The following is a 94,570-nucleotide window of genomic DNA, read 5'->3' as shown; positions in this document are numbered from 1 at the left end:
ACACAATCGCTTGCGTCCTGCGAATTACTTGTTTGGAATTTTTTTCAAGTGTTTCCTCACTTTAAAAGGGTTCCGTTCAAGCTTCGATATTGTTCAATTTTCAAGGTCCTGTGCGCCGCACCCTCTCGGGTGGGCAGCTCATTTATTATATCTCGCGAAGTGCTGTTTGTCAAGCACTTTTTTGAGATTTTTTTCGAGCCGCTTTTCAGCGCCGTGCCCCCTCAAAGGGTGCCCGATTATATTACCACTCCACCATCCGATTGTCAACACCTTTTTTCATGTTTTTCCATTTTTTTGGCCGGGCTTCTTAACTGCCCCCCCCACGACCGGTTTGCATACCTATATATAAAGGAAGCAGCACCAGCGGACCGGTGCTGCTTCCTTGCTGTATGTACTCAGTTATCCCCTCTGTGATATCGGATCTTCATATGCTCGGAGGCGTTCTTGAGGATCTGGCCCAGGGCCTTGTCCGACTCTTCCTTTACCATGTCGGCAATCTTGCGGTTGGCTTCCTTCAAAATCTCCACCGGCTCGTCCTGCCGGATCTTCTCGTCGTATTCGTAGAGCAGCTGCTGGCCGCGATTCATCACGGCGTTCACATACCGCTCGTCAAACAGCAGCGCATTGCCAAAATGGGCGTCGGTCAAAGCGGCAATCAGCCGGCTGTGCCAGTACATGCTGTCGGTGGAAACCGTTTCTGTGGTACCGCTCAGATATTTCGGGAACTCGGTCACATTGGCGTATACCGGGAAGCAGGCCGTAAAGCCGCTGCCGCCCATGGACAGCCACTCCACCCCCTGAATGGCCTCGGGCAGCCCGCCGCGGATCTGCATAATGCCGCAGACGTCGCTGTTGGGCACGCCGATGGTGCGGTACTTGCCCTTGCAGGCGGCGTTCTTGTCATAGGGATTATAGGGCGTTCCCTGGTAATAGGAGCCCAGCAGATACCGCACATCCTCCACCGTCACCTTGCGCTCCGGCACAAACGACCAGGGAATGTCGTTGCTCTCCGGGGTGAAGTCCGCGTTCTCTCCCTCCCACTTGTAGGTACGGGGCAGGAAATACCGGGCCATGAACCAGGCGCGGGGGGTGTTGTAGATATGGTCGGCGTCGGAATGAGAGCCGAAAGCCAGCCGCGGGTTGAACCCGGCGCCCGTATCCAGAGCCAGGCGGTACTTCTCCACGAACTCCCGCAGGTCTTGGGAACAAAGATTTTCCTTTTGTTCTCCGTAGGCGTCCGCAAAGTCAAAGTTATCCAGACCAAACTGGTTGGGCATCACCACCACCCGGTCATCCGGCACCCGGCGGGCGATCCAATGGTGGCCGCCGATGGTTTCCAGCCACCAGATCTCGTCGGCGTCCGCAAAGGCCATGCCGTTGGGCTCATAGGTGCCGTACTGCTCCAGCAGCGCGCCGGTGCGCAGCACGCCCTCCCGGGCAGAGTGAATATACGGCAGCACCAGGGTCACCAGGTCCTCTTCGCCAATACCGCCGGGGATCTCTTTGGTGCCGCGGCCTTTCTTTGCCTGGTATCGCACATAGGGGTCCGCGCCCACGACCCGGGCGTTGCTGGTGATCGTTTCGGTGGCGGTCATGGCCACGTTGGCCTCGTTGATACCGCAGGCGGGCCATACGCCGTTGGCCTTGGACACGTTGGGGCAGTCGGTATAGCGCAGGGCTTTTTCCGGGAGCGCAACGGTCAGATGCGACAGGACGGTCTTGTAGGAGGCCGCCCCCTCCCTGGCCGGATGAGACAAAACCCGCTTGGCTTCAAAGCCGCCGTCATCGTTGCGGGCAATGATCGTGGAGCCGTCATGGCTGGCTTTCTTGCCAACCAAAATTGTGGTGCAAGGCATATGGTTCTTCCTTTCTATATATAGTCAGAATCGACGGAAAAACTGTTTTTTCGCCCGTATGGGCTGCGTTTATCATAGCACGGGCCCCGCGCTATTTCCAGCCCCGGTTTACGCCTGTTCGTTTCAAAGCCAGGACACCCATCGGTGACAGCCCGCAATCCGGATAAAAAAACAGGGTGCAAGGACAAAATTGTCCTTGCACCCTGTTTGGCGGAGCAGCAGGGATTTGAACCCTGGCGGTGCTGTTAACACCCTACGAGATTTCGAGTCCTGTGCCGAAAAGGATTTCCCGGAAAAGGGCGGGTCAGAGCTGGTCGGTTCGTCCCCGGTTTTTCGGCGGTGTTAAGCCGTTTTCGAGGGGCCAAAGCCCGAAAAAATGGCTTTGGTAGGAATCAAATCGGAATCCCCCGTTTTGGCCCCGTTTGGCAAGATTTTTTGGAAAAATGCAAGATTTCATGCAAGATAATTGAGGGCCGTTTTGCCGAATGAACACTGGATTTTCGCCCCGCCGCCGGAAAACGATTTTCGCCAAATGCAAGATTTCGGGCCGATTTTGTGTAGTATTTTTCATGTTTTCAACAATTTGTATAGTTTCGGTGGAAAACGTGGTGGTTCTCCGGGTCCCAATTCAAAACAAAGGAGAACCGAAAAAATGAAGAAAAGCAATCTTTTTCAGGACACCCTGGAGCGGGAAATTCAGGACCTGCTGGCCCCCTATCCCGACCCCATGGGCCGCACCGACTTCCGCAAGGCCTGCCGCATCGGCACCCGCACCTCGCTCTACCTGCTGCAAAGCGGCCTGGTGCCCTGCGAGAACACCGGCAAGCAGACCCGCTGCTACAAGATCGCGAAGGCCGACGTGGCCGACTATCTGCGCCGCCGCCTGGCGGAGCCGGCGTATTACACCCCGCCCAGCGGCTGGTACAAGAACTACCCGAACCACAAGCCCCCGGCCTTCAGCCTGAACGGCGCGCTCGTCCTCACCGACGCCACACGCCAGCGGGTGCGCCGCTGGTACGAAAGGCTGCTGGCCCGCCAGCCCGACGTGCTCAACGCCCGCCAGATCGCCCGGGTCACCGGCTACGCTTCCCGTACCGTCAGCCGCTGGTGCACCGAGGGGAGGTTAAAGGCGTTCCCGTATCAACACACCTATAAGGTGCCCAAGGAGTGGCTGCTGGAGTTCCTCACCTCCGAGGACTACAACAGCATCACGAGAAAGAGCAAGGAGCACTACGCCATGATCGCCGCGGTGGCGCCGAAGCCGAGAAAGCCCAGGAAGAAACCGTAATTCGTACCTTTTAGATCTGCCCCTTTCCCGCCTGATTCCAAGTGTCGCCCGCCGGCGGACTGCCGCAGCACAGCGGCCAATGGGCCCACGGTGGATTCCTCCGGGTCTTGGCCTGTCACATCCGGGCAGAATCCCTATTGCTCCACCGCTGCATCCATGGCTTTCGCAAGTTCCGAAGGCTCCAGAGTGCCCTTCTCCTCCGCAAGCGTTCCTCAGGTGATGGCATTCCGGCGGGCGGGATCGACCACAAAGCTGATGTCTGCCATCTTTTCCAGCAGAGCGTCCGCGTCATGCTCCAGCTTATACTGTAATTCGTTCCGATAGAGTGGGATCACCTGATAGAAGTTGACCTCCTCGCCGCCGGGCAAAACGCAGACCTCGCCGCCTTCCCATACAACATCCTGAGGGCCCACCAGAACTGCGCCGCAGAGAGCCGTGTTCTCCGCAAAGGGCGATTGCTTGTCCATCGTGTGGCCAAAGCCCAGCCAGGTATCGCCGGAAATAGGCAGGCGGGCCAGCACTTTCAGGAGGCCAATGGGCCAGTACCACCGCTCCTCCTTCAGGGCTTCCTCATCCAGTTTCCATTCCGGCGGCAGCGCGATGGCCAGCTCCGCCCGCTCCAGCTTGTATTCCGCCAGTTCCTCCGGCACATGCATCCGGTGAGCCCCCATGCCCATCGTCACCAGTGTGTAATAGTCCCGCTCCTCCGTGGGAGGGACCACGCAGACGTCCACATGGATGTCGGGAGAAACCAATTCATGGAACACCTTCTCAAACTCACAAAAGGTGGTTTTGATGTGCTGCTCCACTGCCGACATTTCTTCTTCGGTATAAACCTCCGGCTGATTGTTTTCCGTCGAGGACCAGATAGCATCCACCTTTGTGCCGTCCGGATTCAGGAAAACCTGAAAATATTGATCCTCTCCCGGCTGCTGGTAGACAAGGCTGATACGGTAGTTCTGCTCCACAAACACCGCAATCAAGGTTCCCTCCGGCTCGCCTTCGGGAGTGTGGTTCAGCCATTCCCCGCTGTCCAGCCGTTCCTTGAACTGCCGCAACCAGTCTGTTCCCATCTTGGAGAGGCCGGCTTCGTTCATGCGGAAGGAGAGCTCCACCCCCTGTTCCTTCACCGGGTATTGGAATTCACAGCAGGGGGCATTCTTCTCATAGCCGCACCACTCCGGGCTGAACAACTCATAAAATGCGGCAAGGCCCGCTTCGTCCACCCGGATACAGGCCAGGGCGCGCTGCTTGTCATCCACATCCTGGCCCAGCCCCTGCTGGAGCATTTGATCGGCGCCAGGATCGATCCAATGGTACTCCATCTGTTCCAAAGTGGCGCCGGCCTTTACCTCTTTTTCCAGGGTCAGGAACTCATAGTCGCCCGGTTCCAGGGCCAGTCCCTGCGTCACAGCGTCCAGCGCGCCGGCTGTATCGCCAAAATGCGCCCGCAGCTTGCCCACCTGCAGCCAGATCCAGGGGTAGTCCGGTTCCTCCCGGGCGCCCTGCTCCGCATATTTCCGTGCTTCTTCCAGCCGGCCGCAGTACATCAGCGCCACAGAATACCGGTAGTACCAGGTGGCGCAGCCGGCGGCGTTTTTCTCCGAATCCTTCATCCACTCTGCCGCCTGGTAATAATGGATATAATCATCCAGATTGTTGCAGGCGAAGGCATACCAGAGGGCAATCTGCAGATCCTGGTGAGCCTGTTTTTCGGTGAACCGTCCTTCTTCCACGCCGTTTTTGATGAAATCCTCCAGCCATTGGAGCATTCTCCAGAAATAGCCGGAAACGCCCTCGTCAAAGGACCCCAGCGTTTCAATGTCCTCTTCTGAGAGCAAGGAGCCGGTTTCCTCGTGAACGGCAGGCGCCGGTTCCTCCTCTTCCAGCAGCGGCACACCGCCCACATCCCGCCGGAAGGCATGGAAGTGAGCGCAGGGCAGGCCGCTTTTTCCAAAGAAGGCCTGCGCCGCTGTCAGTACGGCGGGCAGATCCCAGGCGATGAAATCCAGATACCCGCAGTACAGGCCGGTGGCACCACCCAGGAAGGTCACAGCCTGTGCGCCCGCCTCCCCCAGGACGGCATCCCGCAGAGCATCCCGGAAGTCCAGAATGGCTTTGCTTCGCTCCTCGCCGGTAAAGCTTTCCAAGGGGTAGCAGAGGAACCCCGCCGCGATGCCATCTTTATGGTACTCGTCCACCATATCGCTGCGGGCGGCCATATAGTCGTTGATGAGCACCGGCAGGCGGCAGCTGCCGGCATAGACATCCAACCGCCAATCCGCATCCGGATCTTCCACCGGTTCCAGCTCATAGGTAAGATAGCTGTTTTCCAGATAGTCGCTGCCATCCCGCCAGAGCGGGAGCCCCATACCTTGCAGCAGTTCCGGCAGCGCGGTAAGGGGCATGGACGGCTCGTCTTTCGGCCGGGCACAGACGTCGATCCCGGCAACAAGCGCGATGTCGGAAACTTCCCCGATGGTTTGGTCCACCAGCATGGACAGCGCCCACCAGACCTTGTCTGTGTCCTCTTTCAAAAGCGGAATCAACTTCTCGCAGTAAAGGCCCAGGCTCACCCTCTGATCCTCTGTTTTCTCTGCCCACATCTGAACATCCTCGACCCGGATCTCTATCTCTCCGGTCCGAAGCAGAAAGCCCGGGGCGGGCTGGCGGCCCACCCGGATATTCCAATGGGCAAGCACCGGTTCCGGGGCCTGCTGCTGGAAATACACCAGCGGAAACAGACGGGATCGCAGGCCCTCCGGGCTGAGGATCAGTTCATATTTTTCCCCGTTGAATCCCAACTCGAAGGCGGTGTCGCTCAGCGCGATCTCCAGCGCCCGACTGCACAGTTCGATCAATTCCTCGCTCCGCTGGTGGCTTTTGTCTGTGTCCATGATCTGGCGCAGCGTCCCCTCGATGCGGGCAAAGGCCGCCCACGCCTCCCGGGTCCTTTCCCGGAAGTTCTTTGTAAACCGGGGCAGGGCCAAACGATGGCGGCAATCGTCTATGTATTCCTGGGTGTCCTTGTCTCCGGGGCGGGCTTCCAGCGCCTTTTCAAAGTAATGCAGGGCGGGGCCTTCCTCGTCCAGGTAATAATAGGCGCAGGCGATCCGGTAATTCCAGCAGTGATCGCCCGCAAAATGCTCCTCATGGGGCGCCAGAAGTTCCAGCGCCTTTTCATAAGGCTCCCGTTCTCCTGCATCGGCAACGGCGATATATGCCTTGGCCAGTTCGCTGTCCAGTTCCGGGGTGCGCCCCCCGGCGGGGATGGCCTCCAGAGTGTCGATCACCTTCTGAATTTCATTCTGGTCAAACCATTGCCGGCACTGTTGCAACAAATCCATATCCGTACCTCCGTGTTTTGACTTTCTATGCGGTCGTTGCTTTACTATAAATCATCATTCAAATATCCCAGTCTATGAAATCTTCACGGTTCAATACAAAGTGCTGATACAGGCACTTCAAATTTTCCTGTTCATCCCGTGAAAGCTTCGCTCCGTTTTCATACCGCAAAGTGTCGGCATACAGGATAAAACCATCCACTTTTCCTGATGAAGCCCGAAACTCACCATTTCCAATAATAGCAACATCGCCACATACAAATGTAACCGAAGAAGAAGTGGTATGGATTTTCATAATTGCTTCGATCATCTGGTAATATCACCTCTCATCTCCGGGCGATACCATTCTCCACCCGGATGTCTGCACCCGGATCACAGGACGAAAAACGTCATAGCCATTGTGTATTTCGTTATCCTCCCGGACCTCCGGTTTACGGTGGGGGGAACAGGGAAGATACCCAAGCAAAGGCCCCATGCCGCCGCAGATATTGCAGCCGCCGTCGCCACCGCAGGTGGTCAATGTTTTCCCGTCTACCAGCTCCCGTTTATAGGGGTCATAGGCAATAGACAGGCCAAAGAAGTTGGGCTGCTCCATATCGTATGGCTTGCCTTGATCTTCCTCGCTTTCAAAGTGGTGCAGATGCAGGGAGTAGTCCAGTCCATCCCCCCAGGGAAACAGGGTGCGGCATCCGCCCCCGCACAGATAGGCCCACTCATCCGGCGTGGGAAGGCTGGCTGCCAGTTCCCACAACAGGGACCGCTGAAACTCCGGGTAGGTCATGGGATGGCACAGCCACGCCCGCCAGCTGTCGCCATGGCGTTCAAAGCGGACGGTTTCGTGTATTTCAAAACTCCGGCCGTCCCGGCCGGCCCACTTCCGCAGACTCTCCAGCCAGTCCGGGTGGGCGGTGATACGGGGGTCGTTCATGGGCACGCTCTCCCAGCCGATCTCCTCCGGTTTTCTGCCCACAAACATGGGGCCGATGGTTGCCTGGCGTACCGGGGTCATGCCCTGCCGGAGAAATTCCTCCGCAGAGCCCGCATATTCGATCTCCGCGAAAAAATCCGCCAGTTCCTCCTGGTTGGCCTTGTCCATCCCTTGGGCAAAGCCCTCCCAGCCAAGGGTCACGGTATCGCCCGGGACAAAAACAAACTCCCGGCCGTCTTTTTCAAACAGGCCGGTGGTGCAGCTCTGCCCCCAGCGTGAAAAGGCGTACAGTTCCTTGAAGGCAAGTCCATAACGAGCCCCCAGGGTCTGCATCAGCCAGAGCTTATCGGACAGTTTCAATGCATCAAATTGTGGGCGAAATAAATTCTCGTTCATAACCGCGCACCTCACAGCATGTCTGCCTTGATGCCGCACCGTTCCAGAATCGGCAGCACCTGTTCCGGCTTGGAGGACATGAGAGTTATATGTTTGAGACTGGGGAACTGGCGCAGTTCCGCCTCGGTAATGGTGTTGAGATCAAAGGCGCCGTCCTCGCCATCCCAGAACGGGCAGAGCTGGGTATAAATTTCGCTGCCGCCGTCCATCCCAATTTCTGTGACTTCCGAAGCCAGCCGCTCCGGGATCGGGTATTGTTCCAGCCACTTCCGGATCTCAGGGATGGGTTCATACCCTTCCGCGTCCAGGTCGATCTTGCGTCGGCGATACTCTCTGGCAAACTCATGGGCATCCAGTTTCGGGGCCAGCAAGCCTTTTTCGTACATCAGCACTTCCATGACCGCCAGCTTGAAGTTGAATGTATCAAAGTGCAACACGGATTCCGTCGGCTTGGGCAGCTTGTATTTCTGCACTTTCGCCATCTTTTTCTCTGGCTCTTTCCAACTGATCTGTACCATAGCGGAGAGGGCTTCCAGCTTTGCTCTCTGCGCGGACCGCTCTTCCGGGACAGGGCCCGGCAGACGGGTATAAACGGTAAAGCCACCGAATTGCAGGGTATGGGCAACGCCGCCAAAGTCCTTCCAGCGGGCCTCCCGGTAGTCTTTGGACCCGATCCAGACCGCGCCGTCAAATGGCTGCCGCACCGCATACTCTCCCTGTGCCGCTACCCTGACGCCAAGGGTTTTGATGGTCTGCTCATCTTCATCCAACCAGCCTTGGAGTCCAAGCTCGTCCCACAAAGCAAGGGCCTGGGTATAGGGAGTTTCCCGACCTGTAATGGGGCTTTTCCTTGTTCCGTGTTGCAGGGCAATGCGGGCAGGTCCCAGTTTATCCGCCAGCTGCGAAAGGGTAAACGGCGGCGTGAACACCGACCCCAGGATGGTCAGGCTGTCTTTTTTGAGAATGATTTTTCGCTCCGTGGCCTTGGGCGGCAGAAAGATGGGCAGATCCGGGTACACTTCTTTGTACTCCCGCCATTCCAGCTTTTTGGGCTTATTGGCCGAGCGCAAAAAGCCCCAGAAGTCGGTGGGGTAACGGAACACCGGCCCGACCCCATCCCGCCGGGTGACAATGACCACCGTGCCGTCGGTGAGCATTCCGATGTGCTGCATTTTCTCCCCGCCGAACATTCCCGGACGGATGCGCAGCACTTCACGGGTGTTCCTATTGATAAGCTGGGCAAAGTCATCGGAGAGGATCTCGCCGTTTCCCTGCACCAGCAGCCAGTCTTCGGTAAACCAGCGAAGTTTCAGTCCCTCGCCCATTCCCGGCAGGGGGGCGATGCGGCACCGCCCGGTGTCCATGTCCAGGTCCAGCAGGCATTCTTCCATCCGCCCCTTGCCGCTTACGGCGTGGATCATGGCAATGCGGCCTGTGCCGGGAATGGGAACGGCCTCGGAGAGATGGTCGTATCCATTCAGCGAAAAGGCGTGTTTTGTTACCTTGCCCTTTTCCCAGCGGTAGATCTGCCCCTTGTACCACTCGTTGGAAAAGTAGACCCGGCCCAGCCCGTCCGCCACAATGCCGCAATGGTATTTGGTGCTCCATCCGTCTTCCGGCAGAGTCCAGTTTTTCACATCCTGGCAGGCGCCCCGGTCGGTCAGTTCGATCCGTGTAGCGTTGGTGGGATCCCCCACCCAGAGGGAATGGTCCGCCCAGCAAAGGGTGCGGGGCGGACCGTCGTACCCGATGGGGGACGGTTCGGCCCAGTTGAGGGTGGCCGGATCCTTGCTCAGCAACGCCCGGCCAATGATCCCGCTGCCGGCGGCCCTGGACGCGGCATAAAGTTCCTGTTCCGGGGAATAGGTAAGGCATCCAAGGTGCGGCAGGCTGTGGGCGCGGATCACCTTGGGCGGACGGCAGCGCAGGTCGGCCACACAGCCGTTTTTCCATTCCTCCGCGTCCCGGCTTTTCCACTCGCCCGCCGCGAAATCCCCTGCCAGCGAATTGAAGAAATACTCATACCCGTCCTGAAGGATATATTCCTCGCAGGGCATCTGCTTCCCGGGGTCCTGCTCCCTGGCATGGTCGCCCCATTTTCGCCCTTGCTGTTTCATCAGGTGGTAATATTGCCCTTGCTTTTTGCAGTAGCGTTCCCATTCGCTGCGTTCTTCCGCTGGGATCAAGGCAAGCAGATACTCGTCCTCATCGTCCAGGTTATACAGTGCCCAGCCGAAGGCAGACAGCTCTTGTCCCAGCGCTGCCGCTCCTTTTTCGTGGGATAGTTTCATATACTGGACACCGATGGCATCGAAGCGTTCATCCAGCAGCGCCGGGACCTGCGCGCTCCATTTTTCTCGCAGTTCCGCCAGAGTGTCCTGTATGGCTCCGTCAAATTTCAGAATGTCCAGCGCATCCTCTATGATTTGTTTGAACTCTGCCATAGGTAGTTTCTCCTTTTCCCAATTCCCACATCACAGCGACAGCCATGTGGTCAAAGCACTGAAAAATTACCAGTCCCGTTCCCGGATGGCCTCCTCCATGTCAATCGGGATACCGAACCACTCCAGAATGTAGGCCACAGTGACGCCGATGCAATCCCGGGCCACCGTTTCGATCTCGCTGTTGTTTTCGTAAAATTCATCCTGCAGATCGTTGATGCCGCAGACCGCTTCATCCAGCGTTTTCTGTATCACTTCGGTATCCGTTTCGCCGCTCTCCAGCAGGTCAATGACCTTTTGAAGTTCATCCTTTACCTTGTCTACCAGAAAAGTCGGATAGTAATTATCCTCATACATCTCGTCCAGCAGTTTGTAATTGGGGTCGAAGGTTTTCATTTTGTCTTTTCCTTTCTTCGCAGTTCACAGTTCAGGCACTTGCTTTCTTGCTATTTTTGTACTCACTCATCGCCAAACCGTTTGGCAGCGTCTTTGCCCAGCTCCAGAATCGCTTGTTCCCGTTTGACCCCATTGAGGGGGCAGTTGTTCCAGAATCGTCATTCATTTGCTCCTACCGAAAAATTTCTGAATACCGTTCCTTCAGTTCCTCCGGAGCGGCTTCCACCACTTTCTGGCCGCCCTTGGCGCTGGCTTTGCCCCAGATCACGTAGCAGACCGTTTCCCATGCGTATTGCAGCACTTCCTCCGGGCTGGCTTCTGTTTCTTCGGCGGGTTCCTCGTCCTCGTCATCATCGTCATCCTCGTCGGAGGAAAAACCGCTTGGAACGATCTCGAACAGGTGGATTTTTGCCTCCAGCAGAGCATCCAGGCTTTCTGCGTTTGCCATCCACGCGGCATAGTCCTTGGAATACTTCATGTTCTGCATGGACAGCACCCCACGGACAAATACAGGGACGGTATCGACGGTAAATCCGAACTGTTTCACATATTCCCGGATGAATTTTTCCTGTAAGTGGGAGTGCTCATCATCGCAGAGATCGAGATAATCCCATACCAGCTGCCGCCACTCTTGCCCCAGCATTCCCAGGGCGAACACGGCAAAACTTCCGGGGAGCGCGCACTGCTCATCGCTGAGATTGGTGTACTGCTCATATTGCCGCATGGCAAGCCGGGCGTACCGTTCCATCAGGGAGTGGAGGCCGGGGTACTGCACGGCACAGGCAAAGAGCTGGTTTATTCCCTTTTTGGGCAGGCCTGTGATAGGAAGATACCTCTTTTCCGGCCCTTTGAACTCCACCGCATAGCTGCGGGGAAAATCCTCCTGCTCCAGAACCTCACACAGGTAGTTCAGCACTTCACGGCAGCATTCCTCCGTGTTGTCCCCGGCAGTGATCCGGATCACGGCAAAGGCATCGTTGGCCGATGCGGTGAAGTGCTCTGTTTTTCTCTTTTGCAGAGAGATCGGTAGCCTGCCGGTTCCATGTTCCCGGAGCTTTTTCACCATATCAGGACGGACTTTCTCTACCAATCCAAAGAGGTAATTGGTGTCCAAATACTCAAAGTCCATACCATATACTTTATAGCTCACTGCCACATAGCAGGCGAAACGCAACAGCGGCTCCGGAACCTCCTCTGCACGGATACCTGGTTTCAGGGAGTACTCCCGATTCCAGCGGTGGTCATCTTTACGACCGGTCACGACAAAATACTTCTCCTGCAGCTCCCGTTCCAACAGGCCAAGTAAATAGTAATCAATTTCACCCCATCGGCTCTGGCGGCGCAGGTTTTCGCTGAAGGCGATGGCCTTTTCCGCATCCAAGGTTTCGGCCTGCTGCGCTTCGGTCCATTTTCTCACCAGAGCGTGCACCTCAAAGGGTGCGCCTTCGCTGCTGACCACTACCGGTGGCCAGAGGGAATCAAGCCGCGTGATCCTCCCGTCGATGGCGTCCTGGATGCACTGGTCAAAGAGCGGCTGCAGTTCCTCCTGTACCTCGGGCTTCATCCAGTAACAGCGTCCGTCCGCACTGTTTCGTTTTGGCAAATTCATATCAGCCTACCTCTTTCCAAACAATAAAAAATGTCCTGCGCCGCACTGTCACTTGGACAGGCTGACGCAGGGCGTGAAAAGGCCGCACAGAACCAGGACCTGTATCCCAAGGCTCTGTGCCCGACGATATTCTGCTGTCTTTCCCATCCGTTTGGACAGGGGTACCGATCTCTATCCATTTGCTTTTCTCTATCGCGCATCCTCTTTTACCCGCTCCATCTCGTCCACCAGAGCCCTGATCTGGAAATCCACCATGTCCTCCGACACTTCCGGGAACAGAAACGGCATGGTGTCGGGGACGGCCTTGTGCACCATCATCATGCTGAGGGCCAGATTGCCAAACAGCCGGGGATCCATACTTTCCACAGGGAGGCCAAAAATGGAAAGCAACTTCCCATAAAAACCGACCTGGTCCTGTCGGAAAGCCTGGAAATTCTCCTCGGAAAGGCATCGGCGTACCTGCTGCTCCTCCTCGATGGACAAGACAGCGACTCCACTTTTGGCTCCATAACAGCAGTTTTTTAGGAAGATTTCCACTCCCGCCCGCCAGCTGAGCCCGGGGTCCTCCATCAGGGACCTGGCATGGTCCAGCAGCTGGGGCTGCTGGTAGCGCAAAGCGTGAAGCACCAGTTCCTCCTTGGAGGAGAAGAAACTGTAGAAGAAGGTCTTGGAGATCCCTACTTCTCTGCACACAACATCAATACTGCTGTGGATCAAGCCCCGGTCCGCGATACACCGGATCATGGTGGCCATCAGGGCCTGCTTTACCTGTTCTCTCTCCTCATCGGAATACGCCTTTCTTGCCACAAGCCGTCACCGCCCTTTAAAATACAAAATATAAAAATAGTATTTATTTGTATTATAGCGAAACTGGCCTAAATTGCAAGACTGTTCCTTAAAAATACGCCGGGGGATGCAGTGTGCTGCTTTCGGGATGCCCACAGTTCCGATCAGAGTATCAACACACCTATAAGGTGCTGAAGAAGTGGCTGCTGGAGTTCCTCACCTCAGAGGACTACAACAGCATCACTAGAAAGAGCAAAGCCCACTACGCCATGATCGAGGCGGTAGCGTCGAAGCCCAGGAGGTCAAGGAAAACACCCAAGTAGCGGAGAAAAGGCACATATCCTGTTTTGGGATATGTGCCTTTTGGGGTCATCCGTTTTGCTACGAATTTCCTTCTCCCTGTTCATGGTGATCTTCACGAAAACAAAATTCCTCATTGATTTTGATGATCAAAACCATGATTTTTAAAAGCTCTGTATAATCCTGCTGTTGCCTGATTTCGTCTAAAATATACGATCCATGCGCGTATTTGTTTCGGAGCTGGTAACCATTGCTGTATTCCGCCTGATTCAGCATAAAATTCAGATACTGCTGTTCCGGCACCGAAAAGAGTGAGCTTTCGTAACGGATAAATCCTTGCCTCTGTAACTCTTCCAATGCGGTACTACAGTCGGAATAGTATCCGTTAACGATCACACTCTTATCATACAAATCCTTCAAAAGCCGCACTTTTTTCCAGGCGGGTATAACAACCCCTGTCGGGTCGATTGCCAACAGATTTCTTTGTATCAGCCACTGTAAATCTCGCTTTTGGAAGTTTGCGAAATCTTCCAGACGAACTGTTTCTTTGCGTAACAGTTCATACAGCGTTTCGTATTTATGCCCACAACTTTCTACCCACCCCAAAACAGACTGATTTGAGAACAGCAGAAATTGTGCCGTTGCGTTTTCGTCCCCAGTCGCATAGATATACTTGTTATCTCTCAAACTGGGAATTCTATCGATCTTTTCCGAACATGTTTCAAGTTCCAGCAGTTCGTGGTCGATTTTCCCGTCCTCACAATAAAGCTTATATTGTTTGAACACCCGCTCAATTTCCGTTGCCATCATTTTGGCCTTTTCCAGCACGCTTGCCTCTGGGGAGCATACCGGAAACGAGAAGTTCTCTACACCAAATTCTTCTTTCAAATAGATTTCAAAAAACCACTGCAATACCGCTTCGATCTCAATTCCCTGTTTTTTTAAGAAACCCCTGTACATGAGCATTTGCGTGTAAAAGAGAAGGGATCTTTGCTCAAACGCACAGCCGTATTTATATTCCTGTGGCCCATGAATCCCAATTATCTTTTCCATTTCGGACATTTCGGAAGGAATGGCCGGAAATTCGCTGCGAAACTGGAAGTCTACATAGCCAAACAAGTAGATAAAGTTATTCAGCAAAGTAGGGTAATCAAGATTTTCTAAAAACCAGCTTGTATTGTATTGAGCACAGAGATCGGTTCCTTTCCGGGAAAGGCACCCGGCTTCCACCGGGCAATCGGGTGTAAACTCTGCGCCGACGCTTGTCTCAACCCCCTGGTGGGTTTCAAAATGGTTTTTCCAAAACGCATCCAAGCGCTTTTGTGCGCGTTGCTTCAAACGAGGCGTTACCGGAAACTCTTTGTTGTTGGTGATTCTTCCGTTCAACAGGCTCTGCAGATAATTCATGTTGCAGTCATCTGAAGAAATGTATTTCTCCAGGATCTGCACTTTTTGCTCAGCACTTAATTCGCTTGGCAGAAAGCAAGGAGCTTTATCCAAGCCGAGATAGTGATCCAACAGCAGTTCCGCGCTCTGGGGATCGTCCAGCATATGCTCCGCCAGTTCCTGCCCATACTCGCGCACAACTTCCTTCTGCCGCAGGATATACGTGATCAACGGCTTCTGGGTTTTCAAAAAGAAGCGGAACGTTTCTTTCGATACCCTTCTATAGGTTTTGTGCCGTTCAAATTCTTCCCAAAAGTTGTCTCTGTACAGTTTTTCCGTGTTTTTATATGTCTCGATGAAATTCTTATCTTCCACAGTTTTCCAGAAGGCGCCGATCGTGGATGTATGGCCTGTCGCTTTTTGCGTCAGCTGGCGGAAATACTCTTCGCTCCAATCCGGGAGTTTTGCTCTGATTTGAAAAAGCTTTTGAATATTATATAGTTCCAGTGCACTGTTGATATCGCTGCACTGTGCGCCGCTTTCATATTCCGCCAGCACTTTTTCCGCACGCTCCAGGGCGCGGCCAATGCTCCGATCATCATCGCTGAAGTATTTTGCCCTTTTCATCAATCACTCACCACCTAAGCAGCCTATTATCCGACTAAACCTTGCACCACATCCAAAATTTGCTCATAGGTGATGTTCTGCGCGTAGCCGAACTGTTTCTGGTATTTGTTCCACATGGCGCGCAGCTCCGGGCTTTGCCGGATCGAATGCAGGATACCCGGCACATCCGCGATCTGTTCCACGGTGCCTCGGTGCCGGGATGTCACTCGCAAAGCTTCCGCAAACACGACCTTATCAAAGGGCTGCGTAGTCGCCAGTATATAGGCGTCATAAAAATCTCTCGGCCGAGTGTTGAACACGCCGCGCCGCAGAATGGTTTCCACCTTTTCCGCCAGAATAGTCTCCACGTTGTAGGCCCACAACTCGTAGCTCTTTTCTTCGTCAAAGATCTCAGTAAAACAGCAGGGCACTGCATGGGGCGTGATGGCATCACCGGTGGACACATCAATGCTCAGCGGAACGACCAGCGTTTCAAACCTTGCTGTCAGGGCGACCCGGTACCCGCCATAAGCATCGTCCTCCCGGATCGGCGAGATCACCCCCACCTCAAAGTTGACCATGTCCTCGGACGGCACTGCACAGATCTGCTCCAACGCGCTGCGGATGGCATCCGGCGTCAAAGGAAGATTTTTCAGCGTGGTGTCCAAATCCATCGTCGCCCGATTGTCCAGCCCTACCATGGCGGCCACCAGCATACCGCCCTTCAGCACAAACTTGTCTTTGTAGGGCGAAGCCGACAGCCGGACCAGCAGCCGCTCGAACATATAGTTTTGCAAAACCACCTGAGCGGGAATCTTTTTCTGCCTGGCAATGTTGCGGATCCTTGCCTTCAAACTCATGGCGTTGCTCATAAAAGCACCTCCAAATACCGGCGCAGAACAGAGGCAACGCGCATACGGGTCGCGTAGTCGTTGAGCCGGTTCAGGTCTTTTTTCGGGTCGGCCGCATACGCCTTCAGCGCCGCCAGAAACGTCTCCGTGCCCAGCCGGTTCCGGCTGCGGACACAGTCGCAGATCGTGCGCTCCAGGTCGTAGCAAGGGACGAGGTTCCCGGCGGGCGTGGGCCGCTCCGCTTTGCCCAATTCAAACAACTCCGGCTTGATGTAATACACCTTGCACTCCGCCTTGATCGTCGCCGAGGGAGCGTACCCCGAAGGCGCCGTCAATGTGTGTTCAAAGGGCGTTCTGTCGGAAATGCCGTGCAAGAACAAGGCGGTCTCGTGGGAGAAGATGATCTGTTTCGACCGCTTGCTGATGGACAACAGCTCGTCCTCCAAATCGTCCGGCAGGATGTACTGCCCTCTTGCAATGCGGTGGATCCTGTCTGCTTTGCACAGCTTACATAGCATCGCCTTGGAAACGCCATGCTGTGCAGCGAGTTTTGTCTGGATGATGCCGCCATTCTCTTTGGCAATCGCGCTAAGTTCCGCAATATAATCCATGAGGCTCATCCTCCTGTTAACTTTTACAACAATATCATACTTTATATTGCTATGTTAGTCAACTCTATCGTAGATTTCAGAAGTTTTCCCGTTTCGTAGATGAACACTGCGTTTGTGACCTGTCGCCGGAAAACAGAATTCGCCAAATAGAAGATTCGGGGGCAATTTTGTGTGGCATCCTTCCAGTATTCAACAATTTGTATAGATTTGGTTGAAAGTGCGGCGGTTTTCCTGGTCTAAATTTTCAGCAAAGGAGGGCCCAACAAAAGAGAAAATGGATTTCTTGCAGCATGTTCTGGAGCGGCAGATCTAGGACATGCCGGCCCGCCAGATCGCCCGCATCACCGGCTACGGCGCCCGCACCGTCAGCCACTGGTGCAACGAGGGCCGGCTCAGAGCCTTCTCCCACCAGCACACCTATAAGGTGCCCAAAGAATGGCTGCTGGCGTTCCTGACATCCGAGGACTACAACAGCATCACCCAGAAAAGCAAGGAGCACTACGCCACGATCGCCGCGGTGGGGAAAACGGCAGGAAAATAAAAGAATAAAACAGTACAGGGGCAAGCCTTTTGCTTAAGAAGGCTTGCCCCTATATTTTTCGATTCCCGTTGAATATTGCAGGGCTGGAATGAATGCTGAAAGGATAAAGAGAAGATGTGCGGCATTCCAATAATGATTGGTGTTCCCCCTCACAGGTAAAGCAAGCCCCTCCAGAATGCATACCGAGAGTGTGTGGATTGGCGGCTTGTAGCTGGCGTCTACCGGTTCCACAAGCGCCTTACAGGTTTTTAGGATAGCCACCGGGGCTTTAGGCCAGCAAGGGAAGAACGGATTGAGGTGATTGGATGTGGCCGCAGCAAGGCGGCAGGAATGCTTAGATGCGGTAAATTCAGAGTTGAATCAACTTCGCCAGGAGACTATAATCAAGAGCAAAAGCAACTTTATTTTGCCGCCCTCAGTACCAGAAATATTGATTTTTGAACGAGAATATGTTTTTTAGCGCATTATTGAACGTGAAATGTCTTTTGCCGATGCTGATAAAATCATTGTTCACGCATGGTTTGGTTTGCGCTGCGGCAGCAAAGCGGAAAGCTCCACGCTTATTATTCCTCAGACAGATTTGTTGTCGTGCGGTCTGATGGAGTAGTCTACTCTATGGGACATCTGGACTCTGGCGGAAAAAGCTGATGGAGGTGGCAAAAAGTATGGATTCTAATAGTTCCAAAGATCCTGTATTTCGGGAGTGGTACTGCCCCATCTATAAGCGTAAAATTGATGAGGGGCTTTGCTTTGAGATCGCCAACATTGGCTGCGACCTGCCGTTTCCTTTAGAGGATAAACCTCCTTGCGATAGCGAAGAAGCACTGAAGTACTGTAAGAACTGCCCACACTATGCCGAGTGGGATTAACTAATAAATAGTGAAGCATGATACAACAAGCGCCGTGCTTTTGATGCCCACCTTGGCTGAATGAGGCCTGGGCGGGCAATTTTTATATCAAACACCCCTGGGCCCGGAGCTACAAAAAGGGCGCTACAATAGGGGGCTGGCCCCACAAAAAGGACGGCGGTGAATAAAAGATACACAAGGGTGATTACTTTCCAACAATACACATTTGCGTTTACCGGAAGATTGAAAAGAATCACATTTTCGTGATATGCCATGAAGTAGTAAGACTTCGAAACAAGAAAGTAAACACGGCAGTCACATATAAAAAGCTGTTTCACTTTTATTAAATTTTCTGGTCTGGTTTTTAAGCACGTCTTGTCGTGCGGTTCCAAGAAAGATAGTTGCAGAAAAGGTTCCTCCCTTTGAAAAAGCAGGAATCTGCTTGCATCCGGCCCCCTGCTCCATTCGCAAAAAAGCAGGAACATTTCGGGCCTTACCACAAAAACTCATCAAACACGCCCTCATCTATGGTATAATTTATTTTAAATCCAGCCCCGTTCCGCAAAAACACAAACCTGTTGGAGTCGAACGATGCGCACAAGAACCGGAGCTTCACCATCCGTTGCTTTACAACATAAAAAAATGATACCGGCCGTGGAAGAGACCGCATCGGCAAACGAATGCGGTCCTTCCCGTGCGGCCTTTTTGCGCCTTGCGTCCGCCTGCCTGTACGGCAGTGCGACGCAGGGCGCTTTTTTATACTCCCAAAAGAGAGGATGACACGATGACAAAGGAAGAATTTCTGCGGCGCATGCAAGAGGATGAAACCTATGCGCCCGGCTGGCAGGCCATTGATGACGCTTTCGAAGCGCTGTATCCGGGGCAGCAGCCGGAACACTTCGGAACGCTTCTGCCGTCCAGGGCGGCTCTCGGCGGCGATGAGTATCTGGATGGCTTTTCGGTATACAGTTCACCAAAGGGCTACAAGCATCTGGTCACCTACGGGATGACCGTGCTCTATGGGGATGAAGAAGCATTCGGCGGCGAGTGGAACGGCTGGGGCTATGAGATGACCATCAAGTTGAAGGAAAAAGACACAGCGAACTGCATGTGGGCCATTGATATGCTGTCCAACCTGGCGCGGTACACCTATAAAACCCAGCGCTTTTTCCAGCCAAACCAGTTTATCCGGGGGAACGGGAGCTCCCTGCACGTCGGGTCGGATTCCCTCATCACCGCGCTTTTGCTGGTAAACGACACGGAAGCACAACCGCAGATGTCCGTATACGGCAAAACGGAGTTCCTTCAGCTTGTGGGCATCACCGAAGCGGAACTTGGGGCGGTCATGGAGGACAGGAACAATATTCCCGTGCTGCTCCGGCGTATGAAAGAGGACGGAAACGTCGATCTGGTCACCGATATGCAACGGCAGAAATCCTATTTTTGACTTTCCCCGCAACCTGGTCACAGAAAAACGCAAGGCTTTTATCCGAGCGAACAAAAACCGCCAAAGGAGGCATCACCATGGGACTTGATCTTTACGCAGGAACATTGACCCGGTATTATTCCCACAACTGGAAGACCGCCGTGCAGCAGTGGGCGGAGGCAAACGGCTACTCCTTCCAAAAGCTCGCCCCGGACGGAAGCCCTGTGGTAGAGGAGGAACTCACCCCCGAGGAGGTCCGCAGCATCCAGAGTGCTGTGGAACGCTGGCGGGATTCCCTGCTGGATGCCATCCGCCAGAACAAGGAGCAACCCTACGCTCCCTGGACGGAGGACAACGAAAAGCCCTACTACACCGACAAGCCGGACTGGGACGCTTTTGGCGCCATGCTGCTGGTGGCCGCCTGCCATACATACGGCGAGCCGGTGCCTCCCACCGTGAAAAAGGGCTGGGACTTCGGGGAGCATCCCCTGATCGCCCGCCTGGCGGCGGACAAGGAGCAGGTGTGGTCGCTCTTCCGCGGGGCCACCTGGTGGCTGCCGCTGCCGGACGCCTTTTTGTTCCAGGCGCCTCTGCCCACCGACGGCACCGCCGTCATCGGCACGGCAGGCGGGCTGCGGAAGGAGCTGGAGAAACTGAACCGGCTGGCGTGGCAGGCCGATGAAGATACCATCCTGCGCTGGGGCGAGACCGAGGGTTACCCCACAGACGGCGTGTACGGGCCGGACGGAAAAATCGACGCCGCCAGCCTGCAGGAGCACACCGAATACGACACCCAGTCGCTTGCCAAATTCGCCTTCTCCCTGTTCTGGCAGGCGGTGCGGTTCGCCGAGGAACAGCAGGTGTCCATCCTGCTGGATTTCTGACAGGACCCTGCCCGGAATGTTCCCGGTCCAAAGGAAAAGAAGGTGGTCGATTTGAAGAATTTCTCCATTCACGCCGACGGATTCACCTGGATCTGCGGCCCGCAGGACGATCCCGAGGATCTCTGCCTCCATGGCCACGTTACCGTGCAGATCGGCACGGCTGTGATGGAGTATGACGGGACCGTCAGTGCCACCGCGCTGTATCTTCTGAAAACCCTGACCGAGGATAAAATCATGTCGAAAGAAGACATTCAGATGGTCCCGTGCTGCGGCCATTTCCTGATCGCCAACAAGGACCTGTCCCAGGTGACGATATTGGGCTGCGACAGTGGTTTGGACTGGTCTGTTGTCCACGACGGCGGCGGGGTAAGGCTGATCCTCCCCTCCGGCGAGGAAACATGGGTGCCGTTCGGCGACTACAAGGCCGAAGTGATCCGCTTTGCCGATGCGGTGGAGGCCTTCTATCGTTCCTGCCGGCCAAAGCATCTCCCGGAGGACACCTTCGCGCGAAATGGATACATTGCCTTCTGGAACGAGTGGCACAGGCGTTATGCCGAAGCCGCAAGCTTGAAAGGATAAGGAGGAGAATCACCGATGAGCGAGCAAGTTTTTCAGCAAGACCCGGACGATAAAAAGGCCCCCCAGCCCGGCGGCCCGTACCTTGTTCAGATGCTGTTCAAAGAGCCGGTTCCCATGCCGGACAAGGAAAGCATGACCGCCGTGATGCAGCGGCATATCGGCGCGGTGGAATGTTTTGGGCGCGACAAAAAGATGACCGGCTTTTCCGCCCTGGACCACATTGCGGAGTTCAAGGAGGGCAAGGCCCCGGTGCAGCTGATGGTGATGGATTGCATCGAGTTCACCGGCAAGGGCATTGACGCCTTCCTCATGAGCCAGATGTGGGACTGCCGGAAAGACCGCGAGCGCATCCTCCGGGAGTGCAGGTATCAGGTGGTGGCCACCGACATGCTGGCCGGTGCCCTTCCGGCTCTGGAACGGACCAACCTGGACGCCGACTTTGTGGAGGCGCTGGCCGAGCTGTACCCCGCCTGCGAGGCGTTCTTCTTCCAGAACTGCGGCAAGCTGCTGCTGGCAGAGGATGTGCGCTCACACCAGATCGAGGGAGCGGACCGCTTCATCCGGTTTGGCGTCAATGTGCGCTTTTTCAACATTCAGGGAACCGAGGATAAGATTATCGACACGGTGGGCATGAGCACGCTGCTTTTGCCCGACCTCCAGTACCACTTCCGCGGCATGAACCCCAACTGGGTCGTCAACCACGCCTACAACGTGGCGTCGTATCTTCTGGAGTACGACAATCCCATTCAGGACGGGGAGACCATCGACGGCGTGGCGGATGGGCAGATGAGTCAGGAGATCCAATGGGTCTGCCGGTACGAAGACGCCTTGATCCAGCCGCCCCGGGCGGTGCTGGACATCAACATGGGAGAGTACGCCTCCGGCCGGCGCTGACGGGCTTTTCCGGTATGCGTGGCGACGCCGCGAGCTGTGTACTCCCTCCGGCTCATCTTTCTGCGAAAAGGCTAAAACAAGGGGAGAACATGACGGCTGGAAATCCACAACTGAAACCAGTACAACATGCGGGAAATCCATTGTACTGCACCTCCTCTCACCAATATATACAACGCACAATCCAAACGGTTCATTTGGCAGTGTATTAACATCTTGCATTCTGAATCCGGAGTTTGGGCACGAAAAAAGCCCTGTAAACGTGTGTTTACAGGGTCTTTCCGCCGTATAGATATTTTTCTGCCGGGTAATACCGAAATTTCAACCACAGGCGATCCTCCGCTGTGCGCCCATGGGTCTTTTCCACGATCTGGAGCGGGTCATAATCGGTGAGGCCCAGCGCCCGCAGTTCTTCCTTCACGTTCCCCCGTGTGGGCGGGAAGCATCGGCTTTTCAGAAACTCCTGGAAATCCTCCCAGCTGGGATCCTCCACCACCCCAAACGCCCGATGGAGAAGATCATCGGTGCGGTTTTGAATGTATACCTTCTGATGAAGGAAATCTACGTCGATCACCGTACAGGGCCGCCTCCCATACATGTAGGTCATCCGCAGGGTACAGCCCTTTTTGGGCTTGGGATTCAGATACCTGGACACCGTAGATCGGGAAGCATCAAACCGCTCGGCGACTTGCCGCACTGTGCAGCCTTCGGCCAGAATCATTTTCATGGCATCTACATCGGCAGGAGAGAACTTCTTTCGGCCAGTATCTCGACTATCCCTGTTCTTCTGTTCCGCAGCAGCTTTTTTCATCTTCCCATGTCCTTACACAACTTTTTGCCCTTTTGCATCAACGAGCGGATAAAGCTGTGTCATTTGAATGAAAGTCATCTTTCAACCATTCTCATCATCGAAAAAGTCGATGTCGAGTTGTTTGATCTGATAAACCGCCTGGGTGGAAACTCCCACGTTGTACTCGATCATCAGCTTGGCCAGCGCGTCACCGTCCACCAGGACCACCTTGGTCGTGTGCTGCTTTTTGGCGTACTCCCGAGCCTCTTTGGTGAATTGTGCCGTCGTGATAAACAGGCCCTTGCTGGCGCCCTGGCCGGCCAGCGCCCCCACAAACTTCTGAATTTCAGGTCTTCCGATCGAAGTGCTTCTGTCCCAGCGTTTTGCCTGAATGTAGATCATGCTGAAGCCAAGCTTGTCCTCGCGGATAATGCCGTCAATGCCTTCATCTCCGCTTTTTCCGACCACCTGCCCCGCATGCTCCACCGAGCCGCCATACCCCATATGTTCCAGCAGCTGAACCACAAGTCTCTCAAAAAAGCCTGGTTGCTGCCGCATGATTTCAGACAGGATGTCGCCCGCCAACGCCTGATTGATCTGCTGATACGCGGCATCCAATGCGTCCTGCGGGGTCTGGCCGCTCAAATCATCAGCGCCGGTGACGCTTTGCGGTTGCTGACCATTCCCCGAAGTAACCTGGGCACTTACAAACTGTTTGAAGGAGTCATATCGTTCCAGGTAGGCATTGTCCACAACAGGCGGATCGGCATCCACCACTTTCTTACCTTCCTCGGTGAGTTGATAGATCCCTCGTTTGGGGCTGATGACCAACCCGGCTTTTTTCAGGTAGGTAATCGTCCAACCGACGCGGTTGTCAAAAAGCCTCTGCCGGCCGCTGGGTAAGGGGATACTCCTCTCTTCATCAGTGACAGAAAAGCTTACAGCCATTTTGTCTCGTACATCTTTCGTACTGTGCTGCTGCATATCCCTCAGGCACGCCAAAAGAGACTTGTACATCGCATCGTATTTGGGAATGGCCATTCCGCTCACCTTTCCTTTATCATTGTTAGCCCATGTAAATCAAAGCAGATAAATCTTCCGCAGCATCGTGATCGCTTCTTCTTTGCTCATGTGCACCTTGATTTGAGGCAGCGCGATCTCCTCCTGTTCCATCGCGCGCAGAAATTCATCGATATGTCGCCGTATTCCCTCGCTGGTGTTTATATGGCTGTTCCCTGGAAGGATCCGCAGCAAGCGAAAAACGTCCAGCTTATGTTTGCGCAGGTCTCTGTCGTTTACATGTTGACCCTGAGCCTTTTGGTGAGTGAGATCCAGCCCTGTTACCACTTTATCTCCTCCAACAAACTTTCCAATTCTCCTTCCACCCGCTCGTCCGGATTCGCTTTTAGGGAACAGTACAGCGAAAGCATATCGACCTTTCCGTCTGCGGCAAACAGTTCCGGAGGATACTTCCACAATTCAAGTTCCACATAATTGCCTATATCCGGCAAGGGAAAAACTTCTGTGAGTTGACTGACCCACTTTTGCCTTTTGTCACAAGCGTATACTTCCGTGCGAGGCGCGTTCAGCATGGAATATTCCGAAAGGCAGGATTCCCCTGCAAGGAAAACGGAATCCGGCAGCTCCTTGTGCAAAACCAGCACCCGCTTCTGAACCGGATCGATCAGCAAATCCCGCACCGCTCGTTTTAGGGGTTCTCCACGAACCAGAGAGATTGGAGCTCGGATAGATTCTCCCTCCTGCAGCAGTTGGAAAAAAGATAACTGCTCCACCGCCCGGGTAATGCTTGTCTTGGAGAGGCCAAGCTTTTGCGCCAATTCGCTCTTGCTGATTTGCGGGGTATGTTCACGTTGATAGAACAGATACAGGAATACCATCTGCGTGGCCGCCTGCATCCTCTCAGGCACCACTTTTTCTTCCTTGGCCAGCTTTGCCTGCATCACGACCCCCAGAAAGGGAAGATAGACGCAGTTGGGCAAAAGGACAAAAGGGATACCTTTTTGTATCAGCGCTTCCCGCTGATAGAATGTAAGATGGGAGCACTGCAGCGCTACCGGCATTTCTGCGATGCTCTCGATTTTTTCACCTGAGCAGACAATTGCTGTGCGTTCAAGCGCCCTTCAAGCGAGAAAGTCACCAGGAGAAAATTTGTCTGGCCAACGCTTGCAACCCAAAATTCGCGGCCATGCCCCAGATATAAAGGGAGCGTATCTTTTTGCGTCCACAATGTAAGATGGGCCGGCATTCCCAGAAGCTGTTCCAGCCGTTTTTCCACAAGGGCACCCCCTTAGTCACATCTTTTTTAAATAGTAACATAATTTATGTTACTATTTAATAATTATGTTACTATTTGTACTATACAAATTCATAGTAAAGCGTCTCTGTAATACACCTGCATTTCCATGGTTAACGATCTTCTTTCACCTATTTCATCCTCCTGTTTTTCTCTAAACAGAAAGCAGCACCCGCCCGCTATTCCAGCGGCGGATGCTGCTTTGCTTTGCGTATTGTCCGCTCAGTTGTCCCCCCGGTAATACCGGATCTTCATGTGCTCAGAGGCGTTCTTGAGGATCTGGGCCAGGGCCTTGTCTGACTCTTCCTTCACCATGGCGGCAATTTTGCGATTGGCCTCCTGCAAGACCTCCACCGGCTCGCCCTGCCGAACCTTCTCGTCGTACTCGTACAGCAGCTGCTGGCCGCGGTTCATCACGGCGTTCACATACCGCTCGTCAAACAGCAGAGCACTGCCGAAATGGGCGTCGGTCAGCGCCGCAATCAGCCGGCTGTGCCAGTATATACTGTTGGTGGACACCGTGTCGGTGGTGCCGCTCAGATATTTCGGGAACTCGGTCACATGGGCGTACACCGGGAAACAGGCCGTGAAGCCACTGCCGCCCATGGACAACCACTCCACCCCCTGGATCGCCTCGGGCAGATAGCCCCGGATCTGCATAATGCCGCAGACATCGCTGTTGGGCACGCCGATGGTGTGGTACTTGCCCTTGCAGGCAGCGGTCTTGTCATAGGGGTTGTAAGGCGTCCCCTGGTAATAGGACCCAAGCAGATACCGCACATCCTCCACCGTCACCTTCCGCTCCGGCACAAAAGACCAGGGGATGTCGTTGCTCTCGGGGGTGAAGTCGGCATTCTCCCCGTCCCACGTACAGGTCCGGGGCAGGAAATACCGGGCCATAAACCAGGCACGGGGGGTATTGTATATGTGGTCCGCATCCGAGTGAGAGCCGAAAGCCAGTCGCGGGTTGAACGCTGCGCCGGTGTCCAGCGCCAGGCGGTAGTTTTCCACGAACTCCCGCAGGTCCCGGGAACAAAGGTGTTCTTTCTGTTCCCCGTACGCGTCCGCAAAGTCAAAATGATCCAGGCCGAACTGGTTAGGCATGATGACCACCCGGTCGTCCGGCACCCGCCGGGCGATCCAGTGGTGGCCGCCAATGGTCTCCAGCCACCAGATCTCATCCGCGTCGGCAAAGGCCATGCCGTTGGGTTCGTAGGTTCCATACTTTTCCAGCAGCGCGCCGGTACGCAGTACACCCTCCCGGGCGCTGTGGATGTAAGGCAGCACCAGGGTCACCAAGTCCTCCTCGCCGATGCCGCCGGGGACTTCTTTGGTGCCGCGGCCCTTCTTTGCCTGATACCGGACGTAGGGGTCCGCGCCCACTACCCGGGCATTGCTGGTGATCGTCTCGGTGGCGGTCATGGCCACGTTGGCCTCGTTGATGCCGCAGGCGGGCCACACGCCGCCGGCCCGGGACACGTTGGGACAGTCGGTATAGCGCAGGGCCTTCTCCGGCAGCGTGACGGTCAGGTGGGAGAGGACCGTTTTGTAAAACGCGGCCCCCTCCCGGGCGGGGTGGGCCAAAAGGCGCTTGGCCTCAAAGGCACCGTCGTCGTGCGGGCAATGATGGTGGAGCCGTCATGGCTTGCTTGTTTGCCAACCAGGATCGCGGTACAGGGCATAGGGTTCTCCTTTTTCTATGTATATCGGTCTCGGGACATGTACAACCGGTTTCCTGCCGCCGGAAATCAACGAAAAAGCCGGTTTTTCACCCCCTGTGCAATGCATTTATCATAACACGGATCCTCTGCCGTTTCCACCCCGGGATACAGTCGGTCCCCCGTTCCCCCCGTGTTCTCAAAAAGCCTTCCTGAGCAGGCAGCCAAATGATCCGGCGCCTTATCCTGCCACACCGATCGCGGCCCACACCGCCGCGACCCCCATCAGTACAAACGAATACACAAACATCCGTTTAAACAGCTTGTTGCTGTCCCATTCCGGATTGGTCCCCATAATGCCCAGCGCCACCGCTCCCAGTGCGCTGATTGGGCTGGCACAGGTGATATTAGCGCCGAAGGCCAGAGAGGTGACCAGGGCATAAGGGTCTGCACCAACTTGTGCGGCAATGTCAGGGATCGTGGGAATCATGGTGGGCAGCACCACGCCAGTGATGGAAGAGACCATCGCCAACACACTGCCCAGAATCGAGTACAGTGGCTTCACGGTATAGCGGTTCATCATATGGCTCATGAGACCGGTCAGCAAATCGATGCCCCCCGCCGCCTGCACCACGCCAATGAGCATGCACATGCCGCAGATCATCAGAATGCTGCTCCAGGGTATATCGGCGATGACACGCGTCTCATCGGCGCATCCAAGGAGCAGCAGCACTGCCGTAACCAGAAACGCGATCAGTCCCATATCAAAGTTCAGCACCATGGCCAGTATAATAAAGGCCAGAAAACCCAGGAGTGTCAGGATCTGTTTTTTGTTGAGCCTAGGCGTCGCCTCTACCTCGGAGACCGGCCAGCTCTCCAGCTTCCAGCCGCGGAACAGCAGGTAGATCACCGCAAAAGAAAGGATTGCCATGGCCGCACCGCGAAGATACATGTAGGAAGGCGCGATCGCCTCCCCCCACAGCTGTTCCGACAGGCCGTTGCAGATGATGCCGATGACCGCCACCGGCGACCCAATGGCTACCGTGGACCCGCTAAGTACCGCCAGCAACATAAACACCGGATCGATCTTCTGGTCTTTAGCGATGGTGGCCGCGATAGTACACAGCAGCACCATCACACCGGTACTCCCCGCACCGACCGAACAAGCAGCGAACATCACCAGGAATACATAAATCGGGATCAGGGCGCGGCGGCCGCGGGCCAGCCGAACCACCTTTTTGATCACCAGATCAAAGGTGCCGTTAACCGAGCCCACATTCAGCATTAAGCTGACGCTGAGGGTCATCCAAAAGATGCTGAAAGGAAATAGGCTGGTGATAGGTACGCCTTTAAGTTGCGGAGCCGCCATCGCTCCTCCCTCAACCATTACAAACAGGCCGAGCACAAACGCCATCGCAGTGGCAAGGATTCCCAGATTTACTCGTTTTTTGATCCCGACCACGATGGTAACAACAAATATGATCAGGGAGATTGGTGCTATCAGCGACACGCTCATATAAGACCTTCTTCTTTCTGCCTATTTTTCACTACCTGCGGACAGATCACTGGGCGGATGCGGAATTTGTGACCTCATTCAGGAAGAGCAGCGTCTCTCCCATCGTGAGGAGAAAATGCGCCCGGCTGCGGTTGAAGTTAAAAAAGCCGTGCCCGGCATGCGGATAGCCGATCAATTTGACCCGGCACCCCTGCGCGGCCGCACGGGCGGCAAACCGACGTACTGTCTCAAACGGCACTAGCTCATCCTCTTCTCCGTGCAGGATCAGAGTTGGCGGCATACCCAGCGGTACATTTCCCGCATTGGGCAAAGGTACCCCATCCACTGTCCAGTCTGTCAGCCGGCTCAGGAGCGAATCTGGATCATTCTTGTCCAGAATACCGGGATTAAACAGCACTAGCCCTGCCGGCTGCACCCCGGTCAGCGGCCCACACATGGCGGCAATCGTTCCACCTGCCGATCCACCCGCCAACACAGTACGATTGATGTCCAGCAGCCAACGGGCAGCGTTGGCCTGTACAAAATTCCAGGCGGCAGCTCCGTCCCGTATACTGTCCGCCGAAGTCACTTGATAGAGAGAGGATATTCTGTAATCCGCTGACAGGGCCACATAGCCCTGCTTTGCACAGATCTCCGCCTGCTCCCGGAAAGCCAGCCGGGTCCCCACATGAAAACCGCCGCCGAAGAAAAACAGGATCCCCGGCCGCATACCGGGATATTTTTCGGCATTCGGCCGATAAACGTCGATGGCAAGCGGCACATCACCGCACTGATACCAAACGGTTTCACAGGTGATCGCCGGATCCCTGGCCGCTTGCCTGGCTACGATCTCCTCCTGGGTTTGCGGCTTGCGCGTTGACTTGCATTGCATCTCTGTGTCATCCTTTCTTTGAGCCCGTCAATTGTGAAATGCCTGCGTGTACTGCAGCAGAGCCGGGTGTTTGCGGCCGCCCCGGTCATCAAATCCCTGCCGGAGCCGTTCCACCTGCCCGGGGAAATACCGTGCCAGATCCTTTTGCTCGAAAGGGTCTTCGGTCAAATGGTACAGGCGATCCTCTTCGCCCGGCCGAAGGATCAATTTCCATTCACCATCGGTCACACAGCCAAAGCTGGCCAACGGCCCCTTCCGCGGCCGGGTGATCAGTTCCGACACCGCGAACGGACGGACTGAGCCGACCGTTCCCTCCACCAGAGGACGCAGCGAACAGGACTCCCAGTTCTCCGGCACTGCCACCCCGGCATAATCCAGGAAGGTGGCTGCCAGGTCCTGCAGTTCCACCGGTGTATGCAGGCACAGGCCCTGCTTTCCGTTCCAGCGGGAAGCGTCGATCACCAGCGGGATATGGATCGCGCCCTGTTCCGGGCGGGATTTTCCATATAAGCCGTGATCTCCCATCAGTTCGCCGTGGTCGGCGGCGTAGATCACAATAGTATTTTCCAGCATGCCCCGTGCCTGCAGGGCTTCCAGGCACCGCCCGATTTGGCTGTCGATGTTTTCTATCATAGCTGCATAGTTTTTCCGCACAGCCAGATTGTGCGCCCGTTCTTCCTCCGGGCAGCCGGCCCCGGCCGGAAAGCTACGCGCCTGCACGGCGGCATGCATCTCTTCCGTCACATCCCAGGGATCGTGGGGACCGGAGAAATTCAGCTGCAAAAACCAGGGGGAATCCTGCGGGAGACGGGCAATGAGATCGCGGCCTTCCTGACCGATCCAGTTGTCGGCGTAACATTCCGGCGGAACGGGCGCGGGATCGGTGCCGCGGCCCCGGTGGAGCATATCCTCCACATAGGCTTTCAGACAGCCGTGCTGTTCCAGCATCTTTCCGTAGGGGCCCGGCTCGTTCATCAGGACCGCCCAGACTGCGTCCATCTTGCCTTCGCTGTCCAGCGCATCGGAGAACCCCATCCGGCGCAGGGTGTCGTGGAACCCATTGCCCCAGTCCAGATCGCCCTTGTTCAGGTCAAACTTGCCCGCGCCGGTCACATAGTACCCGCTCTTTTGCAGCAGCCCGTAAAAACTGGGAAGTGCCGGGTCGTAATTCACGTTGTTCTGGTATACCCGGCAGTTCCGGTAACGCCGGCCGCTGGCAAGGCAGGCCCGGGCAGGCGCACAGACCGGCGCCGGCGACACGCCGCAGGTAAAACAAACGCCCCGATCCATAAGAGAACGGATAGCCGGCATCTTCAGATCCAGTTTCTCCACGCCCATCTGCCGTTTTACATCAGCGGGATAGGGCATCCAGTCGCCCCGGTGCTGATCGCTGAAAAACAGCAGAAAATTCGGCCGCGTTTCCATGTTATCCTCCTTGCGCACTTTGTTTTTCCTCTTCATCCTCGGTCTCCCAGCGGGGGATATTTTCCTTGCCGCCCAGACCCTCGATCCGCCGCAGCGTGTCGTAAATCGCCGGCATGTTTCGTTTTGCGATGCTCACTGTGGCGTGAATGGGCATTCCGTTGCGCACCGCATCCAGATGCACCTCCCGGGGATCCGCGCCGGCCAGGCCCACCGCACTCAGGTCCACCTTCCGCACGCCGATCGCCTCCAGAGCCTCTGCCACATCCAAGCCGCTCTCCCGAAGGTCCTGCACCGTCATATGGTCGGTATACACCACCGGCAGGGTATCGGTGCTCTGCACCTGTACCACCGCCTGCAGGGGAAGGTCCTGGCTGGACGGTCCCACCTGTACCACATAGGGCCCGCTCTCCACGTACCAGCCCGGCAGACGCCTGCTGTAAAACGCGAAGCTTCGCTTGTCCAGAGGGAAGGCCACCGTCCGGGTCTCGCCGGGCCGCAGCGCGATCTTGGCCACCCCCTTCAGTTCCCGCAGCGGCCGGGGCTGGCGGCGTTTGCCCTGCGGCGCCACATACAGCTGTACCACCTCCCGGCCTTCCCTGTCGCCGGTATTGGTCACATCCACCCATGCGGTCAGGGCGTCGGTATCTTGTATATGGTCTGTGGAAAGGCGCAGATTGCTGTAGGCAAAACGGGTATAGCTCAGGCCGTAGCCGAAGGGATACTGCACCGGGATCGCCCGCTTCTGGTACCAGCGATAGCCGATGTAGACCCCTTCCGAATACTGCACTTCATCCTCCGCGCCGGGGAAGTCCAGCCAGCAGGGCGTGTCTTCCAGGCGGACCGGGAAGGTCTCGGCCAGGCGGCCGGACGGGTTCACCACACCGAACAGCAGATCGATCTCCGCCTCGCCCACGCTCTGGCCACCCAGGTACATGTACAGAATCGCGGCAACCTTGTCCCGCCAGGGCATCACCACCGGGCTGCCGGCATGCATCACCACCACCGTATGGGGCTGCACCGCGCAGACCGCCTCGATCAGAGCGTTCTGGCTTTGGGGAAGTGCCAGGCTCTCCCGGTCGCTCCCTTCCGCCTCAAAGGCGTTGGGCAAGCCGGCAAAGATCACCGCCGCGTCCGCGCCGCGGGCCGCCTCTACCGCCCGGACCAGCTGCTCGGGATCGGTCTGGTCATCCACCGTGTTGAAGCCCTCGGCATAGACGATGTTGCCGATCTTTTGTTCCTGGGCTGCCTGCAGCGCCCCCACTGCCCCGCGCACCTGCACGTTGCTGGAACCGCCGCCCTGGAAACGGGGCGTTTGCGCAAACCCGCCGATAAACGCGATCTTTTGGCCCTGTTTCAGCGGCAGTGTCCCGTTGTTTTTCAAAAGCGCAGCACACTCCCCTGCCGCCCGTCGGGCCAATGCCCCGGCAGACTCCTTCTCCGGCGCAAGCGGACGGGACGCAGCTTCCAGGCACCAGTCGATCCAGCGCAGCAGCCGGCGGACCGCCTCGTTCAGGACCGATTCCTCCAGCACGCCTTTTCGCACAGCGGCCACGATCCGCCGGTCGTTTTCACCGAAGGAGGTGGGCATCTCCAGTTCCAGGCCGGCCTTCAGCGCCCGAGGACGCTCAGCCATCGCGGCCCAGTCGGTCATTACAATGCCGTCGAAGCCCCATTCCCTGCGCAGCACCTGATCCAACAGCCAGGCGTTTTCGCTGCAATAGGTGCCGTTGATCCGGTTGTAGGCGCACATGAGGGTCCTGGGAGCGGCCTGTCGAACGATCCGCTCAAAGGCAGCCAGATAGATCTCCCGCAGCGTCTGCTCATCCGCCTGGGCGCTTACGCTCATGCGGCGGTATTCCTGGTTGTTGGCGGCGAAATGCTTGGGGCACGCCCCCACCCCCTGCGCCTGGATGCCTTCCACCATGGCGGCGCCCAGCACCCCGGCCAGATAGGGGTCTTCGCTCAGGTATTCAAAATTGCGCCCGCACAACGGGCTTCGCTTCATGTTGACCGCCGGGCCCAGCAGGGTATGCACCCCCGCATTTCGTGCGGCGCGCCCCAGCGCCGCGCCGACCTGCCACAGCAGATCCGGATCAAAGGAGGACGCCAGCGCACTGCCCGTGGGAAAGCACACGGCCGGCCGGGCTTTCCCGTCCTCGATGAACCGCAGGCCGTGGGGGCCGTCGCTCAACCGCAGCGCCGGGATCCCCAGCCGCTCCACCGCCTTTGTATGCCACTGGTCCGCCCCGGAGCAAAGCGCGGCTTTTTCCTCCAGGGTCATCTGTCCGATCAACGATTCAATATCCAGCATCGGCTGTATCCTCCTGTTTTCTTTGCTCAGCGCACAAAGCCCAGCCGTTGAAAAACTTCTTCGGGCGCGTCGCTGCGGCGCATGGCCGCACAGATTTCCCGCTTCATAGCCTGCACCACCTCCGGGTGCTCCTCCAGCACGTTGCTGTCCGCTCCACCTTGCAGATCATAGAGCGCACTTCCGAACCCTGTGGTATCCACCCGGCGCTTTTTGGCCGGGACGCGCAGCACCGGACATCCCTTGGTAAACCGGAATGGCGGCGCCAGCTGCGCGTTGCGCAGCTGCTCCGGCGAAAACATCTGCCGCATGTGGCAGGGCATCAGCGTATATTCGTAGACCGCGACCTCCGGCCGTTCACCGGAGTGCATGTACAGGTAGCGCCCGTCCGCCGCATTGACCTGGCTGCCAAAGTAGCCAAAAACAGCGCAGTTCCGGATCGGCTCATCCGCCGCGATCACCCGGGTCAGGGACCGGCCCTCCATGTCCTCCGGAATTTCCACCCCGAAGAACTCCAGCAGGGTGGGCGCCAGATCGATGGTCTGGGTGATGGCCTTTCGTTTCTGGCCGTCGCATGCCGGCTGCCGGGGATCATGGATAAAGAGCGGAATGTGCGCCAATTCCTCATACACCGGCATGGCCGATTTGCCCCACCAGCCGTGCTCGCCCAGCAAAAAGCCGTGGTCGGTATTGACGATCAGCATGGTATCCTTCCAAAGGTCATACTGGTCCATCATGTCCAGCACCTGGCCCAGATACCGGTCGCACTTGCTCACCAGGGCCGCGTAATTGTACCGTACATGCTGCACCGTTTCCGCATCTTCCTCCACCGGTGCGTAGGGCGGCCAGTCCGCTTCCAGGTCGGCATCGCCGGTAAAGTGATGGGGATACAGGGCTTTGTCCGCCGGGAGGGTGTAGAAGGGTTCGTGGGGATCAAAGGTCTCGATTTGCAGAAACCAGTTGTCCTGGTCGTGGTTGCGTCGAATAAAATCCAGACCAGCGGCAAAGGTGACCGCCTGGCTGGTCTTCTCTTCGGTGTCCATAAAACGACGATTTCTCTCGTCCTGGATCACCCGCGGGGATGCGCCGCTTCCGCCAGCTTTCTGCTTTGCCCGGAACACCGACTGCCGGGAATATTCCACATGCAGGTCTGCCTTCCAGGGATCGCCTTCCTGGCCGCGGGAGATCTCCCAGGAGGAATAGCGCCCATGGTAGGTAGCCCCACCATCCTCCCAGTAATGTTGATGGTCGCTGACCAGGTGGGTATAGATACCGGCGTTCTTTAATATCTCCGGCATGGAATCATCAAAGGGTTCCAGCGGTCCCCATCCCCGGTGAAAGAAATTGTAGCGGCCGGTATGCAGCTCCCGGCGGGCCGGCATGCAGGGCATGCTGCCCACGTAGTTGTTCTCAAACTGCACCGCCCGCTGTGCAAGCCGGCAAAAGTTAGGCGTAAGCGTCCAGTCACAGCCGTAAGGTTCCAGCATATGCCGGTTCAGCGAGTCGTACATCACCATAATGGCGCGCATCACAATTCCTCCTTACTGGCACCGCTCACCAGAAATTCCAGGGCCTCCGGGATGACCTCATTCCAATAGAATGCGTCGTGCATGCCGGGACCCTCACTGTATCGGACAGGGACACCGGCCTTCTTCAGCGTTTCATACAACGCCCGATCCACCCGGTAGGTCAGGCGGTCCTCGGTACCGCAGCAGAAGAACAGGGCCGGCAGCTTCCGGCCGGACTGATGCGCCCGCAGGATCAGGGAACCGGGATCGTACTCCCGGAGATACTGCTCTTCACTGCCCACAGCCGCCTCCACTTCTGAAAGCGGCAGACAGTTCTGCCGTACCATTTCATACAACTGGGCAGCGGGCGAGAGCGCCGCGATCCGGGAAAAGGTATCCGGATGGCGCATCCCCTGCATCAGGGCGCCGAAGCCCCCCATGGAGATCCCGCCCAGGAAGGTATCCTCCCGACGATCCGAGAGCGGAAAGAGCTGCCGGGTGACCTGCACCAGTTCCTCGGCCACATAGGTCCCGTACAGGGCGTTCCGCTCCGGATGATCCACATAAAAGGAATTTTCCCCGTCCGGCAGCACCACAGCCAGGCCGTACCGCTGCGCCCACAAACACAGGGTCGTGGTATCCAGGATCTGCCGCGCGTTTGCCAGATACCCGTTGAGAAAATACAGCGTCCTGTAGGGCGGAGCCGGGCAGCGATCCGGATGGAAGGTATCAAACGGCAGCAGCATCCAGACGGTCACATGCCGGCGCAGAGCCTTGGAACAATACTGCAGTGTTATCTCCGTCATCGGTTTCTCCTTTTGTCGGTTCACAGGCGATGCGTGCCTGTATTGTACTCCTCCAGCTCTCCCGTCCACCACAGACGCAGAGCCTCCAGCCGCTGCGGATCATAGGTAAAGCAAAGCTGCCGATCGTCCGGCGGCGGCCACTTCAAGATCATGGCATACCGGCTGTCTTCGTCCAGCCGCTCGGCGGAGCAGTAGATGTACAGGCGGCCGGTTTTTTCCGGGCGGCCTTTGTTCAGGGGGTTGGTTCCGCACACCCCCGCCTCCCGCACCTGGTTCCAGTCCATGTGACTTACCCGGCGCCCCAGCAGTGTTTTGGTGACCCCGGTCTGGTCCAGTACGATCACAGCTGCATTTTGCGCGGCGATCCAGCCGAACAGTGCCGCCAGCAGGCCAAACGCCAGCAGAGAGCCCATCCTGCCCAGATACACCATGACCAGCGCCATCACCAGGCTGGTGCCGCTCACGATGCCGGCCACGACCGCCTTTTCCTGATTCACGACAAAGCAGCGTTTCATAGTTTTTTCCTCAGATCCCCGGGGCCGCCGGCCCGGTATGTTTGCGTATGAACTGCGCGTAACGGTCCATCATATAGGTTTCATAGAACAGCCAGCTTCCATGGCCGGCGTTTCGCAGCCGGATGTACTCCACCGGGCATCCCGCACCGGCCAGCGCCTCAAACATCCGTTCGGCATGCCAGACCGGCACCAGCCGGTCCTGGTCTCCGTGGGCCAGCAGCATGGGCGGAGGCACAGCGCCCTGCTGCAGATGCCACAGCGGCGAAAGCGGGCGCAGCCGGTCCGCGAACTCGCTGCGCAGGCAGCCCCGCACCAGAATGGCCAGCGGGCTGGTCAGTGCCTCTTTGTCCGAAAGGGCACTGAATTCCGGGGTGGTCACATGGCCGCTGCAATCGGTGGGGCCGTATAGCTCCAGTACGCCCCGGACAGGCACACTCCCGGCCGCCGTTTCCTCCGGATCGTCAAAGTCCGGCCCGCCGCAGACCGCCAGCATGGCCAGGTGGGCTCCCGCGGACTCCCCCATCAGGAAGATGTTGTCCGGGTCCCCGTTATACTCCGCCGCATGGGCACGCATATACCGCACCGCGCTGCGCACATCCGAGACGGCGTCTTCGCAGCGGAACAACTCACATCCCCGGTAGCCCGCCATCGCCACAAGAAATCCGCGGCGGACCAGATCCACCAGAAACGGCACCCGGAAATACACCTGCGGCGTTCGCCAGGCCCCGCCGGGAACAAAGACCACAATGGGAAATGGCCCCTTCTCCGCCTCTCCCACCGGTGAGGGAAACAGGATCTGAAGGTGCAGGCTTTGTTTCAGGGCGGAGATTCCGGTGCCCTTGGGAAATGTGCGGGTCCGCTTATACTCCACGTCGTGCAGGTAGCCGCACCCGTATACGGAACAGGACAGGTCCAGCTCGTCCCGACGAGCGGTTTCCTTTTCAGCCGTACCCATCAACCGTTCACCTCATGCACCCGACAGCAGGCCACATAGTGCCCGGATTCGACTTCTTCCATCTTCTGGGGTTGGTGGCAGGCCTCGGTGGCGTACTTGCACCGGGCGGCAAACCGGCAGCCGGGTTTCGGATTGATGGGGCTCACGATCTCGCCCTGGATGATCTCCGGCTTCATCTTGTTGTGGATGTCGATGGACGGGATCGCCGACAGCAGCGCGCGGGTGTAAGGGTGCAGAGGGTTCCGGAACAGTTCCCGGGAGGAACACAGCTCCACCACCTGTCCCAGATACATCACGCAAATATCGTCCGAAATGTGCTTGACCACCGACAGATCGTGGGTGACGAACATGTACGCCAGCCCTCGCTGCTGCTGCAGCTTTTTCAGCAGATTGAGCACCTGAGCCTGGATGGACACGTCCAGGGCACTCACCGGCTCATCACAAACCACAAAATCCGGATTCAGTGCCAGCGCCCGGGCAATGCCCACCCGCTGGCGGCGGCCGCCGTCCAGCTCGTGGGGATAGGCGGTGCGCAGCCGGGTGTCGATCCCCACAAAGCCCATCAGCTCGCCGGTAATCTCGTCGATCTCACTGCGCTTGTACCGTCTGGACACGGTCAGCGGCTCCCGGATGGTGTCCTCTACCGTCATGCGCGGGTCCAGAGAGGAATACGGGTCCTGAAAGATGATCTGCATCTTTTCCCGGGCCGCCCGCAGCTGTGCCCCCTTCACATTGGATACATCCTTGCCGTTCAGAAGGATCTGCCCTTCCGTTTTGGGGATCAGGTGGATGATCGTGCGCCCCAGCGTGGATTTTCCGCAGCCGGACTCGCCCACGACCCCCAGCGTTTTTCCCTTTTCGATGGAGAGTGTCACATCGTCCACGGCATGCAATACCCCCCGCGGGGTGGAGAAGTATTTTTTCAGGTTTTTGACCTCGATCACAGCCATGTCATTTCACCTCTTCTTTCAGCACCGCGTCCATACGGCGGCACCGGCACTGATGGCCGTAGGGGGTGGCCTGCATCGGGACAGGCTCTTTGCGGCATCCCTCGTCCGCATAGGGGCAGCGGGGATGGAACGGACAGCCGTCCGGCAGATGGGTAGGATCCGGCGGAAGGCCCTCGATCGGATGCAGCCACTCTTCCTCCACATTCATGTTGGGAATAGCCTTGAATAGCCCGATGGTATAGGGGTGACAGGGATGGTCGAAGATCTGCTCTTTGGTGCCATATTCTAGGATGGTGCCCGCGTAGATCACCGCCACCTCGTCGCAGGTGTTGGCAATGACCCCCATGTCGTGGGTGATCAGAAGCATAGATGTATTGAACTTCTCCCGCAGCTTGTCGATCAGGTGCAGCACCTGAGCCTGGATGGTCACATCCAGGGCGGTGGTGGGTTCGTCCGCCAGCAGCAGATCCGGGTTGCAGGCCAGCGCCATGGCGATGACCACCCGCTGTTTCATACCGCCGGAGAACTGGTGAGGATATTCCCGGTATCGCTCGGCAGGGATGCCCACCATCTCCAGCATCTCTTTGGCTCGGTTCTGGCACTCTTCTTTGCTGCCCTTGCTGTGCAGCGCCACCACCTCGGCGATCTGGTCGCCCACCCGCTGCACCGGGTTCAGCGCGGTCATCGGGTCCTGGAAGATCATGGTGATCTTATCGCCCCGGATCTGTCGCATATCGTGTTCCGAAAGAGCGATGATATCGGTCCCCTCCAGCAGTACCTGCCCGCCGGCGATCCGGGCCCCCACGTCCGGCAGGATCCGGAGAATTGCCTTGGCGATGGAGGTCTTGCCAGCGCCGGTCTCCCCCACCAGGCCAAGGGTCCTGCCTTTTTCCAGGTGGAAGGAAACGTCATTCACCGCATGTACCACCTGCTCCTTTGTAAAATACTCCACGGTAAGGTGCTTTACTTCCAGAAAAGGTGCTGCATCCTGCGGATGTTTCTCGTTCATTCTCAGCTCCTCCTTCCGTCAGCGTTTGAGTTTCGGGTCCAGCGCGTCCCGCAGGCCGTCGCCCATCAGGTTCAGGGAAAGCACCGTGATGGCGATCGCCAGACCGGGGAAGATCACCATATGGGGGCTGCTGCGGATGAACTGGCGGGAAGCGCTCAGCATGGCACCCCATTCCGGGGTGGGAGGCTGAACGCCCAACCCGATAAAGCTCAGGCCGGCGGCAGCCGTGATCATATGGGCCACGCCCATGGTGGAGGTAACGATCATCGGCGAAAAGGAGTTGGGGATCAGGTGCTTGACGATGATCTGCAGCTTGTTGCAGTTGATCGACCGGGCCGCCTCGATGTACTCGTTCTCCCGCACCTTGAGCATCTGCGCGCGCAGCAGCCGGGCGTTGGAGGGAATGTTGTTGATGGCCAGGGCCAGGATGGTGTTAAAATAGCCCGGCCCCAGAACGGTGGACAGCACAATGGTCATCAGCATGCCGGGCATCGACTGTACGATATCCAGGAATCGCATGATCAGGTTGTCCACCGTACCGCCGAAATAGCCGGCAATGGAACCGATCGAGATGCCCAGCACCATGGAGATCAGAATGCTCAGGATGCCCATGCCCAGGGAATACCGGCCCCCGATCAGGATGCGGGACAGGATATCCCGGCCCACATCGTCGGTGCCGAAAGGATGCGCCAGGGACGGTCCCTGCATGGCCACGCTCATATCGATCGTCGAATAGCTGTAGGGGGCGATCAGCGGTGCAAGAAGCACCAGCACGACCTCGATCAGCAGGATGACCGCGCCCAGCATCGCCATCCGGTTGTAGCTCATCTGCTTCAGGACCTGAAGAACCTTTGAATTCTTTTTTGTCCGGACCGGCACGGAACCGGCCTGCATGACAGCGGCGTCAGGCATTGCGTTTCACCTTCCTTTTCCCACGTTCGTATTGCGCTTTGATACGCGGATCGACCGCCGCGTACACCATGTCCACCACTAGCATGCAGAAGCTGAACACGATCGCCAGGAAGATCGTGCCGGCCTGCACCACCGGATAGTTGCGGGCGCCCACACCGCCTACGATGTAGGTGCCCATGCCCGGGATGGAAAAGATGGTCTCGATCACCATCGCGCCGCCCAGCATCCGGCCGAAATGGGTGCCGATCACAGTGATGATGGGGATCAGGCCGTTTTTGAGCGCGTGCCGGGTGATGACCTTGAACTCCGGCACGCCTTTGGAGCGGGCGGTGGTGATGTAGTCGGAACGGATCACATCCAGCATGGAGGAGCGGGTCTGCCGGGCCAGCTGAGCCACGCCGCCCATGCATCCGGCCATCGCAGGCAGGATGTAATGCTGCCAGCTGCCGATGCCCATGGGGGGAAGGATGTTCAACTGCACCGAGAACAGCAGGATCAGCAGCAGTGCCAGCCAGAAGTTGGGGATGGAGATACCCACCAAAGCAAAGGTCATACACAGGTTGTCCTGCCAGCGATTCTGCTTGACAGCAGCAATGATGCCCAGCGGCATGCCGATCAGCACCGAAAGGGCCAGCGTGACCAGGGACAGGGTCATCGTCCGGGGCAGACGTTCCAGCATTTCGGCGCCGATGTCCGCTCCGGTGACCCAGGACTCGCCCAGATCAAAGTGCAGGAAGGTATCGCTGAGGAAACGGCCCAGCCGCACAAGGTACGGGTCGTTCAGCCCCATCTGCTCCCGCAGGATCTCCATGTCCTGTTCGGTAGCAGAGGAGCCCAGGATGATCCCCGCCGGATCGCCCGGGCAGAAGGTCATCAGGGTAAAGACCAGGATGGCCACGCCCAGCACGATCGGGATCATCCACACAAGGCGCTTGAGAAAGTATTTTCCCATGATCTCTCTCCTTGTCAGTATGCAGAAGGCCGGGACCCGCTGTATGGGAGACGGCCCGGCCTTCCGCAAGGGTGTGATCCCTGCTTGCTGCAGGGGTTATTCGTAGATGCTCGCGATGTAATCAATACCGCCTGCATAGAACGCAGAGGCCTGCGTCATTCCAATGGCGCTGTTGTACACGTCCGCGACCATGGGCTGGCAGATGTTATAGCCATACAGATTTTCGTTCACATAGTCGTGAATGGCATTGATGTTCTCAGCGGTAAAGCCCTCGGTGGTGGAGGCTTCCTGGATCATCCGGGTCAGCGTTTCATCTTTACGCCCGGTGGCGTCGCCATTGGGGAAGGAAGTGCTGTCAAAACGATTGGCCCAGAAAGAGGGGAAATCGGCGCCGCCGGCGCTGACCTGAATCATATCATAAGCACTTCCATCATTCATAGAAGCGGAGTACAGCGCCCGGTCCACCAGGTTCATCTTCACGTTGATGCCCACTTCCAGCAGATAGGCCTGGATCATGGTCAGCAATCGGGTATTACGGGTAGAACTGGACGCCATGATCACCAGCTCCTGGCCGTCGTAATCGCTCTGAGCCAGGTATTCCTTGGCTTTTTCCGGATCATAGCTGTAGTAATCTTCCTGTTTCCAGTCTTCCTGATACCCCAGCAGACTGTCCGGCGCACAGTCATATGTCCGACCGGCCAGACCGCTGTACACGCCGTCAATGATGCCCTGCTCGTCGATCGCGTAGGCGATCGCCTTGCGCAGGTTCACGTCGTTGGCCACCGGGCTGCCCTCATAACCGGAGAAGAATATCTGGCTGCCCACACTGTAGTTGGCCGGCGCCACCACAAAGCTGTCGTTGCCCTCAAAGGCGGGCACCAGGCTCCCGTCGATGGAGGCGAAGATGTCCACCTCGTCGGTCTTCAGAGCGATCTGCTGCTGCGAGGCCTCCGAAATGTACCGGAATACCACCCGGTCCAGGTTATTGGCCATGCTGGGATCGATCAGCTCGGGCTTCTGCCAGTAGTCATCCCGTTTCTCCAGCGTCAGCGAGGAACCGGAGACAAAGTCGACCACTTTGTACGGCGATGTGGAGACCACATCGGTGGCGAACTCATCCCCACTGGCCTCAAAGGCCGCTTTGGAAACCACATAGGTGTGCTGCAGGATGCTCTCAATGGTGCCGGCGATATCGGCCGTGAACTTAACGGCCAAGGTGTAGTCGCCGGTCTGTTCCACGGTGTCGATGCGGTTGAAGATGGGCTTCAGACCACGGGCCTTCTGCTCTTCCAGCACCCACACAATGTCCGCCGCCGTGATGGCATTGCCCGCGGAATCGGTCACATAATCATAGATCTCGATATCCCAGGTCACACCGTCCTCCCGCACAGTCCAGCTCTTGGCCACTACCGGGATCACGCTTCCATCCTCCATCCGGTAGCCCAGCGAGTCGTACAGCATGCGGGCATACAGGATGCCGTAGGCGGTCATGTTGCGGAACGGAGTCAGGGTCTCCCAGGCGCTTGCCATCCCGATGACCAGTTCCCCGTCGGCGGCCAGGGATTCGCCGCCCGCTTCTCCGCCGGCGGCGCTGCTTCCCGATGCACCGTTCCCGCAGCCGGCCACCAGTCCCGCCAGAAGGCAGACAGCCAGAAGAAGCGCGATGGTTCGTTTCAAATGCCTAAACATAGTCGTCCTCCTTTTTATATTTACCCTTTTCATGAAACCAGAGAGTTGTATACCTCCCGCAATCTTTTTGTCACAGTATCTTATAGCATCTTCCTCTCTTTTTCTGGTTTTCGATCCTCTTTCTATCCTCAAAGAGATCGTTTCGCTCAAAAATTCTATCTATATGGTAATATTTAATGGGGATTTTGTCCAACTCATTCTTTTTATTGACCAATAAGCAACCAGTAAAGTCCTTCCAAATCCTTGATGCATCAATAAATTTACGTTATACTTGTTTTATCCGATCCCCCTCATATTCGAAAAGCAGGTGTATTTTATGAATCTGAATTATACAAGGGTTTTGCATTTTCTTACGGTCGTAAAATACATGAATATGAACAAAGCGGCCAAAGAACTGTACATCACCCAGCCCGCTCTCAGCTTTTCCATCTCCCGGCTGGAAAAGGAACTGGGCCTCTCTCTGTTTTACCGGGACAAAAACAAACTGGTCCTCAGCAAGGAGGCCGAGATCCTGCTGCCGCGCTTTGAGCAGTTTCGCAAAGCCCACGACGTGCTGGTGAGCGAGGCTTCCGGGCTGGTGCGTCCGATGGACAACCATGTAAACGTGAGTTTTTCGGGCAGTGCCTTTTTCTTCCCGGTCTTTCATATCTCCAATTTCTTTTTGAACCAGTTTGGCGATCTGCAGGTCCGGCTGAGCTACGTGGATGTAAAACAGGCGACTGCCATGCTGCTGGCCAACCAGACCGATTTCGCCCTCTCCTTTTACCCCATCCTCCATCCCCTGATCTCCACCGAGAATATCATGTCCGAACCCATCGGTCTGGTTCTTTCCGAAAACCATCCTCTCGCCCGGCAGGGGTCGGTCACCGTGCAGGAGCTGGAGACAGTCCCCCTGCACGGGCTCACCGTGCATCACAATTTCCGCAAACTCTGCGACCAGATCTGCCAGACGATCGACATTCATCTGAAGTATGTGACCGAAGACGACTACACCGCCTACTACAAGCGCATGCTGACACCGGATCAGGCGGGATTCCTCTCCACCCGGGAAAACTATGAGCAGAACCTGCGCACACGCAGCAACTATGTTTTCCTGCCGATTGAGCACGCCGACATGCGGCGGGATGTAGGCATCTCCTATGTGACAAGCGGCAAGATGCAATACAAATACAAGGATCTTGTGGAGTACATCAAAGCCCAGTTTCCCCGCCAAAGCACCTATGTCAGCCGCATCAGCCAGATCATCAACCAGGAATTCTTCGAAGAATAAAGCCGGGAGTCTGCCTGGTAAAAACAAAATCGCATGGCAACGCAGAAGATGTTGCCATGCGATTTTTATTGTGCAGATCGTTTCGTGCCCATTCAATCCCGTAGTTTTATCGGCCTGATTCGTAATTTCAAAAGTTTTGGGGTCATTTCTTTTTCCCGTACAGGTTCAAAACTCTTTTCTTCTTTTTCCTCCCAGTTTGTGATATATCCGATCGTCCGCAAATGCTCTGCCAGCAGTGCGTGCTGCGGTGTTGCGGACAGCTCGGCTTCATGCCGTCGCGTACGATCCGCAAGGGTTGTATAGTTTCCGCCCATCTCCCTGAACTTCTGTTCGAGATCAACGGCGTCCAATACCAGACAGTTTTCCAGCAGCAGTTGTTCGCGTTCTCCTTCATCGACACAATCCCATGCCGCATCAAAGATATCTTGCGTTACCGGCATACAAAGCCTCTTCATTTGCAGAGCGATTTTCGTTGTCATATGCTTTTCTGCGTATACGGAAAACAATTCGGACTTATATTCCTGTCGAAGGCTGCTAAGCAAAAGATCCTCCAGCAAATTTGTCGTCATAGGAATTTTCTCGCACTGCTCCATATATGCATCCTGGTTATGCAGAATGAAGCTTAGGCCAAGATCTGGTGATTTACTGGCAACTTCCGAATAGGCCTTATCTGTAAATGCAAAATATTGGCAGTCAATCATAATGCGCAGCGTCGGATCATCTATGGACGAGATGGCGAGAGTAAAGTTCTTCATTCGTAGAACGGGAAGGAGTCTTTCTTGGATGGTCGGCTCAACATCTGCCAAAATGAATTCCTGTATAAAGTCATCCGGAACAACCTCGGGGTCCGCTTTGGACAGTTCATCCGCATGGAGAGAAATATACCGTTTCAGTTCCTCGCCGAGTTTGTATACCTCCCAATAGGAAATAACATTCTCCCAGTTTATGCCGACAGCGTTCTTTTCCAACAGCGCATTCCAAACTGGCTTCCACTTCTCGCTTTCCGCTCTGACCTGCTCTCCCGCACACGCTTCAATGCTGTCCAGGTGGAAATTTTCTTTCCGGACCAGCTTCAGCTGCAGATCTTGTTGATCTTTCAAACGGACAAGCATGTCCACAATGTCTTCTACTCGATCTGAAAGCGTTGCATGTGCCAGAACCACATCACGGACGTAGGACGCAAAATTCTCATAAACATACTGGATCAGCGGTTCATATCCCAAGTCAACGATCGTTGTATAAGGCTGCTCCGCAAGCCTCTCAAGCATATCGGTGTCCTTATAACTTACGACCGTGTGGATCATTGTATCGCTGAGCACATAATGGCAGCCATCAAAAACGCAGTCCAACACTTCATTCGGTACGCCGGCGATCTGCAAGGCTTCAAAGCGAACCTCCAGGTCGTTTATGGTCGCTATCACATTTGCCGTGTTGCACGATGCCAATTGTTGAAGGATATCTTCGTGCTGCTCGAAATAGCAAGCCATGCATCCGTCCTGATTCTGGGCTTTAATGGCCATAGCATCCGATACATTCAACAGCGTGCGCAGATATTGCAATTGCCGTTCATACGTTAAGGTTTCATTGGCAGAAATAAATGCCCACATTCCCGGCCATTTGTCCGCCAACAAACCAATAAAACGATCCAACCGTTTCGTTTTGTCAATAAATTCATCAATAAAGTTCCAGCTGTTCTCACTTTCATCCGACAGCTGCGCAAGAAAAGCCGTCAGCTTGTCCGAAGGGCTCTTGGCCAACAGTTCTTCCATCAGAGCAAAGTTGCAAATCGCCTTTTGCTCAAACTCATAGGGCTGCAGTCGTTCTACAACCATTGGCGTCTTGGTCAACGAATAATCGAAAGCCAGCGGCGTTTGATTTTTCACCGAGAGGATAAAGTTCATATCATCTTTGGTGATGCTGGTGCCCTTAAAGTAATTTATGTAGTTGGCATACTTTTCATCGATATACCCTCGCCGAAGCAGGAAGACAAGCAGTTTGTTGCTGCGCACCTCATCCGACAGTACATCCTTGACGGGAAATCTCTTTAACATCTGTACAAATGTCATTCCCGACAAAGAGTGCTGTTCATCACGGAGTTCTTGCAATTCCTCTTGTAGGTTTTGGAGTCCCTTTTCCGAAACTTCTTTTATCCGCTTCCAGCGTTCTATATAGGAATTCAAACTTGTTGTATCGATTTTGTAGCATTGGCTTCCGCGATTATAAACATATACGCAGATATGCTTGCAGCCCTTTTTCAGGAGTTCTGTCATATCAAAGTCATCATGCATTACCACCTCGGCCGCAATAGATGGGTGATAAGAAAAATCTGCGCTGAAACCTTCAAACTCATGGAACCCCTCCATAAAAGTTCCAACCATCGCATACTTGAGTTCCCGGATGGTTTTCATCGCATCTTGCTGGGCCCCGGTGATCGTATCTGTATATGTATCGATTCGCTTTTGCAGCTCTTGTTGTTTCTTTGCAAGAAAAACCTGCTTGTCCAGAAAAGCCGTTTTGATGATTCCCTTCTCATCCTGAATGTCGGCAAAGTCATTCGGATAAAGGTTTTTGAACACCATCATTGCCAGCATCTGCTCATCTGACAGCGAAAGTCCCTGAGCTGTGCGCAACGTTTTTTTATAGACAACAAACTCATTGTAGATGTTCCGAAGGACCCGCATATCGGAAATATACGGTGCTACATCCAGCACAAACCCTTCCGAAACCTCATGTTTGTGGTCGTTTTCAGCTGCTTTCTGTAGCATCTGGAGCAGTATTTCACCCGAGTTGGTGGAGTTGATCACCGGGATGACCGGAATGATAAAGTCAAAGAATTTTGTCCTATCTTCCCTGGAGAAAATATCATCACGAACCGCGTAAACGAACACAATGGGTCTTTTCCTGATAGCGTCATCGTTGTTGAGCAGGTTGTTCAATTCACGAAGATGGACAAATATTTTGGGGTCTGTGAGGCGATCCAGATCCTCAAAAAACACGGTTCTATATCCTGTACTCTCGAAGAAATACATGATCTCATCCAGGTTCTTATTAAAGACAGAATCCGGTGTTTCGTTGTCACTTTGGACCGTTGTATCGGTCGGCAATTTTACTTCCTTCACTTTGAACCGGGAAATCACCGTAATATACAGATAACTTCCCACTCCCGAAAGCACTATAAGCAGCAGCGCCATCATCATCACTGTGAAAACAGGCGCAGAAAAACGTGCGGGCAAGAAGTCTGTTATCGCCCTTATGTATTTTTCAAATATTGAAGCGCCGAAAATGGCTACCAGTAGACTAATCAGAATAAGTCCTATGGCAATATTGCGAAACACCGTCAGGCGTCGGATTTTATGGAGTTTTCTGTATCTACTTTGAGGAATTTTTCCGGGCTCAACCTTGTAAAAAAGCTGTTTCAGGATTCCTTTTTCTACTTCATCCTCATTAACGGAAATCAGTTCATTCTTCCCATCCTGTGTTGGATTCCCTTTTTCAAAAGTTGCCATCGAGATTTTGAGGGCAGATTTTCTTATGACCTTATTTTGAGCAAGCAGTCTTTTTAGCCGGCCCTTCTTTTTAACAGCTTCTTCATCTTCTGTCAGGAAGGTTTCAATAATGCTGCTCTTACCTGATCCATAAGGCCCGGTCAATGCGATGTTCCTGATTTTCTTGTTTTCAAACGCCCAGCGTAATGCCGCGATATATTCATCGCCGTTTTCAATATTGTCGATTGGAAGTAAAGCCCTATATTCGGTATAATCTTCCCCTTTTTGTGCATCCCCCTTTGGAACAAAAGGGCACTTGTGTTGCAACGCAGAAGCGACCTTACTTACTGCACCGCAAATACGATCAATAGAAATAATTGGACTCACCCTCTTTATTTTCTGATTTACATTAGCGCCAGGAATACCAATCCTGTTTATTATTCTCAGTATAGCACAAAGCAAATGATATACGCAGTATGTGCTCTGTTCAACTTGCCAAGTGCTGTTTTGTCAACAAGTCATAGAATAGCATGTCAAATGATGCACTCCGCGCCTTTCTAATCATGATTCTAACATTCTAACAATCCTTGCTAGCAAATTGTTAGAATGGAAACGGCTAATCGCAATCCGCACAACTTTTTACGCTTTTGATATAACAAGCGGACAAAATTGTGCTGTTCCGAGCCTACATCCGTTAAACATCCTTCTTATCGTACCCATATTCTGATACAATGAGAAAAACACTAGCGTAGATTGCAAAGGTGAAGGTAACATTTTATCCTGAAATCCGTAGTGTTCCGCAACTTCCCGTTGGGTTTTCCCTTCTGCCAGCATGGCTTTGATTTCTGGCAGCAGCGCCTGTACGTGTGTGTAGTTCCGCTTCTTCATGATAAGACCCCCTGATGTAGTTCTATTTTCCTACATCAGGGGGTCTTTTGTCACTGTCCATTTTTACTGGACCTGTTCATTTCCAGAGGGTTCTGTTTTTTAGGTGCTTCACATATTACAAAGGGAGAAAATATATGAAGTGTTGTGCACAAGGCTCTCGCGGTATTGCTGCTCAAAAGCTGCTTTCATTGCCTTTCAGGCAGAAAATTACGCAGATATTCCACCGATTGCTGAATGGATGTGTGAGGATCCTCCCAGTAGATGGAGTCGTTGATCTCAAGATCGATGCAGCCACTATACCCGAAATGTTCCAGTGTACGGATATAGCCTTCGAGTTTTTTACGACCAAAGTTACCGGAACCAACAATTTCGTGATGACTGTCAGAATAATGAATCCACTGGATTTTGTTACCCAGTTGTTGGTAGAAGCTTTCTAGATTGTCTCCGGCTACCTCCATGGCGACCAGATCCACACAGGTCGCGAGCGCAGGGGAATCAACCTGGTGCAGCATCTGTTTCATGTCTTCCAGGTTCAACAACAGGTTGCTTTCATAGGGTTGCAGCTGTTCCAGCATTAGGGTAACGCCCATCCGTTCCGCACGTTGTGCCAACTGTTGGAGGCTATCTACCGTTCGTGCCCAGCCATCTTCCCGGTTTAAGTTACGGGGGTGACAGCCAGTATTTAAAAATAGTTTGTCCGTGCCGAATTCCAATGCGTCTTCCATGCTGGCTTCCATGTAATCGAGTGTTCGGTCCCGCAGAGCGCGGTCAGGAGAGCTGTAGCTGAAGGGGTAGCCTAAGGTTTCAGGCGTATAGATTACGACCTTCATTCCACGGTCCTCAATTTGCCGACGCAACTCCCGGATGCGGCGGGCAGCAGCGGGACCCCAGGGGTAGTCCAAGCGGCAAAAGTGGGGGCTTCCGCCCCATAAATCGATATTGTGGATGCCACATCGATCCATGGAATCCAAGAAATAATCGAAGGTGTACTGAACATACTGGACGCTCATGACGGCAAGCTGATCCAATGTGATGACAGACATGGTGCAACCCCTCCTTTTTCAAAATGAAATGAGTATCTTATAGGGAAGAACATACACTTTGGCGATGAAGAATAAAAAGGGTGGTCAGCAAGCAGCTAAGGCTGGTTAGAAGCATCAACGGTAGATTGCCATTAGTGAATCCTGCTACCAGATAGCCGACAATGCAACAGGCGCCTACCAATAGAGCGTAGGGCAGTTGGGTAGTCACATGTTCCAGATGATTGCAGCCAGCACCTGTACTGGACAGAATCGTTGTGTCTGAAATAGGAGAGCAGTGATCGCCAAAAACGCTTCCACCCAGAGTGGCCGACAGAGAAACGATGACCAGATTTGGGCTCAGAGTAGCTGCCACTGGAATGATAATGGGAATCAGGATTCCAAAGGTGCCCCAAGCAGTTCCGGTAGAAAAGCTCAGGAAGGCTGCTGCCACAAAAATCAGTGCGGGAAGAACTGCACCGGGAATGTTGCTGGATGCCATGATGTTTTTTACAAATACATCCGTTTGCAGTAGGTCTCGGCAAACACCACTGATGGTCCAGGCAAGGACCAAAATCATGATGGCGGGAACCATGGCGGCGATCCCTTTGGTCACGCCGTCCATGAAGTCACGAAAGCGTATCAACCCACGGGGAACAAATTGCACAAAGGCGCAAAGTAACGCTGCAAATCCACCCCAGGTGAGAGCCTGGCCAGCGTTACAGTTGCCCAACGCCGCGGGGAAGTTGCCGTAGAAGGCAGGGTCTGTTCCCCAAAAGCCACCGCTGTAAAGCATACTTAGGATCGAGCAAAGAATCAGCACGCCGATAGGGAGTAACATATCCCATACCCGACCCTGGCGGCTACCCTGGGGGAGTTCCTGAGCGGAAGAATTCACCACACCCAAGTCGCCCGTCTGTTCAGCACGGGCTTCTAGCTGGGCAATCCGACCAAAATCTAGGTGTGCAGAGCAAACAACGATTACGGTAACAATGGTCAACAGCGCATAGAGATTGTATGGAATAGTAGCGCAGAATGCGGCAAAATCACTAGGGAAGGCGGCGGTATCCCGCAGATTGCTGCCCACAGCTGCTGCCCAGGAGGAAATGGGGGCGATAATGCAGACTGGGGCAGCAGTGCTGTCGATGATATAAGCCAGCTTCGCCCGGGAAACTCGGTGATGGTCAGTGACTGGCTGCATGACGGTGCCGACAGTAAGACAATTGAAGTAATCGTCGATGAAAATGAGGCAGCCCAACAACCCGGTGGCCAGCATAGCCGAGCGCTTGCTTTTCAGCTTGCGGCTGGCCCAGTTGCCGTAAGCAATGGAGCCACCAGCCATGGAGACGACGTGGACCAGAGCCCCCAGCAGACAACAGAACAGAATGATATATAGGTCCACAGTTTGTATTGTCATGTCGAACATGATCTGAATTGGTGCTACAACCGGATTTAGCTCCGCCATTACTGCATAAACAATCGTGCCGGACAAAATACCAATCAACAGAGAGGAGACAACTTCCTTGGTGAGCAGAGCCAGTACGATAGCCAGAACTGGCGGAAGAATGGAAAGTGCCCCCGCGTATACAGATGTCAAGGCTTATCCCTCCGTAGACCAGACGTCGTATACAACGGCGCCGTTCACCAAAGTGAGACAGACCTTGGCCTTACGGACCTCATCGATAGGCATCGCAAAGACGTTAGCGTCAAGAACAGCGATGTCTGCCTTATTGCCCGGCGCCAGTGTACCGATGTCCCCTTCACGGTACATATCGTATGCGCCGCCGCTTGTCCAGGCCTGTAATACTTCGCTAACTGTCAGTGTGTTCTCCGGGTGGAAGGGCTCGCCACCTTCAGGAAATTTTCCGGTGACACTGTGATACAAGGACTGTGGGATGTCATCAATGACCAGAGGAAGATCGGTGCCACAGCACAGCAAGACGCCGCTGTCCGCCATTTTGCGCCGATTCCAGTAACCAGCCCCGCGCTCAGTGCCCAGCTTTTCCTCGATCATACCCACCTTGCCCGCACGGTCGGCGATGGATTGAATTTGAGGATAAAATTCGCAAATTACACCCAATTGGCCCATTCGTTCCAGGTCCTGTGGATCGCTGAATTCCGCTTCGGTAATGGCATGCCGGTTACACACCTTTCCTCGGGAGTCTCGGCAGCATTTTTCGTAAATATCCAGCACGCGCGCCACAGCGGCGTCGCCCTGTGCGTTCAGCGAAAAACGGAAGCCTTCCGCGTCGGCCTGCAGCACCTCGCGCTCGATCAGTGCCCAGTCGATTTCTTGAGCACACTGTGTATCCGGTGCACAGCGATAAGGCTGTTTCAGATATCCACACATCTGGCTGATAGAGCCGTCAGTCATGCGGTTAAAGCCGGAAAATCGGACGAACTCACCCTGGAACCGCTGCCGCATCCGGCGTGCGTAATCCAGATTTGCGCCTTCTTTGACGGGCTGACTCATAAAGTGTACGCGCAGCGTCATAGCGTTGTCCCGTTCCAGTTGCTCCAGCACCTCCGGGAAGGTGCTGAAGGTATCATAGCCAATCTCCTTGACCGAGGTTACACCTCGACGGTTCAGCATCTGCATATAATGTTGGAACAACGGTTTGGAGAAGGCATGGTCGGCCAGAAACTCTTCCATCAGTTGCCAGAAGACCTCATTGCAGTCGGCGCTGTTGTCAAAGCCGTACCGCTGAATTGCAGCGCTATTGATCCAGAAAGTCTCAGCGCCTGCGGCAAACAGCACGGCGGGACGGTCCGGAAAAACACGGTCCAGATTCTGAGGTCCGCCGGTGACAATGGTCGGGTCCCAGCCATGCCCCCACACCGGTTTCTCAGGTGGAAGGCTGTTGGCATAGGCCAGTGCTATCTGACCGATCTGACTGCTGTCTGTAGCGGGGGAGAGGTCCACGCCAAGATAGTTCAGCGCCCATCCGGTAAAAAAGGTATGCGCGTCGGCAAAGCCGGGGCAGATGGTCCGGTTCCCCAGTTCGTACACGGTGGAGCCATGGGCCAATTCGGAGGGAAGATCCCCCTGTACAACCTGCAGGATACGCTCATCCCGGATAACCACATATCCGGAGAATGGTTCTGCGCCAGTCCCGTCGAAGATACAGTTGGATCTCAGCACGATCTGCGTATGTTCTGCCATACTTACGTCACTCCTTAGCATCTTGCTAACGGACGCTGGAATGAAGTGGTCAGCGTACCGCGCAATGTTTTGCAAGAAAATCCGAAGTGGTAAGCCCGGTGTGTTATGTATTTCAGGCGGTGTTGGTCCTGACACGCTGTCCTGAATTTGACCAAATAATAGCATGGGCATTCGGTCATTTCAAGGTGTTAAAATCATTTTTGGAGGATGACACAGAAAGGAAAAACGGAATCTTTCAAGCTGCCAAAAATTGGTCTGCTTTGGCCGATTTCGGATGAACCAGCTCCTCGGGTCAGGACGAATGGAATTGCTTGACTTGGCTGGGAGTGGAAGTATATGATAATCGAAACTGGCAGTATCACTACTGCCGGAAAAGAAGGAAGGGGGGGCCGACGGATGGTAATGAAAAAAGACGAGACGTCCCGACGAGCAAGTTGGAGCGGAATCGCTGAGCAGCTGGAATATTGGATTGAAAGTGGCAGGCTGCAGGCAGGCCAGCGCCTACCCAGTGAAGAGTCGTTGGCGAAGGAGCTTGGCTGCCACCGTGATACACTGCGTACGGCTATTCGATGTTTGGCGGGTGAGGGAAAGTTGACCCGTCGGAAGGGCAGCGGATTTACTGTGGCAATGCCACGTTTTCGGCGCAATCTCTATGATTTTGAACCTTTGTGGTATTTCCTGCAACAGAACCGACGTCAATTTACCAGCCGAGTAATCTCCATGGAAAGGCTCAAGCCTGTGCCACGAGTGGCGAGGCTCCTGAAACTGAACGAGGCGGGTGAGGCCTATCGACTTTGTCGGCTGCGTTTTCTGGATGGCACGCCTGCCATTTTGGAAACCACATATCTATCTGCGTTGCGGGTACGGGATCTGGAACGGTTTGATTTGGCTAAGAACAGCCTGTTTGAGATTATGGCTACAGAGTATGGGATTTATGCAGATTCCGGTAACCAGACGCTGAGTATTACTTATGCAGATGAGATGGAAGCCGAATTACTACAGATTCCGGTGTTGCAGCCGTTACTCCTGCTGCGGGGCGTAACACGGGATGACTATGGAATTCCTATCGAATCCTTTTCTGCGGTGATTCGCAACGACCAGTTCGGTTTCGAGGGGATTTTGCGGGCTGGGGAGCCAGATTCCCGGGAACTGGTCTGAGCGCGGAAGAAAAAGCACACCAGTTTTCTCTCTTTCCACGGAGAATACCTGATTTTTTTGGTTAAGCTCGTGATTGACCCTCTAGTTTACCCGGCGCTATACTAATTTTTAGAAAAGTGGTTTGCAACGAAATGCGACTCATCTATTCGAAAATCAAGTATACGGGAGGTAACGAAACGATGCGAGCAGCAATGATTGGTGACAACTGTATCGACCACTACACGGAATACGTGGACCGACAGGGAAACGTGTTCCATGATCGCAAGTATCCCACGGGCAACGTGGTGGACACCGGGGTCAACCTGCAGAAATTGGGGATGAAGACCTCCATCATCAGCACTACCGGCAGCGATGAGAACGGGCAGTGGATGGTGAACACCCTGAAGGGCGAAGGGTTGGATGTGAGCCATCTGAAGGTGGGACAAGGCCCCACCGCCATCACCTACATGACGTTGAATGGCAATGACCGGGTACATGGAGATTACATCGAAGGAGTCCTGGAACATATCGTGTTTGATGAGGAGGACATCGCATTTGCTGCCGGGCATGATCTGGTGCACACCGCACTGTGGGGAAATGCCCAGGATGCACTGCCCAAGATCCGCAGTTGCAGCCAGGCGGTAATCAGTTTTGACTATGCGGATCGACTAGATCATCCTCTGGTGGAGAGTACACTTCCTTATGTGGACATCGGGTTTTATTCGTACCATAAACAGCGGGACGAATTCATCGAGGGCTATCTGAAGGACAAAGTGGATCGAGGCATGAAGGTCGCAGTGGCCACATTCGGAGAATTGGGCAGTCTGGCTTACGATGGCCGGCAGTTTGTCCAGTTTGGCGTGGTGCCGGCGGCTGAGGTGGTCAATACCGTGGGTGCGGGCGACAGCTTCATCGCCGGATTTTTGTATCAGTATATGAAGGGGGCAGCGCTGGAAGCTTGCCTGAAGCAGGGAGCGACGGTAGCTTCCAGTGTGGTGCAGGTTTTTGAACCTTGGGTCACAGACTGAGATACGCATTCGTCACAGACTGAGATACGCATTCATAGAAAGATACGCATTCATAGAAAACAAATTCATAGCAGGAGGGTTTTATCATGATGAAACTTGGTATGTTCACATCCGGTTACCAGCGCAACCCGTTGGAACATTGCTTCCAGGATGCAAAGGAATTCGGCTATGATTACATAGAGCTTTGGGGAGGGCGGCCTCACGCCTATGCACCGGATCTGAAGGCGGGCGATATCAACGAGGTGCGGCGTCTGATTGAGAAATATGAGATGCCGGTGCTGGGCTACACCCCGGAACACAATGCTTACCCCTACAACTACATGATTGGCAGCGAGGCCCAGCGGGAAGACGCGGTGGAATATCTGAAACTGTGCCTGGACATGGCCAAGGAGATGGGGGCGGAATATATGCTGACCAGCCCCGCCAACGGTGGATATCTTGCCACCTACGACGAGTTATGGCCCCGTCTGGAAAAGACCATCCGGGAACTGGGAGAGCATGCGGCGAAGGTGGGGGTAAAGCTGACCGTGGAAGCGCTGACCCCGTATGAGTCAAACTTCTTTACCCGGGCCAACGATCTGGCCGAACTGTTCCACCGGATCGACAACCCGTACGTGGTGGGCATGTGCGACGTGGTGCCGCCTTTTGTGCAGCATGAGAGCATCATGGCCTACTTTGACAAGCTGGGGGACAAGATGGATCATATGCACATCATTGACGGGGAACAGGGAACGGACAGCCATATCATGCCCGGTGAGGGAAGCATGCCTCTGCAGGAGATGTTCCACGAACTGGCTCGTATCGGTTACGACCGAACTGCCACACTGGAGCTGGTGCTGGGGTATATCAACGAACCCCGCATGTATGCCCGCCGAGCGGTGGAAAACGTGCGCGCTATGATGGCACATGCGGGTATGTGACCCGTCGAATCAACGGAAAGGACGTGAAGGACCTTTGTTTATCGACATTCATGTACATCCCGCATTTTTTGAACCCATCAACCAGGACGAGCAGCGAGAGGAACTGCGCCATCGGGAACTGGATATCCACCGCAACGGAACCGCCCCGCTGGAGCATATCTTCAACCAGATGCGCTGCGCCGGGCTGGACCGACTCTGCCTGTTGGGCCAGGATTACACCAGCACGGTGGGGGATACGCTGGTGAGCAATGAAGAGATCCATCAACTGGTTGGACTGGCGCCGGACCGCTTTATCGGATTTGCGGGAGCGGATCCGCTTGCACCGGGCGCGGTGGACCGGCTGGAGCATGCCTTTGCGGATTTGAAGCTGCGAGGCGTGAATCTTCATCCCGGCCGCCAGCATTTCTATCCTGCCGACGAGCGGTTGGAGCCGATCTATGCGCTGTGCGAACAGTATGACCGGCCGGTGATGTTCCATGCGGGCCTTTCCTGGGAGCCGGATACACTGACCAGGTATTGCCATCCCCTCTGCTTTGAGGAGGTGGCAGCCCGGCATCCCAAACTGCGCATCTGTCTGGGTCATTTTGCATGGCCCTGGGTGCGGGAGACTGCGATGTTGATGGTGAAGTATCCCAACGTGTACGCCGACACCGGTGCGCTTTATTTTGACTGTGCCCGGGAGTTTTATCAGCAGACCTTTACGCGGGATATCCCGGTCACCTGGATCGATCGATCTCTGCGCCACCAGGTCATGTTCGGGTCCAACAATCCCCGCTTTGAACAGATTCGCATGGCCCAGGCACTGGATCAGCTGGGGTTGCGGGACAGTACGCTGGAGTTGATTCGGGGTGGTAACGCCCTGGAGTTTTTGGGCGGTTCTCTGTAAGGGTGGAAAGGAGAAGGGGCAATGTATATCAAGCCTATCGTACTTTTGACCAAAACCTATAACGAGATGGATGTGATCACTCCTCAGGTGGAGCAGATCGTAAAGGAAAGCGAGATTCAGAACGGAATGGTTACCGTGCTGACCAAGCACACCACCACGGGAATTACGGTGAACGAGGCCCTGGAATGCCTGGAAAGCGATATTGCGCTGTTCCTGCAGCGGCAGGCGCCGGAGGATGCACCGTACAGCCATGCCCGCATGCTGCGGGATTACGGATCTACGGCCGGCAATCCCGCCGGTCACCTGAAGGCGTATCTCACCGGAAATCATTGTCATTTCCCTCTGGTCGAGGGAGAAATGATTCGGGGCGGTGCGCAGGATATCTATTTCTGTGAGTTTGACGGTCCGGCGAAACGCACCATCCTGGTCATAGTCCAGGAGTGAGCAGGCGTTAAAACAAAGCGGACGCAAAAGGGCGGAGTTCAGAATGGATTTATTCCTTTCGAACCCCGCCCTTTTCCGTCGAAAAAGATCGACGGACGGCGAAGAAAGAAAGGGCTGAAAACGGAGCGGAAAACAGGGTGGGGAAAAGCGTGTGGGAAAAATTTCCAAAAGCGGTATGCCTGTTTATTTATTAACGTACGGTTTGAGGATTCAAATGTTGTACTATCCACAAAGAGAAAATGAGATTTTCCTGCATAACGTCAAAATTTGAGCACTGTGCTTTTTATTTTTGGAATTGTGTTGACGGCATTTGTTCATTGTGCTAGAATAATTGGCGAAGTGGTATGAAAAACCCGATGTGTTATGTGATGAAAGCCAATTGCCCTCGAGTGGTCCTAACGGGGGCGGAATCATTCCGGCAGCAACCGGGATATCGTTGTGTGAAAGGAGAATCCGCATGTCGAAACACGAAACAACGACTGCACCCAGCGCGGAGCTGGGACGCAAATTAGGTCTGGGCGCCGTGATCGCATTGGGAGTCGGCACCACCGTTGGTTCCGGTATCTTCTCGTCTCTGTCTGAGGTGGCCAATGCCGCAGGAAGCAGCCTGTTCCTGGTGCTTGCCTTCCTGATTGGCGGTCTGCTTCAGGTACCTGCCAACTTCTGCTACGCAGAATTGGCTTCCGCATTCCCTGAGGATGGTGGTCAGTATGTTTACTTCCGTGAAGCCGGGTCCCGCCCGCTGGCCTTCCTGTGCGGTTGGATCAGCTTCTGGGCCACCGATCCCCCGTCCATCTCCATTATGGCGCTGGCGATCGTTAACTACCTGGCTTACTTCCTGCCCATGCACGGCATCGTGCTGAAGATCGTTGCTACGGCTTTCGTGCTGGTGTTCATGATGGTACATCTGCGCAGTGTAGAGGGAGGAGGCAAGTTCCAGACCTTCATCACCGCCCTGAAAATTCTGCCCTTTATACTGATCATGGGTGTAGGACTGTTCTTCATGAATGGGTCCACCCTGCTGTCGGCCACTCCTCTGGCGGGCACCACGGTCACCGGAATCACGGCGCTGCTGGCCGGTATCTCTGCCACCACTTGGTCTTTTGACGGCATGGGCGCTGCCTGCTACATGTCCGGCGAGATCAAAGAGCCCGAGAAGAATATGCCCCGTGGTCTGATTCTTACCGCGCTGATCGTTCTGGGCCTGTATGTGGGCCTGACCTTCGTAGCTTCCGGCCTGCTGAGCATCGATGAGCTGGCTTCTTCCGATGCGCCCATCGCGCTGCTGGCCTCCAAGATCCCCGTGATCGGCCAGGGCGCCGACGTGGTGGTTGCGATCATGGCCATCATCGTGGTGATCGGCTCTCTGTCCAGCTGCATCATGTTCCAGCCCCGCATCGAGTACGCGATGGCGCGTGACGGACTGTTCTTCAAGCAGTTTGGCCAGGTGCATCCCAAATACCAGACCCCCGCGTTCTCCATCGTTGTTCAGTGCATGGTGGCTATCGTTCTGATCTTCGCCTCCAGCCTGTCTGATCTTCTGGGTTACTTCACCGTGATCGCATTGCTGAAGAACTTCCTGACCTTCGGCACCATCTTTGTGCTGCGCCGCAAGGAGCATTACAAACCCACCTACAGAATGCCCGGCGGATACGCCATGCCGGTAATCGCCATGGTGATGACTGCCACGCTGATCTACTCCACCTTCATCTGGTCCGCGCTGCCCAGCATCATTTCTGCAGTGGTAGCGGTGGGCACCGGCCTGCCGGCTTACTACCTGATGGAGCGGCAGAACCAGAAAAAGCAAGGGAACGCCTGATCGTTTCCTCAAACCACAACAGTGAATCGGCCGGTCCCGGATTTCCGCGGCTTAAAGCCGCGGAAATCCGGGACCGGCAATTGGATAAGGAAGACGGGATTCTATGGAGCAGCAATTTCGCGCACGCCCGCGGGACCAGGCAACGGAACAGATTGAGTGCTATATTTTGCAGAACGATCTTGCACCGCATTCCAAGCTGCCCAGCGAACGAGATATGTGCAGCATGTGGCAAATGAATCGGACCACGCTGCGCAGCGCGATCCGCCGACTGATTGTAGAGGGCAAGGTGTACCACCGCAAGGGGGCGGGTACCTTTGTGGCGCCGCCTAAGCTGGAGCGGACGCTGCAGGATGTGAAGTCCTTCACCGATCAGGTTCTGCAGAACTACCGCAGCATGCAGACCCGGCCGCTGGACGTGCGAACGGCAGCGGCCCCCCGCTCGGTGGAAAGGAAGCTGGGGCTTGCGGAGCAAAGCCCGGTCTTCCAGCTGCGGAGACTGCGCTGTATCAACGGACAGCCGGTGACGATTGAGGACAACTACCTTGATCCGGCAATCTGCCCGGGGATTGAGCAGTACGATTTTTCCGATGAATCCTTCTACAACGTGCTGGCACATTACGGCATTACGGTGGATCATGGTCACCAGACTATCGGTATCACTTACGCCACCGAAGGGGAAAGTGAACTGCTTGAGGTTCCGGTGGGGGCGCCGCTGTTCTATGTGTCCGGTATCTCGTTCGACAGCCAGAACAGGCCAATCGAAGTGTTCAAATCTGTCACGCGCGCCGACAAGATCCGGTTTTCCAGTATCCTTACAACACAACCCAAAGAAAAGGTGGAACAGTTATGAAACTGGCAGCAGTTGGCAGCAATTGCATTGATTATTATAATAATGTGGAGGGCGGAACAGCCTATCCCGGCGGCGGCCCGGTGAACATGGCGGTTTACACGGTGCGCAACGGGGGCCAGGCCTCCTACATCGGGCCGGTGGGCGACGATGTGTATGGGCAGATTATGGCCGAAGCTATGACTCGCAAGGGTGTGGACACAAGTCATCTGCACGTGCTGCACGGGCATACGGCGGTTTCCCAGGTGACCCTAGTGGACGGTGAACGGGTATTCGGCGACTATGACGAGGGCGTGCTGGAGCAGTACACCCTGTCGTCGGAAGATATGGATTTCATCAGCACACATGACGTGGTGGTGTGCGACCTGTGGGGCAAGGTGGGCCGTTTCTTCGGCCAGCTCCGGCAGCGCGGGGTAAAAACCGCATTTGACTGTGCCACTCGTCCCGGAGACGCCGCTTGCGCGGAGGCAATCCCCTATACGGATTATCTGTTCTTTTCCTCGGATGACGGAGACACCGAAACCCTGCGTGAGCTGATGAAGGTGCTGCACAGCCAGGGGCCCAAACTGGTGATTGCCATGCTGGGCGAGCAGGGAAGTCTGTGTTTTGATGGCCAGACCTTCCATCCCTTTGGGATCGTTCCCTGCCCCAATGTGGTGGATACGATGGGTGCGGGCGACAGCTACATCGCTGGTTTCCTGCATGGCCTGGTGGACGGATTGCCTATTGAGGCGTGCATGGAAAAGGGAGCCGCAACCTCCACAGAAACATTGCAATATTTCGGCGCGTGGCTGTAACCGGTCCCGCATAAGCCGAACAAGAAAGGGCTCGACATGGAACACATCGGAACTGGACCTGTCTCTTTGCAGCTGCGGGAGATCATTCGCGCACAAATTGAGGAAGGGATATACCCTCCCGGCACGGCGATCCCAGCGGAAAATGAACTGGCAGCCCAATATGATGTGAACCGTCTGACCGTGCGCACAGCCATTGGAGCCCTGGTGTACGAGGGACTGCTCAAGCGGGTGCAGGGCAAGGGCGTCTATGTGCTGGGGGAAAAGATGAACCGGGACCTGGACAATCTGGGCGGGTTTACGCAAACCATCCGGCAGAAAAACGCGGTGCCCTCCACCCGAATCCTCACCAAGGCGCTGCGCCCGGCGGGGAACAAGTATGCGTTGGTCTTCGGGATTCAGCCGGAAGACTCCATCTATTACATCAAGCGTATCTGCTATGTGAGCGATGAGCCGGTTTCGTTGGAAGAGGTTTTCATTCCGCATTATGTGGTCCCGAAGCTGGAAGGAATCGATCTGTCCGTCTTTTCTTTGTATGAGGTTTATGATTTTTATCACGTGCGCCCCAAACAAGCGCGGCAAACGCTGGACCTGGCTGTGCTGGAAGCAAACGACGCGCGTCTGCTCGGCATTTCATGCGAGCAGGCCGTGATGCTGTTCGAGTGCACCAGCCAGGATGAAAACGGTCAGGTGATTGAGTTTTCGCGCAACTATACCCGGGGCGACAAGTGCAATTTTACCGTTCATTTTCAAAAATGAGCGTGCCCTATGAAGGGAGGGCTTGTAATGGGGTTGTTCCGCGGGGAATTTTATTCCCAAAAGCTCCGCATGACCACCCAGCTGTATGTGATCTTCCCGGACCCCTCCAACGATGTAACTCCGCTGTGGACGGGGGAGCCCAGGGTTCTGTATCTGCTGCATGGCCTTGCGGCCAACGCCAGCGAATGGACCCGCTTTTCCAAAATTGAATACTATGCCAAAAAATACAATTTCATTGTGATCATGCCGGAGGTCCAGCGCAGTTTTTACTGCACGGCCCGGTACGGCCCGGACTATTTCGGGTATGTGGCCGACGAACTGAGTGAGTTGTGCAAAACCTGGTTTCGACTGCCCGAAGCAAGAGCCTCCACATTTATTGCGGGGGAAAGCATGGGCGGTTACGGGGCGGTCAAGGTGGCCCTGCGCAGGCCGGAGTGCTTTGCCGCCTGCGCAAGTCTGTCCGGCGTGATGGATTATGCCGCCATGGTGGAACGGGTCCGCAAAGGAGAGTGGCCGGATGTGCTGTCCCAGGAACTGGACGCCCTTCACGGAACGGGCATGCCGCCTGATCCGCAGGAGGACTTGTTTCAGCTGCTGAGGGACCGGGCCAACGACCCTGGGCGCCCTGGGCTGCTGCAGATCTGCGGCACGGAAGATTTTTTGTATGCAGACAACCTGCGCTTTCGGGATGCGGCCAGAGCGGCGGGATATGGACACACCTATCTGGAATGGGCCGGAGAGCATGCGTGGCCCTTCTGGGATGTGGCGATCCAGCGGGCGTTCCAGTATTTTTGCGGAATGGACCTGCAGACCAGCCCGATTTTCTGAGCCGGCGCTTGGCGGGAAAACTGCATGATAGTATGAAAGAGAAGGAGCATTTGTATTATGGTTACGACTTCTATGTGGAACGAACAGACTGGTGCGTGTCTGCGTAATTTTGATGAAAAAGAAGCTCTGGACAGTGTAAATGGCGCGCTGGCACTGCGTGGCCAGATTGAACAGATCATCGACCAGATCTGGGCCGATGGTTTCGACGGAATCTATTTTATTGGTATCGGTGGCACCTACGCCTCCAGCATGCAGGTGGAGGTCTATATGCGCGGACACTCCAAACTGCCGGTGTTCGTGGAGAATGCCGCCGAATTTTTGACCACAGGCAACCGTCGATTCACCGATCGCTCGGTGGTGATTCTCTCTTCGGTTTCCGGCAACACCAAGGAGATGGTACAGCTGGTGGACCGGGTGCATCAGATTGGCGGCAGGGTGTTCAGCTTTATCGACACGCCGGGCAGTGTGCTGACCCAGCCGGACAAGCAGGATTATCTGGTGGTCTATCCCAAGAACGAACAGCTGAAATTTTACATGGTAGCGAACTACCTGATGTACAAAAACGGCGAGTTTGCGGACTATGACCGGTACAACCGGGAGATGGAGGCTCATCTGGCGCAGGTACTGGTGGATGTGGAAAAGGAGTCCGATGCCTGGGCCTACGATTACGCCAAGGCCTGTGTCGCGTTCCGGAACGAGCATCCGGACCTGCCGCGCTACTTCATTGGTTCCGGCAACCAGTATGGTGCCACCTATTCCTATGCCATGTGCTACTGGGAAGAGCAGATGTGGATTCGCACCAAGTCCATCTCCTGCCAGGAGTTCTTCCACGGCATGCAGGAGATTGTGGTGTGGGACACCCCCGTTACCCTGTTTATGGGCGAGGATGAGCAGCGTCCGCTGGCCGAACGGGTGGCGCGTTTCCTGCCCAAGGTGTGCGGCAATTATACCATCATCGATACCAAGGAGTTTGCGTTGAAGGGCATCAGCCCGGAATTCCGCGGCACGATTTCTCATCTGGTAATGCACGGTGTGAACAATCGCGTGGACGCTTACATGGAGCTGTTCCTGCGCCATCCGCTGTCGATCCGCCGCTACTACCGCCAATTTGAGTATTGATCCATTTACAGCACGAGCCGCCGCAGCGATTCCTTGCATGAGTCGTTGCGGCGGCTCTTTTCAAAAAGGAGGATGCTAACCATGCTTTGGAGTGAAATCTTATTCGGCGTAAAAAAGCCCATCATCGCTATGCTGCATCTGGACCCACTGCCTGGCGATCCCCGCTTTCGCCCGAACACCGCGATGGAAGAGATTGTGGAACATGCCCGGGAGGACCTGCAGGCGCTGCAGGAGGGCGGCGTGGACGGGGTGCTGATCAGCAACGAGTTCAGCCTGCCCTATGAGCGACAGATGAACTTTGTGACCCCGGCGGCCATGGCCTATGTGGTGGGGCGGCTCAAGCAGGATTTGAGAGTCCCCTTTGGCGTGGACTGCATCTCGGATGGGCGCGCCACGATTGAGCTGGCCGCCGCGGTGGATGCAGACTTTGTGCGTGGGACCTTTTCCGGCGTGTATGTGGGAGATGGAGGCCTGTATAACAATGATTTTTCCAAATTGATGCGCCGGCGTGCGGAGCTGTATCTGCAGCAGCTTCGGATGCTGTATTTTATCAATCCGGAATCCGACCAAAACCTAGATAACAGGCCATTGGCAGACATTGCTCGATCCACTATTTTCAAGGTTCATCCGGATGGATTATGTGTTTCAGCCAATGCGGCCGGACAAGATGTGGACGAGGAGCTGATTGCCAGTGTCAAACAGGCTGCGCCTCAAACGGTGATCCTGTGCAATACAGGATGTCGGCCAGATACCATTGCCCGTAAGCTGGCGGTGGCGGATGGAGCAGTAGTGGGGACCTATTTCAAGGAGGGCGGTAGACTGGAAAACGAACAGTTGGAGAATGTGCGGGTGTGCGCTGACCGGGTCAGGGAGCTGATGCAGGTAGTGTACCAGGTGCGAGCCAGATGAGGGGGCATAAAGATAGCAACAGAGTTCCGGCCTTGTTGGTTCTGGATCTGGATGGCACTACTTGCGATGACCAGGGGAACATCAGCAGGGAGAACCGGCGAGCGTTGCAATGGGTTCGTAGTCAGGGGAATATGGTCTGCTTTGCCACTGGTCGTCGAGAGGTGGACATGCTTCCACTGGGAGACGTGTCTGACTGCGCCGACTATCTGTTGCTGAACAACGGGGGTAAGCTAGTAGAGACCGGCAGTGGCCGGGTATTGTTCCGGGAACGAATTGATCCAGTGTCGGCTCGGCAGCTGGTGGAATTTTGCTTGCATCATGACTATCTGTTACATGTACTGGCTGGACCGTTATGGGCGGTGAATAAGGAAAATGACAGTCTGAGAGAGTATGCTGATCAGTTGGGGGTTTGGCCCAGCCGATTTCAACACTGTGATCAGTTGCCGCTGGATGACATCGAGGGCTTTACTGTGACCCAGGACTGGAAGCCCGTGTGGGAGTTTGTGCGGCGCAAGGGGCTTGCACTCAGTGTTACGCCAAGCGACCCTACCAGTGTAGACATCATGGCACCGGGAATCAGCAAATGGAACGGTATTTGTCGCCTGCTTTCGCTGCTGCCGGTTCGACCGTTCCGGATCATTGCTGTTGGGGATTACGATAACGACATTGAAATGATTAAGAACAGTGACATCGGTGTAGCAGTGGCCAACGCGAGGCCTCATGTCAAGGGGGCGGCAGATTATGTATCTCCTTTTTGCAATAATGAAGATACAGTGGCCCATATTGTTGCACATTTTTTCGAAGAAATTCAATGAACTGTGCGAATAGTTGTCAAGGAGGTTGAATTGCATGGATGCTACATATTTTATGGGAATTGATACGGGAACAAATTCCAGCAAAGGTGTGATCATTGATGAGGATTGCAATGTAGTGGCGTGTTGTTCTACTCAGCACACGATGACCAATCCGAAGCCGAATCACTTCGAACACGATGCCGAAAAAGATTGGTGGGGCGATTTCTGTCGTATCAGCCAAGGGCTATTGAAAAAATCCGGGATTGATCCGGTTCAGATCAAGGCAGTGGGGCTTAGCGCATTGGGAGCTGATTGCCTTCCAGTTGATGAACAGTGCTGTCCATTGCGCAAGGCCATTTTGTATGGCATTGATGCGCGAGCAGGAAAAGAGATTGAACAGTTGACCAGCCTGTATGGCCCAGAACAAATCCGCCGCTGGTATGGTCGTCCGCTGTGCTCCAGCGATGTAATGCCCAAAATCCTGTGGATCAAAAATAACGAGCCAGAGGTGTATGCCAGAACTTACAAATTTTTAACTGGCTCCAGTTTTCTTGCGGCAAAGCTGACAGACAATTATGTGGTGGATCGTTTCTTGGGACTGGCCAGTTTCAATCCGTTGTATGATCCGAAAACCTGGCGACCGGTCCCGGAACTGTGCGCGCCTGTTTGTCGACCGGACCAGTTGGCGAAGGTACAGGAGGCAACGGATCTAGCGGGCTACGTAACCGAGGCTGCGGCCAAAGAGACAGGCCTGACCCCGGGAACACCAGTGATCACGGGGACAGATGATTCTGGTGCTGAAGCTATCAGCGCCGGCGTGGTGGAGCCGGGCAAAATGATGATTCAGTTTGGTTCCTCCATCTATATGATTCTGGGTACCAGACACCTGGTGGACGACGAGCGGTTGTGGCGTGAGCAATTCATTGTGCCCGGACTGTGCGATATCTCCGCGGGTACGAACACTGGTGGCAGTTTAACCAAATGGTATAGAGATGAACTGTTCAGTGATGCATTGGAACAGGAGAAAAAGACGGGGATTGATGCCTATCAACTGATGCTGGAGGGAGTGGATCAGGTACCGCCAGGTTCGGACGGATTGATCACGCTGCCCTATTTTGCGGGAGAACGCACACCGGTCAATGATCCGCTGGCATGTGGTATCTTGTTTGGACTCACGATCTCCCATACGCGTCGGCATTTATACCGCAGCGCGCTGGAAGGAGTAGCGTATTCCATTCAGCAGCAGCTACGCCTGATGGAAAGTCATGAGGATGTGTCCATTGATCAAATCTTTGCTGTGGGCGGCGGGGTGAACAATGCGCTGTGGATGCAGATTGTGGCGGATGTAACGGGCAGAGAGATCAACACGCCGAACGTCACAGTGGGAGCGAGTTACGGCGATGCCATGATGGCCGCAGTAGGAGTGAGACATCCGGGATTTGAGAATTTTTCTTGCTTGGCTCAGCATATCAAAACGGGAACAGTATATAAGCCTGATTTCAAAAAATATAAAATCTACCAGAAGTATCAGGCAATATATGATAAGCTCTATGACTCCACTTGCGAATTGATGCATATGATGACCGAAGAGCAATAATGAAGCGCTCTTTCTATGGTAATATCAACGCCTTTTTCGAAGGATATCTTGTCTGATGGACACAGAATACACTAACTAGCTTATCTGGGAGGCCAAGTAAATTGAAACATTCGGCGTATACATGCAAGCACTTCAGACCTGAAGCAGCAAGTGTTCCGCTAGTTACGTTTTGAAGGAAAGCTAAAGGCGTAGAGCGTCAAATTTAAAATGCGCACGTTGCTTTATCATCGGCGGATGCGGGGCAATTGATCAAAATTTTGTGCACCTGTGTTCCATTAAAAAATCACCCCTTGTTTCTGGAAACAAGGGGTTTTATAATGGAATTAATGAAATAAACTGTTCCATTATCGGCGGAAGGAGTGAAAACCATGAGAGTCATGAGCGAAAAAAAGGTAGTGTCAAGTATTTTTCGCAAAATGGTTTGCAGGCTCTGGCATGAGTGAAGTCAGCCAGCGATGGAAGCGTCCTCAAAAGCAGCCTCCAGGTGCTTCATGTTCATGTACTTCTTGTTGCCCCACTGGGTGCCGGCCACATGGCGCAGCCGGGCACAGACCAGCATGAGGGCGGAGTTGCCGCCCGGGAAACTGCCCACCACACGGGTGCGGCGGCGGATCTCCCGGTTCAGCCGTTCAATGACATTATTTGTTCGAATGCGAGTCCAGTGTTCACTAGGAAACTCACAGTAGGTCAGAGTCTCCTCAATACCATCCTCTATTTTCCTGGCAGCCTCCTTCAGTTTCATGGAACGCAGTTCTTCTACCACGGCTCGGGCTTTCTCCCGGGCAGCTTTCTTGCTCTCCTGGGCATGGATCGCCTTGAGCATCTTTGCCACCAGCTTCACCTTGGAGCGAGGTGTTACAGAGAACACATTGCGGTAAACTACCAAGTCTGTATGCCGTCCAGGCAGAGCAGGAAATAGTCAGTTGCAGACAAAGATGGCATCGTATGTATCAAAGCTGTGGTCGCTCTACTCTGGAACAGTCGTTTGTGGACGACTGTGAAGGAAGAGAAGCCATATGCCTTAATTCTTGGCAGTCCGCACTTTATCGATCCATAATCGAACAAATGGATATAGTATGCACTTGGCTTGATTTGGAAATTCAAATTTCCTCCTCTGCGTCTCTGTAAATGGAGCATTCTCCTTTTAGAGCACCGTTCGCCGCCTTCATTATGCAAACCATCCATAAAAGGGAATTGTTTCTTTTTTGCAGCCTATATTTTTAGAATATCACAACACAGAAAAAATATATAGTCTCCATCTTTAAATGATTGTTTCAAGAGACAAGATAAACAAGCTATATCTTGGGCCGTCTATTTCCAAATGATGACATAATCGTTGGCCATGCACTTTCTCTAAACTCTCTAAACTTACAATTCTTTAAGCAATAAATAACCAAAGCAAAAATTTGGACCTTAGGCTACTGTTGACGTCTTCCGTGCTTTCGAGTCCTGTGCCGGAAAGGCTCTTGTGGAACAGGGCAGGTCAAAACTGGTCAGTTTGTCCCCGATTTTTCGGCGGTATCAAGCCGTTTTCGATAGGCAAAAGCCCGAAAAATGGCTTTAGTACGAATCAAACCGGCATCCCCCGTTTTGGCCCCGTTTGGCAAGATTTTTTGGAAAAATGCAAGATTTCATGCAAGATAATTGGGGGCCGTTTTGCCGGATGAACACTGGATTTTCACCCCGCCGCCGGAAAACGGGATTTGCCAAATGCAAGATTTCGGGCCAATTTTGTGTAGTATCTTTCCGGGTTTCAACAATTTGTATTGTTTTGGTGGAAAACATAGTGGTTCTCCGGGTCCAAATTCAAAACAAAGGAGAACCCCAAAAATGAAGAAAAACAATCTCTTTCAGGACACTCTGGAGCGGGAAATTCAGGACCTGCTGGCGCCTTACCCCGACCCCATGGGCCGCACCGACTTCCGCAAAGCCTGCCGCATCGGCACCCGCACCTCCATCTACCTGCTGCAGAGCGGCCTGGTGCCCTGCGAAAACACCGGCAAACAGACCCGCTGCTACAAGATTGCCAAGGCCGACGTGGCCGCCTACCTGCGCCGCCGCCTCACGGAGCCGGAGTACTACACCCCGCCCAGCGGCTGGTACAAGAACTACCCGAACCACAAGCCCCCGGCCTTCGGCCTGAACGGTGCGCTCCTGCTCACCGACGCAACCCGCCGGCGGGTGCGCCGCTGGTATGAGAACCTTCTGGCCCGCCAGCCTGATGTGCTGGATGCTCACCAAATCGCCCGGGTCACCGGCTACGCTTCCCGTACCGTCAGCCGCTGGTGCACCGAGGGGAGGTTAAAGGCGTTCCCGTACCAGCACACCTATAAGGTGCCCAAAGAGTGGCTGCTGGAGTTCCTCACCTCCGAGGACTACAACAGCATCACCCGCAAGAGCAAGGAGCACTACGCCATGATCGCCGCGGTGGGAACGAAGCCCTGGAAGCCCAAGAAGAGCTGAAGAATAGAAGCAGGGGGAGCATTTTCCGGGTCGGAAGATGCTCCCCTAAGATCGGTATGCGGTATTTTACAACCGCCTTTGAAAAACGCATAGATGATTACATATCCTTTCTGTTAGGGTCTATCTGGCAATATTCGGCATCGATGACCTCCGGCAGCTGGTGACGAATGATCTTAACGGCGGTCAGAATGGTGATCAGATTTAGCACACCTTCGGTTATGAGCGTCACCCCCAGCAAGATCATCACGACCTGGGCGCTTTCCGATGGGCGTAAGAGCAGCAGGAAACCGGCAGCCCCTGTCAGAATTGCTACAGCGAGAATCAGCCACCACTTTTGAATGCCAAAGGCTTTGGAATCAATGGAAATCTGTATTTTGAGGAGCGCGTCTGCCAGAACACAGATGCCCATAACAATGCAGATAAGATTAACCATTGCATCTGTACGGATGATCAGAATGACGCCAAGTGCCACGAGCAGAATGCCAAAGGCCAGATCAAATTGAAATGCCAGCCTGTATAAGTCTTTGGAACAATAGCCGACGATCTTTACCAAGCCGAATAGAACCATGATTCCTCCGCCGAGCCTGCATAGCAGCGTCACCGAGAAATCAGGCACAGCAATCAGTACAATTCCCAATACACATAACAGAATAGAGATCATGATATAGCCAATTTTTGCGGCTTTAATCCGGTTGTTCAGTTGCACAAAAAATACCTCCTTGTTTTGTCAATATTCTCATGGTTGCGTGAAGGTCACGTACCTCATAGACAATCTTTTTATATATAAAAAGTGTGATTTCGCATCGTAATTTACTACATGAGCTAACATATCAGCCAACTCTTCCGTCTATACTGCCAATCTGAATGTAGAGCAGACTAAGCATTCATTTGACAAAAAATATCTTGCAGATCGGCATCAATTGCAGACAGCAAATCTGCATCATGTTTCAGACGACATTTAAGGGAATCTGACACATCGTTTTCAGTCTTGTATTTTAGGTGATGCTCTAAACTCGCCCAATAGTCCATAGCAATTGTCCGTATTTGGATCTCAACAGGAATGTGTTCTGTTGTCCCCGCCAAGAAAATGGGAACTGAAACAATTAGGTGGAGACTCCGGTATCCGTTTGACTTTGGATTAGAAATAAAGTCCTTTTTCTTAAGCAAACGAATGTCATCTTGAGAAAGGAGCAGGTCAGCGACTAGATTTACATCATTTAGGTAATTGCACACGACCCGAACTCCAGCAATATCAAGAATACCCTCACGAAGGGATTGCATTTCTATGGGGTATCCTTTTCGTCTGAGCTTTTCGAGCATACTTCCTGGAGACTTCAGCCTACATTCAATATGGTGGATAGGATTGTGGCAGTGCTCTACTTGGAATCCATCATTAAGAATCTCAAGTTTGGTCCTTACTTGCTTAATTGCAGCATTGTACAACTGACGGATTGTGAGAAACTCTGTCACATCATCCACGAAAGCCTCGTCCTGTAAGAGCGCCAGATTACGCTCACTTGTCGTCATTTGCAGGATTCTTTCAAAGTCCATAATAAGTCCCCCTTTTCATTTTAAACCGACAGGACTTTGACCCCTCCATAACACAGATAGCCGGACTGCCCAATGCAACCCTTGGGGCAATCCGGCTATTAGGACCTTCTATCACGAAATCAGATGATATCCTGCCAAAGCTGCGGCAAGTTTGTCTGTTCCCAAGGTAATTCCGCAGTATTTGAGCCAAAGTGACCATAGCTTGCGGTGTGTCTGTAAAACGGTGTTCGCAGGGAAAGGCGGTCTATGATAGCAGAGGGGCGCAGGTCAACCGTTTTAAGAATCAGTTCCCGGATCCGGTCTGCCGGGAGCTTTCCCGTACCAAAGGTGTCTACCAGGAGGGATACCGGCTGGGCAACGCCGATGGCGTAACTGATCTGGATCTCACACCGATCCGCCAATCCCGCCGCAACCACATTCTTCGCCAAGTACCGGGCCATATACGCACCACTTCGGTCGACCTTTGAGGGATCTTTACCAGAGAACGCGCCGCCGCCATGCCGGGCGTAGCCGCCGTAGGTGTCCACGATCAGCTTCCTGCCCGTCAGGCCGCTGTCTCCGGCGGGACCGCCAATGCAGAAACGGCCTGTGGGATTGATAAAGTATTTCGTGTCGGCATCCAGCATGGCTTCCGGAATCACCGGGCGGATGACATGAAGAAGGACATCTTCCCGGAGCTTATCCATAGATATCTCCGCTTCATGCTGGGACGAAACCACCACAGTGTCCACCCGTACAGGAAGGCCATCCCGGTATTCCACGGTGACCTGAGCTTTCCCGTCCGGCAGGAGATAGGAAAGGATTCCTTCCCGCCGCACATAGGCCAGACGCTTTGTCAGTTTATGGGCAAGCTCAATGGGCAGGGGCATCAGGCTGTCTGTTTCCCGGCAGGCGTAGCCGAACATCATGCCCTGATCTCCTGCGCCGTTTTCCATAGAATCCGTCTTCTCCACACCCATGTTGATATCGGGGGATTGCTCATGGATATCCACTGTGATTTGGCAGGTGTCTGCGTCAAAGCCATAGCCGTGCTTCACATACCCGATATCCCGAACCACCTGCCGGGCAATAGCGGCATAGTCCACACGGGCAGCCGAGGTGATCTCGCCGAAAATGTGGATCCCGTTGGGAATGGCAGTTACTTCGCAGGCTACATGGGAATGGGGATCGTTTTCCAAAAGGGCATCCAAAATGGCATCGGCGATCTGGTCACATACCTTATCCGGGTGTCCCGCTGTGACGCTTTCAGAGGTAAAGAAGGTTGTCATTTTGCCGCTTCTCCATTTTTCTTCGCACAGCTGCAGCTCCACAACTCGGTGGCGGTGGGGGTCCAGTTCTTTGCGTAAGCCTCGCATTTATCGCACAGGTGATCCACCGTTTCCGGGGATTGCAGGTCTGTGGAATGAGCGCCGGTAGCTTTCACAATTTCCCGCAGCTTTTCCGGATTCTCCAGCATGGGGCAGGGACGCAGATGGTTATCGTTAAAGGGCTGCCCATCGTGATAGGCCATGAAAATGGGGCTGCGCAGCACATCCAGCAGGCTCATGTCCCGGATGTTGGCGTTGGAATAGTGGATAAACACGCAGGGATCACAGTCACCGTTGGCGTTGATATGCAGATACCGCCGTCCACCGGCAATGCAGCCGCCTACATACTCGCCATCGTTCTGGAAGTCCATGGCGAAGATCGGCTTGGTAGCCCGGATGTCCCGGATCCGGTGATACATGAATTCCCGCTGCTCAGGATTGGGCAGCAGTTCCGGCACTGCGTCATTGCCCACGGGCATGTAGTGGAAGTACCAGACAAACCGAGCACCCCACTGAATCATCTGATCAATAAATTCATAGGAGCTGATAGAATCCAGATTCTGGCTGGTGTAGCAGCAGGACAGGCCGAAGGGCAGATGCTTCTCCTTCAGGATTGCCATTGCCTGAATCACTTTCTGGTAGGTACCGTTGCCCCGGCGGCCATCGGTGGCAGACTCAAAGCCCTCCACGCTGATGGCAGGGATAAAATTCTTCACCCGGAGCATCTCGTTTGCAAAAGCTTCGTCGATCAATGTGGCGTTGGTGAAGGAAAGGAACTGGCAGTCGCTGTGCTTTTCACACAGGGCGATCAGGTCCTTTTTGCGAACCAGAGGCTCACCGCCGGTATATATGTACATATATACGCCCATTTCCTTGCCCTGGGTGATAATGGAATCGATCTCGTCAAAGGTCAGGTTCAGCTTGTTGCCGTATTCCGCGGCCCAGCAGCCGGTGCAGTGCAGGTTGCAGGCAGAGGTAGGGTCAAGCAGAATGGCCCAAGGAATATTGCAGTTATATTTCTTCCGGTATTCCTCCTGCTTTGGCCAACCGATGATATTCGCGTTGAGGAAGAAATTTTCAAAGGTGGCCTTTAGAACCTCCGAATCCGTCTCCTTCAGGATGTTCATAACGAGCTGATACATGTTGTTCTGCGGGTCTTCCAGCACTTGACGGACTGCCGCGCGCTGGACTGGGAAACTGTCTGGGCCATCGCCAGCCAGCTTATCCACCCAGGACATCAGTTTCAGAGCATTTTCTTCCGGATTTTTCTCCAAGTAGCCAAAAGCAGTACGCAGAGTTGCTTTTTTTAGTTGATTTGTAAATGACATCTTTATCTCTCCATATATAAGGGGGGGGAGGCAACGCCTCCCCCCAGTGAAGCTTCTATCACTCAATTACATGATATTCTTTCAGCAGCTTTTCGATATCTGTTCCGCGGATATTCTCCAGCAGCTTCTTGACCACCATTTTCTCCTTGAAACCCAGGTTCATTTCCGTCAGGGGCTTGCCGTCCCGAAGCTGGATGGTGGCGTTCAGCAGATCACGGATGTCGTAGACGCTGCCCCAGACCTCGGGCACACCACGGTCGATGTCCAGCAGGGTGTAGACAGCCTCCATGCCGGTACGCATGGAATACTCGGTGGTGAAGATGGTATCCCGCTTGGTTTCGGCAAACTGACCCAGGAACGCAAAGTTCACAGCACCCTCGGGCACCACATCAGGACGGTCACCGGCGGCACGGGGCATGAAGAAAGCGGTAATATAGGGCATCATCACCGGCACAGTGTTGGCGCTGTGCTCGGCCAGCTCCTCGATCTCCCCCACCGGCACGCCGATGTGGTACAGCCACTCCATACAGATTTCCTTACCGGTGCACTCCCGCATGGGCTTCTTCACGAAGTCGCCGGGTTTGTCGGAGAACAGACCGTAAACCCACACCAGGCACTGATCCTTGGGCTGATTCCGGAACTGGGGCTGACGGTTGATGGTCCAGCTCAGGAGCCAGCCGGAATCCTTCACGGTCACGATGCCGCCGGTAACCACGCCGCCGGTAAAGGGGTCACGCTTGCAGATATTCTTGATATAGGGAATGATCTTCTGATCCAGTGTGGTGACGGTGGCGCTCATCCAGTTGGACTGCTCAGGATCATGGCAGAACTTGTCGGGATGACCGAAGGAAGGATCCTGTGCAGCAATTCTGCGCCACATATCCCAGCCGCCGCCGGGCTTGATTTCGGGGTTGAAGGGTGCCACGGTGTTCTGGGAACCCATGGTGGCGTTCTCCACGCAGCCACCGTTGGTAATGAACACCAGATCATTTTCCGTCAGGTCAACAAACTGATGTTTGCCCTCAGACAGCAGCTCAATACGCTTTGCCTGCTTTTTACCGGGCTGGATGTCGAACTCCACATTGACCACCTTGGTGTTATAGTGGAACTGGACACCGAAGCCTTCCAGATACTTGACCATGGGCAGAATCATAGATTCGTACTGGTTATAACGGGTGAACCGCAGAGCCTTGAAGTCCGGCAGACCGCCCACATGGTGGATATAGCGCTTGAGATACAGCTTCATTTCCAAAGCGCTGTGCCAGTTCTCAAAGGCAAACATGGTGCGCCAGTAGAGCCAGAAATTGGAGTTCAGCACCTCATCATCGAAGAAATCCGTGATGCGCTTATCGTACAGGTCTTCATCGGGGGTGAAGAACAGCTTCATGATCTCCATTGCAGCCTTGTCGGACAGACCGAACTTGCCGTCGGTGTGGGCATCCTGACCCTGGTTGACGGTTGCCCGGCAGAGGGAGTAGTTGGGGTCTTTCTTATTCAGCCAGTAGTATTCGTCCAGAACACTGACCCCTTCTGTCTCGATGGACGGAATGGAGCGGAACAAATCCCACATGACCTCGAAATGGTTATCCATCTCCCGTCCGCCCCGCATGACATAGCCTACATCGGGGTACTGCCAGCCATCGCATGCACCGCCGGGAATGGGGTCTTTCTCATAGATGTGGATGTTCTGACCCTGCAGCTGTCCGTCACGAACCAGATAGCAGGCGGCAGTCAGAGCCGCAAGGCCGGTGCCGATGATGTGGGCGGATTTGTTGTCCACGCCCTCGGGCTTTCTGGGACGGGCAAAGGCTTCGTAATTACCGCTGGAATAATACATAATTTTTCCTCCTTGTTATATTGGCATCCTCTATTTGAGAGGTGTTTTTTTGTTTACGCCCTCATTATATCGGGAAGATTCTTCCTTTCCTATGGACAGAGATACCCCCTATGCCTGAAATTCAGACACAGGGGGTAGGTTTGACTGGTTTTTTGACTCGTATCGCAAAAAAAGCAGGACCGAAGTCCTGCTTATACCTGGGAATATGAAGTTGTATGCTGGAATTCATCATAAAAAAGCAAAATATCTTTATATACATCCAGCTTTTTCTCTTCGTTGAGTATCTCATGACGCATATGTTCATACAGTTTGCTGCTGATATTTGTATAGCCCAGCTCCGATAAAAAAGCGATTAGCTGTTCAAATCGCTTTCTTGATCGAATAACCGGGTCTTCCTCACCGGCAATGACAAGAATTGGCAAATGTGGGTTGCTTACATGCCAGTTTCTTTTCTCAAAAGCCGCTTTTTGCAGCCTCAAAAGGTTGACAAACCCATTTGTGGTAAAGATAAATCCACATTTCGGATCTTGGTTGTATTGTGCAACATTGGCTTGGTTTTCTGAGAGCCAGCCATTCGGAATCGAATTTCCGGCATTAAACTGCGAAAAGGCCATAGCATTCAACATTTTATTCGGAGCCTTTTCCTTAATGAAGGGTTTTGAAAGCCTGGCCAGAAGCAGACCAAGCCCCACTGCCGCATTATAGGTCGGCGGACCGCACAGAACAACTTTGTCAATTTCCGAATCATATCTTTTCAGATAACCCCGGGCAACAAGCGTACCCATGCTGTGACTAAACAGAAATACAGGAAGGCCAGAATAGATATGTTTAATATACTTTGTAACGGTATGCAGATCCTCAATGATTGCCTGTTCATTCTCGGTATAGAAAAAGCCATAATCCTCTGCCTTTTCCACACTTCCACCATGTCCACGATGGTCATGAATAACACACACATATCCATGATCGGAAAGATAATTCATGAAGTCGTAGTATCTCTCCTTGTGTTCAGCCATACCATGGGAAAACTGAATAACGCCTTTGGGATTCCCCTCTGGCACAATCACTGCGATTTCCAGCCCCAGTCCGTCAAACTCAGAAAGTATTTTTTCGATTCTCATGTTGCCTCCTTTTCCTTATAAGAGCGAAGAAAAACATCCACTCGGATTTTGTTACCATATTATCAATCATTTTCAAAAACTTTCCACAGAGAAAATATCCCCTGTGTCTGAAATTCAGACACAGGGGGTAGGTTTGCCTAAAGACTATGACCGCATTTTCTCACAACGGTCAATGAGATGCTCCAAATCACCGCACTTTAATTCTAAAATCCGCCGAAACCGGGCCATAGCATTCGGGTTCATACCGGTTTCCAGCCAGCCCATGATCATACCGAAGCTGACACATTTCAGATAATCTACAACGGTGGTATAATCCTCAGATGTCATTTTTCGGTTGCCTAGAACGCCGTCTACATACGTCCTGACCACATAAGTACAGACCCGCCATTGGTATTGCTCATAAATGTCTCGGTTGACGGAATGATAGATATGAAGCACCGCTTTCCGATTGGCCAGAGCAAATTCCAGTGCTGCATTGATACAATCGTCCAGGGAATTGATGGTAGGATGCCTCCGGATAATCCGCTCCGCATCCTCATCTACAACGCTTTCCACCAATTGCGGCAGGTCCTGGTAATAGTAATAAAAGGTATTGCGGTTCACGCCGCAGTCATCTACAATATCCCGAATGGTAATTTGGCTCAAAGGCTTCTCGTTCAATAGTTTCACAAATGAATCCCGAATGGCTTTTTTAGTAAAACTGGCCATGCGTTACGCCTCCTTATTACACAGTGTAACGACATCTGAAATATCACATTGAAGGGCAACACATATTTTTACAATCGTATCCAGATGGACCGGCTGATCTTTTCCCATTTTAGCAATCACGGACGAACTGAGATGTGCCATATTCTGTAAATCTTTTTTCTTCAATTTACGGTCAATCAACAGTTTCCAAAGGCTGTTATAAGAAAGGCTAAGCGTTGCATTATCCATTTTTCCACCCCACAGTGTTGTGTCATGATATATATTATATCATTTTTTCTTCTAATACGCAATAGAATTTACACGAAATCGCTATTTTTATATAGTTAATAAAAAGTCCGCCGATTACAAGTCATCACGCAAAAGTTTTTTGGAGACAATCTTCAGATAGAATTTATATGGATGTTTGCAAAGTAGAAAGGAACAAATACGAAGGAAATTCGTATTTAGTAAGATGCCGCCCGGAAGGACGGCATCTTGTTTAATAGGCGGGAATACCATAACCAAGGATTTCATAATCGGCTCATAGGATTTATTCAATGATACTACCAGCATGCCTATAAGGTGCCCAAGGAGTGGCTGCTGGAGTTCCTCACCTCCGAGGACTACAACAGCATTACCCGGAAAAGCAAGGAGCATTATGCCATGATCACGGCGATGGGGACGAAGAAGAAAGGGAAAAAAGCTACAATCATAGAAAGTCAGTAAATTATTCACTTCGATCTAAGCCGTTATAATGATGTACGTAGCTTGATACGTTACTTCCGAAAATACAACGGTATCTCGCCTGCCGAATTCCGACAGTCCAAGTGATGCGTGCGCGATTTGGGATAACACTTTGGCGAGAACGACGAGCTTGTTGCCAAACCTAGAATTCATGTAACAAGTGACACGTCTTTTCGTTTCTCTGCCATTCTTTACACCTTTAACGAAAGAGACGCAGCGGCCATATTGGGCGCTGCGTCTCTTTTATTAATGTTTTTCAGTTCTTTTGCAGTTGGTCAAATTCTTCGAACCGCTTGGCCATGGCCCGATAGGGGGCTTTTTTCTGCGGCCAGACTTCCGTCAGATTCGCCAAACTTTTGAAAATTTTTTAGAAGGGTGAAATTCTGAGGGGGTCTGAGCTACTGGTATATAATGGGAGGACTTTTTCTGCAGCCAACTTGCCGTTAAATTACCAGATTTCTTAATTCCTTTTTGGAACAGTGAAATTTTGAAGGGGGTCCGTGTTACTGGTATATAACGAGAAGGCTTTTTCTGTAATCGTCTTCCCGTCAGATTCGCCAAACTTTAAAAAAATTTTTGGAAGGGTGACCGTTTTGAGGGGGTCTGTGTTACATGGATATAACGAGGGACTTTTTCTATGGTCGGTTTCCCGTCAAATTTGCCAAACTTTCGAAAATTTTTTGGAAGGTGTTTCGTTTTCGAGGGTCTGAGCTACTGGTATATAACGAGAGGACTTTTTCCCGACCACGTTACCACCGCGAGGAACCCTACATGATGGGTTCCTTGTTCGGGCAAATTCCGCCGTCCGCCGCCGCAAGGAATCCTACATAAGGAATCCTGGAATCCCGTCACATTCAAAACAAGGAACCCTGCATAAGGAACCCTTGGCCGCCGTCAAACATTCCCACAGAAAGGAGGGGTAGCGCCGCTTCCGGCCGGCGTCCGCTGTCCGTTTATCCGCCCAGGCGCATTTTCGCGCCGCGAAAATCTTTTGAGAGCAGGTGATCGATGAAGAATATTGACATCCAAACCCTTTACAAACTGTTATTCGCCGACTATCCCGACATCGTGACGGTGCGCCAGCTGCAGGTCATGCTGGGCATCAGCCGCCACGCGGCCTACGACCTGCTGACAGACGGCAGCATCCGGGGACTGAAGCTGGGCAACGCCTACAAGATCCCCAAGATCAACGTGATCCGCTATGTGGTGGAGAACGGCGTGCAGCCCGCCGCCCGGGCCGCCGGTTCCTGACCCTTTGCGCCGCAAAACGCCCTTCGCCGCTGTCCGCCCGATGTTCGCCCTGTGCGGGGCCTGACAGGCGGTTCGGGCGTTTTCCCCAGCAGGCGGGGTCAAGGCCGTTTTGCAGGCCTGTTTTGGGCCGCTGCGGCCGCATCCCGCCCCATCCGATCAAACCAACGGAAAAGGAGAAATGCTTTTGACAAAATTCGAACCCATTGACGCGCGAACTCTTTCCATCACTCCGCTGCCGCCGGTGCGGTGGCTCGTTCCCGATCTGTTGTCCGGTGGGCTGTCCATGCTGTCGGGCGGCAGCAAAATCGGTAAAAGCTGGCTTTGCCTCTGGCTGTGTTTGCAGCTGGCCAAAGGTGGAGAACTCTGGGGACGGCCGGTCCGCACCCAGTCAGTGCTGTACCTGTGCCTCGAGGATACATACAGCCGCATCCAGAACCGGTTGTTCCGGTTGAGCGAGGAGGAGATGCCGGACAACCTCTATTTCCAGACCGCCTGCGAGGGGCTGGGCCACGGCCTCGAGGAACAGATCGAGCAGTTCCTGGCCGTCCGCCCGGACACCGGGCTGGTGGTCATCGACACCCTGCAAAAGGTGCGCACCGGCGATGCCAACGGCAACGTCTACGCCTGCGACTACCGGGATATGAGCACCTTGAAATCTCTGGCCGACCGGCACAACATCGGCATTCTGCTGGTGCACCACCAGCGCAAGGACCGGACCGACGATCCCTTCGATGACATTTCCGGCTCAGTGGCCCTGATGGGCGGGGCGGACACCAGCTGGGTGCTGCGCCGCCGGCGGATGAGCCTGAACGCCCAGCTGCACGTGACCGGCCGGGACATGGAGAGCCGCGCCCTGGACCTGCGCTGGGAGGACTGCCGTTGGGAGTTGGAGCAGGAGGAGACCTCCGAGGAGCTGGCCCGCAAGGCCGTGCCCGCCTGTGTGTGGGCGGTGGCTGACTTTGTGAAGCGGCAGAAGTGCTGGCAGGGCACCGCCACCGAGCTGCTGGCCGCCGCCGGCATCCCCGATCTGCAGCCCAACCAGCTGACCCGCAAACTGGTAGAGTTTTATCCCACCGACCTGGCGCCCCTGGGCATCCGCTGCGAGAGCCGCCGCACCGCCAGCGCCCGGCAGCTCCGACTCTGGTATGACGGTGATGACGCGGATGACGATAAATCCGGCACACCCCCGGACGGCGGGTATACCCCAGAAACACCGTCAGCACCGTCATCATCGTCACAGGAGGCGCTTGGGGGTAACAAGCATGGGCTTTGTGTTGCCGCCGGGCAACCCTTCGCCGGTACGGGGAGCGCCCCGAACCCCCGTGCGGAGGTGGCCCTGTGAGAACAAGAAGCGTGGGCCTCAATGTGCGGGTGAGCCCCGCCGAGAAACAACGAATCCAAACAGCGGCCGGCCGGTGTGGGCTGACCCTGTCAGAATATCTGCGCCAGCGGGCGCTGGGGCATGAGCCACGGTTCCACCCGCCCCAGGCGTTTTTTAGCTACCTGACCTGGATGGACAACCTGACCGATCAGCTGGCCCGGTTGGATCCGCCTCTGGCGGAAGAGTACCGCCGCTGCCGGGAAGGGCTGCTGGACAGCCTCTTGCGGAAGGAGGATGCCTCTGGCGACCACTAAAATCTGGCCGGTGCGGGACAGCCTGCGCCGGGTGGTGGACTACGCCGCCAACCCGGACAAGACCGAGTACAGCGGTCTGGCCCAGGCGCTGCACTACGCGGAGAACGACGCCAAAACCACCCTGCGGGAAACGGCCCAGCTGGTGAGCGGCGTCCACTGCCGTCCGGGGACCGCCTGGGCGGAGATGCGGGCGGTGCAGGAGCAGTTCGGCAAGACCGAAGGAGTGGTGGCAATGCACGCCTACCAGAGTTTCAAGCCTGGAGAGGTGACTCCGGAGCAGTGCCACTCCATCGGGGTAGAGCTGGCCCGCCGGGTGTGGGGCGGGCGATTTCAGGTGCTGGTGGCCACCCATCTGAACACTGGCTGCCTGCACAACCACTTCGTCATCAATGCGGTGTCCTATGTGGACGGCAAGAAGTACGAGCAGCGCCGAGATCAATACCGGGAGATGCGCCGGGTGTCCGATCAGCTTTGCCGGGAGCACGCCCTGTCGGTTATCCGGCAGCCCGGCGGCAAAAAGCCCCGGCCTCTCTACGAGGGCACGGGCCAGACCCGGTATGAGGCGATGCGTCAGGCCATCCGCAAGGCCCTGACCCAGACCAGCACCGAGCGGGACTTCGCCCGGGTGCTGCGGCAGCAGGGGTATCTCTGGCGGCGGGAGGAGGGGCGCAAATACGCCACCCTCCGTTCGCTGGACGGCGGCCGGGCGGTGCGGGTGTACCGACTGGGAGCGGAATACGACTGGCCCGCCCTGGAGCGGGCGCTGGCCAAAAACTTTGCCCGGTACGGCCTCCACTTCTATGATCTGAACTTCAACCCCAAGTATAGCCTGCGGCCCCGGCCCGCATATCATCCGCCCGCACGGCGATATCGGTGCCGAGGGCTGTTCACCCATCAAAAGAGCAGCCTGTTCCGGCTGTATCTCTACTACTGCTACCAGCTGGGCATCTACCCGAAACGGCCCGCGCCCCGGGTGAACTGGCCGGAGATCAATGCTCTGTGGCGGGACGTCGACAAGACGCTGGAGGAACTGCACCTGACCAGTCGGCGGGGCTTTTCCACGGTGGCGGAGGTAAAAGCCCACCAGGAAACATTGGCGGGACAAATCACCGCCCTTTGCCAAGAACGGGCGGACTGCGCCCGGCAGCTGCGGTGGAAGGAGCCACCGCCCGGGGCAGCCCAGCGGCGGGCGGAACTGAACCGTCAAATCGCCGCCCTGCGCAAAGAGGATGCAGCCGCCAAACGTATCATCGAGAAGGTGGAAAAGACCGCCGCCTGCCGGGAGGAATACCGCCGCCAGCAGGAGCGGGACAAGTCACGCCAGAAACACCGGAACAAAGACCGAATCCGCTAAAGCCAAAACACCCGCGCCGGACGAATCGGCGCGGGTAATCTGGTGGATGTGTACCCATTCCAGGCGCGTGACCTTGTGCAGTTTTGTGAATAGCTTTCGAGACAACTTCCGGGTATTCTTGTGTCGGACCCGGAGAATACCATCAACCAAACAAAGGAGGAATGTCCATGGTATCTGGTCGACTCACCGAAAAGAACGGGTATTTTTACATTGTGCTCAGCTACAAAGGCCCCGACGGCAAGCGGGTGCAGAAATGGCAGGGTACCGGACTGCCGGTGAAAGGCAACAAGAAAAAGGCCGAGGATCTGCTGCGGCAGGCCCGCCATAGCTTTACCCCGCCTGCACCCGATCGTTCCACCGACCTAAGTCCGGACATGTTGTTCAGCGATTATATGCTTTACTGGCTGAAAATCATCCGAACTTCTGTGGAACCAACCACTTGGTCCAGCTACTGTTTCAACGTGAAGGACCATATCGTGCCGTACTTCGAACCCACCGGCATCACGCTGGGAGGATTGAAAGCCAGCCATATCCAGAGCTTCTACCTTCATGAGCTGGAGACCCTCAAAGCCACAAGCGTGATCAAGCAGCATGCTAACATGCACAAGGCTTTGAAGTATGCGGTAAAGCTGGACCTCATCCCCGGCAACCCGGTGGACAAAGTAGAGCGGCCAAAGTTGCAGAAGTATATGGCATCTTACTATACCGCCCAGGAGATGGAGGAGTTATTTCAGGCGGCCCGAGGCAGTCGTCTGGAACTAATCATCCTATTTGCGGCATTTTATGGACTGCGCCGCAGCGAAGTGCTGGGCCTGCGGTGGGACGCCATCGACTTTGAGGCTGGAACGCTGACCATCCGGCACATTGTTACCAGTGCGAATATTGAAGGCAAGCACATTCTCATCCAGGCTGACCGGGCCAAGACCAGTTCCAGCCTGCGTACTTTGCCACTGGTGGCAGGCTTTGCCCAGCGGCTGAAGGAGTTGAAGGAACAGCAGGAATACAACGAGCGGCTCTGCGGAAACTGCTATAACAAAAAATACAAAGGATATCTATTCGTAGATGAGATGGGCAATCTCATTCTTCCCAATGCAGTTTCCGAGAATTTTGGAAAGCTCCTGAAAGCACATGGTCTGCGGCATATCCGCTTCCACGATCTGCGCCACTCCTGTGCCAGCCTGCTGCTGAAACAGGGGGTACCCATGAAGCAGATTCAGGAATGGCTGGGGCACAGCGACATCTCCACCACGGCGAACATCTACGCCCATCTGGATTCCCAGTCGAAACAGCTGAGCGCCGCCACAATGGAAAAAGCCCTGGCCCTGCCCGCAGAACTTCCCGAAAGCCGGTGGTAAGGCAAGAAAAATGCTGTCGGCGTCAGGAGAATAAAAAGCGGCGCTATGCCGATAAACCTCGACATAGCGCCGTTTTCTGGCGGAGACGGTGGGATTCGAACCCACGTGCCCATCTCTGGACAAAACGATTTCGAGTCGTTCTCGTTACGACCACTTCGATACGTCTCCATATTTAATTTTCAAGCACCGCCTTGCAAGATATTTGGAAAAATGCAAGATTTCGATGCAAGATAACGCAGGAAAAATCGGATGCGCACCCAAGGAAAAGCCCACTGTTAAGCCATTCCTTGCGGACAAATTGACCAAAGGGCGAGAGTCTTTCGAGTGCTGCACCATCGACCACTCGGACAACTCTCCATATTCTATTTTCTCCAGCACCGCCTTGCGCGTCCTTCGGACAAATGCAAGATTTCGATGCAAGATAAGCGGGAAAAATTTTGATACACACCCCGGATTCAGCCCCGTGTGAAGCCAAACCCCGCGGACGAATCAGCCAGAGAGCCTCAAACTTTCGAGTCACGCCTCTTCGACCACTTGAGTGCTGCTCCCTGTATGGAGCCCGCTGCGGCGCGGGCTACGCTTAATTATACCAAACCGGGCGGGCCGCGTCAATCTTTTTGCCGGCGGCCGGGGCACGGAAAATCTTTGCAGGTTAATGATTCCGACACACACCCGCCAAAACAGTGTGTTATAATAAGAAAAACAGACTTTGGCCCTGTAAACAGCCCGGATCGCCCGGGCGGGCGGCTTTGGCTCTTTCTTTTTCGGGTGAAATATGGTACACTTGTTTCAATTCAATATGATAACGCAATACTTTGCTAAATTATCCTGTTTCCGGGAGGTGCGCCCATGACCCGGCGGGAGACCCCGGTGCGGGGGCTGGTTCTGGCCGGCGGCGGGGCCCGGGGCAGTTACCAGGTAGGTGTCTGGCAGGCCCTGCAGGAGATGGGCTGGGAGCCCGGTGTGATCGCGGGCACCTCGGTGGGCTGCCTGAACGGGGCGATGTTTGCCCTGGGGCTGACCGACGTGGCCCGGGACATGTGGCTGACCATCAACAGCCACGACGTGATGGCCCTGCCCGGCGACCGGGCGGCGGATCCCTCGGGGGTGATGCTGCGGCAGTTTGTGGAACAGGGCGGGCTGGACGTGACCCCGCTGGAGGGCATTGTGCAGCGGGTTCTGGATGAAGACGCGCTGCGGGCCTCCCCTGTCCGGTTCGGGCTGGTGACGGTGGAGCTGCGGGGGTTGAAACCCCGCCAGCTGACGCTGGAAGAGATTCCCCAGGGGCAGCTGGCCCAGTACCTGCTGGCATCGGCGGCTTGTTTTCCGGCATTCCGGCCCCGGCAGATCGACGGGGTGGAATTCATCGACGGGGGGTACAACGACAATATGCCCATCGCCCTGGCGGCCCGCATGGGTGCGGAGGAGCTGGTGGCGGTGGATGTGGACGGTGTGGGCATCACCCGGAAAAACCGGTCGGGCCTGCCCACCACCCTGATCCGCAGTTTCTGGGAACTGGGCAGCATCCTGCAGTTTGAGCCGGAAACCGCCCGGCGGAACATCGCGCTGGGGTATCTGGACGCCTACCGGGCGTTCGGGCGGCTGCGGGGGGTGGCCTACGGCATCCGCACCGAAGATCCGGAACGGGCGTTTGCGGCCCCCTATGCGGAAGTGCTGAGCCCGGTGCTGCGGCGCTGGCCCACCCTGGCGCTGACCGAGGGGCTGGCGCTGAACCGTCTGGGCCCGGAGGCCGACCGGGCGCTGGCGCCGCTGGAACTGGCGGCGCTGACCGCCGGGGTGGACCCGGCCCGGGCCTACACACTGGAGGAACTGGAGCAGGCGTTTGTGGACGCCTGGGATCCGGTGCCTGCCCGGCGGCTGTGGCCGCTGTTTGAGGGCAAAGCGGGGGCCGAGGGGGCGCTGGCCTCGCTGCAGCCGGCGGAATTTGTGTCGGCGGCGGTTTACCGGGTGATCCAGGGCCCGGAATTTCCCGACTGAACCGGCGTGGGCCGGACAGCAACGCGGTACATGGCGGGCATTGCCCCGCCCCGAGGAGGAGAGGTATCCATGCGGGAATACACAGGCGTAACGGTATCGGAAGGCTTGGTCATGGGGCCGGTGCGGCGCATCGACCGGGGGGTCAGCGGCCTGGGGCGGCTGATCCACGACCGCAGCAAGGAGCGGGCGCTGTTTGAAGCGGCGGTGGTTCTGGCCAAGGACGAGCTGCGGGGCCTGATGGAACAGGCCGACGGGGACGAGCGGGATATGCTGCGGTTTCAGCTGGTGATGCTGGACGACCAGGCGCTGCTGACCGAGATCAGCAACTACATAGCGGCGGGCGCGGGCAGTGCGGCGGCCACCGAGCGGGCGGGGCAGATTTTTGCCCGGCGCATCCGGGATCTGCCGGACGAGTACCTGCGGCAGCGGGGCGCGGACGTACTGGACGTGTGCAGCCGGGTGGTGGAGATTCTGGACGGCAAGCCCCGCCAGAAGCTGGAGCTGGAGCAGCCGGCGATCCTGGCGGCGGAGAGCATCCTGCCCAGCGACATCATCTCCATTGACCGGGGCATGGTGCTGGGGATCGCCACCAGCAAGGGCAGTGCCCAGAGCCACGCGGCGATCGTGGCCCGCACCATGGGCATCCCGGCGGTGATCGAGCTGGGCGAAGAATTTTTGAAGCACTGCGACGGGCACGAGGCGGTGCTGGACGCGCTGGAAGGCCGGCTGATCCTGGACCCGGACGAGACGCTGCAGCAGCAGGTTCGCCGGCAGCGGGAGGAGATGGCCCGGGAAAAGGCCCGTCTGGCCGGGCTGCGGGGCACCCCCTGCATCACCCGGGACGGCGTGCCGGTTTCGCTGCTGGCCAACTGCAGCGAGCCGGGCGGCATCGAACAGGCGGTGGCCGAGGGCGCCGAGGGCGTCGGCCTGCTGCGCACCGAGTTTTTCCTGATGAAAGGCTCCATTCCCGACGAGGAGGAGCAATACTATTTCTACAGCAGCTGCCTGGCGGCGGCCCAGGGGCGGCTGGTGACGGTGCGCACCTTTGACGTGGGCGCCGACAAGCTGGTGGAGGGCATGATGCTGCCGGAGAAAAACCCGGCGCTGGGCCTGCGGGGGCTGCGGTTCTGTCTGGAACGGCGGGACCTGTTCCAGGATCAGCTGTGCGCGCTGCTGCGGGCCGCCACCAAGGGGCCCATGGACGTGATGTTCCCGATGGTGGGCGGGGTGATGGATTTCCGCATGGCGATGGACGAGGTGGAAAAAGCCAAGGCCAACCTGCGGATGCGGGGCCTGCCCTTTGACGAGGATCTGAAGTTCGGCTGCATGATCGAGGTGCCGTCGGCGGCGCTCTGCGCGGCGGAACTGGCGGCGGCGGGGGCGGCGTTCTTCAGCATCGGCACCAACGACCTGATCCAGTACACCCACGCGGTGGACCGGATGGACGCCCGGCTGGACATGTATTACAAGGCGGACAGCCTGGCCATCCAGCGGATGATCGCCATGACCGCCCGGGCCGCCCGGGAGGCAGGCATCCCGGTCTGCGTCTGCGGACGGGCAGCGGCCGACCCGAAGATCGCCCCGCTCTATGTGAAGCTGGGGGTGAGCAGCCTGTCCATGGCCAGCCAGAGCCTGATGGACATAAAAGAGGTTCTGCTGAACACCGACCTGAGCGAGGTACCCTCGCTGGCCTGATACAGCAAACGGGACGCGCAAAGGCGCGTCCCGTTTGTTATATCTGCGTGTAGTTATACAAAAAGTATTTCAAAATAGTCCGTCCGGCAGGCAGATATCCTGCCGGGGAACCTTGTCCCAGGAGAAATCAGCCACCAGATCGGCGGCGCGCACCGGGTCGGGCGTGGGGCGCAGCCCGGCGGCGTAGGCCAGCTTGCCGATGATCTGTTCGGGCGTGAAGCGGGCCTGCAGATTTTCCAGGCTTTGGTCACCGTCCCGCTTGCTCAGGCGGCGGCCGTCCGGGGCCAGCAGCAGCGGCAGGTGGCAGAAGGTCGGGGCGGGCAGATCCAGCAGCTGATGCAGCCAGAGCTGCCGGGGGGTGCTGGAGAGCAGGTCGCCGCCCCGCACCACCTGGGTGACCCCCATCAGCGCGTCGTCCACCACCACGGCCAGCTGGTAGGCGAACACCCCGTCCGCCCGGCGCAGCACAAAGTCGCCGCAGTCGGCGGGCAGGTTTTCGGTCACGGGGCCCATGTGGCCGTCGGTGAACGAAAGGGTCAGGTCCTCCGGCAGGCGCAGACGCCAGGCAGGCGGACGGCGCTTGGCGGCTTCGGCCACCTGCCGGGCGGTCAGGTTCCGGCAGGTGCCGGGATAGACCACCTGCCCGTCCGAACGGTGAGGGGCGCTGGCTGCGTGCAGCTGGCCCCGGCTGCAAAAGCAGGGATAGACCAGCCCGCGTTCTACCAAGCGTTGATAATACGAATTGTATATTTCGCTGCGTTCGCTCTGGTAGTAGGGACCGTGGGGGCCGCCCTTGCTGCCGCCCTCGTCCCAGTCCAGGCCCAGCCAGGAAAGGTCCTGTTCCAGCAGGTCGGCAAAGGTACGGGGGCAGCGCATGGCGTCCAGGTCTTCGATCCGCAGCACTACCCGGCCACCGGCGCTGCGGGCGCTGAGCCAGGCCAGCAGACTGCACAGCAGGTTGCCCAGATGCATCCGTCCGCTGGGCGACGGGGCAAACCGCCCCACAACTTGCGACAATGGGTTCACGCTCCTTTGGGCCGATGTGGGGGGAATAACTAGGGTCTGCGGGCGCGTCAACGATGCGCCCGCTCGGCTGCGCCGACCGCCCTGCCGGTCCAAGGCCACACCGTGGCCTTGGACGCTTCGCGGACCCGGGCCCCCACACCCCCTGAAATCGAGGGCCGGAATACTCCGGCCCTCAGGGAAATTCAATCCTTTACGCAGGGCTTTATTCTCCCCTATTGGCTTACTGCCGCCATTCTATACAAAAAGTAATGAATTTACAGATTGTTGATTTAGATGCGATTCACGTGTTATACGAATTGTAAACGCTATACAGTTCGTTTATACAACTGGCGGTTGCGGGGTGTTTTACAGGGTCCAGCTGCCGTCGGCGGTGGGGGCAAAGCGGCTGTTGAAGAAGGCGCGGCAGGCGTCGGCCATGTACTGGGGGTCCTCGGCGCCGGCGGTCTCCACGGCGGAGTGCATGGACAGCTGGGCCATGCCGATATCCACCATGGGGATGCTCACCTGCTGGCCCAGCAGGTGGCCCAGGGTGCTGCCGCCGGGCTCGTCGGCCCGGTTGGCGAAGAGCTGGGTGGGTACGCCGGCCTGGTCGCAGAGGGCCCGGAACAGCCCGATGGTCAGGCCGGTGGAGGTGTATTTCTGGGCGGCGCTGAACTTGACCACCACCCCGCTGTTGGGGTAGACCTTGTTCTCCGGGTCGGACTTGTCCGGGAAGTTGGGGTGCACGGCATGGCCGTTGTCGGCGCTCAGGGCAAAGGAGGCGGTCAGGGCCCGGCGGCGCTGCTCGTCGGAGAGGCCCAGCGCCTGCCCGGCCCGGGTCAGCACATCGGGCAAAAAGCTGCTCAGCGCGCCCTGCCGGGTGCCGCTGCCCACCTCTTCGTTGTCGAACAGGCAGTACACCTGCCCGGCAAAGGGATGCACCTCGGCGGTGAGCAGACCCTCCAGGGTGGCCCAGGCGCAGGCCTGGTCGTCAATGCGGGGGGCCATGAAGAGCCCGCCGCCCACCAGGCACGGCTCCTGCCAGGGGAAGACCACCAGGTCGGCGCCGAGCAGGGTCTCCCCTTCCTCCAGCTGGCCCAGCGCGTCCAGCAGATCGGGGGCGGCGCCGTTCAGACCGGCCAGGGGCTGCATGTCCCGCTGGATGTTGTATTCGTGGCCCTTGTTCACATCCCGCTGCATGTGGATGGCCAGGCTGGGGATCACCGCCACCGGCCGGTCGCTGGCCGCCAGACGGCTCTCCACCCCGGCGGCTGTGCGCACCACCAGCCGCCCGGCCACACCCAGGGGGCGGTCCTGCCAGGTGGCGCAGTTCATGCCGCCGTAGCCCTCCACCTCCCAGCGTTCGTACTGTCTGTCACTGCCAAGGCTGGTGTTCTTTACATAGAATGTAGGGGCGTCCCCGTGGGCGGCGGTGATCCGCCAGCCGGTCAGGGGGCCTTCCGGCAGCCGGAACGCGATCAGGCTGCTCTGGTTGCGGGTGACGTAGTAACCCTTGCCGGGCTCCAGGGTCCAGGCCTCGTGCTCGGCCAAGGGCGCAAAGCCCGCGGCTTCCAGACGCCGGGCGGCGGCGGCCACCGCATGGTAGGGGCTGGGGCTTTCTTTCAGGTAATCAAACAGGGATTGGATAGCCATCTATAACAACTTCCTTTCAAATCGTGGGATTTTGAAATATTTTGACGATCTGGCGCATATATAGGGTAAAGGCCCTGCAGCGCTGCCTCTATTATACGAGCAGCAAGCCCGGGGCGCAACCCTGAAACCAACGGGCCCACGGCCCGGGAAAGGCAGGAATCAGAATGAAACGACAGATTTGGATCTCTTGTACGGCGGCGCTGCTGGCGCTGAGCCTGCTGGCCGGATGCGGGAAAAATCCCGACGGCCAGAATGCCGAAGCCACCCCTACCCCGGCGCCGGTATCCACCCCCGCGCCCACCGAACCCGCACCCACCCCCACGCCGGTACCGGTGATCGGGGATTACCCGGAACTGTCCGCCGCGCTGGATGCCTGCGTGGGCTACGGCCAGGGTGAAGCGGGCGTAAGCCTGAAAACCGCCGCCGCGGCCGCCGGGCTGCTGGAATGGAGCGAAAGCTACGCCGCCGATATCGACGAGGATACCCTGGCGGTGCTGGTAGCCGACTGGATCAGCGGCCTGGATGAGACCAACTACGAAAAATTCTGGGACAACTGGGCCGATCTGGATACCTTCTGCCGCCAGCTGATCGAGGACCCGGCTTCCCAGAAAGACCTGCTGGAAAGCGCCGGCGTCACCCTGAGCAAAACCGCCTACAGCCTGACCAATTACACCAAGCTGTACAACGCGGTGAACCGGTCGACGGGTAAGTAAGGGGCAACAGCTGCGAGGTGAATCGGCGCCCCAAAGGGCGCCGATGAATCCGCAGATGTCCCCCTCACATAGCGAACGGGGGCGCAGGTGCGCGGGGGCCGGGCAAGGCCCGGGTTCCGGGTCCGCGAAGCGGCCAAGGTTCCGGTGGAACCTTGGACCGGCGAAACGGTCCGCGAAGCGGAACGGGCGCATACTTGTTGCGCCCGTAGTTTCCGCAAGGCCATTTATCCCGCGTACCGGAGCCCCCGGCAGCGGCCCGGGGCGCAAAGCCTGTAAACTATCCGCAATGAAAAAAGGGGCGCACCGCCTGCCGAGAAACACGGCCGGTACACCCGGTCAGGTTTTCCACAACCGGTCAAATTTCTGTGGAAAACCCGGCGCACAGTCCCTGCATATAACAAACAGAGGCCTGCCGTGTTTGCGGCAGGCCTCTCCTTTTCTTTTTCCCCAGGGCCGGAGTATTCCGGCCCTGAATGGGGGGCTGGGGGACTGGTCCCCCAGATTGGCTCCGTTCCCCCGCGCTTACTTCACCACGGTGACCTCATACTCCCGGGTACCCAGGCCGATCTTTTCGGCGTGGGCCAGGCCGGCCTTCCACTCCACCTCGGGGGTGGTGTTGGTGAAATGATCGCCTTTGTCCTTGAACCCGGGCGCCTTGATCCGCTCATAGAGCAGGCTGCCGGGCACCGGGCTTTGCGCCAGGCAGGCGTCCACGCTGGCCTGATCCACCGCCACCGGGTCAGCCGAAGCAAAAATGCCCACGTCCGGCAGGATCGGCAGATCGTTCTCCTCGTGGCAGTCGCAGTAGGGGCTGATATCCATGACAAAGTTCACGTTCAGGCAAGGCCGGCCGTCCACCACCGCCTTGGCGTACTCGGCAATCTTGCAGACCAGGTCGGTGTTGGCGCACCAGTTCTCGTTTTCGATCGCGTCAAAGTTGCACATGCCCAGGCAGCGGCCGCAGCCCACGCACTTGTCGTGATCAATATGGGCGCGGTTGTTCTCAGTAAAGGAAATCGCGCTCTGAGCACAGACCCGGGTGCAGGCATGGCAGCCCCGGCACTTGTCCTCGTGCACCGAGGGCTTGCCGGTGTTGTGCTGTTCCATCTTGCCGGCGCGGCTTCCGCAGCCCATGCCCAGGTTTTTCAGCGCGCCGCCGAACCCGGTGCTCTCGTGCCCCTTGAAATGAACCAGGTTGATCACCACGTCCGCGTCCATCACCGCCCGGCCGATCTTGGCGGTCTTGCAGTAGACGCCGCCCACCACCGGCACCTCCACCTCGTCGGTGCCTTTCAGGCCGTCCGCAATGATCACCGGGCATCCGGCGGCCAGCGGGCCGAACCCGTTTTCCCAGGCGGCTTCAATGTGCTCCACCGCGTTTTTGCGGCGGCCCACATACAGGGTGTTGCAGTCGGTCAGGAACGGGATACCGCCCTTGGCCTTGACCATCTCCGCCACCGTGCGCGCCCAGTTGGCCCGCAGGTAGGACAGGTTGCCCGGCTCACCAAAATTGATCTTGATGGCCACAAACTTCTTTTCCAGATCCAGCTGGGCGAACCCGGCTGCGTTCAGCAGGCGGCGCAGTTTGTCCTGCAGGCTGGTGCCCGGCACCGCCCGCAGATCGGTAAACCATACCTTTGCTTTTTCCATCGGTCTTATCCTCCTTGTACAATCCGCCGCGCGCGGCTTCTCCCAAATCCGGCGCGGCAAGGGTTTACATTACCAGCAGCACCAGCACGCCCAGGGCGATGCGGTACCAGCCAAAAGCCGTAAAGGTGTGCTTTTTCACATAGTTCATCAGGAACCGGATGGCAAACAGGCTGACCAGGAAGGCCACCAGGCAGCCCACCGCCAGGATACCCAGCTGCATCAGCGTAAAGCTGCCCGCCCCCAGCAGGAACTTGAGCACCTTCAAAAAGCTGGCCCCCGCCATCACCGGGATGGCCAGATAGAAGGTGAACTCGGCCACAGCGGCCCGGCTCAGCCCCAGCAGCATGCCGCCCACGATGGTGGCTCCGCTGCGGGAGGTGCCCGGAATCATGGCCAGCACCTGCCAGAACCCGATGATCAGCGCCTGGGTCAGGGTGATGTCCTGCACGGTGCGCACCTTTACCGGCCGGGGGAACCGCTCCACCAGGATAAAGAAGATGCCGTACAGAATCAGCATCGCCGCCACCACGATGTAGTTGTACAGATGAGCATCCAGCCAGTCGTCCAGCAAAAGGCCCAGCACCAGCGCCGGGATGGTGCCCACCAGCACCCGGCCCCACAGCCGCAGCACCGGCATCTTGAACATCAGGAATTCGCCGTCCCGCGTGGTGCGCCGCCCGATGGGCCACAGCTTGCCAAAGAACAGCACCACCACCGCCAGGATCGCCCCCAGTTGGATCACCACCCGGAACATGGAGACAAACTCCTCCGGCTGATTGAATAAAAAGATGCGCTCGGCCAGGATCAGGTGACCGGTGCTGCTCACGGGCAGCCATTCGGTGATACCCTCGATCAGGCCCATGATCGCCGCTATCAGAAAATCCATAGAAAACCTCCCGGTTTGCCGCGGCCGGCGGGGCCGCGTTCGGTTTTATTACTGGTACATTATAGCATAGAGCGCCGCAAAACAGAAGCGCGCCCCGTTTCGATTTGTTCTTTTGCCCAAAATACGGTATACTGATACAAAACGCTGTTCGGCCCGGAAAGGAGGCCCCTTATGGAGATACGCTGCAGTACGGCCGGCGCACTGGCCGTGGGGCTTTGGTGGTGCGTGCCGGGCCTTTTGCTCAGCCCCTTTGTCTTTTGGCAAAGCCCGGCGGCCGGGTTTCTGTTTGTGCTGGGCTGGTGCGGATCGGCCATCCTGACCTGCCGTGTGCGGCTGGGCAGTCTGCTGGGCCGCCTGCGGGCCGGGGAGCTGTCGGTCAGCCGGGGGGTTCTGTTCCAGACCACCCGCCGCATGCCCACCCGATTCATCAGCGGGGTCACCCGGGTGGAAACACCGCTGCTGCGCCGCCTGCATGCCAGCCTGGTGGTGGTGCACAGCCCGGCGGGCACCCTGCTGCTGCCCGGCCTGGACGCGGACGACGCCCGCCGCCTGGAATCCGCCCTGACGGGAGGCCGCCTGTGACCGCCCCGCAGACCCCGGCGGTACAGGGCCGGTATCATATTGTCTATTCGCTGCACCTTTTGAAAAAGGGGTTGTTTTTCTGCCTGGTTCCGCTGGTGCAGGCCTTGATCAGCTGGGACCTGCCCAGCCTGTACGGGGTGCTGCGGCAGGAGGCGCTGATCCTGCTGGCGCTGGCCGCGGTATCGCTGGTGCTGTGGCGGAACACCGGCTGGCGCCAGTACCCGGACCGGCTGGAGCTGTACAGCGGGGTGCTGCTGCACCGGTCGCGGGTGCTGCGCCGCAGTGAACTGGCGGTGGTGGAGATCACCCGCAACCCGTTTCTGCAGCTGCTGGGCGCGGCCCGGGTGACCCTGTACGGATGCCGGGTGCGCCAGACTATCACCCTGTATCTGCCCCGCCGGGCGGCGATGGCCCTGGCGGACACCCTGCTGCCGCCGCCCCGGAAACCGCCGCTGTTCAAGCCGGTGGGCGGGCAGCGGCTGGCCTTTGTGATGGTAAGCGCCAATGTGATCAGTACGGCGCTGCTGCTGATGGTCAGCCTGCGCCAGACCGAAGAGCTGCTGGGCGCGGCGGTGACCCTGCCCATCCGGGACAATTTCACCCGCCTGGAGCAGCTGGTGGAAAAGGTCGTGCCGGCGGGCGTGGCCTGGCTGTTTACGGCGGTGTTTCTTTTGTGGGGCGCCAGCCTGCTGGTAAGCCTGCTGCGCACGGTGGGGTTCACGGTGGCCCACAGCGGCGGGGTTATCCTGTGTCACGGCGGGTTTATCCTGCGTACCGAGCGGCGGATCCTGGCCGCGGCGGTCAGCGCCTGCGACGTGCGGATTACCCCGGTGGCCCGGCTGCTGCGCCGGTATCCGGTCTACCTGACCGCCGGCTCCTACCATGCGGGCGACGTGCCGATTCTGGTCTGCAAAAAAGGCCAGACCGACCTGCTGCAGGCGCTGATGCCCGGCTTTGTGCCCCCCGGCGGCCCCACCGAAAACCGGATCGGCCGTTCCGTTCCCATGTTTTTCTGGAAAAGCGGCGCCTGCCTGGCGTTCAGCCTGGCGCTGCTGGGGGTATCCATGTGGCAGCTGCCGGCTGTGACCGGCCTGCTGGTCATCCCCTGCGTGCTCAGCGCGGCGGCGGTGCTGATCTCCGCCGAGGGCTACCGGCTGGAAGGCGCGGCCCGCACCCCCGGCCGGGTGCTGACGGTGCAGTACAGCCGCATCTTTACCCGGCACTGTGTCTGTGTGTTCACGCCGGACATAAATTTCCGGCTGTATGCCTCCCCCTTTGCCCAGTCGGTGGGTCGCTGCAACCTGACCATACAGCTGCCCTGCGGGTTCCGGCTGCGGGTGCGCAGCGTCAACCGCTACCGCGCCGCCCACCTGCCGCTGGAAATGTAAAGAATCTATCGGATACAAAGCGCGCCGCCCGAAACCGGGCGGCGCGCTTTTCTATGGGAAGTTCAGCGGATGTCGGCAGATGTTCATTCCTCTGTGCTGCGGAATCCGCGGCCCGCGATCAGCAGCACCAGCTGCACCACGGCCAGACCGGCCATCAGCAATGTCCAGCGCCCGGTAATCGCCATGGGCTGGCTCAGGTCAGAGGTAATCATGAACGCGATCACCGATACCAGGGCAGGCACCACACCCAGCAGGTGCAGCGGACCACCGCGGCCGGTAAACCGCATGCCCAGCATCACCAGGCCGACGGCTACCGTCAGGATCGCCAGGATCAGGTCCAGCAGCGCCCAGCTGCCGGCCGCGGCCTGGGCGGTCTCCTCCTCGGGGATCTCCTCCGGGGCATGCGGTTTACCGGCCGCGGTGGTCCGCTGCACCTGCTGGGTGTGGTGCCTGCCCTGGTATCGGTGATCGCGTTCATGATTACCTCTGACCTGAGCCAGCCCATGGCGATTACCG

General features: G+C 55.9%; 80 protein-coding genes, 1 tRNA gene and 3 pseudogenes. 33 read left to right on the top strand and 51 right to left on the bottom strand.

Annotated elements, in window-relative coordinates:
• Positions 1-395: 395 nt before the first annotated feature.
• Positions 396-1,856, bottom strand: a complete 1,461-nt coding sequence (locus B5E65_RS11370) for a C69 family dipeptidase (protein WP_087171879.1) — start codon at positions 1,854-1,856, stop codon at positions 396-398.
• Positions 1,857-2,508: 652 nt separating this feature from the next.
• Here B5E65_RS11370 and B5E65_RS11365 point away from each other — a divergent pair.
• Positions 2,509-3,144, top strand: a complete 636-nt coding sequence (locus tag B5E65_RS11365) for a MerR family transcriptional regulator (RefSeq protein ID WP_087171878.1) — start codon at positions 2,509-2,511, stop codon at positions 3,142-3,144.
• Positions 3,145-3,359: 215 nt separating this feature from the next.
• On the opposite strand, the pseudogene B5E65_RS11360 reads toward B5E65_RS11365, so the two are convergent.
• The 10 genes and pseudogenes from B5E65_RS11360 to B5E65_RS11315 form a co-directional block, all read right to left on the bottom strand.
• A pseudogene (locus tag B5E65_RS11360) lies at positions 3,360-6,491 on the bottom strand (suppressor of fused domain protein); the annotation flags it as partial.
• Positions 6,492-6,549: 58 nt separating this feature from the next.
• Positions 6,550-6,798 (bottom strand): hypothetical protein, encoded by a 249-nt coding sequence (locus B5E65_RS11355; RefSeq protein ID WP_087171877.1) that lies wholly within the window; start codon positions 6,796-6,798, stop codon positions 6,550-6,552.
• Positions 6,799-6,807: 9 nt separating this feature from the next.
• The gene (locus tag B5E65_RS11350) at positions 6,808-7,812 is read right to left on the bottom strand and encodes a hypothetical protein (protein ID WP_087171876.1); all 1,005 of its coding nucleotides are present in this window, start codon (positions 7,810-7,812) and stop codon (positions 6,808-6,810) included.
• A gap of 11 nt (positions 7,813-7,823) precedes the next feature.
• The gene (locus B5E65_RS11345; protein ID WP_087171875.1) at positions 7,824-10,256 is read right to left on the bottom strand and encodes a DUF6892 domain-containing protein; all 2,433 of its coding nucleotides are present in this window, start codon (positions 10,254-10,256) and stop codon (positions 7,824-7,826) included.
• 66 nt (positions 10,257-10,322) lie between these two features.
• A complete protein-coding gene (locus B5E65_RS11340; protein ID WP_087171874.1) occupies positions 10,323-10,649 on the bottom strand; it encodes a DUF5713 family protein in 327 nt (108 codons plus the stop codon).
• Positions 10,650-10,821: 172 nt separating this feature from the next.
• A complete protein-coding gene (locus tag B5E65_RS11335; RefSeq protein WP_164488811.1) occupies positions 10,822-12,258 on the bottom strand; it encodes a DUF6138 family protein in 1,437 nt (478 codons plus the stop codon).
• Between the two features lie 189 nt (positions 12,259-12,447).
• On the bottom strand, positions 12,448-13,065 hold the full coding sequence (locus tag B5E65_RS11330; protein WP_143403016.1) for a TetR/AcrR family transcriptional regulator: 618 nt from the start codon (positions 13,063-13,065) through the stop codon (positions 12,448-12,450).
• 360 nt (positions 13,066-13,425) lie between these two features.
• Positions 13,426-15,357 carry a hypothetical protein gene (locus tag B5E65_RS11325; protein WP_087171872.1) on the bottom strand — a complete coding sequence of 644 codons (1,932 nt, stop codon included), beginning with the start codon at positions 15,355-15,357 and terminating at the stop codon, positions 13,426-13,428.
• A 26-nt stretch (positions 15,358-15,383) separates the two neighbouring features.
• Entirely contained in the window at positions 15,384-16,208 is an 825-nt protein-coding gene (locus tag B5E65_RS11320; protein WP_242957541.1) for a nucleotidyl transferase AbiEii/AbiGii toxin family protein, read from the bottom strand.
• Positions 16,205-16,798 (bottom strand): type IV toxin-antitoxin system AbiEi family antitoxin domain-containing protein, encoded by a 594-nt coding sequence (locus tag B5E65_RS11315; protein WP_087171871.1) that lies wholly within the window; start codon positions 16,796-16,798, stop codon positions 16,205-16,207. Before B5E65_RS11315 ends, B5E65_RS11320 begins: the two co-directional genes overlap by 4 nt.
• 316 nt (positions 16,799-17,114) lie before the next feature.
• Here B5E65_RS11315 and B5E65_RS11310 point away from each other — a divergent pair, with 316 nt between their 5' ends.
• A complete protein-coding gene (locus B5E65_RS11310; protein WP_087171870.1) occupies positions 17,115-17,339 on the top strand; it encodes a helix-turn-helix domain-containing protein in 225 nt (74 codons plus the stop codon).
• Positions 17,340-18,004: 665 nt separating this feature from the next.
• The gene (locus B5E65_RS16065; RefSeq protein ID WP_143403015.1) at positions 18,005-18,208 is read left to right on the top strand and encodes a hypothetical protein; all 204 of its coding nucleotides are present in this window, start codon (positions 18,005-18,007) and stop codon (positions 18,206-18,208) included.
• Positions 18,209-18,502: 294 nt separating this feature from the next.
• Here B5E65_RS16065 and B5E65_RS16060 read toward each other — a convergent pair whose 3' ends face one another.
• On the bottom strand, positions 18,503-18,697 hold the full coding sequence (locus tag B5E65_RS16060) for a hypothetical protein (protein ID WP_143403014.1): 195 nt from the start codon (positions 18,695-18,697) through the stop codon (positions 18,503-18,505).
• 274 nt (positions 18,698-18,971) lie between these two features.
• On the opposite strand from B5E65_RS16060, the gene B5E65_RS11305 reads away from it, so the two are divergent.
• The 4 genes from B5E65_RS11305 (at position 18,972) to B5E65_RS11290 (ending at position 21,970) form a co-directional block, all read left to right on the top strand.
• Positions 18,972-19,634 (top strand): suppressor of fused domain protein, encoded by a 663-nt coding sequence (locus B5E65_RS11305; protein ID WP_087171869.1) that lies wholly within the window; start codon positions 18,972-18,974, stop codon positions 19,632-19,634.
• 77 nt (positions 19,635-19,711) lie between these two features.
• On the top strand, positions 19,712-20,497 hold the full coding sequence (locus B5E65_RS11300; RefSeq protein ID WP_087171868.1) for a hypothetical protein: 786 nt from the start codon (positions 19,712-19,714) through the stop codon (positions 20,495-20,497).
• 42 nt (positions 20,498-20,539) lie between these two features.
• On the top strand, positions 20,540-21,076 hold the full coding sequence (locus B5E65_RS11295; RefSeq protein ID WP_242957540.1) for a hypothetical protein: 537 nt from the start codon (positions 20,540-20,542) through the stop codon (positions 21,074-21,076).
• A gap of 15 nt (positions 21,077-21,091) precedes the next feature.
• Positions 21,092-21,970 carry a DUF4261 domain-containing protein gene (locus tag B5E65_RS11290; protein WP_087171867.1) on the top strand — a complete coding sequence of 293 codons (879 nt, stop codon included), beginning with the start codon at positions 21,092-21,094 and terminating at the stop codon, positions 21,968-21,970.
• Positions 21,971-22,235: 265 nt separating this feature from the next.
• Here the strand turns inward: B5E65_RS11290 and B5E65_RS11285 are convergent, their stop codons facing one another.
• From B5E65_RS11285 to B5E65_RS11200, 19 genes and pseudogenes are all read right to left on the bottom strand, one after another.
• Positions 22,236-22,778: a helix-turn-helix domain-containing protein gene (locus tag B5E65_RS11285; RefSeq protein ID WP_087171866.1), complete on the bottom strand. Its 543-nt coding sequence runs from the start codon at positions 22,776-22,778 to the stop codon at positions 22,236-22,238.
• An 81-nt stretch (positions 22,779-22,859) separates the two neighbouring features.
• Positions 22,860-23,798 carry a restriction endonuclease gene (locus B5E65_RS11280; protein ID WP_087171865.1) on the bottom strand — a complete coding sequence of 313 codons (939 nt, stop codon included), beginning with the start codon at positions 23,796-23,798 and terminating at the stop codon, positions 22,860-22,862.
• A gap of 39 nt (positions 23,799-23,837) precedes the next feature.
• Positions 23,838-24,104 (bottom strand): hypothetical protein, encoded by a 267-nt coding sequence (locus B5E65_RS11275; RefSeq protein ID WP_087171864.1) that lies wholly within the window; start codon positions 24,102-24,104, stop codon positions 23,838-23,840.
• Positions 24,098-24,838, bottom strand: coding sequence for a helix-turn-helix domain-containing protein (locus tag B5E65_RS11270; RefSeq protein WP_087171863.1), 741 nt, complete (start codon positions 24,836-24,838; stop codon positions 24,098-24,100). The genes B5E65_RS11275 and B5E65_RS11270 overlap by 7 nt, the downstream gene beginning before the upstream one ends.
• Complete coding sequence (locus tag B5E65_RS16050; protein ID WP_143403012.1) at positions 24,829-25,053, bottom strand: hypothetical protein; 225 nt, start codon at positions 25,051-25,053, stop codon at positions 24,829-24,831. The genes B5E65_RS11270 and B5E65_RS16050 overlap by 10 nt, the downstream gene beginning before the upstream one ends.
• Before the next feature lie 240 nt (positions 25,054-25,293).
• Positions 25,294-26,753 (bottom strand): annotated as a pseudogene (locus B5E65_RS11265) (C69 family dipeptidase).
• A gap of 217 nt (positions 26,754-26,970) precedes the next feature.
• Entirely contained in the window at positions 26,971-28,245 is a 1,275-nt protein-coding gene (locus tag B5E65_RS11260) for an SLC13 family permease (protein ID WP_087171862.1), read from the bottom strand.
• 46 nt (positions 28,246-28,291) lie between these two features.
• A complete protein-coding gene (locus B5E65_RS11255; protein ID WP_087171861.1) occupies positions 28,292-29,116 on the bottom strand; it encodes an alpha/beta hydrolase in 825 nt (274 codons plus the stop codon).
• A gap of 27 nt (positions 29,117-29,143) precedes the next feature.
• Complete coding sequence (locus B5E65_RS11250) at positions 29,144-30,541, bottom strand: sulfatase family protein (RefSeq protein WP_158098584.1); 1,398 nt, start codon at positions 30,539-30,541, stop codon at positions 29,144-29,146.
• 1 nt (position 30,542) lies between these two features.
• The gene (locus B5E65_RS11245) at positions 30,543-32,852 is read right to left on the bottom strand and encodes a beta-glucosidase (RefSeq protein WP_087171859.1); all 2,310 of its coding nucleotides are present in this window, start codon (positions 32,850-32,852) and stop codon (positions 30,543-30,545) included.
• A gap of 26 nt (positions 32,853-32,878) precedes the next feature.
• Positions 32,879-34,378 carry a sulfatase gene (locus B5E65_RS11240; RefSeq protein ID WP_087171858.1) on the bottom strand — a complete coding sequence of 500 codons (1,500 nt, stop codon included), beginning with the start codon at positions 34,376-34,378 and terminating at the stop codon, positions 32,879-32,881.
• The gene (locus tag B5E65_RS11235; protein ID WP_087171857.1) at positions 34,378-35,163 is read right to left on the bottom strand and encodes an alpha/beta hydrolase; all 786 of its coding nucleotides are present in this window, start codon (positions 35,161-35,163) and stop codon (positions 34,378-34,380) included. The genes B5E65_RS11240 and B5E65_RS11235 overlap by 1 nt, the downstream gene beginning before the upstream one ends.
• Positions 35,164-35,183: 20 nt before the next feature.
• The gene (locus B5E65_RS11230; RefSeq protein ID WP_087171856.1) at positions 35,184-35,678 is read right to left on the bottom strand and encodes a hypothetical protein; all 495 of its coding nucleotides are present in this window, start codon (positions 35,676-35,678) and stop codon (positions 35,184-35,186) included.
• A 10-nt stretch (positions 35,679-35,688) separates the two neighbouring features.
• Positions 35,689-36,633, bottom strand: coding sequence for an alpha/beta hydrolase (locus B5E65_RS11225; protein WP_087171855.1), 945 nt, complete (start codon positions 36,631-36,633; stop codon positions 35,689-35,691).
• A complete protein-coding gene (locus B5E65_RS11220; RefSeq protein ID WP_087171854.1) occupies positions 36,633-37,583 on the bottom strand; it encodes an ABC transporter ATP-binding protein in 951 nt (316 codons plus the stop codon). Before B5E65_RS11220 ends, B5E65_RS11225 begins: the two co-directional genes overlap by 1 nt.
• A gap of 1 nt (position 37,584) precedes the next feature.
• Positions 37,585-38,592, bottom strand: coding sequence for an ABC transporter ATP-binding protein (locus B5E65_RS11215; protein ID WP_087171853.1), 1,008 nt, complete (start codon positions 38,590-38,592; stop codon positions 37,585-37,587).
• An 18-nt stretch (positions 38,593-38,610) separates the two neighbouring features.
• Positions 38,611-39,504 carry an ABC transporter permease gene (locus tag B5E65_RS11210; RefSeq protein ID WP_242957539.1) on the bottom strand — a complete coding sequence of 298 codons (894 nt, stop codon included), beginning with the start codon at positions 39,502-39,504 and terminating at the stop codon, positions 38,611-38,613.
• On the bottom strand, positions 39,497-40,456 hold the full coding sequence (locus B5E65_RS11205) for an ABC transporter permease (RefSeq protein WP_087171852.1): 960 nt from the start codon (positions 40,454-40,456) through the stop codon (positions 39,497-39,499). Before B5E65_RS11205 ends, B5E65_RS11210 begins: the two co-directional genes overlap by 8 nt.
• Before the next feature lie 96 nt (positions 40,457-40,552).
• A complete protein-coding gene (locus B5E65_RS11200) occupies positions 40,553-42,145 on the bottom strand; it encodes an ABC transporter substrate-binding protein (RefSeq protein ID WP_158098583.1) in 1,593 nt (530 codons plus the stop codon).
• Between the two features lie 316 nt (positions 42,146-42,461).
• Here B5E65_RS11200 and B5E65_RS11195 point away from each other — a divergent pair, with 316 nt between their 5' ends.
• The gene (locus B5E65_RS11195) at positions 42,462-43,415 is read left to right on the top strand and encodes a LysR family transcriptional regulator (RefSeq protein WP_087171850.1); all 954 of its coding nucleotides are present in this window, start codon (positions 42,462-42,464) and stop codon (positions 43,413-43,415) included.
• 92 nt (positions 43,416-43,507) lie between these two features.
• Here B5E65_RS11195 and B5E65_RS11190 read toward each other — a convergent pair whose 3' ends face one another.
• The 5 genes from B5E65_RS11190 to B5E65_RS11170 form a co-directional block, all read right to left on the bottom strand.
• Positions 43,508-47,287, bottom strand: coding sequence for a YobI family P-loop NTPase (locus B5E65_RS11190; RefSeq protein ID WP_143403011.1), 3,780 nt, complete (start codon positions 47,285-47,287; stop codon positions 43,508-43,510).
• A gap of 252 nt (positions 47,288-47,539) precedes the next feature.
• Positions 47,540-47,788 carry a hypothetical protein gene (locus B5E65_RS16410; RefSeq protein ID WP_206406305.1) on the bottom strand — a complete coding sequence of 83 codons (249 nt, stop codon included), beginning with the start codon at positions 47,786-47,788 and terminating at the stop codon, positions 47,540-47,542.
• A 185-nt stretch (positions 47,789-47,973) separates the two neighbouring features.
• Positions 47,974-48,831, bottom strand: a complete 858-nt coding sequence (locus tag B5E65_RS11180; RefSeq protein ID WP_058965521.1) for a sugar phosphate isomerase/epimerase family protein — start codon at positions 48,829-48,831, stop codon at positions 47,974-47,976.
• A 37-nt stretch (positions 48,832-48,868) separates the two neighbouring features.
• Positions 48,869-50,404 carry a Na+/H+ antiporter NhaC family protein gene (locus B5E65_RS11175; RefSeq protein WP_087171848.1) on the bottom strand — a complete coding sequence of 512 codons (1,536 nt, stop codon included), beginning with the start codon at positions 50,402-50,404 and terminating at the stop codon, positions 48,869-48,871.
• A gap of 3 nt (positions 50,405-50,407) precedes the next feature.
• Complete coding sequence (locus tag B5E65_RS11170) at positions 50,408-51,970, bottom strand: amidohydrolase (RefSeq protein WP_087171847.1); 1,563 nt, start codon at positions 51,968-51,970, stop codon at positions 50,408-50,410.
• Between the two features lie 396 nt (positions 51,971-52,366).
• Between B5E65_RS11170 and B5E65_RS11165 the strand changes: the two genes are divergently transcribed.
• The 14 genes from B5E65_RS11165 to B5E65_RS11100 all read left to right on the top strand — a co-directional run bounded on the left by B5E65_RS11165 (position 52,367) and on the right by B5E65_RS11100 (position 65,851).
• Positions 52,367-53,128, top strand: coding sequence for a GntR family transcriptional regulator (locus B5E65_RS11165; RefSeq protein ID WP_087184674.1), 762 nt, complete (start codon positions 52,367-52,369; stop codon positions 53,126-53,128).
• A gap of 179 nt (positions 53,129-53,307) precedes the next feature.
• A complete protein-coding gene (gene frlD, locus B5E65_RS11160) occupies positions 53,308-54,135 on the top strand; it encodes a fructoselysine 6-kinase (protein ID WP_087171845.1) in 828 nt (275 codons plus the stop codon).
• An 86-nt stretch (positions 54,136-54,221) separates the two neighbouring features.
• Positions 54,222-55,055 (top strand): fructoselysine 3-epimerase, encoded by an 834-nt coding sequence (frlC, locus tag B5E65_RS11155; RefSeq protein WP_242957538.1) that lies wholly within the window; start codon positions 54,222-54,224, stop codon positions 55,053-55,055.
• Positions 55,056-55,089: 34 nt separating this feature from the next.
• A complete protein-coding gene (locus B5E65_RS11150) occupies positions 55,090-55,941 on the top strand; it encodes an amidohydrolase family protein (protein ID WP_058965528.1) in 852 nt (283 codons plus the stop codon).
• A 21-nt stretch (positions 55,942-55,962) separates the two neighbouring features.
• On the top strand, positions 55,963-56,385 hold the full coding sequence (locus tag B5E65_RS11145; protein ID WP_087171844.1) for a secondary thiamine-phosphate synthase enzyme YjbQ: 423 nt from the start codon (positions 55,963-55,965) through the stop codon (positions 56,383-56,385).
• Between the two features lie 457 nt (positions 56,386-56,842).
• A complete protein-coding gene (locus B5E65_RS11140; RefSeq protein ID WP_087171843.1) occupies positions 56,843-58,204 on the top strand; it encodes an amino acid permease in 1,362 nt (453 codons plus the stop codon).
• A gap of 103 nt (positions 58,205-58,307) precedes the next feature.
• A complete protein-coding gene (locus B5E65_RS11135) occupies positions 58,308-59,054 on the top strand; it encodes a GntR family transcriptional regulator (RefSeq protein ID WP_087171842.1) in 747 nt (248 codons plus the stop codon).
• On the top strand, positions 59,051-59,848 hold the full coding sequence (frlD, locus tag B5E65_RS11130; protein ID WP_087171841.1) for a fructoselysine 6-kinase: 798 nt from the start codon (positions 59,051-59,053) through the stop codon (positions 59,846-59,848). Before B5E65_RS11135 ends, frlD (B5E65_RS11130) begins: the two co-directional genes overlap by 4 nt.
• A 36-nt stretch (positions 59,849-59,884) precedes the next feature.
• Complete coding sequence (locus B5E65_RS11125; protein WP_087171840.1) at positions 59,885-60,604, top strand: GntR family transcriptional regulator; 720 nt, start codon at positions 59,885-59,887, stop codon at positions 60,602-60,604.
• A gap of 27 nt (positions 60,605-60,631) precedes the next feature.
• Complete coding sequence (locus tag B5E65_RS11120; RefSeq protein ID WP_158098582.1) at positions 60,632-61,432, top strand: alpha/beta hydrolase; 801 nt, start codon at positions 60,632-60,634, stop codon at positions 61,430-61,432.
• 57 nt (positions 61,433-61,489) lie between these two features.
• Positions 61,490-62,551, top strand: a complete 1,062-nt coding sequence (locus B5E65_RS11115) for an SIS domain-containing protein (protein ID WP_337574748.1) — start codon at positions 61,490-61,492, stop codon at positions 62,549-62,551.
• A gap of 81 nt (positions 62,552-62,632) precedes the next feature.
• On the top strand, positions 62,633-63,460 hold the full coding sequence (locus tag B5E65_RS11110) for a BtpA/SgcQ family protein (RefSeq protein ID WP_087171838.1): 828 nt from the start codon (positions 62,633-62,635) through the stop codon (positions 63,458-63,460).
• Positions 63,457-64,275, top strand: a complete 819-nt coding sequence (locus tag B5E65_RS11105; protein WP_087171837.1) for a Cof-type HAD-IIB family hydrolase — start codon at positions 63,457-63,459, stop codon at positions 64,273-64,275. Before B5E65_RS11110 ends, B5E65_RS11105 begins: the two co-directional genes overlap by 4 nt.
• 34 nt (positions 64,276-64,309) lie before the next feature.
• Positions 64,310-65,851 carry an FGGY-family carbohydrate kinase gene (locus B5E65_RS11100; RefSeq protein WP_087171836.1) on the top strand — a complete coding sequence of 514 codons (1,542 nt, stop codon included), beginning with the start codon at positions 64,310-64,312 and terminating at the stop codon, positions 65,849-65,851.
• A 445-nt stretch (positions 65,852-66,296) separates the two neighbouring features.
• On the opposite strand, the pseudogene B5E65_RS11095 reads toward B5E65_RS11100, so the two are convergent.
• Positions 66,297-66,770, bottom strand: a pseudogene (locus B5E65_RS11095) (transposase); the annotation flags it as partial.
• 911 nt (positions 66,771-67,681) lie between these two features.
• Between B5E65_RS11095 and B5E65_RS11090 the strand changes: the two are divergent.
• Positions 67,682-68,314 (top strand): helix-turn-helix domain-containing protein, encoded by a 633-nt coding sequence (locus B5E65_RS11090; RefSeq protein WP_087171835.1) that lies wholly within the window; start codon positions 67,682-67,684, stop codon positions 68,312-68,314.
• A 97-nt stretch (positions 68,315-68,411) separates the two neighbouring features.
• Here B5E65_RS11090 and B5E65_RS11085 read toward each other — a convergent pair whose 3' ends face one another.
• The 8 genes from B5E65_RS11085 to B5E65_RS11050 all read right to left on the bottom strand — a co-directional run bounded on the left by B5E65_RS11085 (position 68,412) and on the right by B5E65_RS11050 (position 76,394).
• A complete protein-coding gene (locus B5E65_RS11085) occupies positions 68,412-69,020 on the bottom strand; it encodes an HdeD family acid-resistance protein (RefSeq protein WP_242957537.1) in 609 nt (202 codons plus the stop codon).
• 170 nt (positions 69,021-69,190) lie between these two features.
• A complete protein-coding gene (locus tag B5E65_RS11080; protein WP_242957536.1) occupies positions 69,191-69,865 on the bottom strand; it encodes a GTP pyrophosphokinase in 675 nt (224 codons plus the stop codon).
• Between the two features lie 119 nt (positions 69,866-69,984).
• Positions 69,985-71,133 (bottom strand): methionine adenosyltransferase, encoded by a 1,149-nt coding sequence (metK, locus tag B5E65_RS11075; RefSeq protein ID WP_087171834.1) that lies wholly within the window; start codon positions 71,131-71,133, stop codon positions 69,985-69,987.
• Positions 71,130-72,500 carry a radical SAM/SPASM domain-containing protein gene (locus tag B5E65_RS11070; protein WP_087171833.1) on the bottom strand — a complete coding sequence of 457 codons (1,371 nt, stop codon included), beginning with the start codon at positions 72,498-72,500 and terminating at the stop codon, positions 71,130-71,132. Before B5E65_RS11070 ends, metK begins: the two co-directional genes overlap by 4 nt.
• A 58-nt stretch (positions 72,501-72,558) precedes the next feature.
• Positions 72,559-74,337, bottom strand: coding sequence for an oleate hydratase (locus B5E65_RS11065; protein WP_087171832.1), 1,779 nt, complete (start codon positions 74,335-74,337; stop codon positions 72,559-72,561).
• 191 nt (positions 74,338-74,528) lie between these two features.
• Positions 74,529-75,458: an alpha/beta fold hydrolase gene (locus B5E65_RS11060; protein ID WP_087171831.1), complete on the bottom strand. Its 930-nt coding sequence runs from the start codon at positions 75,456-75,458 to the stop codon at positions 74,529-74,531.
• 144 nt (positions 75,459-75,602) lie between these two features.
• Positions 75,603-76,166 (bottom strand): TetR/AcrR family transcriptional regulator, encoded by a 564-nt coding sequence (locus tag B5E65_RS11055; RefSeq protein WP_087171830.1) that lies wholly within the window; start codon positions 76,164-76,166, stop codon positions 75,603-75,605.
• Positions 76,167-76,169: 3 nt separating this feature from the next.
• Positions 76,170-76,394: a helix-turn-helix domain-containing protein gene (locus tag B5E65_RS11050; protein WP_087171829.1), complete on the bottom strand. Its 225-nt coding sequence runs from the start codon at positions 76,392-76,394 to the stop codon at positions 76,170-76,172.
• 1,503 nt (positions 76,395-77,897) lie between these two features.
• Here B5E65_RS11050 and B5E65_RS11045 point away from each other — a divergent pair.
• The 5 genes from B5E65_RS11045 to B5E65_RS11025 all read left to right on the top strand — a co-directional run bounded on the left by B5E65_RS11045 (position 77,898) and on the right by B5E65_RS11025 (position 82,484).
• A complete protein-coding gene (locus tag B5E65_RS11045) occupies positions 77,898-78,140 on the top strand; it encodes a helix-turn-helix domain-containing protein (protein ID WP_087171828.1) in 243 nt (80 codons plus the stop codon).
• A 184-nt stretch (positions 78,141-78,324) separates the two neighbouring features.
• Positions 78,325-79,482 carry an AAA family ATPase gene (locus B5E65_RS11040; protein ID WP_158098581.1) on the top strand — a complete coding sequence of 386 codons (1,158 nt, stop codon included), beginning with the start codon at positions 78,325-78,327 and terminating at the stop codon, positions 79,480-79,482.
• Entirely contained in the window at positions 79,479-79,775 is a 297-nt protein-coding gene (locus tag B5E65_RS11035; protein WP_143403010.1) for a plasmid mobilization protein, read from the top strand. The genes B5E65_RS11040 and B5E65_RS11035 overlap by 4 nt, the downstream gene beginning before the upstream one ends.
• Complete coding sequence (locus B5E65_RS11030; RefSeq protein WP_087171825.1) at positions 79,756-81,129, top strand: relaxase/mobilization nuclease domain-containing protein; 1,374 nt, start codon at positions 79,756-79,758, stop codon at positions 81,127-81,129. The genes B5E65_RS11035 and B5E65_RS11030 overlap by 20 nt, the downstream gene beginning before the upstream one ends.
• Positions 81,130-81,296: 167 nt before the next feature.
• Positions 81,297-82,484 (top strand): tyrosine-type recombinase/integrase, encoded by a 1,188-nt coding sequence (locus B5E65_RS11025; RefSeq protein WP_087171824.1) that lies wholly within the window; start codon positions 81,297-81,299, stop codon positions 82,482-82,484.
• Positions 82,485-82,561: 77 nt separating this feature from the next.
• Here the strand turns inward: B5E65_RS11025 and B5E65_RS11020 are convergent.
• Positions 82,562-82,652, bottom strand: a tRNA-Ser gene (locus tag B5E65_RS11020).
• A gap of 681 nt (positions 82,653-83,333) precedes the next feature.
• Here B5E65_RS11020 and B5E65_RS11015 point away from each other — a divergent pair.
• Together B5E65_RS11015 and ptsP are read left to right on the top strand one after the other, a co-directional pair.
• Positions 83,334-84,482: a patatin-like phospholipase family protein gene (locus tag B5E65_RS11015; RefSeq protein ID WP_087171823.1), complete on the top strand. Its 1,149-nt coding sequence runs from the start codon at positions 83,334-83,336 to the stop codon at positions 84,480-84,482.
• Positions 84,483-84,551: 69 nt separating this feature from the next.
• On the top strand, positions 84,552-86,177 hold the full coding sequence (ptsP, locus tag B5E65_RS11010) for a phosphoenolpyruvate--protein phosphotransferase (protein ID WP_158098580.1): 1,626 nt from the start codon (positions 84,552-84,554) through the stop codon (positions 86,175-86,177).
• Positions 86,178-86,246: 69 nt separating this feature from the next.
• Here the strand turns inward: ptsP and gluQRS are convergent, their stop codons facing one another.
• Both gluQRS and B5E65_RS11000 read right to left on the bottom strand, forming a co-directional pair.
• Positions 86,247-87,194: a tRNA glutamyl-Q(34) synthetase GluQRS gene (gene gluQRS / locus B5E65_RS11005; RefSeq protein WP_087171821.1), complete on the bottom strand. Its 948-nt coding sequence runs from the start codon at positions 87,192-87,194 to the stop codon at positions 86,247-86,249.
• A gap of 354 nt (positions 87,195-87,548) precedes the next feature.
• The gene (locus tag B5E65_RS11000) at positions 87,549-88,835 is read right to left on the bottom strand and encodes a M18 family aminopeptidase (protein WP_087171820.1); all 1,287 of its coding nucleotides are present in this window, start codon (positions 88,833-88,835) and stop codon (positions 87,549-87,551) included.
• Positions 88,836-88,999: 164 nt separating this feature from the next.
• Here B5E65_RS11000 and B5E65_RS10995 point away from each other — a divergent pair, with 164 nt between their 5' ends.
• On the top strand, positions 89,000-89,548 hold the full coding sequence (locus tag B5E65_RS10995; protein ID WP_087171819.1) for a hypothetical protein: 549 nt from the start codon (positions 89,000-89,002) through the stop codon (positions 89,546-89,548).
• 522 nt (positions 89,549-90,070) lie between these two features.
• Here B5E65_RS10995 and B5E65_RS10990 read toward each other — a convergent pair.
• Both B5E65_RS10990 and B5E65_RS10985 read right to left on the bottom strand, forming a co-directional pair.
• Positions 90,071-91,198 carry a DUF362 domain-containing protein gene (locus B5E65_RS10990; protein WP_087171818.1) on the bottom strand — a complete coding sequence of 376 codons (1,128 nt, stop codon included), beginning with the start codon at positions 91,196-91,198 and terminating at the stop codon, positions 90,071-90,073.
• 64 nt (positions 91,199-91,262) lie between these two features.
• Positions 91,263-92,084 carry an undecaprenyl-diphosphate phosphatase gene (locus tag B5E65_RS10985; protein WP_087171817.1) on the bottom strand — a complete coding sequence of 274 codons (822 nt, stop codon included), beginning with the start codon at positions 92,082-92,084 and terminating at the stop codon, positions 91,263-91,265.
• A gap of 171 nt (positions 92,085-92,255) precedes the next feature.
• Here B5E65_RS10985 and B5E65_RS10980 point away from each other — a divergent pair, with 171 nt between their 5' ends.
• On the top strand, positions 92,256-92,666 hold the full coding sequence (locus B5E65_RS10980) for a PH domain-containing protein (RefSeq protein ID WP_087171816.1): 411 nt from the start codon (positions 92,256-92,258) through the stop codon (positions 92,664-92,666).
• Positions 92,663-94,054: a PH domain-containing protein gene (locus B5E65_RS10975; protein ID WP_087171815.1), complete on the top strand. Its 1,392-nt coding sequence runs from the start codon at positions 92,663-92,665 to the stop codon at positions 94,052-94,054. Before B5E65_RS10980 ends, B5E65_RS10975 begins: the two co-directional genes overlap by 4 nt.
• Before the next feature lie 83 nt (positions 94,055-94,137).
• On the opposite strand, the gene B5E65_RS10970 is transcribed toward B5E65_RS10975, so the two are convergent.
• Positions 94,138-94,570, bottom strand: a 433-nt coding sequence (locus B5E65_RS10970; protein ID WP_242957535.1) for an FILTED domain-containing surface protein, incomplete at its 5' end; no start/stop codon positions are given.

Source organism: Gemmiger sp. An120, assembly GCF_002160955.1.
Taxonomy (GTDB): domain Bacteria; phylum Bacillota; class Clostridia; order Oscillospirales; family Ruminococcaceae; genus Gemmiger_A; species Gemmiger_A avium.
The sequence above is the reverse complement of the archived record's forward strand: the minus strand, read 5'-3'. Positions and strand labels throughout refer to the sequence as shown.

Bases quoted from the DNA above. Each gene is read 5' to 3' on its own strand.
- B5E65_RS11370 (WP_087171879.1), bottom strand. From the start codon at position 1,856: ATGCCTTGCACCACAATTTTGGTTGGCAAGAAAGCCAGCCATGACGGC.
- B5E65_RS11365 (WP_087171878.1), top strand. From the start codon at position 2,509: ATGAAGAAAAGCAATCTTTTTCAGGACACCCTGGAGCGGGAAATTCAG.
- B5E65_RS11355 (WP_087171877.1), bottom strand. From the start codon at position 6,798: ATGATCGAAGCAATTATGAAAATCCATACCACTTCTTCTTCGGTTACA.
- B5E65_RS11350 (WP_087171876.1), bottom strand. From the start codon at position 7,812: ATGAACGAGAATTTATTTCGCCCACAATTTGATGCATTGAAACTGTCC.
- B5E65_RS11345 (WP_087171875.1), bottom strand. From the start codon at position 10,256: ATGGCAGAGTTCAAACAAATCATAGAGGATGCGCTGGACATTCTGAAA.
- B5E65_RS11340 (WP_087171874.1), bottom strand. From the start codon at position 10,649: ATGAAAACCTTCGACCCCAATTACAAACTGCTGGACGAGATGTATGAG.
- B5E65_RS11335 (WP_164488811.1), bottom strand. From the start codon at position 12,258: ATGAATTTGCCAAAACGAAACAGTGCGGACGGACGCTGTTACTGGATG.
- B5E65_RS11325 (WP_087171872.1), bottom strand. From the start codon at position 15,357: ATGAAAAGGGCAAAATACTTCAGCGATGATGATCGGAGCATTGGCCGC.
- B5E65_RS11320 (WP_242957541.1), bottom strand. From the start codon at position 16,208: ATGAGCAACGCCATGAGTTTGAAGGCAAGGATCCGCAACATTGCCAGG.
- B5E65_RS11315 (WP_087171871.1), bottom strand. From the start codon at position 16,798: ATGGATTATATTGCGGAACTTAGCGCGATTGCCAAAGAGAATGGCGGC.
- B5E65_RS11310 (WP_087171870.1), top strand. From the start codon at position 17,115: ATGCCGGCCCGCCAGATCGCCCGCATCACCGGCTACGGCGCCCGCACC.
- B5E65_RS16065 (WP_143403015.1), top strand. From the start codon at position 18,005: ATGGATTCTAATAGTTCCAAAGATCCTGTATTTCGGGAGTGGTACTGC.
- B5E65_RS16060 (WP_143403014.1), bottom strand. From the start codon at position 18,697: ATGAGTTTTTGTGGTAAGGCCCGAAATGTTCCTGCTTTTTTGCGAATG.
- B5E65_RS11305 (WP_087171869.1), top strand. From the start codon at position 18,972: ATGACAAAGGAAGAATTTCTGCGGCGCATGCAAGAGGATGAAACCTAT.
- B5E65_RS11300 (WP_087171868.1), top strand. From the start codon at position 19,712: ATGGGACTTGATCTTTACGCAGGAACATTGACCCGGTATTATTCCCAC.
- B5E65_RS11290 (WP_087171867.1), top strand. From the start codon at position 21,092: ATGAGCGAGCAAGTTTTTCAGCAAGACCCGGACGATAAAAAGGCCCCC.
- B5E65_RS11285 (WP_087171866.1), bottom strand. From the start codon at position 22,778: ATGAAAAAAGCTGCTGCGGAACAGAAGAACAGGGATAGTCGAGATACT.
- B5E65_RS11280 (WP_087171865.1), bottom strand. From the start codon at position 23,798: ATGGCCATTCCCAAATACGATGCGATGTACAAGTCTCTTTTGGCGTGC.
- B5E65_RS11270 (WP_087171863.1), bottom strand. From the start codon at position 24,838: ATGCCGGTAGCGCTGCAGTGCTCCCATCTTACATTCTATCAGCGGGAA.
- B5E65_RS11260 (WP_087171862.1), bottom strand. From the start codon at position 28,245: ATGAGCGTGTCGCTGATAGCACCAATCTCCCTGATCATATTTGTTGTT.
- B5E65_RS11255 (WP_087171861.1), bottom strand. From the start codon at position 29,116: ATGCAATGCAAGTCAACGCGCAAGCCGCAAACCCAGGAGGAGATCGTA.
- B5E65_RS11250 (WP_158098584.1), bottom strand. From the start codon at position 30,541: ATGGAAACGCGGCCGAATTTTCTGCTGTTTTTCAGCGATCAGCACCGG.
- B5E65_RS11245 (WP_087171859.1), bottom strand. From the start codon at position 32,852: ATGCTGGATATTGAATCGTTGATCGGACAGATGACCCTGGAGGAAAAA.
- B5E65_RS11240 (WP_087171858.1), bottom strand. From the start codon at position 34,378: ATGCGCGCCATTATGGTGATGTACGACTCGCTGAACCGGCATATGCTG.
- B5E65_RS11235 (WP_087171857.1), bottom strand. From the start codon at position 35,163: ATGACGGAGATAACACTGCAGTATTGTTCCAAGGCTCTGCGCCGGCAT.
- B5E65_RS11230 (WP_087171856.1), bottom strand. From the start codon at position 35,678: ATGAAACGCTGCTTTGTCGTGAATCAGGAAAAGGCGGTCGTGGCCGGC.
- B5E65_RS11225 (WP_087171855.1), bottom strand. From the start codon at position 36,633: ATGGGTACGGCTGAAAAGGAAACCGCTCGTCGGGACGAGCTGGACCTG.
- B5E65_RS11220 (WP_087171854.1), bottom strand. From the start codon at position 37,583: ATGGCTGTGATCGAGGTCAAAAACCTGAAAAAATACTTCTCCACCCCG.
- B5E65_RS11215 (WP_087171853.1), bottom strand. From the start codon at position 38,592: ATGAACGAGAAACATCCGCAGGATGCAGCACCTTTTCTGGAAGTAAAG.
- B5E65_RS11210 (WP_242957539.1), bottom strand. From the start codon at position 39,504: ATGCCTGACGCCGCTGTCATGCAGGCCGGTTCCGTGCCGGTCCGGACA.
- B5E65_RS11205 (WP_087171852.1), bottom strand. From the start codon at position 40,456: ATGGGAAAATACTTTCTCAAGCGCCTTGTGTGGATGATCCCGATCGTG.
- B5E65_RS11200 (WP_158098583.1), bottom strand. From the start codon at position 42,145: ATGTTTAGGCATTTGAAACGAACCATCGCGCTTCTTCTGGCTGTCTGC.
- B5E65_RS11195 (WP_087171850.1), top strand. From the start codon at position 42,462: ATGAATCTGAATTATACAAGGGTTTTGCATTTTCTTACGGTCGTAAAA.
- B5E65_RS16410 (WP_206406305.1), bottom strand. From the start codon at position 47,788: ATGAAGAAGCGGAACTACACACACGTACAGGCGCTGCTGCCAGAAATC.
- B5E65_RS11180 (WP_058965521.1), bottom strand. From the start codon at position 48,831: ATGTCTGTCATCACATTGGATCAGCTTGCCGTCATGAGCGTCCAGTAT.
- B5E65_RS11170 (WP_087171847.1), bottom strand. From the start codon at position 51,970: ATGGCAGAACATACGCAGATCGTGCTGAGATCCAACTGTATCTTCGAC.
- B5E65_RS11165 (WP_087184674.1), top strand. From the start codon at position 52,367: ATGGTAATGAAAAAAGACGAGACGTCCCGACGAGCAAGTTGGAGCGGA.
- frlD (WP_087171845.1), top strand. From the start codon at position 53,308: ATGCGAGCAGCAATGATTGGTGACAACTGTATCGACCACTACACGGAA.
- frlC (WP_242957538.1), top strand. From the start codon at position 54,222: ATGATGAAACTTGGTATGTTCACATCCGGTTACCAGCGCAACCCGTTG.
- B5E65_RS11145 (WP_087171844.1), top strand. From the start codon at position 55,963: ATGTATATCAAGCCTATCGTACTTTTGACCAAAACCTATAACGAGATG.
- B5E65_RS11140 (WP_087171843.1), top strand. From the start codon at position 56,843: ATGTCGAAACACGAAACAACGACTGCACCCAGCGCGGAGCTGGGACGC.
- B5E65_RS11135 (WP_087171842.1), top strand. From the start codon at position 58,308: ATGGAGCAGCAATTTCGCGCACGCCCGCGGGACCAGGCAACGGAACAG.
- frlD (WP_087171841.1), top strand. From the start codon at position 59,051: ATGAAACTGGCAGCAGTTGGCAGCAATTGCATTGATTATTATAATAAT.
- B5E65_RS11125 (WP_087171840.1), top strand. From the start codon at position 59,885: ATGGAACACATCGGAACTGGACCTGTCTCTTTGCAGCTGCGGGAGATC.
- B5E65_RS11120 (WP_158098582.1), top strand. From the start codon at position 60,632: ATGGGGTTGTTCCGCGGGGAATTTTATTCCCAAAAGCTCCGCATGACC.
- B5E65_RS11115 (WP_337574748.1), top strand. From the start codon at position 61,490: ATGGTTACGACTTCTATGTGGAACGAACAGACTGGTGCGTGTCTGCGT.
- B5E65_RS11110 (WP_087171838.1), top strand. From the start codon at position 62,633: ATGCTTTGGAGTGAAATCTTATTCGGCGTAAAAAAGCCCATCATCGCT.
- B5E65_RS11105 (WP_087171837.1), top strand. From the start codon at position 63,457: ATGAGGGGGCATAAAGATAGCAACAGAGTTCCGGCCTTGTTGGTTCTG.
- B5E65_RS11100 (WP_087171836.1), top strand. From the start codon at position 64,310: ATGGATGCTACATATTTTATGGGAATTGATACGGGAACAAATTCCAGC.
- B5E65_RS11090 (WP_087171835.1), top strand. From the start codon at position 67,682: ATGAAGAAAAACAATCTCTTTCAGGACACTCTGGAGCGGGAAATTCAG.
- B5E65_RS11080 (WP_242957536.1), bottom strand. From the start codon at position 69,865: ATGGACTTTGAAAGAATCCTGCAAATGACGACAAGTGAGCGTAATCTG.
- metK (WP_087171834.1), bottom strand. From the start codon at position 71,133: ATGACAACCTTCTTTACCTCTGAAAGCGTCACAGCGGGACACCCGGAT.
- B5E65_RS11070 (WP_087171833.1), bottom strand. From the start codon at position 72,500: ATGTCATTTACAAATCAACTAAAAAAAGCAACTCTGCGTACTGCTTTT.
- B5E65_RS11065 (WP_087171832.1), bottom strand. From the start codon at position 74,337: ATGTATTATTCCAGCGGTAATTACGAAGCCTTTGCCCGTCCCAGAAAG.
- B5E65_RS11060 (WP_087171831.1), bottom strand. From the start codon at position 75,458: ATGAGAATCGAAAAAATACTTTCTGAGTTTGACGGACTGGGGCTGGAA.
- B5E65_RS11055 (WP_087171830.1), bottom strand. From the start codon at position 76,166: ATGGCCAGTTTTACTAAAAAAGCCATTCGGGATTCATTTGTGAAACTA.
- B5E65_RS11050 (WP_087171829.1), bottom strand. From the start codon at position 76,394: ATGGATAATGCAACGCTTAGCCTTTCTTATAACAGCCTTTGGAAACTG.
- B5E65_RS11045 (WP_087171828.1), top strand. From the start codon at position 77,898: ATGAAGAATATTGACATCCAAACCCTTTACAAACTGTTATTCGCCGAC.
- B5E65_RS11030 (WP_087171825.1), top strand. From the start codon at position 79,756: ATGCCTCTGGCGACCACTAAAATCTGGCCGGTGCGGGACAGCCTGCGC.
- B5E65_RS11025 (WP_087171824.1), top strand. From the start codon at position 81,297: ATGGTATCTGGTCGACTCACCGAAAAGAACGGGTATTTTTACATTGTG.
- B5E65_RS11015 (WP_087171823.1), top strand. From the start codon at position 83,334: ATGACCCGGCGGGAGACCCCGGTGCGGGGGCTGGTTCTGGCCGGCGGC.
- ptsP (WP_158098580.1), top strand. From the start codon at position 84,552: ATGCGGGAATACACAGGCGTAACGGTATCGGAAGGCTTGGTCATGGGG.
- B5E65_RS11000 (WP_087171820.1), bottom strand. From the start codon at position 88,835: ATGGCTATCCAATCCCTGTTTGATTACCTGAAAGAAAGCCCCAGCCCC.
- B5E65_RS10995 (WP_087171819.1), top strand. From the start codon at position 89,000: ATGAAACGACAGATTTGGATCTCTTGTACGGCGGCGCTGCTGGCGCTG.
- B5E65_RS10990 (WP_087171818.1), bottom strand. From the start codon at position 91,198: ATGGAAAAAGCAAAGGTATGGTTTACCGATCTGCGGGCGGTGCCGGGC.
- B5E65_RS10985 (WP_087171817.1), bottom strand. From the start codon at position 92,084: ATGGATTTTCTGATAGCGGCGATCATGGGCCTGATCGAGGGTATCACC.
- B5E65_RS10980 (WP_087171816.1), top strand. From the start codon at position 92,256: ATGGAGATACGCTGCAGTACGGCCGGCGCACTGGCCGTGGGGCTTTGG.